The organism is Komagataeibacter xylinus (genome assembly GCF_004302915.1).
GTDB lineage: Bacteria > Pseudomonadota > Alphaproteobacteria > Acetobacterales > Acetobacteraceae > Komagataeibacter > Komagataeibacter xylinus_C.
The window spans coordinates 57,672-170,568 of sequence record NZ_QQBI01000002.1; the positions used below are offsets into that span (position 1 = coordinate 57,672).

At 64.3% G+C, this 112,897-nt stretch carries 111 protein-coding genes and 1 other RNA gene (1 of these 112 running past the window's edge); 27 read left to right on the forward strand and 85 right to left on the reverse strand.

Annotated features, from left to right (window positions below):
• Positions 1 to 194 precede the first annotated feature (194 nt).
• Entirely contained in the window at positions 195 to 791 is a 597-nt protein-coding gene (locus DV027_RS01935; RefSeq protein ID WP_130730301.1) for an ankyrin repeat domain-containing protein, read from the forward strand.
• A gap of 20 nt (positions 792 to 811) precedes the next feature.
• Here DV027_RS01935 and DV027_RS01940 read toward each other — a convergent pair whose 3' ends face one another.
• The 4 genes from DV027_RS01940 to DV027_RS01955 form a co-directional block, all read right to left on the reverse strand.
• On the reverse strand, positions 812 to 2,086 hold the full coding sequence (locus tag DV027_RS01940) for a DNA adenine methylase (RefSeq protein WP_130730302.1): 1,275 nt from the start codon (positions 2,084 to 2,086) through the stop codon (positions 812 to 814).
• A gap of 22 nt (positions 2,087 to 2,108) precedes the next feature.
• On the reverse strand, positions 2,109 to 3,212 hold the full coding sequence (locus tag DV027_RS01945; RefSeq protein WP_130730303.1) for a site-specific DNA-methyltransferase: 1,104 nt from the start codon (positions 3,210 to 3,212) through the stop codon (positions 2,109 to 2,111).
• 7 nt (positions 3,213 to 3,219) lie between these two features.
• A complete protein-coding gene (locus DV027_RS01950; protein WP_130730304.1) occupies positions 3,220 to 3,873 on the reverse strand; it encodes a ribonuclease HII in 654 nt (217 codons plus the stop codon).
• 155 nt (positions 3,874 to 4,028) lie between these two features.
• Entirely contained in the window at positions 4,029 to 4,331 is a 303-nt protein-coding gene (locus tag DV027_RS01955; RefSeq protein ID WP_130730418.1) for a CsbD family protein, read from the reverse strand.
• A 178-nt stretch (positions 4,332 to 4,509) separates the two neighbouring features.
• Between DV027_RS01955 and DV027_RS01960 the strand changes: the two genes are divergently transcribed.
• The 5 genes from DV027_RS01960 (at position 4,510) to DV027_RS01980 (ending at position 15,397) form a co-directional block, all read left to right on the forward strand.
• A complete protein-coding gene (locus DV027_RS01960) occupies positions 4,510 to 5,898 on the forward strand; it encodes an MFS transporter (RefSeq protein ID WP_130730419.1) in 1,389 nt (462 codons plus the stop codon).
• Between the two features lie 180 nt (positions 5,899 to 6,078).
• The gene (locus tag DV027_RS01965) at positions 6,079 to 7,296 is read left to right on the forward strand and encodes an efflux RND transporter periplasmic adaptor subunit (protein ID WP_130730305.1); all 1,218 of its coding nucleotides are present in this window, start codon (positions 6,079 to 6,081) and stop codon (positions 7,294 to 7,296) included.
• A 63-nt stretch (positions 7,297 to 7,359) separates the two neighbouring features.
• Positions 7,360 to 10,539 (forward strand): efflux RND transporter permease subunit, encoded by a 3,180-nt coding sequence (locus tag DV027_RS01970; protein WP_130730306.1) that lies wholly within the window; start codon positions 7,360 to 7,362, stop codon positions 10,537 to 10,539.
• The gene (locus DV027_RS01975; protein ID WP_130730307.1) at positions 10,536 to 13,835 is read left to right on the forward strand and encodes an efflux RND transporter permease subunit; all 3,300 of its coding nucleotides are present in this window, start codon (positions 10,536 to 10,538) and stop codon (positions 13,833 to 13,835) included. The genes DV027_RS01970 and DV027_RS01975 overlap by 4 nt, the downstream gene beginning before the upstream one ends.
• A gap of 5 nt (positions 13,836 to 13,840) precedes the next feature.
• Positions 13,841 to 15,397 (forward strand): efflux transporter outer membrane subunit, encoded by a 1,557-nt coding sequence (locus DV027_RS01980; protein ID WP_207303395.1) that lies wholly within the window; start codon positions 13,841 to 13,843, stop codon positions 15,395 to 15,397.
• A gap of 62 nt (positions 15,398 to 15,459) precedes the next feature.
• Here the strand turns inward: DV027_RS01980 and DV027_RS01985 are convergent, their stop codons facing one another.
• The 47 genes from DV027_RS01985 to DV027_RS02215 all read right to left on the reverse strand — a co-directional run bounded on the left by DV027_RS01985 (position 15,460) and on the right by DV027_RS02215 (position 56,929).
• Positions 15,460 to 15,636, reverse strand: coding sequence for a DUF1328 domain-containing protein (locus DV027_RS01985; protein WP_130730308.1), 177 nt, complete (start codon positions 15,634 to 15,636; stop codon positions 15,460 to 15,462).
• A 61-nt stretch (positions 15,637 to 15,697) separates the two neighbouring features.
• The gene (locus DV027_RS01990) at positions 15,698 to 15,958 is read right to left on the reverse strand and encodes a hypothetical protein (RefSeq protein WP_130730309.1); all 261 of its coding nucleotides are present in this window, start codon (positions 15,956 to 15,958) and stop codon (positions 15,698 to 15,700) included.
• Positions 15,959 to 16,057: 99 nt separating this feature from the next.
• Entirely contained in the window at positions 16,058 to 16,867 is an 810-nt protein-coding gene (locus DV027_RS01995) for an ABC transporter ATP-binding protein (protein WP_408884443.1), read from the reverse strand.
• A 5-nt stretch (positions 16,868 to 16,872) separates the two neighbouring features.
• Positions 16,873 to 17,637, reverse strand: a complete 765-nt coding sequence (locus DV027_RS02000; protein WP_130730311.1) for an ABC transporter permease — start codon at positions 17,635 to 17,637, stop codon at positions 16,873 to 16,875.
• A complete protein-coding gene (locus tag DV027_RS02005) occupies positions 17,634 to 18,677 on the reverse strand; it encodes an ABC transporter substrate-binding protein (protein WP_130730312.1) in 1,044 nt (347 codons plus the stop codon). Before DV027_RS02005 ends, DV027_RS02000 begins: the two co-directional genes overlap by 4 nt.
• Positions 18,678 to 18,942: 265 nt before the next feature.
• Entirely contained in the window at positions 18,943 to 19,368 is a 426-nt protein-coding gene (rplQ, locus tag DV027_RS02010) for a 50S ribosomal protein L17 (RefSeq protein WP_061271359.1), read from the reverse strand.
• A gap of 33 nt (positions 19,369 to 19,401) precedes the next feature.
• Positions 19,402 to 20,421 (reverse strand): DNA-directed RNA polymerase subunit alpha, encoded by a 1,020-nt coding sequence (locus tag DV027_RS02015; RefSeq protein WP_007399646.1) that lies wholly within the window; start codon positions 20,419 to 20,421, stop codon positions 19,402 to 19,404.
• Positions 20,422 to 20,542: 121 nt separating this feature from the next.
• Complete coding sequence (rpsK, locus tag DV027_RS02020) at positions 20,543 to 20,935, reverse strand: 30S ribosomal protein S11 (RefSeq protein ID WP_003621069.1); 393 nt, start codon at positions 20,933 to 20,935, stop codon at positions 20,543 to 20,545.
• 77 nt (positions 20,936 to 21,012) lie between these two features.
• Entirely contained in the window at positions 21,013 to 21,390 is a 378-nt protein-coding gene (rpsM, locus tag DV027_RS02025) for a 30S ribosomal protein S13 (protein WP_061271361.1), read from the reverse strand.
• A 234-nt stretch (positions 21,391 to 21,624) separates the two neighbouring features.
• A complete protein-coding gene (locus DV027_RS02030; protein ID WP_130730313.1) occupies positions 21,625 to 22,284 on the reverse strand; it encodes an adenylate kinase in 660 nt (219 codons plus the stop codon).
• Positions 22,281 to 23,630: a preprotein translocase subunit SecY gene (gene secY / locus DV027_RS02035; protein WP_130730314.1), complete on the reverse strand. Its 1,350-nt coding sequence runs from the start codon at positions 23,628 to 23,630 to the stop codon at positions 22,281 to 22,283. The genes DV027_RS02030 and secY overlap by 4 nt, the downstream gene beginning before the upstream one ends.
• Positions 23,631 to 23,788: 158 nt before the next feature.
• On the reverse strand, positions 23,789 to 24,277 hold the full coding sequence (rplO, locus tag DV027_RS02040; RefSeq protein WP_130730315.1) for a 50S ribosomal protein L15: 489 nt from the start codon (positions 24,275 to 24,277) through the stop codon (positions 23,789 to 23,791).
• Position 24,278: 1 nt separating this feature from the next.
• Positions 24,279 to 24,467, reverse strand: coding sequence for a 50S ribosomal protein L30 (rpmD, locus tag DV027_RS02045; protein ID WP_061271369.1), 189 nt, complete (start codon positions 24,465 to 24,467; stop codon positions 24,279 to 24,281).
• Positions 24,460 to 25,038, reverse strand: coding sequence for a 30S ribosomal protein S5 (gene rpsE, locus DV027_RS02050; protein ID WP_014105019.1), 579 nt, complete (start codon positions 25,036 to 25,038; stop codon positions 24,460 to 24,462). Before rpsE ends, rpmD begins: the two co-directional genes overlap by 8 nt.
• A gap of 17 nt (positions 25,039 to 25,055) precedes the next feature.
• The gene (gene rplR / locus DV027_RS02055; protein ID WP_061271371.1) at positions 25,056 to 25,418 is read right to left on the reverse strand and encodes a 50S ribosomal protein L18; all 363 of its coding nucleotides are present in this window, start codon (positions 25,416 to 25,418) and stop codon (positions 25,056 to 25,058) included.
• The gene (gene rplF / locus DV027_RS02060) at positions 25,418 to 25,951 is read right to left on the reverse strand and encodes a 50S ribosomal protein L6 (RefSeq protein WP_130730316.1); all 534 of its coding nucleotides are present in this window, start codon (positions 25,949 to 25,951) and stop codon (positions 25,418 to 25,420) included. Before rplF ends, rplR begins: the two co-directional genes overlap by 1 nt.
• Positions 25,952 to 25,961: 10 nt before the next feature.
• Positions 25,962 to 26,360, reverse strand: coding sequence for a 30S ribosomal protein S8 (gene rpsH / locus DV027_RS02065; RefSeq protein ID WP_010506719.1), 399 nt, complete (start codon positions 26,358 to 26,360; stop codon positions 25,962 to 25,964).
• Positions 26,361 to 26,372: 12 nt separating this feature from the next.
• Positions 26,373 to 26,678, reverse strand: coding sequence for a 30S ribosomal protein S14 (gene rpsN, locus DV027_RS02070; RefSeq protein WP_061271375.1), 306 nt, complete (start codon positions 26,676 to 26,678; stop codon positions 26,373 to 26,375).
• A gap of 105 nt (positions 26,679 to 26,783) precedes the next feature.
• Complete coding sequence (gene rplE, locus DV027_RS02075; RefSeq protein WP_061271377.1) at positions 26,784 to 27,353, reverse strand: 50S ribosomal protein L5; 570 nt, start codon at positions 27,351 to 27,353, stop codon at positions 26,784 to 26,786.
• Between the two features lie 10 nt (positions 27,354 to 27,363).
• On the reverse strand, positions 27,364 to 27,684 hold the full coding sequence (gene rplX, locus DV027_RS02080; protein WP_010506725.1) for a 50S ribosomal protein L24: 321 nt from the start codon (positions 27,682 to 27,684) through the stop codon (positions 27,364 to 27,366).
• A complete protein-coding gene (gene rplN, locus DV027_RS02085) occupies positions 27,684 to 28,052 on the reverse strand; it encodes a 50S ribosomal protein L14 (RefSeq protein ID WP_061271379.1) in 369 nt (122 codons plus the stop codon). Before rplN ends, rplX begins: the two co-directional genes overlap by 1 nt.
• 14 nt (positions 28,053 to 28,066) lie before the next feature.
• On the reverse strand, positions 28,067 to 28,348 hold the full coding sequence (gene rpsQ / locus DV027_RS02090) for a 30S ribosomal protein S17 (RefSeq protein WP_061271381.1): 282 nt from the start codon (positions 28,346 to 28,348) through the stop codon (positions 28,067 to 28,069).
• 13 nt (positions 28,349 to 28,361) lie between these two features.
• A complete protein-coding gene (gene rpmC / locus DV027_RS02095) occupies positions 28,362 to 28,598 on the reverse strand; it encodes a 50S ribosomal protein L29 (RefSeq protein WP_110567219.1) in 237 nt (78 codons plus the stop codon).
• Between the two features lies 1 nt (position 28,599).
• Positions 28,600 to 29,016, reverse strand: coding sequence for a 50S ribosomal protein L16 (gene rplP, locus DV027_RS02100; protein WP_014105026.1), 417 nt, complete (start codon positions 29,014 to 29,016; stop codon positions 28,600 to 28,602).
• Positions 29,017 to 29,069: 53 nt separating this feature from the next.
• Positions 29,070 to 29,747 carry a 30S ribosomal protein S3 gene (gene rpsC, locus DV027_RS02105; RefSeq protein WP_061271387.1) on the reverse strand — a complete coding sequence of 226 codons (678 nt, stop codon included), beginning with the start codon at positions 29,745 to 29,747 and terminating at the stop codon, positions 29,070 to 29,072.
• A 3-nt stretch (positions 29,748 to 29,750) separates the two neighbouring features.
• Positions 29,751 to 30,152: a 50S ribosomal protein L22 gene (rplV, locus tag DV027_RS02110; RefSeq protein ID WP_007399624.1), complete on the reverse strand. Its 402-nt coding sequence runs from the start codon at positions 30,150 to 30,152 to the stop codon at positions 29,751 to 29,753.
• A 2-nt stretch (positions 30,153 to 30,154) separates the two neighbouring features.
• The gene (gene rpsS / locus DV027_RS02115) at positions 30,155 to 30,433 is read right to left on the reverse strand and encodes a 30S ribosomal protein S19 (RefSeq protein WP_007399623.1); all 279 of its coding nucleotides are present in this window, start codon (positions 30,431 to 30,433) and stop codon (positions 30,155 to 30,157) included.
• Between the two features lie 12 nt (positions 30,434 to 30,445).
• A complete protein-coding gene (rplB, locus tag DV027_RS02120; protein ID WP_130730317.1) occupies positions 30,446 to 31,276 on the reverse strand; it encodes a 50S ribosomal protein L2 in 831 nt (276 codons plus the stop codon).
• 16 nt (positions 31,277 to 31,292) lie between these two features.
• On the reverse strand, positions 31,293 to 31,589 hold the full coding sequence (locus DV027_RS02125; protein ID WP_172157796.1) for a 50S ribosomal protein L23: 297 nt from the start codon (positions 31,587 to 31,589) through the stop codon (positions 31,293 to 31,295).
• A gap of 35 nt (positions 31,590 to 31,624) precedes the next feature.
• Positions 31,625 to 32,239: a 50S ribosomal protein L4 gene (rplD, locus tag DV027_RS02130; protein ID WP_061271391.1), complete on the reverse strand. Its 615-nt coding sequence runs from the start codon at positions 32,237 to 32,239 to the stop codon at positions 31,625 to 31,627.
• 12 nt (positions 32,240 to 32,251) lie between these two features.
• Positions 32,252 to 32,935, reverse strand: coding sequence for a 50S ribosomal protein L3 (rplC, locus tag DV027_RS02135; protein ID WP_130730318.1), 684 nt, complete (start codon positions 32,933 to 32,935; stop codon positions 32,252 to 32,254).
• A 10-nt stretch (positions 32,936 to 32,945) separates the two neighbouring features.
• Positions 32,946 to 33,254, reverse strand: a complete 309-nt coding sequence (gene rpsJ, locus DV027_RS02140; protein ID WP_007282720.1) for a 30S ribosomal protein S10 — start codon at positions 33,252 to 33,254, stop codon at positions 32,946 to 32,948.
• Between the two features lie 105 nt (positions 33,255 to 33,359).
• On the reverse strand, positions 33,360 to 34,550 hold the full coding sequence (tuf, locus tag DV027_RS02145) for an elongation factor Tu (RefSeq protein ID WP_130730319.1): 1,191 nt from the start codon (positions 34,548 to 34,550) through the stop codon (positions 33,360 to 33,362).
• Between the two features lie 93 nt (positions 34,551 to 34,643).
• Entirely contained in the window at positions 34,644 to 35,120 is a 477-nt protein-coding gene (gene rpsG, locus DV027_RS02150) for a 30S ribosomal protein S7 (protein ID WP_007399617.1), read from the reverse strand.
• 15 nt (positions 35,121 to 35,135) lie between these two features.
• A complete protein-coding gene (gene rpsL, locus DV027_RS02155) occupies positions 35,136 to 35,507 on the reverse strand; it encodes a 30S ribosomal protein S12 (RefSeq protein ID WP_003621118.1) in 372 nt (123 codons plus the stop codon).
• A gap of 415 nt (positions 35,508 to 35,922) precedes the next feature.
• Positions 35,923 to 40,116: a DNA-directed RNA polymerase subunit beta' gene (gene rpoC, locus DV027_RS02160; protein ID WP_130730320.1), complete on the reverse strand. Its 4,194-nt coding sequence runs from the start codon at positions 40,114 to 40,116 to the stop codon at positions 35,923 to 35,925.
• 102 nt (positions 40,117 to 40,218) lie between these two features.
• A complete protein-coding gene (gene rpoB, locus DV027_RS02165) occupies positions 40,219 to 44,391 on the reverse strand; it encodes a DNA-directed RNA polymerase subunit beta (protein ID WP_130730321.1) in 4,173 nt (1,390 codons plus the stop codon).
• Between the two features lie 256 nt (positions 44,392 to 44,647).
• The gene (gene rplL, locus DV027_RS02170; protein ID WP_078524563.1) at positions 44,648 to 45,022 is read right to left on the reverse strand and encodes a 50S ribosomal protein L7/L12; all 375 of its coding nucleotides are present in this window, start codon (positions 45,020 to 45,022) and stop codon (positions 44,648 to 44,650) included.
• A gap of 102 nt (positions 45,023 to 45,124) precedes the next feature.
• The gene (gene rplJ, locus DV027_RS02175) at positions 45,125 to 45,643 is read right to left on the reverse strand and encodes a 50S ribosomal protein L10 (protein ID WP_078524564.1); all 519 of its coding nucleotides are present in this window, start codon (positions 45,641 to 45,643) and stop codon (positions 45,125 to 45,127) included.
• A gap of 280 nt (positions 45,644 to 45,923) precedes the next feature.
• A complete protein-coding gene (gene rplA / locus DV027_RS02180) occupies positions 45,924 to 46,619 on the reverse strand; it encodes a 50S ribosomal protein L1 (protein ID WP_130730322.1) in 696 nt (231 codons plus the stop codon).
• A 5-nt stretch (positions 46,620 to 46,624) separates the two neighbouring features.
• A complete protein-coding gene (gene rplK / locus DV027_RS02185; protein ID WP_010513094.1) occupies positions 46,625 to 47,059 on the reverse strand; it encodes a 50S ribosomal protein L11 in 435 nt (144 codons plus the stop codon).
• Positions 47,060 to 47,165: 106 nt separating this feature from the next.
• Complete coding sequence (locus DV027_RS02190) at positions 47,166 to 48,809, reverse strand: efflux transporter outer membrane subunit (RefSeq protein ID WP_408884444.1); 1,644 nt, start codon at positions 48,807 to 48,809, stop codon at positions 47,166 to 47,168.
• Positions 48,806 to 50,092, reverse strand: a complete 1,287-nt coding sequence (locus tag DV027_RS02195) for an efflux RND transporter periplasmic adaptor subunit (protein ID WP_130730324.1) — start codon at positions 50,090 to 50,092, stop codon at positions 48,806 to 48,808. Before DV027_RS02195 ends, DV027_RS02190 begins: the two co-directional genes overlap by 4 nt.
• Positions 50,089 to 53,277 carry an efflux RND transporter permease subunit gene (locus DV027_RS02200; protein ID WP_130730421.1) on the reverse strand — a complete coding sequence of 1,063 codons (3,189 nt, stop codon included), beginning with the start codon at positions 53,275 to 53,277 and terminating at the stop codon, positions 50,089 to 50,091. Before DV027_RS02200 ends, DV027_RS02195 begins: the two co-directional genes overlap by 4 nt.
• A 159-nt stretch (positions 53,278 to 53,436) precedes the next feature.
• Positions 53,437 to 54,834 (reverse strand): sensor histidine kinase, encoded by a 1,398-nt coding sequence (locus tag DV027_RS02205; protein ID WP_130730325.1) that lies wholly within the window; start codon positions 54,832 to 54,834, stop codon positions 53,437 to 53,439.
• Positions 54,824 to 55,561, reverse strand: a complete 738-nt coding sequence (locus DV027_RS02210) for a response regulator transcription factor (RefSeq protein ID WP_130730326.1) — start codon at positions 55,559 to 55,561, stop codon at positions 54,824 to 54,826. Before DV027_RS02210 ends, DV027_RS02205 begins: the two co-directional genes overlap by 11 nt.
• Positions 55,562 to 55,612: 51 nt before the next feature.
• Positions 55,613 to 56,929 (reverse strand): DNA recombination protein RmuC, encoded by a 1,317-nt coding sequence (locus DV027_RS02215; RefSeq protein ID WP_130730327.1) that lies wholly within the window; start codon positions 56,927 to 56,929, stop codon positions 55,613 to 55,615.
• A 239-nt stretch (positions 56,930 to 57,168) separates the two neighbouring features.
• Here DV027_RS02215 and dctA point away from each other — a divergent pair, with 239 nt between their 5' ends.
• Entirely contained in the window at positions 57,169 to 58,530 is a 1,362-nt protein-coding gene (dctA, locus tag DV027_RS02220; RefSeq protein WP_130730328.1) for a C4-dicarboxylate transporter DctA, read from the forward strand.
• 50 nt (positions 58,531 to 58,580) lie between these two features.
• The gene (locus DV027_RS02225) at positions 58,581 to 59,882 is read left to right on the forward strand and encodes an MFS transporter (RefSeq protein WP_130730329.1); all 1,302 of its coding nucleotides are present in this window, start codon (positions 58,581 to 58,583) and stop codon (positions 59,880 to 59,882) included.
• Between the two features lie 87 nt (positions 59,883 to 59,969).
• On the opposite strand, the gene DV027_RS02230 is transcribed toward DV027_RS02225, so the two are convergent.
• Entirely contained in the window at positions 59,970 to 63,305 is a 3,336-nt protein-coding gene (locus DV027_RS02230; RefSeq protein ID WP_130730422.1) for an AsmA-like C-terminal region-containing protein, read from the reverse strand.
• 65 nt (positions 63,306 to 63,370) lie between these two features.
• Between DV027_RS02230 and DV027_RS02235 the strand changes: the two genes are divergently transcribed.
• Both DV027_RS02235 and DV027_RS02240 read left to right on the forward strand, forming a co-directional pair.
• Positions 63,371 to 66,418, forward strand: coding sequence for a bifunctional [glutamine synthetase] adenylyltransferase/[glutamine synthetase]-adenylyl-L-tyrosine phosphorylase (locus tag DV027_RS02235; protein WP_207303397.1), 3,048 nt, complete (start codon positions 63,371 to 63,373; stop codon positions 66,416 to 66,418).
• Between the two features lie 83 nt (positions 66,419 to 66,501).
• Positions 66,502 to 67,011, forward strand: coding sequence for a peroxiredoxin (locus DV027_RS02240; protein WP_130730331.1), 510 nt, complete (start codon positions 66,502 to 66,504; stop codon positions 67,009 to 67,011).
• Here DV027_RS02240 and DV027_RS02245 read toward each other — a convergent pair.
• From DV027_RS02245 to aat, 4 genes are all read right to left on the reverse strand, one after another.
• Positions 67,005 to 67,316: a hypothetical protein gene (locus DV027_RS02245; RefSeq protein WP_130730332.1), complete on the reverse strand. Its 312-nt coding sequence runs from the start codon at positions 67,314 to 67,316 to the stop codon at positions 67,005 to 67,007. The genes DV027_RS02240 and DV027_RS02245 overlap by 7 nt on opposite strands.
• A 127-nt stretch (positions 67,317 to 67,443) precedes the next feature.
• A complete protein-coding gene (locus DV027_RS02250) occupies positions 67,444 to 68,040 on the reverse strand; it encodes a DUF4412 domain-containing protein (RefSeq protein ID WP_130730333.1) in 597 nt (198 codons plus the stop codon).
• Positions 68,041 to 68,075: 35 nt separating this feature from the next.
• Positions 68,076 to 68,708 carry a DUF4412 domain-containing protein gene (locus tag DV027_RS02255; RefSeq protein ID WP_242621702.1) on the reverse strand — a complete coding sequence of 211 codons (633 nt, stop codon included), beginning with the start codon at positions 68,706 to 68,708 and terminating at the stop codon, positions 68,076 to 68,078.
• A gap of 98 nt (positions 68,709 to 68,806) precedes the next feature.
• A complete protein-coding gene (aat, locus tag DV027_RS02260) occupies positions 68,807 to 69,490 on the reverse strand; it encodes a leucyl/phenylalanyl-tRNA--protein transferase (protein ID WP_130730335.1) in 684 nt (227 codons plus the stop codon).
• 82 nt (positions 69,491 to 69,572) lie between these two features.
• Between aat and DV027_RS02265 the strand changes: the two genes are divergently transcribed.
• Together DV027_RS02265 and DV027_RS02270 are read left to right on the forward strand one after the other, a co-directional pair.
• Entirely contained in the window at positions 69,573 to 70,547 is a 975-nt protein-coding gene (locus tag DV027_RS02265; RefSeq protein ID WP_130730336.1) for a 2-hydroxyacid dehydrogenase, read from the forward strand.
• 25 nt (positions 70,548 to 70,572) lie between these two features.
• Positions 70,573 to 70,773, forward strand: a complete 201-nt coding sequence (locus tag DV027_RS02270) for a hypothetical protein (RefSeq protein ID WP_130730337.1) — start codon at positions 70,573 to 70,575, stop codon at positions 70,771 to 70,773.
• 76 nt (positions 70,774 to 70,849) lie between these two features.
• Here DV027_RS02270 and DV027_RS02275 read toward each other — a convergent pair whose 3' ends face one another.
• From DV027_RS02275 to DV027_RS02285, 3 genes are all read right to left on the reverse strand, one after another.
• Entirely contained in the window at positions 70,850 to 71,695 is an 846-nt protein-coding gene (locus DV027_RS02275) for an EcsC family protein (RefSeq protein ID WP_130730338.1), read from the reverse strand.
• Positions 71,696 to 71,871: 176 nt separating this feature from the next.
• Positions 71,872 to 72,285 carry an EVE domain-containing protein gene (locus DV027_RS02280; RefSeq protein ID WP_130730339.1) on the reverse strand — a complete coding sequence of 138 codons (414 nt, stop codon included), beginning with the start codon at positions 72,283 to 72,285 and terminating at the stop codon, positions 71,872 to 71,874.
• Positions 72,286 to 72,294: 9 nt separating this feature from the next.
• Complete coding sequence (locus DV027_RS02285) at positions 72,295 to 72,588, reverse strand: YciI family protein (protein WP_130730340.1); 294 nt, start codon at positions 72,586 to 72,588, stop codon at positions 72,295 to 72,297.
• 176 nt (positions 72,589 to 72,764) lie between these two features.
• On the opposite strand from DV027_RS02285, the gene DV027_RS02290 reads away from it, so the two are divergent.
• The 8 genes from DV027_RS02290 to DV027_RS02325 all read left to right on the forward strand — a co-directional run bounded on the left by DV027_RS02290 (position 72,765) and on the right by DV027_RS02325 (position 78,270).
• The gene (locus tag DV027_RS02290; RefSeq protein ID WP_130730341.1) at positions 72,765 to 73,568 is read left to right on the forward strand and encodes a heme ABC transporter permease; all 804 of its coding nucleotides are present in this window, start codon (positions 72,765 to 72,767) and stop codon (positions 73,566 to 73,568) included.
• Positions 73,565 to 73,711, forward strand: a complete 147-nt coding sequence (gene ccmD / locus DV027_RS02295) for a heme exporter protein CcmD (RefSeq protein ID WP_078524585.1) — start codon at positions 73,565 to 73,567, stop codon at positions 73,709 to 73,711. Before DV027_RS02290 ends, ccmD begins: the two co-directional genes overlap by 4 nt.
• The gene (gene ccmE, locus DV027_RS02300; protein WP_110567173.1) at positions 73,708 to 74,232 is read left to right on the forward strand and encodes a cytochrome c maturation protein CcmE; all 525 of its coding nucleotides are present in this window, start codon (positions 73,708 to 73,710) and stop codon (positions 74,230 to 74,232) included. The genes ccmD and ccmE overlap by 4 nt, the downstream gene beginning before the upstream one ends.
• A gap of 19 nt (positions 74,233 to 74,251) precedes the next feature.
• The gene (locus DV027_RS02305) at positions 74,252 to 76,231 is read left to right on the forward strand and encodes a heme lyase CcmF/NrfE family subunit (protein ID WP_130730342.1); all 1,980 of its coding nucleotides are present in this window, start codon (positions 74,252 to 74,254) and stop codon (positions 76,229 to 76,231) included.
• Positions 76,228 to 76,800 carry a DsbE family thiol:disulfide interchange protein gene (locus tag DV027_RS02310; RefSeq protein WP_130730343.1) on the forward strand — a complete coding sequence of 191 codons (573 nt, stop codon included), beginning with the start codon at positions 76,228 to 76,230 and terminating at the stop codon, positions 76,798 to 76,800. The genes DV027_RS02305 and DV027_RS02310 overlap by 4 nt, the downstream gene beginning before the upstream one ends.
• Entirely contained in the window at positions 76,797 to 77,276 is a 480-nt protein-coding gene (locus tag DV027_RS02315) for a cytochrome c-type biogenesis protein (protein ID WP_130730344.1), read from the forward strand. Before DV027_RS02310 ends, DV027_RS02315 begins: the two co-directional genes overlap by 4 nt.
• Before the next feature lie 7 nt (positions 77,277 to 77,283).
• Positions 77,284 to 78,006 (forward strand): c-type cytochrome biogenesis protein CcmI, encoded by a 723-nt coding sequence (gene ccmI, locus DV027_RS02320; RefSeq protein WP_130730345.1) that lies wholly within the window; start codon positions 77,284 to 77,286, stop codon positions 78,004 to 78,006.
• Positions 78,007 to 78,090: 84 nt separating this feature from the next.
• Positions 78,091 to 78,270, forward strand: coding sequence for a DUF1674 domain-containing protein (locus tag DV027_RS02325; RefSeq protein WP_130730346.1), 180 nt, complete (start codon positions 78,091 to 78,093; stop codon positions 78,268 to 78,270).
• Between the two features lie 121 nt (positions 78,271 to 78,391).
• Here the strand turns inward: DV027_RS02325 and DV027_RS02330 are convergent, their stop codons facing one another.
• Together DV027_RS02330 and DV027_RS02335 are read right to left on the reverse strand one after the other, a co-directional pair.
• Entirely contained in the window at positions 78,392 to 78,910 is a 519-nt protein-coding gene (locus DV027_RS02330) for a hypothetical protein (protein ID WP_130730347.1), read from the reverse strand.
• A 24-nt stretch (positions 78,911 to 78,934) separates the two neighbouring features.
• Positions 78,935 to 80,104, reverse strand: a complete 1,170-nt coding sequence (locus DV027_RS02335; RefSeq protein WP_130730348.1) for a serine hydrolase domain-containing protein — start codon at positions 80,102 to 80,104, stop codon at positions 78,935 to 78,937.
• Between the two features lie 75 nt (positions 80,105 to 80,179).
• Here DV027_RS02335 and DV027_RS02340 point away from each other — a divergent pair, with 75 nt between their 5' ends.
• Complete coding sequence (locus DV027_RS02340; RefSeq protein WP_130730349.1) at positions 80,180 to 82,870, forward strand: M16 family metallopeptidase; 2,691 nt, start codon at positions 80,180 to 80,182, stop codon at positions 82,868 to 82,870.
• A 31-nt stretch (positions 82,871 to 82,901) separates the two neighbouring features.
• Here DV027_RS02340 and DV027_RS18020 read toward each other — a convergent pair whose 3' ends face one another.
• From DV027_RS18020 to aroA, 4 genes are all read right to left on the reverse strand, one after another.
• On the reverse strand, positions 82,902 to 83,036 hold the full coding sequence (locus tag DV027_RS18020; protein ID WP_275100961.1) for a hypothetical protein: 135 nt from the start codon (positions 83,034 to 83,036) through the stop codon (positions 82,902 to 82,904).
• Between the two features lie 26 nt (positions 83,037 to 83,062).
• Positions 83,063 to 84,760 (reverse strand): 30S ribosomal protein S1, encoded by a 1,698-nt coding sequence (gene rpsA, locus DV027_RS02350; RefSeq protein WP_130730351.1) that lies wholly within the window; start codon positions 84,758 to 84,760, stop codon positions 83,063 to 83,065.
• A 273-nt stretch (positions 84,761 to 85,033) separates the two neighbouring features.
• Positions 85,034 to 85,675, reverse strand: coding sequence for a (d)CMP kinase (gene cmk, locus DV027_RS02355; protein WP_130730352.1), 642 nt, complete (start codon positions 85,673 to 85,675; stop codon positions 85,034 to 85,036).
• The gene (aroA, locus tag DV027_RS02360) at positions 85,672 to 87,024 is read right to left on the reverse strand and encodes a 3-phosphoshikimate 1-carboxyvinyltransferase (protein WP_130730353.1); all 1,353 of its coding nucleotides are present in this window, start codon (positions 87,022 to 87,024) and stop codon (positions 85,672 to 85,674) included. The genes cmk and aroA overlap by 4 nt, the downstream gene beginning before the upstream one ends.
• Positions 87,025 to 87,204: 180 nt before the next feature.
• Between aroA and DV027_RS02365 the strand changes: the two genes are divergently transcribed.
• Positions 87,205 to 87,543, forward strand: a complete 339-nt coding sequence (locus DV027_RS02365; RefSeq protein ID WP_130730423.1) for a TIGR02300 family protein — start codon at positions 87,205 to 87,207, stop codon at positions 87,541 to 87,543.
• Between the two features lie 41 nt (positions 87,544 to 87,584).
• Here DV027_RS02365 and folB read toward each other — a convergent pair whose 3' ends face one another.
• The 9 genes from folB to DV027_RS02410 all read right to left on the reverse strand — a co-directional run bounded on the left by folB (position 87,585) and on the right by DV027_RS02410 (position 95,871).
• Complete coding sequence (folB, locus tag DV027_RS02370) at positions 87,585 to 87,983, reverse strand: dihydroneopterin aldolase (protein ID WP_130730354.1); 399 nt, start codon at positions 87,981 to 87,983, stop codon at positions 87,585 to 87,587.
• Between the two features lie 24 nt (positions 87,984 to 88,007).
• On the reverse strand, positions 88,008 to 88,787 hold the full coding sequence (locus DV027_RS02375) for an SDR family oxidoreductase (RefSeq protein WP_130730355.1): 780 nt from the start codon (positions 88,785 to 88,787) through the stop codon (positions 88,008 to 88,010).
• Positions 88,784 to 89,383 carry a recombination mediator RecR gene (recR, locus tag DV027_RS02380; protein ID WP_130730356.1) on the reverse strand — a complete coding sequence of 200 codons (600 nt, stop codon included), beginning with the start codon at positions 89,381 to 89,383 and terminating at the stop codon, positions 88,784 to 88,786. Before recR ends, DV027_RS02375 begins: the two co-directional genes overlap by 4 nt.
• 22 nt (positions 89,384 to 89,405) lie before the next feature.
• Positions 89,406 to 89,729, reverse strand: coding sequence for a YbaB/EbfC family nucleoid-associated protein (locus DV027_RS02385; protein WP_130730357.1), 324 nt, complete (start codon positions 89,727 to 89,729; stop codon positions 89,406 to 89,408).
• 15 nt (positions 89,730 to 89,744) lie between these two features.
• Positions 89,745 to 91,745: a DNA polymerase III subunit gamma/tau gene (locus DV027_RS02390; RefSeq protein ID WP_130730358.1), complete on the reverse strand. Its 2,001-nt coding sequence runs from the start codon at positions 91,743 to 91,745 to the stop codon at positions 89,745 to 89,747.
• Between the two features lie 69 nt (positions 91,746 to 91,814).
• Positions 91,815 to 91,909: signal recognition particle sRNA small type (gene ffs / locus DV027_RS02395), an RNA gene on the reverse strand.
• A gap of 61 nt (positions 91,910 to 91,970) precedes the next feature.
• Entirely contained in the window at positions 91,971 to 93,746 is a 1,776-nt protein-coding gene (gene ggt / locus DV027_RS02400) for a gamma-glutamyltransferase (protein WP_130730359.1), read from the reverse strand.
• Positions 93,747 to 93,805: 59 nt separating this feature from the next.
• Positions 93,806 to 94,612 carry a type I methionyl aminopeptidase gene (map, locus tag DV027_RS02405; protein ID WP_130730360.1) on the reverse strand — a complete coding sequence of 269 codons (807 nt, stop codon included), beginning with the start codon at positions 94,610 to 94,612 and terminating at the stop codon, positions 93,806 to 93,808.
• Between the two features lie 137 nt (positions 94,613 to 94,749).
• Positions 94,750 to 95,871 carry a D-alanyl-D-alanine carboxypeptidase family protein gene (locus DV027_RS02410; protein ID WP_130730361.1) on the reverse strand — a complete coding sequence of 374 codons (1,122 nt, stop codon included), beginning with the start codon at positions 95,869 to 95,871 and terminating at the stop codon, positions 94,750 to 94,752.
• Positions 95,872 to 96,130: 259 nt separating this feature from the next.
• On the opposite strand from DV027_RS02410, the gene clpS reads away from it, so the two are divergent.
• The 3 genes from clpS to DV027_RS02425 all read left to right on the forward strand — a co-directional run bounded on the left by clpS (position 96,131) and on the right by DV027_RS02425 (position 99,563).
• Positions 96,131 to 96,562 carry an ATP-dependent Clp protease adapter ClpS gene (gene clpS, locus DV027_RS02415; protein WP_242621697.1) on the forward strand — a complete coding sequence of 144 codons (432 nt, stop codon included), beginning with the start codon at positions 96,131 to 96,133 and terminating at the stop codon, positions 96,560 to 96,562.
• Positions 96,563 to 96,723: 161 nt separating this feature from the next.
• On the forward strand, positions 96,724 to 99,054 hold the full coding sequence (clpA, locus tag DV027_RS02420) for an ATP-dependent Clp protease ATP-binding subunit ClpA (protein ID WP_130730362.1): 2,331 nt from the start codon (positions 96,724 to 96,726) through the stop codon (positions 99,052 to 99,054).
• A 179-nt stretch (positions 99,055 to 99,233) separates the two neighbouring features.
• Positions 99,234 to 99,563, forward strand: coding sequence for a YnfA family protein (locus DV027_RS02425; RefSeq protein ID WP_130730363.1), 330 nt, complete (start codon positions 99,234 to 99,236; stop codon positions 99,561 to 99,563).
• A gap of 47 nt (positions 99,564 to 99,610) precedes the next feature.
• Here DV027_RS02425 and DV027_RS02430 read toward each other — a convergent pair whose 3' ends face one another.
• From DV027_RS02430 to DV027_RS02440, 3 genes are read right to left on the reverse strand one after another with little or no spacing between them, the layout of a single operon-like run.
• Positions 99,611 to 100,195, reverse strand: coding sequence for a DUF3465 domain-containing protein (locus DV027_RS02430; protein WP_130730364.1), 585 nt, complete (start codon positions 100,193 to 100,195; stop codon positions 99,611 to 99,613).
• A 57-nt stretch (positions 100,196 to 100,252) separates the two neighbouring features.
• A complete protein-coding gene (locus DV027_RS02435) occupies positions 100,253 to 101,179 on the reverse strand; it encodes a PPK2 family polyphosphate kinase (RefSeq protein ID WP_130730365.1) in 927 nt (308 codons plus the stop codon).
• A gap of 2 nt (positions 101,180 to 101,181) precedes the next feature.
• Entirely contained in the window at positions 101,182 to 101,940 is a 759-nt protein-coding gene (locus DV027_RS02440) for an SDR family NAD(P)-dependent oxidoreductase (protein WP_130730366.1), read from the reverse strand.
• A 128-nt stretch (positions 101,941 to 102,068) separates the two neighbouring features.
• Here DV027_RS02440 and DV027_RS02445 point away from each other — a divergent pair, with 128 nt between their 5' ends.
• Positions 102,069 to 102,653 (forward strand): YqgE/AlgH family protein, encoded by a 585-nt coding sequence (locus DV027_RS02445; protein WP_130730367.1) that lies wholly within the window; start codon positions 102,069 to 102,071, stop codon positions 102,651 to 102,653.
• Between the two features lie 172 nt (positions 102,654 to 102,825).
• Here the strand turns inward: DV027_RS02445 and DV027_RS02450 are convergent, their stop codons facing one another.
• The 7 genes from DV027_RS02450 to DV027_RS02480 all read right to left on the reverse strand — a co-directional run bounded on the left by DV027_RS02450 (position 102,826) and on the right by DV027_RS02480 (position 110,818).
• Entirely contained in the window at positions 102,826 to 103,701 is an 876-nt protein-coding gene (locus DV027_RS02450) for a TIGR01459 family HAD-type hydrolase (protein WP_130730368.1), read from the reverse strand.
• Positions 103,698 to 104,774, reverse strand: a complete 1,077-nt coding sequence (locus DV027_RS02455; protein ID WP_110567125.1) for a quinone-dependent dihydroorotate dehydrogenase — start codon at positions 104,772 to 104,774, stop codon at positions 103,698 to 103,700. The genes DV027_RS02450 and DV027_RS02455 overlap by 4 nt, the downstream gene beginning before the upstream one ends.
• A gap of 44 nt (positions 104,775 to 104,818) precedes the next feature.
• Positions 104,819 to 106,018, reverse strand: a complete 1,200-nt coding sequence (locus tag DV027_RS02460; protein ID WP_165399090.1) for an L-dopachrome tautomerase-related protein — start codon at positions 106,016 to 106,018, stop codon at positions 104,819 to 104,821.
• Positions 106,019 to 106,117: 99 nt separating this feature from the next.
• A complete protein-coding gene (locus tag DV027_RS02465) occupies positions 106,118 to 107,467 on the reverse strand; it encodes a cytochrome c (RefSeq protein WP_130730369.1) in 1,350 nt (449 codons plus the stop codon).
• Positions 107,464 to 109,251 carry a GMC family oxidoreductase gene (locus tag DV027_RS02470; RefSeq protein ID WP_130730370.1) on the reverse strand — a complete coding sequence of 596 codons (1,788 nt, stop codon included), beginning with the start codon at positions 109,249 to 109,251 and terminating at the stop codon, positions 107,464 to 107,466. The genes DV027_RS02465 and DV027_RS02470 overlap by 4 nt, the downstream gene beginning before the upstream one ends.
• Entirely contained in the window at positions 109,248 to 109,943 is a 696-nt protein-coding gene (locus tag DV027_RS02475; RefSeq protein ID WP_130730371.1) for a gluconate 2-dehydrogenase subunit 3 family protein, read from the reverse strand. Before DV027_RS02475 ends, DV027_RS02470 begins: the two co-directional genes overlap by 4 nt.
• Before the next feature lie 242 nt (positions 109,944 to 110,185).
• Complete coding sequence (locus tag DV027_RS02480) at positions 110,186 to 110,818, reverse strand: hypothetical protein (RefSeq protein WP_130730372.1); 633 nt, start codon at positions 110,816 to 110,818, stop codon at positions 110,186 to 110,188.
• Positions 110,819 to 111,208: 390 nt separating this feature from the next.
• Between DV027_RS02480 and cbiB the strand changes: the two genes are divergently transcribed.
• Complete coding sequence (cbiB, locus tag DV027_RS02485) at positions 111,209 to 112,234, forward strand: adenosylcobinamide-phosphate synthase CbiB (RefSeq protein ID WP_130730373.1); 1,026 nt, start codon at positions 111,209 to 111,211, stop codon at positions 112,232 to 112,234.
• A 51-nt stretch (positions 112,235 to 112,285) separates the two neighbouring features.
• Here the strand turns inward: cbiB and DV027_RS02490 are convergent, their stop codons facing one another.
• On the reverse strand, positions 112,286 to 112,897 hold the 3' portion of the coding sequence (locus tag DV027_RS02490) for a cobyric acid synthase (RefSeq protein WP_130730374.1). The gene runs 867 nt beyond the window's last position; the window shows 612 of its 1,479 coding nt (coding positions 868-1,479); the start codon falls outside the window, past its right edge; it ends in the stop codon at positions 112,286 to 112,288.

Consider the following 112,897-nt stretch of genomic DNA (forward strand, 5'->3'; position numbering starts at 1 on the left):
ACTGTCTCTAAATAAAAATAGCCTCAGAACGCCTTGATGATTGCACGCTGTTGAACGGACGGGCTTTTCTGGCCACCATGGCGGGAAAGTGGATTAATCATCGCATCCACCATCATTTTGCGGTAATCAGCAGAACCGGCAGGCGGCGCAGGGCTGTTGCGCGGCAGGCTGAACGCTCACTCTCGGGACAGGACATGATTTCCAGATCCGGTATATATCTTCTTGTCGCCGCCCTGTTCGCGGGCCTTCCTGCCGTGTGCATGCCACTGCACATGGCGCATGCGCAGGATGCCGAAGACGCTGAAGCCGAATCAGAGGCTGCCGATGCCGCCAAGAAGGCCGAGGCCCGCCGCGCGGCCAAGGCCGCAGCCCCGCCGGCCGCGCTGCCGGGCGCTGAATCGCGCGAGGAAGAGCACGGCCACGCCAATGCCGACATGAACCCGACCAATGCGCTGTTCGACGCCATCAACCGTGGCAGCCTTGGCGCGGCGAAGGAAGCCCTGAACCGCGGCGCTGACATGACGGCCCAGAACCAGCTTGGCCAGACGCCGCTTGACATGGCGATCGACCTTAACCGTAACGACATCACCTTCCTGCTGCTGTCGATGCGTACCTTCTCGGATGCCGACCCGCATTTCGCCTCCAACAACCTTGAAAGCGGCGAGGACGATACTCCCCCGCTCACCATGCCCAAACATGCCTCGACCACCGCCTCGCCCGACCGGCGCTATGATGCCTCGGGCGGCCATGCCGACCCCTCGATCGGGTTCCTTGGCTTTGGCGGCAGCTAGGCCAGGCGGGGCTGCCTGATTCAGGGCGCCCCGTTCAGGCTGGCCTCAAGGGTCATGATCTCGTGCCACAGCTCATCGGCCGTGCGTTGCGGCGGGCGGCGGGTATTGGTCAGCACGACGAATTCAAGCGTCATGGGGCGGGCGGAATAGCGCTGGCGGCTGACGCGGTAGCGCTTGTAGGGGCGGGTAAAGACCTGCACCGCGCCCCGCTCGCAATTGGCCCGCAGCATATCTTTCAGCGCAATAAAGCCATCGGTGCTGTAGCTCGTGGCGATCCAGCGCGTATCGAGCACCGATAGCAGGTGCCGGTAGGCCGCAAGCGCCTGCCTGCGGTGGTTGTAGGGGCTGCGCCGCTCGGTGCGCCAGTCCTGGCGTATGGCCGCCTTGTCGCGCCCGGTAATCTTGGGGGCAAGGGGCGGGCTGTCCCACAGGGCGATGGTGTTGAGCACGTGGTAATTGGCGCCGTAGGGGTGCTGGTTGTAAGGCGGATCGATATAGGCGATGGCGGCCTCGCCCACCTCTCCCGCAAGATTGGCGGCCAGGGCGTGGGCATCCATGCGCAGCACCCTGTGCTCATGCCCGTTATCAATAAAGCCCGCCGGGCGCAGCGCAAGATCGGCGGCGATGCGATACAGCGCCGTGCCCGTGCGCCCGCCCCAGCCGTGATGAAACCCCTTGAACAGCCCGCTGGTATTGCTGTTGTAGCTGGCGCTGTACAGCAGCGGGGCCAGCAGGCAGGCCTTCTGCCCTGCATCAAGCAGGCCATCATGTTCCCACCGGGCGATCTGGGTGCGGATGGCGTCGATGCGCATGCCGTTCTTGCGCATGTAGAACATCCGGTCACGTGCGGTGTCGTAATGCACGTCATCATCGGGGCACAGGTGGCGGGTGATCCAGCCCTCGAGGGGCGGCAGGGCGTTGAGTTCCGCCATGACCTGCCCGTAATCACGCCCGCCGTGAAAGACCGGCGCGCGCGACTGGGCCACATAACAGCGGTTGATCTGTTCGCTATAAGGCTCCCAGTCATTGCACAGCACGCGAAAGCCAAGCCGCTTGGCCAGCCTTGATACCACGCCGGTGCCGGCGAACAGGTCGATGAAATCGGTATGGTGCGGCACCTCGCCCGTGGCCGCGATGGCCTGAGCGATCAGGCCGAGCAGCTTGCGCTTGTTGCCGATATAGGGAATGAGCTGGCTGAACAGGTATTCCCCGGTCAGCAGCGCCGCATGGCGGCCCGGGCTCCATTCCATGCCGGGCAGGCCATGCGATCCATCAGGATCGGGGCGCCAGTTCATGCCACCCTGCCTTCCCCCGCCATCAGGATGCGACGGCTGCCTGCTCCGCCCGGATCTCGCTGCGCAGCGTATCGAGTTGCACCAGTTCGCCCTCGTGCTCGAAATACCAGAACGTCCAGCCATTGCATGAGGGCGCATTGGTCAGCGTCGCGCCCATCTTGTGAATGGAGCCCCGGTGCCGCCCGCTGACCAGCGTGCCATCGGGCGAGACGGTGGCGCGCACGCGCTTCTGCCGGTCCATGAGCACGGTGCCAGCAGGCACCATGCCGCGCTCGACCAGCACGCCAAAGGGCACGCGCGGGCTTTCGCGCCGGGCGGGCGTGGTCAGCACGCTGTCAAGCGGCACGGGTTTTTCGCGCCGGGCACGGCCGATCGCGGCCTCGGCATAATCAGGGTGGCGCTCGATGCCGATAAAGCGGCGGCGCAGCCTGCGCGCCATGGCCGTGGTGGTGCCGGTGCCGGTAAAGGGGTCGAGCACCACGTCATCCACATTGGTCGAGGCCACGAGCACGCGGTGCAGCAGGCTTTCGGGCTTCTGGGTGGGGTGCAGCTTCAGGCCATGCTCGTTGCGCAGCCGCTCGCCGCCGGTGCACAGCGGCAGGTACCAGTCCGAGCGCATCTGCACATCGTCATTGAGCGCCTTCATGGCCTGGTAGTTGAAGCGGTAGCGGCTGTCCGGCCCGCGCGCCGCCCAGATCAGCGTTTCATGCGCATTGGTGAAGCGCCGTCCGCGGAAGTTGGGCATGGGGTTGGACTTGCGCCAGATCACATCATTGAGGATCCAGAACCCGAGGTCCTGCAAAATCGCTCCGATGCGGAAGATGTTGTGATACGAGCCGATGACCCAGATCGTGCCATCCTTGCGCAGCACGCGCCGCGCCTCGGTCAGCCAGGCGCGGGTGAATTCATCATAGGCCCGCAGGTCGGCGAATTTGTCCCAGTCGTCATCCACGCCATCGACCACGCTGTCATCGGGGCGGCGCAGTTCGCCCTTGAGCTGGAGGTTGTATGGCGGATCGGCGAACACGCAGTCGATCGAACCCGCGGGCAGGGTGCGCATCATCTCCACGCAATCACCGCGCAGCACCTGGTCAAGGGGCAATTCCATCATTACCGCACCGCTCATGAATTGTTCAGCATGATGGCTGCTCCGCGCTTGAATGTAAGGAAGAAGGACAGGAAGCCTGCATGATGCGCCGCACCGTGCCGAAGGCCGCCCGGTGGTGGGGGCTGACACCGTGGGCCATGAGCCCCGCGCGGTGTATGGGCGTGCCGTAGCCTGCATTGCGCTCCCAGCCATAGGCGGGCCACCGCCGGGCCAGGCGCTCCATGGCCCGGTCGCGCACGACCTTGGCCACGACCGAGGCCGCGGCGATGGACAGGCTGATCGCATCGCCCCCCACGACGCATTGCGCCGGGCACCCGAAATCGGGCGCGGCGTTACCATCGACCAGGACCAGTTCGGGCCATTGGGGCAGGCGGCCGACCGCACGCTGCATGGCGATCCATGAGGCGCGCAGGATGTTGTGGTGTTCGATTTCGGCCACGGAGGCCGCCCCCACCCCGATCAGGACATCGGGGGTCTGGTGCAGCGTATCGTAAAGCTGCTGGCGGACCTTTGGCCTGAGCTTTTTTGAATCATCAAGCGTGTCAGCCAGATGGCCCGGCACGCCCGAGAGGAACATGACCGCCGCCGCCACGACCGGACCGGCCAGCGGGCCGCGACCGACTTCATCGACACCGGCGACCCGTCCCCCATGGGCGTGCTCAAGCGTGTAATCCGGCATCCAGTCCTTCCCGTCACGGTGCGAATCGGGGTTCAGGCCCGATTCGCACCAGATTCATGTTCTGGAAGGATGGAAACCATTTTTATGCACGGTTGTGCAAGATGCTGTGGACTCATCGAGTCCCTTAAAATGAAAAAAAACGACTCGAGCCGTGATCAGCCCTTGCGGCGGGGGATGAAAATCAGCCCCATGATGGTGCCGAGCACCGCCGCGATACCGAGGGAAAACAGCGGGCGCTCACGCACGAAGGTCACGGCGCGCTCGAGCTTGCCTTCGCCTTCATCATACAGATCGGCGAATTCCTGCCGCGCCATGCCCGAAAGCTGGTCGACCTTGCCTTCAGCCTGCATGCCCACATTGCCCGTAAGGCCGCCGGCGGCATCCTTCAGGCGGCCTACGCCCTCATCAACCATGCCTTCAGCCTTGGTCTCGATGTTTTTTGCCTTGTCTTCCGACATCATTCACACTCCGTAATATCGCTGTTCTGTAGCGTGGACCCATAACGCCACGATGGCGCTTGCAGTTCCGTACCCCCTACTATCATGCATGATGATGCCGCCCTTGACGACAGCCCAAACCGAACAGCCCGCGCCCGGCACCGACATGCCTCCCCTTTCGCCCCGCCGCACAAGGCTCATGGCGCTGATCGTGTCGAGCCTGATGATGATGGAACAGCTCGATGGCACGGCGCTGACCACGGCGCTGCCCGCCATGGCAACGGACTTCCATGTCGATATTCCCCAGACCAGCATCACGCTTACGGTCTACATGCTGGGGCTTGCGGCCCTGATCCCGGCCTCGGGGCGCATTGCCGAGCGGTTTGGCAACCGGGTCACGCTGCGCTGGGCCATTATCGTGTTCCTTGGCGGCTCGCTGCTGGGCGGGCTTGCGCCCAACCTGCCCGTGCTGGCGCTGGCGCGGCTGGTGCAGGGGCTGGGCGGGGCGATGATGGTGCCGGTGGGGCGGCTCGTGATCCTGCAGAACGTGCCCAAGTCGGAGCTGATGTCGGTCATGGCATGGGTCATGCTCACCGCCACCATCGGGCCCATGGCGGGCCCGGTGCTGGGCGGCGTGCTGACCTCGGCACTGTCATGGCGGTGGGTGTTCTACCTCAACATCCCGCTCGGGCTGATCGCCATCGGGCTGATCGGGCGGTTCATTCCGCAGGTGCGCATGCCCCATCCCCCTCCGTTTGACCTCAAGGGCAACATGTGGTGCGCGCTGGGGCTGGCGGGGCTGATCTTCGGGCTGGAACTGCTGACCCATTCCGGCACGGCCCGCATCGTGGCCTGCGCCCTGCTCGTGCTGCCACTGGTATGCAGCGTGGCGTATATCCGCCACGCGCGGCGGGTTGCGCACCCGGTGCTTGACCTGTCGCTGCTGCGGGTGAGCACCTTCCGCATCTCGGTTATCGCGGGCGCATGCACGCGCATCGCCACCGGGGGCATCATCTTTCTCCTGCCTTCCCTGCTGCAGACCCGCTTTGACGCGAGTGCCGCCCAGAGCGGGCTGATCACCGTCATCGCCCCCGTGGGCGCGCTGGCCATGCGCTTTGCCACACCCGCGCTGTACCGCGCCCGGGGCTACCGCGCGGTCATGTGCGCAAGCAGCCTGACCCTGCCCGGCGTGTGCCTGCTGCTGGCCCTGTACAACCCCGCCATGGGCATGCTCGCGCTACTGGCGCTGCTGGCCATGCATGGCATGGGCCAGACCATGGTCTATACCGGCTACAACACCATAGCCTATGCCGACATGCCGCCTGCACGCATGGGGGCGGCGACAAGCCTGTATTCAACCGCCCAGCAGGTCATGCTCACGCTGGGCATATGCTTTGCGGCAGGCACCCTGACCTCCGCGCGGCTGGTGCTCCCGCCCTCGCTCCAGATGCAGGACTACCGCCTGACCTTTATCCTGTGCGGCCTTGTCGCCACGATCGCACTGCCCGTCCTGCTGCGGCTTTCACCCGGTGCGGGGTCGGCGGTGAGTGGTCATGACCACACCGCCGCACAAAAGGACCGGTTATGAAACATCAGGAGGTTTTGGCCCTTCCACCCGCCGCACAGGATGTTACATTCACTAACTTATTCCATTCACGCGCCATGTTAATACTGGGACGATCCCAGGTTCGACCTTACGCTTTTTTCATAATGGCCCGGTTATTCACGCGGCCCCCATCCGACAGCAAGCAGGCAGAAACCCGACCGCATGGATACAACGCCCCCCCCGCCCCGCGCCAGCGCCACACCCACGCCCCCGACCGACCGACCGCGCCGTGGGCGGCGCGTGCTCTACCTGGCGGGCGGGGCGCTGGCGGTCGTCCTTGCGGTCGCTTTCCTGCGCCCCCATGCCGGCACCCACAAGAAGCACGCCACAAGCGGCGACCAGCCGGTGGCGGTCACCGCCGTAAGCAGGGGCGACATGCCCGTGGTGCTGACGGAGCTGGGCACGGTGGTGCCCATCACCAACGTCACCGTGCAGTCGCGCATTGATGGCTACCTGATGCAGGTGCTCTTTACCGAGGGGCAGCACGTGCACAAGGGCGACCTGCTGGCCCTGATCGACACCCGCCCCTATGAGGTGCTGCTGGCGCAGTACGAAGGCCAGCTGGCGCAGGACGTGGCCCAGCTCAAGGCCGCCCAGGTGGATAACGCCCGCTACCAGCGCCTGATCCAGCAGAACAGCGTTGCCGCCATGACGGCCAAGGACCAGCAGTACAAGGTCGAGCAGCTCGAGGGCACGGTCAAGGCCGACCAGGCGCTGGTCGATAACGAGAAACTCCAGATCACCTACTGCCATATCGTAGCCCCCGTTGACGGGCGCGTTGGCATCCGTGAAGTGGACATGGGCAACTACATCACCGCAGGCCAGACCAATGGCCTCGTGATCCTGACGCAGATGCAGCCGATCTCGGTCATCTTCACCGTGCCCGAAAACGATATCGGCCCCGTGGCCACCCGCCTGCGCGAAGGCACACCGCTCGAGGTCGATGCATGGGACAGCGCCAACCTCAACAAGATCGCAGCCGGCCAGGCCAGCGTGCTTGACAGCCAGATCGATACCTCGACCGGCACGGTGCGCATGCGCGCGATCTTCCCCAATTCCCAGGAAGAGCTGTTCCCCAACCAGTTCGTCAACGCCCGCATGCTGGTCAGCACCGACCATGATGCCCTGCTCGTGCCCACCAATGCGCTGCAAAATGGCCCCAACGGCCAGTTCGTGTACGTCGTCAAGGCGGACAGCACGGTGGAAGTGCGCAACGTCAAGACCGGCCATGCCAACAACACCATGACCGTGGTGACGGACGGCGTGAAGGAAGGCGAGCGCGTGGTGACCGATGGCGTGGACCACCTGCGTGATGGCGTGAAGGTCAGCATTCCCCAGGCTGCCGACGGCACCGCCGCCCCGCAGAAGGGCAAGGAATAGGGTGCGCGCCCGCCTGCCCGCCCCCCTGCCTGACCTGCCCTGCGCGTTGCCGGAGATTGCCGCGTGAATCCCTCCCGCCTTTTCATACACCGTCCGGTCGCGACCACGCTGCTCATGCTGGCCATCCTGCTGGCGGGGCTGCTGGGCTATCACTTCCTGCCCGTATCGGCCCTGCCGGATGTGGAATACCCCACCATTACGGTGCAGACCTTCTACCCCGGCGCCAGCCCCGATGTGATGGCCACCTCCGTCACCGCCCCGCTTGAAACACAGCTGGGCGAGATGTCGGGGCTGGAGCAGATGACATCGCGCTCATCGGGCGGCGCATCGGTCATTACCCTGCGCTTTGGCCTGACTATGACCATGGACATTGCCGAGCAGGAAGTGCAGGCCGCGATCAACCAGGCGAATTCCCTGCTGCCGACCGACCTGCCCGCTCCCCCGGTCTACGCCAAGGTCAACCCCGCCGACACGCCGGTCGTGACCCTTGGCATCTCGTCAAAGACCATGCCGCTGACGGAGGTGGAGGATTACGTCGATACCCGCCTGGCCGAGAAAATAAGCCAGATCTCGGGCGTGGGGCTGGTGACGCTTTCAGGCGGCAACCGCAAGGCGCTGCGCGTGCGCGTCAACATCCCCAAGCTGACCTCGTTCGGCATTGACCTCGATACGCTGCGCACCACCATCGGCAATGTGAACATCAACTCCCCCACCGGCACGTTCGATGGCCCCAAGCGCGCGACCACGCTGCGCATCGATGGCCAGATCACCGGGGTGCAGCAGCTGCTTGACCAGGTCATCGCCTACCAGAACAACGGCCCCGTGCGCATCCGCGACGTGGCCAGCGTGGTGATCGGCCCCGAGAACACCGAGCTTGCCGCCTGGGCCAACCGCACGCCGGCCCTGGTCATGAACGTGCAGCGCCAGCCGGGCGCCAACGTGATCTCGGTGGTGGACAACATCAAATACGCCCTGCCCCGCCTGCAGGAATCCCTGCCGCCGGGCATCACCATCACGCCGCTTACCGACCGGACCACCACCATCCGCGCCTCGGTGGAGGATGTGGAGTTCGAGCTTGGCCTGGCGCTGGTGCTGGTCGTGGGCGTGATCTTCGTGTTCCTGCGCAACGTGCCGGCCACGCTGATCCCCAGCCTGTCGGTGCCGCTGTCGCTGGTGGGCACGCTGGCGGTGATGTACCTGTTCGGCTTCTCACTCGACAACCTCTCGCTCATGTCGCTCACCATCGCCACGGGCTTCGTGGTGGATGATGCCATCGTCATGATCGAGAACATCGCCCGCTACATCGAGATGGGCGACACCCGCATGCAGGCGGCGCTGAAGGGCGCGGGCGAGATCGGGTTCACCATCATCTCGCTCACCGTATCGCTGATCGCGGTGCTGATCCCGCTGCTGTTCATGGGGGACGTGGTGGGCCGCCTGTTCCATGAATTCGCCATGACGCTGGCGGTCACCATCATCCTCTCCGCCGTGGTCTCGCTCACGCTGGTGCCCATGATGTGCGCCCGCCTTTTGCATGAGCACGACACCAAGCATGCCGAACCCGCCTGGTCAGCCACCATCGAGCGCTGGACGGTCGCCACGATCGAGGGCTATGGCCGCGCGCTCGATGTGGTGCTGCGCCACCGCAGGCTCACGCTGGGCGTGTTTGGCGCAACGCTGATGCTGACCGGCGTGCTGGCGGTGATCATTCCCAAGGGGTTCTTCCCCGTGCAGGACACGGGCGTGATCCAGGGCATATCGGTCATGGCGCAGTCCACCTCGTTCAGCGCCATGAAGCGCCACCAGCAGGAACTCGCCGACCGGATCCTGCAAGATGAGGACGTGGCCAGCCTGTCCTCCTTCGTGGGGGTGGACGGGCAGAACGTCACCCTCAACCAGGGGCGCTTCCTCATCAACCTCAAGCCGGTGGACAAGCGCTCATCCACCGCGCAGCAGGTCGCAACCCGCCTGCGCGCCGAGACCGCCGACATACCGGGGGCCGAACTGTACGTGCAGCCGGTGCAGGATCTCTCGCTCGACACCTCGGTCGCGGCCACGCAGTACCAGTTCCTGCTCGAAAACCCCGACTACAACCAGTTCACCACCTGGGTGCCGAAATTCATCGCCCGCCTGCAGCAGGAAAAAGCGCTGTCCGACGTGACATCGGACCTGCAGGCAGCAGGGCTCGTGGCACATGTCGACCTCGACCGCACCACGGGCGCGCGCTACTCGATCACGCCGCAGACCATCGACAACGTGCTGTATGACAGTTTTGGCCAGCGCCAGATCTCGACCATCTTCACCCAGTCCAACCAGTACCGCGTGATCCTCGAGGCAACGCCCAGCTTCCAGCAGGACATGGGCTCGCTGAGCCAGATCTACCTGCCGGGCATCAGCGGCAATGCGGGCGAGAGCACGTCCGGCCCCACCCGCTCGCCCACCTCGGGGCTGGTGCCGCTCTCCTCCGTCACCACGGTAACGCAGGATACCGCGCCGCTATTGATCACGCATGTGGGGCAGTTCCCGGCCACGACCGTCTCGTTCAACGTAAGGCCCGGCTACGCGCTGGGCGATGCGACGGATGCGATCGAGCGCGCGGAGAAGGACATCCACCTGCCCTCGAGCTTCCAGACCTCGTTCCAGGGCACGGCGGCGGCCTTCCGCAGTTCGCTGTCAAACGAGGCCTGGCTGGTGCTGGCGGCCCTGGTTGCGGTCTATATCGTGCTGGGCATCCTGTATGAGAGCTTTGTCCACCCCATCACCATCCTCTCTACCCTGCCCTCGGCTGGCATCGGCGCGCTGCTGGCGCTGTGGCTGACGGGATCGGGGCTGGATGTGATGGGCATCATCGGGCTGGTGCTGCTGATCGGCATCGTCAAGAAAAACGCCATCATGATGATCGACTTCGCGCTTGAGGCCGAGCGGGTGGAGGGCATGACGCCGCTGCACTCCATCCGCCACGCCGCGCTGCTGCGCTTCCGCCCCATCCTCATGACCACGCTGGCCGCCATGCTGGGCGCCGTACCGATGATGCTGGGCACCGGCACCGGCTCGGAGCTGCGCCGCCCGCTGGGCATTGCCATCGTGGGCGGGCTTGCGGTGAGCCAGCTGCTCACGCTGTTCACCACCCCGGTCATCTACCTGCTCATGGACGGGATCAGCCAGAAGCTGGCCCGCCGCTTTGGCACGACGGATGAGGCCGGGCCTGACGGTGGCCAGCCCGGCCCGCAGGCTTCTGCATGAACCCGCTTGCCATCTTCGTGCGCAGGCCGGTCGCCACCGTATTGCTGACGGTGGCGCTGATCCTGGGCGGCGTGATCGGCTACACCACCCTGCCAGTGGCGGACATGCCCAATGTGGACTTTCCGGTCATACAGGTGCAGGCGCAGCAGGCCGGTGGCTCGCCCGAGGAAATTGCAAGCTCGGTGGCCGCCCCGCTCGAGCGGCATCTTGGCGCCATTGCCGACCTGACGGAGATGACCTCGCAGTCATCAGCCAACCAGGCGCGGATCACGCTGCAGTTCTCGCTTGACCGCGACATCAACGGCGCCGCACGCGACGTGGAGGCCGCCCTTCAGGCCGCCCATGCCGACCTGCCCTCCTCGCTGCGACAGAACCCGAGCTACTTCAAGGCCAACCCCAACGGCGCGCCGGTCATGATCCTGGCGCTGACCTCGCGCACGCGCACGCCGCCGCAGCTTTATGACCTGGCCTCGAACGTGCTGCAGCAGCACCTCTCGCAGATTCAGGGCGTGGGCCAGGTCGAGATCGGTGGCAGCTCGCTGCCTGCCGTGCGGGTGGAGATGAACCCGCTGGCGCTGTACAAATTCGGCATCGGGTTTGAAGATATCCGCGCCGCCCTCGCCTCGGCCAACGCGCATACGCCCAAGGGCTTCATCGACCAGGGCGACAACCGCTTCGTGCTGTCCACTAACGACCAGGCGCATAACGCCCAGGCCTATCGCGACCTGATCGTGGCCTACCATGACAGCCGCCCCGTGCGGCTCGAGGACGTGGCCTACGTGCATGACAGCGTGGAGGACGTGCGCAACGCGGGCTACGTGGATGGCAAGTCCGGCGTGCTGGCCATCATCTTCGCGCAGGCCGGGGCCAACATCATCAACACCAATGACCAGATCCGCGCGCAGATCCCCATGCTGCGGGCGGCATTGCCCGCGGATGTGGACCTTGGCAACTTCATGGACCGCTCCACCACCATCCGCGCGGCCCTGGCCGACACGCAGTTCACGCTGGTGCTGTCGGTCGTGCTCGTGGTGCTGGTGGTGCTTCTGTTCCTGCGCTCGCCGCGCATCACCATCATCCCCGCCATTGTCGTGCCGACTTCCATCATCACCACCTTCGGCGCGATGAAGCTGATGGGCTATTCGATCGACAACCTTTCGCTCATGGCGCTGACCATTTCCACCGGCTTCGTGGTGGATGACGCCATCGTGGTGGTGGAGAACATCAGCCGCCACATGGAGGCGGGCATGGACCGGCTGCAGGCCACCCTGCTCGGCACGCGCGAGGTGGCATTCACGGTGCTGTCGATCACGATGTCGCTGATTGCGGTGTTCCTGCCCATCCTGCTGCTCAGCGGGGTGGCGGGGCGCCTGTTCCATGAATTCGCCATGACGATGTCGCTGACCATCGTCATCTCCATGGTGCTGTCGCTCTCGCTCACCCCCATGATGACCTCGCGCCTGCTCAGGCAGTACGAAAAACCCACCGCGGGCGGCGGTGTGTTCGGGCGCATCGGCCTGTGGCTGGAAAGCGGGCTGAATGCGGCCCAGCAGGGCTATGCACACTCGCTGGAATGGGCGATCACGCACCGCCGCATCACCATCCTGTCGCTGCCCGTCACCATTGCCATCATGGTTGGCCTGTTCATCAAGATGCCCAAGAGCCTGTTCCCTGAATCGGATACCGGCATGCTGATGGGCCACCTGATGGGCGACCAGTCTATTTCGTTCCAGGCCATGCAGTCGCAGGTCCATACCGTGCAGTCCGCCATCATGGCGGATCGGGACGTGGCGCATGTCATGGGCTTCATGGGCGGGCGCGGCAGTTCCAACCAGGCCAACATGTTCGTAACCCTCAAGGACAAGTCGGAGCGCAACGACACCCCCGCCCAGACCATTGCCCGCATCTCGCACCGGCTGCGCAACATGGTGGGGGCGACATTCTATGCCTCCGCACCCGGGCAGCTGCGCATTGGCGGGCGGCAGAGCAATGCGGCCTACCAGTATTCGCTGCATTCCGATTCCTCGAAGGATCTGTACAAATGGACGCCGCTGCTGGTCTCGGCGTTGCAGAAGCATCATGAGCTGTCCGATATTTCATCGGACGTGCTGCAGGGCGGCTCGGCGCTTGACGTGCAGATCGACCGCGACACCGCAAGCCGCCTCAACATCACGCCGCAGCTCGTGTCGAACACGCTGTATGATGCGTATGGTCAGCGCTCGGCCTCGGTCATCTATAACGCGCTGAACCAGTACCGCGTGGTGATGGAGGTCGAGCCCCGCTTCTGGGCGGACCCGACCACGCTCAAGCAGGTCTGGGTGAGTGTGGCGGGTGGCACGGCGGGCGGCGGCACGCAGTCCAACACCATCCGCGTCAAGACCGATACGGGCACCACCGCCTCGCAGCTCAGTGCTGAATCCTTCCGCAACCAGGTGGCCAACAAGCTGGCGGGCGGCAACAGCGCCTCGACCGGTTCGGCGGTTTCCACCAGTTCGGAATCCATGGTGCCGCTCACGCTGGTCTCCACCCTCAAGCCCACCAAGACCGCGCTCAGCATCAACCATGACGGGCAGACGGTCTCGAGCACGGTTTCGTTCAACCTGAGCAATGGCGTCTCGCTCAGCCAGGCGGTGCAGATCATCAATGAGGAAATGGTGCGCCTGCACATGCCCGACAACATACAGGGCGCGTTTGCGGGCAATGCCGCGCAGTTCCAGAAATCGGTCAATAACGAGCCGCTGCTCATCCTCGCCGCCCTGGCTGCGGTGTACATGGTGCTGGGCATCCTGTATGAAAGCTACGTGCACCCGCTGACCATTCTCTCCACCCTGCCCTCGGCCGGGGTGGGCGCGCTGCTGGCGCTGCAGTTCTTTGGGGAGGCGTTCTCGCTGATTGCCATGATCGGGGTGATCCTGCTGATCGGCATCGTGAAGAAAAACGCCATCATGCTGGTCGATTTCGCCATCACCGCCGAGCGTGATGAGGGGCATAGCGCGCTCGAGGCCATCCGCACCGCCTGCCTGCTGCGCTTCCGCCCGATCATGATGACCACGTTCGCCGCAGCCCTGGGCGCGCTGCCGCTCATCTTCGGCCATGGCTACGGCTCGGAGCTGCGCCGCCCGCTGGGCATCGCCATCGTGGGGGGGCTGCTCGTCAGCCAGGCGCTCACGCTTTATACCACGCCGGTTGTCTACCTCTATCTCGACCATATGGGGGCAGCCTGCCGCGGCTTTTTCAACCGGCTGTATGGACGGCTGTCCCGACGCCATCGTCTTTCCCACCAGCAGGATTCCTGAACCGGATGACACGTCCCTCGCCATCCCCCATCCGTGCCAGCCATGCGCCCGGCCGCCGCCTGCGTCTTGCCCTGGCCCTTGTGCCGCTCGCGGCCCTGAGCGGGTGCATGATCGGGCCGAAATACCATCGGCCCGCCGCCATCGTCTCGGCCCATTTCAAGGAATTGCGGCCCGAACCTGGCTGGGAAGCCGCCAACCCCAAGCTTGCGGAACTGCCCAAGCATGACTGGTGGACAATCTATAACGACCCCGTGCTGAACGCACTGGAGGCGCAGGTTGCGATCTCGAACCAGAACGTGAAGCAGTACGAGGCCAATTACCGTAACGCACGCGCCATGATCGACAGCGTGCGCGCCCAGCTTTTCCCCACCATCAGCGGCAGCCTTGGCTTCAACCGCGCGGGGCATGGGGCGGGGTCTCTTTCTTCCTCCGGCAGCAATTACGCCAAGGAGGGCTCGACCTATAACACCTATGATATCGGCCCCAGCGCCAGTTGGGATCTCGACATCTGGGGCAAGATCCGCCGGCAGGTGCAGGAGCAGGTGACGGCGGCGCAGGCGAGTGCGGCCGACCTGGCCAACGCCACGCTGTCCTATCAGGCGCAGCTGGCCACGGCCTATTTCAACCTGCGCTACCAGGACAGCCTGACCGACCTTTTGCAACGCTATGTCCACTTCAATGAGCAGGCGCTGCAGATTACCCAGAACCAGTTCGAGGCGGGCACGGCAGACCCGACCGCCGTGCTGCAGGCCCGCACCACGCTGGAGCAGAACCGGGCCTCGCTGGTGCAGGCGGGCATCAACCGCGCGCAGTATGAGCACGCCATTGCCGTGCTGGTGGGCAAGCCGCCCGCCGATGTCACGATCGCCCCGGCGGAACTGTCGCGCACCGTGCCGCCCATTCCGGTCAGCGTGCCGGCCGACCTGCTGCAACGCCGCCCCGACATTGCCGCTGCCGAGCGCACGATGGAGGAATACAACGCCATGATTGGCGCGGACATGGCCGCCTTCTTCCCCGACATCACCATCAATGCCAGCTATTCACAAAGTGGCGGCGACCCGGTGACCTCGCTGATGCAGGCTTTGAACCGGGTGTGGTCGCTTGGCGCTTCCGCCACCGAAGTGCTGTTTGAAGGCGGATCGCGCACGGCCGCCGTGCATGAGGCCAACGCCCAGTATGACAGCGCGGTGGCCACCTACCGCCAGACCGTGCTGACGGCCCTGCAGAACACGGAAGATCAGCTCTCGAACCTGCGCATCCTGGCCGAGCAGAACGCCCAGCAGCAGAAGGCGCTCGACCTCGCCAACCGCACGGTCGAGGTCTCGCTCAACCAGTACCAGGCCGGAACCGCGATCTATACCACCGTCATCACCAACGAGAACTCGGCCCTGAGCGATGCCGAGACGCTGCTTGGAATCCAGCAGCAGCGCATGGTCGATAGCGTGAGCCTGGTGCAGGCCCTTGGCGGCGGATGGGATACCTCCCGCCTGCCCAGCAAGCACTCGCTGCAAAAGGACAACCCGCTCCTGCCTTCCTTCATCCAGAAGGACACCAACAAATAGGCATGAAAAAACCCCCTGCACCGCGTGGCGCAGGGGGTTTTTGCCTGAGGGCCAGCAGGTTGCTACCGGAATAACGTGTTGGCCGAGAACAGCACCAGCAGCACCACGATCACGAAGCACGCAATGGCGATGAAGAACAGAATCTTCGCCATCCCTGCCGAAACGGCGGAAATGCCACTGAAGCCGAACACGCCGGCCACCAGCGAGACAATAAGAAAAAACAGCGCCAGTTTCAGCATGGCTTATTTCCTTGCAAATCAGTCATGCCCCATTCAACGCGGCAGCATGGCATATGTTGCCTCAGCCGCGCCTGCGGCGCAGGAACGCGGTTACGAGAAAGCCCAGAAAGGAGGCGCCCAGCAGCGCCATGAGCGGGCGGTCGGCGGTCACGTCACGCAGGCTGTCGCAGATCTCGCCCATGCCCTGCTGGGCTGCACCGCCCGCGCCCTGCATGCGGGCTGACAGCGGCATGCCGGAATCACCAACAAAACCATCCAGCCCATCCTGGAGGCGGCCGATGCCTTCCTCGAGATGCGCTTCAAGATTGGGGGGATTTGTCATGGTCTGTCTTCCCTATGCTTGCCAGGGGCGCAGGCCCGACCGCCCTGCCCCCATGCCTTCATGCCCACCTGCGCCAGGCAGGGTGAGTGCCGAGACTTATCATATCTCCGATGCCTGCCAATAGGCCGCATCCGCGCCGGGGTCGGGTTCACCAGCAATGAGCCGCCTCATCCGCTCGGCCATGGCCTGCACGGCAGCCCCCTCACGCGGGCGTGGCCCCACCATGAAGTCGCCCTTCACGCCTGCAGGGTGGCCGTGCAGGATGATGATCCGGTCCGCCAGCAGCAGGGCCTCGTCAAGGTCATGGGTCACGAACAGCACCGTGCCCTGCCGGCGGGTATGGATGTCGAGCAGTTCGCATTGCAGGCTGGCGCGCGTAATGGCATCGAGCGCGCCAAAGGGTTCATCCATCAGCAGCAGGTCGGGTTCCACCGTCAGCGCGCGCGCAACCCCCACACGCTGGCGCTGCCCGCCCGAAAGCTGGCGTGGCCACCGTGCTGCCCTGTCGGCCAGCCCCACCAGTTCAAGGGCTGCCATGGCGCGTTCGTGCCGCTCGGCGCGGTTCAGCCCCAGCCCCTCAAGCCCGAGTTCCACATTACGCCGCACGCTGCGCCATGGCATGAGCTTGGCATCCTGAAACACCATGGCGGTGGGCCGATGCGCCTGGGCCGGGCGCGATTGCAGGGTCACCTGCCCCTCGCTGGGCTGCACAAGCCCCATGATGACGCGCAGCAGCGTGGACTTTCCCACGCCCGAGGGGCCAAGCAGCGCCACGAACTCACCGGCCCGGATTTCAAGATCGACATGACGCAGGATGAAACTGTGCCCGTGATCGTGCGACAGGCCGATATTCTCAAGCCGCACCACGACTTCCGCCGCGCTGGCGGGGTCTGTCTCGCGTATAGCCATCGTGTTCATCCCTGCCAGCCCAGCAGCCTGCGCCGCACCAGCATGAACAGCATGTCGGTCACCGCATAGAGCAGCGCCATGGTGAGCATGTAGACCACAACCAGATCGGTTGCGAGCAGGCTTGAAGCCTGCATCATCCGCGCGCCAATGCCCGGCACGCCAAACAGTTCCGCCGCCACGACCGACATCCAGGCCTGCCCGATGCCCGTGCGCAGCCCATCAAGCACGCCCGGGCTTGCCGCAGGCAGCACCACCGTGCGCAACCGCGCCCAGAAGCCGCCATGGCCGAAGGCGGCGGCGACCTCATACAGGTCCGGGTCGATCGCGCGCACCGCGCCATAGGCGGCGTAAAAATTGATCCAGAAGACCGAGATGGCGATGATGAACGTGGCCCCCGCCGTGTTCAGCCCGAACCACAATATGGCAAACGGCACCCACGCCAGACCCGGAATGGGGCGCAGCACGCGCACGATGCCCGAGAGCAGCCCGTCGAGCACCGGCAGCGCCCCGCACAGCAGCCCCACCAGCGTGCCCGTGACCGAGCCTGCCACGAGGCCCGTCAGGTAGTGGGTCAGGCTGTCGCGGATGGCCTGCACCCATGCCCCGCTGCGTACCTCATCAAGCCATGCCGGGCCGAGGCTGGAGGGCGCTGGCAGGAAGCCGGACTGGATCCACCCCCCACGCACGGCCCCTTCCCATACGCCAAACAGCACGGCCAGCCCCGCAAGCCCGAGAGCGGGGCGCAGAAGGCGGGCGCGGGCCTGACTCATGGCCGGACCTGCCGGTAGGTTTCAAGGTCAAACAGGTCAGCCACCGGCTCGGCCTTGCGCAACAGGCCACTTTCAACCTCGAAATCCTGCAGCTTGCCCACGGCCGCCACGATCCGCTCGGGATCGGACACATATCCGCCCGCCGAGGCCTTCAGCGCCTCGACAATAATCGCCTTGGGCAGCATGCCCCCGCCCAGCGCCTGCTGCACGTAAGGCGCTGCCTGCTCGGGATCGGTGGCCAGAAGCTGCGTGGCCTTGACGAAAGCGCTGACAAACGCCGTCTTCCACGTGGCCCGGTCGGGCGCGTCTTCATTGACAATGGCCAGCACCGAACCCGGCTGGCCGGGCATGAGGTCATGACCCGAGGCCAGCACCCGTGTCGCGGGCAGGCGATGGCGGATGATGGTCAGCGCCGGTTCGCGCAGGATCGCACCATCAACCGCGCCCGCCAGAAAAGCCTGCTGGGCGGCATCAATATCAATGCCGACAATATCCGCCACCTGCGCCGGGTCGAGCCCGTTGCCCGCCTTCAGCCAGTAACGCAGCAGCGTATCGGGCACCGAGCCCAGGGGCTGGGCGGCAATCTTGGGCTTGTGGCCATCCTTCGCCGCAAAATCAGCCAGGCGCTGGCGCAGTGCGTCGGGGGTGAGCGTTGCAGGCTGCTCGGGCAGGCCCGTTGCCAGGTCCCCACGGGCCACGACCTCGAGTTCCTCCGTCGCGGCACTGGCCACCACCTTGACATCCGCCCCATGCGCGCGGGCCTGCAACAGCGGCAGCACGCCAGCCACGTAGGCATCAATCTTGCCTGATATCAGCGCCTGTATGGCCTGCGGCCCAGACTGGAAACGCACAAGCTGCAGGTCCATGCCCGCATCATGCCCCCAGTTCGTGCCCTGCATGACAAAAAGCGGCGCCGAACCGATGACGGGAATATAGCCCACCCTTACGGGAGCCGCCTGCACCGTGCCGCACAGCATCATCACGCTGGCCATGGCGTAAAGCCCGCACCGTAACAAATGCCCCCAAACCCTTGCTGCCATGTCTTGCGCCCTATCCTGCCGCGCAGGCAAAACCCTGCTGGTAAGAGATTTTTTGTAAACACCCGGTGGATAACAGGTGCCGCCTGCCGCCTGTTTTCAAAACAGACGACGTTATTCGAAGCCTTATGAACAGCCCCCAAGCGTATTAATCAATAATATACGCAATTACGCCTGTATATCTATATAACGATTAAAAAGATTAATTAGGATCCGGACACAAAAAAACCCGGCATAAAGCCGGGTTTCCTTGAAGGAACGGGGTTCCTCAGGCTGCCAGGTTTTCTTCCGTGGCGGCCTCGGGGCGCGGACCGCTGTCCTGGCCCTTGGCCGACACATCGCGGTCAACCAGTTCGATCACGGCCATGTCGGCCGCATCGCCATGGCGCATGCCCGCACGCAGCACGCGGGTGTAACCACCCGAACGCGCCTTGTAGCGGTCAGCCACGGCGGCAAACAGCTTGGACACGATCTTGTCGTCACGCAGCTGGGCGAAAGCCTGGCGGCGGGCATGCAGATCGCCACGCTTGCCAAGGGTGATCAGCTTCTCCACGACCGGGCGGAGTTCCTTCGCCTTGGGCAGCGTGGTGGTGATCTGTTCGTGCTTGATCAGGGCGACAGCCATGTTGCGAAACATGGCCTGTCGATGGGACGAGGTAACGCCGAGCTTACGGCCGGCAACACCGTGACGCATGATGTAATTTCCTGTTTTATCCGGTTCGGAGGATCAGAACGGCTCGTCGAGCCTCTTGGCCAGATCTTCGATATTTTCCGGCGGCCATGCCGGCACATTCATACCCAGTGAAAGCCCCATGGCGGTCAGGACTTCCTTGATCTCGTTGAGCGACTTGCGGCCGAAGTTCGGGGTGCGCAGCATCTCCTGCTCGGTCTTCTGAACCAGATCACCGATATAGACGATGTTGTCGTTCTTCAGGCAGTTTGCACTACGGACCGACAGTTCCAGCTCATCAACCTTGCGCAGCAGGTTGCGGTTGAACGGCAGGTCATCCTGCGGCTCTTCCGTGCGCACCGTGCGCGGCTCATCGAAGTTGATGAACAGCTGAAGCTGATCCTGCAGGATACGCGCGGCCAGGGCCACGGCATCTTCCGGAGTTACGGCGCCGTTGGTTTCCACCGTCAGCAGCAGGCGATCATAATCGGTGACCTGACCCACGCGGGTCTGCTCCACCTTGTACGACACGCGACGGACCGGTGAGTAGATGGCGTCAACCGGGATCAGGCCAATCGGCGCATCTTCCGGGCGGTTTGCCGCTGCCGGAACATAGCCCTTGCCCATGTTCACGGTGAACTCCATCCCGAACTTCACCCCTTCATCAAGGGTGCAGATCACGAGATCGGGGTTCATGACTTCGATGTCATGTCCGGTCTGGATCTGGCCGGCACGCACTTCGCCCGGGCCCGTGGCCGTCAGCACCATGCGCTTGGGGCCTTCGCCATGCATCCGCAGCGCGAGCTGCTTGATGTTCAGCACGATGTCGGTCACGTCTTCACGAACACCCGCCACCGACGAGAATTCATGCAGCACGCCGTCAATCTGGATTGCCGTAACCGCAGCCCCCTGCAGGGACGACAGCAGAACCCGACGGATCGCGTTGCCCAGCGTCATGCCGAAGCCGCGTTCCAGCGGCTCGGCTACGACGGTAGCAATGCGTGAAGGTTCCGCCCCCGGTTCGACTTCCAGCTTTTCCGGCTTGATCAGGGATTGCCAGTTTTTCTGGAGGACCAAGGTAATGGCCTTTCAAGACTGATCTGCCACCCGAGAGTGGCAGATGGTATCCTGTGGCAGGATACCGGAATGACAATCTTCCCCCGCATGCGGGGGAAATACGACTAAGGCAGACGACGTATCAGACGCGACGGCGCTTGCGGGGGCGGCAGCCGTTATGCGGCACCGGCGTCATGTCACGGATCGCCGTGATCGAGAAGCCGACAGCCTGCAGCGCGCGCAGGGCGCTCTCACGTCCCGAACCCGGACCGGAAACCTCGATCTCCAGCGTTTCCATGCCGTGCTCGCGGGCCTTGCGGCCTGCATCTTCAGCAGCAACCTGCGCCGCATACGGCGTGGACTTGCGCGAGCCCTTGAAACCCTGGGCACCAGCGGAAGACCAGGCAATCGCATTGCCCTGTGCATCCGAGATGGTGATCATGGTGTTGTTGAAGGTGGACAGCACATGCGCCACACCGGAGATGATGTTTTTCCGCTCTTTCTTACGAATACGCGGAGCCGCAGCTTTCGCCATAATTTTCTCGATCCTGTCAGTTCAAACGGTGCACGGAACCCGCAGGCTCCATGCACTCATACCAGGCAATCCGCTGATTAGCGGGTCGCCTTCTTCTTGCCCGCAATAGCCACGGCCTTACCCTTGCGGGTACGGGCGTTGGTATGAGTCCGCTGACCATGGACAGGCAGGCCACGACGGTGGCGCAGGCCACGGTAGCAGCCCAGGTCCATCAGGCGCTTGATGTTCATCGCCACTTCACGGCGAAGGTCACCTTCAACGCGGTAATCGCTGTCGATCAGTTCACGGATCTTGCCGATCTCGTCGTCAGACAGTTCGTTGACGCGCCGCTCAGCCGGAATTTCCAGCTTGTCGCAGATCGCCTGGGCCTTGGTGGCCCCGATACCATAGATATAACGAAGGCCAATTGTGACCCGCTTGTTGCTAGGGATGTTCACGCCGGCAATACGTGCCACGCCACTTACTCCTCGTCCGCCCCTGATTCAGGGCACTAACTATCAGGCAGGGCTGCGTCACACCACCCGCCCTGTTCTGGCGGGAGCATCGTGAACATACCGGTTACGGACCGGCCAACCCCATCATCATACATTCTGGCCCTACGAGCCGCCCCTCATGGACGACTCACACGACGCTCATACCTTGAGGGCGCGCAATATACTGCTGCCCCCCATTGAGTCAATTATTTTTCATCACTTTTTAGTGATACGATCGATAACATCAAAGACCTGCTTCGTCACGTCATCGATATCCGCCATGCCGTCCACACGGTACAGCCGCCTTTCCGCCTCGTAATAAGGCAGGATCGGCGCCGTGAGTTCCCGATAGGTCTTCAGGCGTGCCGCCACGGTCTCCCGCCGGTCATCTTCGCGGCGGATGAACTCGTGGCCGCCACACACATCACATGTGCCAGCCACCTTCGGCCGCTTGGACACGTCGTTATAGCCCGCGCCGCACTTGGCACAGGTGTAACGGCCCGCAATCCGGTCGGCCAGGGCATCCTCGTCCACATCGAGCAGCAGCACCGCATCGATGTGCTGCCCGCTGCGGGCCAGCATGGCATCAAGCGCTTCCGCCTGCGCCCGCGTGCGCGGGAAGCCATCAAGGATGAACCCCTTGGCGCAGTCCGGCTGGCGGATGCGCTTTTCAATCATGGCGATGATCAGGTCATCGGACACAAGCTGCCCGTTCGCCATGACCGCCTTGACCTTCTGTCCCAGCGGGCTGCCGGTCGCGACTTCGGCCCGCAGCATGTCACCGGTTGAAATCTGGGCGATTCCGTAGCGTTCTTCCAGCCGCTTCGACTGGGTGCCTTTTCCAGCACCCGGCGGCCCAAGAAAGATAATATTCACCGCATTTTGCCCTTTCGGCCCCGTCCGCGACGCATAAGGCCCTGATACTGGTGCGCCACCAGATGCGATTGCACCTGCGTCACCGTATCGATCGTCACGGTCACGATAATGATCAGACTCGTACCACCAAAATAGAACGGCACGTTGTAATGGCTGATCAGGATCTGCGGCAACAGGCAGACAGCGACAAGATAGAGCGCGCCGATGGTCGTGATGCGCGTCAGGATACGGTCAAAGAACGCTGCCGTATTGGCGCCTGGCCGGATGCCGGGCACGAACCCGCCCTGCTTGCGCAGGTTCTCGGCCGTCTCCTGCGGGTTGAATGTCACCGCCGCATAGAAATACGAGAAGAACACGATCATTGCCGCATAGAACAGCATGTAGAGCGGCTGCCCCTGCCCCAGCGATTGCCCCAGGAAGGACAGCCAGCCGGGCATCGAGCTGTTATTGACGAATCCCGCAATGGTCACGGGAATCAGCAGCACCGATGAGGCGAAGATTGGCGGAATCGACCCCGCGGTGTTCACCTTCAGCGGCATATGCGTCGAGTCACCGCCAAACATGCGCTGGCCGACCTGCCGCTTGGGGTACTGGATCACCACGCGCCGCTGTGCGAGTTCCATGAACACGATGAACGCGATGGTCACCGCCGCCAGCACCAGAAAGACCAGCACGAAGAACGGTGAAAGCGCCCCGGTATAGCCAAGCTGGAACAGGCTTGCGAGCGCATTGGGCAGGTTTGCCACGATACTGGCAAAGATGATCAGCGAGATGCCGTTACCGCCCCCCCGCGACGTGATCTGCTCGCCAAGCCACATCAGGAACATGGTGCCGCCCACCAGCGTCAGCACGCACGAGACGATGAAGAACAGCCCTGGCGAGACAACGGCCGAGCCTGCCTCCGTATGCATGTTCTCCAGCCCGATGGCGATGCCGTAGGCCTGGAACAGCGCAATGACCACCGTCAGGTAACGGGTATATTCATTCAGCTTGCGCCGCCCGCCCTCGCCTTCCTTCTTCAGGGCTTCAAGGGAGGGAATGGCCGCCGACATGAGCTGCACGATGATCGAGGCACTGATATAGGGCATGATGTTGAGTGCGAACACGGTCATGCGCCCCAGCGCACCACCCGTGAACATATCGAACATACCCAGGATACCGCCCTGATGCCGGGCCAGAAGCTGCCCCATCACCGTCGCATCGACGCCAGGGACGGGGATATAGGTGCCAATCCGATAGACGATCAGCGCACCAAGGGTAAACCAGATACGCTTCTTCAGTTCCGTTGCGTTGGCAAAGGAACTGAAATTCAGATTGGCAGCCAACTGTTCGGCCGCGGAGGCCATGCGCCCATCCTTTCACAAGAACAGCGCCACCGCCGAAAACGGGACGCTGTCATGATAAAAAAAACCGCAGAAAGTAATAAAGCGATGCGCCCGCCGAGTGCAAGCAGCATCGCTTTTATCATGCTTCGGGTACAGAACGTGCCTGTGCCCCCAGCCGGTCATTCGGCGGCAGGAGCCTGCTGCTTCTGGACCTTGACCTGCACCTTGCCGCCAGCCTTTTCAACTGCGGCGATGGCACCGGCCGAAGCACCGGACACTTCAATGGTCACGGCGTGGTTCAGCGCGCCATCGGCAAGCAGGCGGATGCCGTCAAAGCGGCCCGACCCGGCCAGACCGGCCTTGGTCAGGATCTCTTCCGTCACCATGGCCTTGGCATCGATCTTGCCAGCCGCAATCGCCTTGTCGAGCACGCCCAGGTTCACCACCGCATAATCCTTGCGGAAGATGTTCTTGAAGCCGCGCTTGGGCAGACGACGGTAGATGGGCAGCTGGCCGCCTTCAAAACCGTTCAGCGACACACCGGAGCGTGCCTTCTGGCCCTTCACACCCTTGCCCGACGTCTTGCCCTTGCCAGAGCCGATGCCGCGACCAAGGCGCTTCTTGCGATAGCGTGCGCCCTCGTTGTCACGAAGTTCGTTCAGGTTCATCTCAATCCTCCACCTTGATCAGGTGGGACACCTTGCGGATCATGCCACGAACCGAAGGGGTATCCTCCAGCTCGCGGGTACGACCGATCTTGTTCAGGCCCAGGCCCACCAGCGTAGCCTGCTGGCCCGGCTTCTGGCCATTGCCAGAATGCACCTGGGTAACGCGAATGGTTGCCTTGGTATCAGACATCGGCCGCAGCCTCCGTCGCTACCGCAGCCTCGCGGCGCCCCAGGATGTCCGAAACCTTCTTGCCACGGCGGTTGGCAACCGAACGCGGGCTGGCGCAACGCTCCAGCGCGGCGAAAGTCGCCTTGACCATGTTGTGCGGGTTGCGGGTGCCGAGCGACTTGGCCACCACGTCATTGATGCCCAGGCTCTCGAACACGGCGCGCATCGGACCACCGGCGATGATGCCCGTGCCCGCATCAGCGGAACGCAGGACCACCTTGCCCGCTCCGAAGTGACCGGCCACATCGTGATGCAGCGTACGGCCTTCCTTCATCGGAACACGGATCATCGTCCGCTTGGCGCGGTCGGTTGCCTTGCGGATCGCCTCGGGAACCTCACGGGCCTTGCCCGCGCCGAACCCTACGCGACCCTTCTGGTCACCAACAACAACCAGTGCCGCGAATGCAAAGCGGCGACCGCCCTTTACAACCTTGGCAACACGATTGATCGTGACCAGCTTGTCGACCAGATCGTCGCCTTCGCGGTCGCGATCGCGACCACCCCGGCCGCCTTCTCTCGGTTCACGTGCCATTATGCGTGACCCTTTCGTCAGAACGAGAGACCGCCCTCACGGGCAGCCTCCGCCAGGGCCTTGATACGCCCATGATACAGATACGCGCCGCGGTCGAAAACGACCTTCGACACACCAGCAGCCACCGCGCGCTCGGCAAGAAGCTTGCCGACTGCACCGGCTGCCTTCACGTCCGTACCACCCTTGAGGGTGGAACGCAGATCCTTGTCGAGGGTCGAAGCTGCGGCCAGCGTGCGGCCAGCGGCATCGTCGATCACCTGCGCGTAGATATTCTTGCCCGAACGGAACACCGACAGACGCGGACGGCCACCACTCTTGAGGCGAAGCTGGAAACGGAGACGCTGGCGCCGCCGCTCCCGCAGATCCTTCTGCGTGCTCATTATTTCTTCTTGCCTTCCTTGCGACGGATGGTTTCCGTTTCATAACGGACACCCTTGCCCTTGTAGGGCTCGGGCTTACGGAAGCTACGGATATCAAGCGCAACCTGACCAACCCGCTGCTTGTCGATACCCTCGACAGTCACGGCCGTAGGCCGCGGGGTGGTGATCTTGATGCCTTCGGGAATCGCATAGACGATGTCATGCGAATAACCGAGGTTCATGACCAGGTTCTTGCCCTGCACCGCAGCACGGTAACCGGTTCCGGAGATTTCCAGAGTCTTGGAAAACCCTTCCGACACACCCTTGACCATGCTCGCGATCAGGGAACGCGTGGTCCCCCACATCATGCGGGCCTGGGCCTCGGTGCCAACCGGCTTCACCGCAACCTTGCCATCCGCAACATCAACGGCGACATGACCGGACAGGGGCAGCTTGAGCTCGCCGAGCTTGCCCTTCGTGGTCAGCACGCCATCAGCAACGGAAACCTGAACGCCCGACGGAACTTCGACGGGATATTTGCCCACTCGCGACATTTATCCCTCCTCAGAACACACGGCAGAGGACTTCACCGCCAACATTGGCAGCGCGGGCCTCCGCATCGGACAGAACACCACGCGGCGTCGACAGGATCGACACACCCAGCCCGGCATAGACACGCGGCAGTTCCTTGATTTTGGAATAGACGCGGCGCCCCGGCTTGGACACACGGTGGATTTCTTTGATGACCGGCTCGCCATCGAGATATTTCAGCTCGATGCGCAGCTGGGCCACACCCTTGCGCAGTTCCTCACGCGAGAAACCACGGATATACCCCTCGCGGCGAAGCGCCTCGAGAACACTGGCGCGCAGCTTGGAAGCCGGCGCCACGCAGGCAGCATGCCGTGCACGCTGCGCATTGCGGATCCGGGTGAGCAGATCACCCAAAGGATCAGAAAGTGACATCGTTCCCTGCCCTTACCAGCTTGACTTGACCATGCCCGGGATCTGACCATTGGAGGCCAGGTCGCGCAGGGCGATACGGCAGAGTTCAAACTTTCTGTAATTGGCGCGAGGACGCCCGGTGAGCTTGCAGCGCAGGCGCACGCGCACGCGCGAGCCATTGCGAGGAAGTTCAGCAAGCTTAAGCGACGCATCGAATCGATCTTCAACCGGCAGAGACCGGTCCATGATGATGTTCTTCAATGCAGTCCGCTTAGCCCGGTCCCGGTCTGCCATGCGCTCGCGCTTGACATTCCGGTTTACGGCGGAAATTTTGGCCATGCCTTGTTTTACCCTCCGGAACCTGTCGGGCCAGTCCCAACGGTTTTCCAAACAACGTGTGTATTAGGTCTTCTGGACTTCAGACGGAAGCCCTTTCGCTACATTTTATGCAGCGAAGGGCAGATCAAACGCCTTCAGCAGAGCCTTCGCTTCCGCATCCGTCTTCGCAGTGGTCACGAAGATGATGTCCATGCCGCGGATCTCGTCTACCTTGTCGTATTCGATTTCCGGGAAGACAATCTGTTCCTTCAGCCCCATCGCGAAGTTGCCACGGCCGTCGAAACCCTTGTTCGCCGGCAGCCCGCGGAAATCACGTACGCGCGGCAGGGCGATCGTCACGAAACGATCCAGGAATTCGAACATCTGGGCACGGCGCAGCGTCACCTTGCACCCGATGGGCAGACCTTCGCGGATCTTGAAGCCGGCGATCGCCTTCTTGGCAACCGTCTTGACCGGCTTCTGACCAGCGATAAGGGTCATTTCCTTAACCGCCGCGTCGAGCTTCTTCTGGTCGCCAGCAGCTTCGCCAACACCCATGTTCAGGACAATCTTCTCGAGACGCGGAACCTGCATCTCGTTCTTGTACCCGAATTCCTCGCGCAGCTTCGCGCGCAGCTCGTCCTGATAACGCTGCTGCATGCGCGGCAGGGCGCGGGCTTCTTTCACTTCAGACATTCCCGCCCCCTCAGCCTTCGATTACTTCGCCGGTCGCCTTGGCGACACGAACCTTGCGACCATCTTCCAGAACGCGGAAGCCGACCTTCGTCGGGTCGCCGCTCTTGGGGTCGATCAGCTTCAGGTTGGACAGGTGCACCGGCATTTCCTTCTGGACAATGCCGCCCTGCTCACCCATGCGCGAAGGACGGGTATGACGCTTCGCAATGGCAACGCCACGCACCACGGCCTTGTTGGCCGCGGGCAGGACCGTAACGACCTCGCCACGGGTTCCCTTGGAACCACCGGTGGTGACCAGAACCTGGTCACCCTTCTTGATACGAGCAGCCATTACAGCACCTCCGGTGCCAGCGAGATGATCTTCATGAACTTGCGGGCACGCAGCTCACGCACGACCGGGCCAAAGATACGGGTACCGATCGGCTCCTGCTGCTTGTTGATCAGCACGGCCGCGTTGCGGTCAAAACGGATGGCGCTGCCATCAGCCCGGCGCACGGGGTAGGAAGTGCGCACGATCACCGCCTGGTGAACATCGCCCTTCTTGACCTTGCCGCGGGGAATGGCTTCCTTGACGGACACGACAATCACGTCGCCGACCGAGGCAGACTTCCGCTTGGAACCGCCCAGTACCTTGATGCACTGCACCTGACGGGCGCCGGAATTGTCGGCCACGTCAAGGTTGGTCTCGGGATGGATCATGGTCTATGCCTTCTTTACGCCTGGGCGCCAGACGCAGCACCGGCGGCTGCCGCGAGCGGCTGGCCATTCCGGACAACGACCGTCCAGGTCTTGCGGCGGGAAATCGGCTTGCATTCTTCAATGCGCACCGTGTCGCCCACCTTGCATTCATTCAAGCCGTCATGCGCCGCGTACTTCTTCGAGCGGCGAATGAACTTCTTATACAGCGGGTGGATAATGCGACGATCGACAAGAACCGTAACGGTCTTGTCCATCTTGTCGCTGGTTACCCGCCCGGTCAGGACGCGCCTTGGCATCGCCCGTCTCCCTTCAGGACTTTGCTGCCGGCGCGTGGCCAGCAGAACTCTTCTTAACAACCTCGGTCGCAATCGTCTTCACACGCGCGATTTCACGACGAACCACGCGCATGCGGGACTGCCCCTCGGTCTGGCCGGTCGCATGCTGAAACCGAAGATTGAACTGCTCGCGCTTCAGATCGACGAGAAGCGTATCCAGTTCTTCAACAGTCTTGGCACGCAGATCGGCCGGCTTTGTTGCCTTTGCCATCTCACGCCTCTCCGATACGGGTCACGAATTTGGTCTTGATCGGCAGCTTTGCCGCACCCAGAGCCAGCGCTTCACGCGCGACTTCAGGCGACACGCCTTCGATCTCGAACAGGATTCGACCCGGCTTCACACGAGCCACCCAATATTCGGGCGACCCCTTGCCGGACCCCATACGCACTTCTGCCGGCTTTGTCGAGACCGGAAGATCAGGGAAAATCCGAATCCAGACACGACCCGCACGCTTCATGGCACGGGTAATGGCCCGACGGGCCGCTTCGATCTGGCGGGCCGTGATCCGTTCAGGCTGGAGAGCCTTCAGGCCAAAAGCCCCGAAATTCAGGGTTGTGCCGCCCTTGGCCAACCCATGAATGCGCCCTTTGTGGGCCTTGCGGTACTTTGTCCGCTTGGGAGAAAGCATTTTTCAAATCCTCACGCGCCGCCTGGCGCATCTAGGTCCATTGGACCCCGCAGTTAGCGCTGCGGGGCCTGTTCGGCGGCGCGACGGTCCTGCGCCAGCGGATCATGGGCAAGAATCTCGCCCTTGAAGATCCAGACCTTCACACCACAGGTGCCATAGGTCGTCTTGGCGGTCGCCACACCATAGTCGATGTCCGCACGCAGCGTGTGCAGCGGCACCCGACCTTCACGATACCACTCGACACGCGCGATTTCCGCGCCGCCAAGACGGCCCGAGCAGTTGATCCGGATCCCCTGCGCGCCAAGGCGCATGGCGGACTGCACGGCACGCTTCATGGCGCGACGGAAGGCAACGCGGCGCTCGAGCTGCTGGGCGATGTTCTCGGCCACCAGGGTCGCATCGATTTCCGGCTTGCGGATCTCGACGATGTTCAGCGCGACATCGGTCTTGGCCATGCGGGCCAGGTCCTTGCGCAGCACATCGATGTCCTGGCCCTTCTTGCCGATCACCACGCCAGGGCGTGCCGCGTAAATGGTCACGCGCGGCTTCTTGGCCGGGCGCTCGATCACCACGCGGGACACGCCTGCACCGGCCAGCTTGCGGCGCAGGTAGGCGCGCAGCTTCAGGTCATCATGCAGCAGGCGGGCATAATCCGCATCGGCGTACCAGCGGCTGTCCCATGTCCGGTTAATACCGAGCCGAAGCCCGATCGGATTAACTTTATGTCCCATGGATCAGGCCGCCTTTTTTTCGGTTTCAGCTTCGGGCTTCTTTTCGGCCACGACAATGGTCAGGTGGCTGAAAAACTTCTCGATGCGGGCCGAACGGCCACGACCACGTGCGTGGAAACGACGCATCACGATCGACTTGCCCACCTCAGCGCGGGCAACGACCAGCTGGTCAACGTCCAGCTGGTGGTTGTTCTCGGCGTTGGCAATCGCACTTTCCAGCGTCTTCTTGACCTGCTGGGCAATGCGACGCTTGGAGAATGTGAGGGTGGCGATTGCCTGCGCAGCCGGCTTGTTGCGGATCAGACCCGCAACAAGGTTCAGCTTGCGCGGGCTGATGCGGATGTTCCGCGTCAGCGCCTGCGCCTCGGTTTCCGCGAGCGTGCGCGGATGCTTAGGCTTGCTCATGTTCAGCCCCGCTTCGCTTTCTTGTCCGAAGAATGACCCGTGAAGGTACGGGTCGGTGAGAACTCACCGAACTTGTGGCCCACCATGTTCTCGGAAACCTGCACGGGCAGGAATTTGTGCCCGTTATAGACGCCGAACGTCAGTCCGACGAACTGCGGCAGGATGGTGGATCGACGCGACCAGATTTTGATCACTTCGTTACGGCCCGACGCGCGCGATGCATCGGCTTTGTTCAGCAGATACCCGTCTACGAACGGGCCCTTCCAGACGGAACGTGCCATCTTAAATGCCCCTTACTTGCCGGTCTTCCGGCGACGGATGATCAGACTGTCCGTACGCTTGTTGACCCTGGTCTTGTAACCCTTAGTCGGCTTGCCCCATGGCGTAACCGGATGACGCCCACCCGAAGTGCGTCCTTCACCACCACCATGCGGATGGTCAACCGGGTTCATGACGACACCACGGTTGTGCGGGCGGCGGCCCAGCCAGCGATTGCGGCCGGCCTTGCCCAGGTGCTGGTTCATGTTGTCCGGGTTAGACACGGCACCGATGGTGGCCATGCACTCGGCGCGAACAACACGCAGCTCACCGGACTGCAGCTTGATCTGGGCATAGCCCATGTCCTTGCCGACCAGCTGCGCATACGTGCCAGCCGAGCGGGCGATCTTGCCACCGGCACCGGCCTTGAGCTCGATGTTGTGGATGATCGTGCCCACCGGAACGGCAGACAGGGGCATGGCGTTGCCCGGCTTGATATCGGCGCGCGCACCGGCGATGACTTCGTCACCCGCCTTCAGGCGCTGCGGCGCGATGATGTAGGCCAGCTCGCCATCGGCATACTTGATGAGCGCGATGAACGCCGTACGGTTGGGATCGTATTCCAGACGCTCCACCGTGCCGACCACGTCGAACTTGCGACGCTTGAAGTCAACATAACGGTAGGACTGCTTGTGACCGCCACCGATGAAACGCGAGGTGGTGCGGCCGTGGTTGTTACGGCCGCCGCTCTTGTTCTTCCCCTCGGTCAGGCCCTTGACGGGCTTGCCTTTCCACAGCTCCTTGCGGTCGATCAGGACCGTTCCGCGCAGGCTGGGGGTAACTGGATTAAAGTGCTTCAATGCCATTTCTTGTCACCCCGCGTCAGACCAGCTTCGCGGTCAGGTCGATGGACTGACCTTCTGCAAGCTGAACAAACGCTTTCTTAACATCCGAACGCTGGCCGGGACGTCCCTTGAAGCGCTTGGCTTTTCCCTTCTGGATGAGCGTGTTCACACCCAGAACCTTCACGCCAAACAGCGTCTCGACCGCAACCTTGATCTCCGGCTTCGTGGCGCTGATCGCAACCTTGAAACCCACCTGGTTCTTCTCGGAAAGGGCAGTCGCCTTTTCCGTGATCAGGGGAGAGCGGATGATGTCGTACATCGCTTCGCGCGACATACGTTCCGCCTTCTTGCGGATTGCCAGGATGTTGGTCATGCCAGACGCTCCTTCAGGCCCTCAACCCCGGCGCGCGTGATCGCGAGCACATCGTGGTTCAGGATATCGTAGACATTGGCGCCCACCGTCGGAAGAATGTCGATCTTCGGCAGGTTGCGCGCGGCGCGGCCGAAGTTCTCTTCAACCGCGGCATCCACGATCAGCGCGGATGTCCAGCCCAGGACCTTCAGCTTCTTGGCCAGCTCGGCCGACTTGCCCGAGGCAGTCGCGGCATCGAGCACCACCAGCTTGCCTTCCGCCGCCTTCTGCGACAGGGCGGAAATCAGGCCAAGGCGACGCACCTTCTTGGGCAGGTCATAGCCATGGTCACGCACCACGGGACCATGAACGATGCCACCGGTGCGGTACTGCGGCGCACGCAGCGAACCCTGGCGGGCGCTGCCCGTGCCCTTCTGGCGATACGGCTTCTTGGTCGTGCCGGAGACTTCCCCCATGCCCTTGACCTTGTGCGTACCAGCCCGGCGCTTGGCCAGCTGCCAGTGCACCACACGCGCCAGGATGTCCGTGCGCGGCGTTGCGGCGAAAATCTCGTCGGGAAGGCTGGCGGTGCCTGCGCTTCCGTTATCGAGGGTTTTGATCTCGTAATCCATTGCCCTCTATCCTCAGCCCGCAGCCTCAACCAGGGCCGCCGGATACGGCGCCTCGGCATGACGGGCCTTCTTGATCGCATCACGAACGAGAACCGTTTCATTCTTTCCGCCCGGCACGGAGCCGCGGATCATGATCAGGTTCTTTTCGGCGTCAACAGCCGCAACCTCAAGGTTCAGCGTAGTGATACGCTCGGAACCGAGATGGCCGGCCATCTTCTTGTTCTTGAAAACCTTGCCCGGATCCTGGCGGTTACCCGTGGAACCGTGCGAACGGTGACTGATCGAGACACCGTGGGTGGCTTCGAGACCGGCAAAGTTCCAGCGCTTCATCGCGCCGGCAAAACCCTTACCCTTGCTGGTGCCGGTAACGTCCACCTTCTGCCCCACCACGAAATGGGCGGCGGACAGAGAAGCCCCGACTTCCAGGACGGCGTCATCCGATACACGGAATTCAGCCAGCTTCTTCTTGGGCTCGACCTTGGCCTTGGCAAAATGGCCGCGGTTCGGCTTGGACACATTTTTGACCTTGGCCTTGCCCGCGCCAAGCTGGACAGCTGTGTAGCCATCACGCTCGGTGCTGCGAACATCAACCACCTGCAGATCATCAAGCTGCAGGACAGTCACCGGCACATGTGTGCCGTCTTCCTTGAACAGCCGGGTCATACCCAGCTTTTTTGCGATCAATCCGGTGCGCATCGTCTGGACCTTAGAGTTTAATCTCGACATCTACGCCAGCGGCGAGGTCGAGTTTCATGAGAGCGTCCACGGTCTGCGGGGTCGGCTCGACAATGTCGAGCAGCCGGCGATGGGTCCGAATTTCGAACTGCTCGCGGCTTTTCTTATCCACGTGGGGGGAGCGGTTTACGGTAAACCGTTCAATATGCGTCGGCAGCGGGATAGGACCCCGAACCCGCGCACCCGTACGCTTCGCCGTATTGACGATCTCCTTCGTGCTGTTGTCTAGCACCCGATGATCGTACGCCTTCAGGCGAATGCGGATGTTCTGGTTGTCCATCTTTCTGTTTCAGTCCAACTTTACCTGATTCGGGGGAACCCGATCCGCAATGGAAACCCGGCCGGATTGCTCCGACCGGGATGCCACAGTTCAGTTACTGTCCAATCACTCGGTGATGGAAGCAACAACACCTGCACCAACGGTGCGGCCGCCTTCGCGGATAGCGAAGCGCAGGCCTTCATCCATGGCGATCGGAGCGATCAGCTCGACATCCATGGCGACGTTATCGCCAGGCATGACCATTTCCGTGCCTTCCGGCAGGTGAACGACGCCGGTGACGTCGGTCGTGCGGAAATAGAACTGCGGACGATAGTTGGTGAAGAACGGCGTGTGACGGCCACCCTCTTCCTTCGTCAGGATGTAGGCTTCCGCCTTGAACTTGGTGTGCGGGGTGATCGAACCCGGCTTCGCCAGCACCTGGCCACGCTCAACGTCTTCACGCTTCGTGCCACGCACCAGTGCGCCGATGTTGTCACCTGCTTCACCACGGTCGAGCAGCTTGCGGAACATTTCAACGCCGGTCACGGTCGTCTTCTGCGTCGGGCGCAGGCCAACGATCTCGATTTCGTCGCCGACGTTCACCACGCCACGCTCGACACGGCCCGTCACCACGGTGCCACGGCCCGAGATGGAGAACACGTCTTCGATCGGCATCAGGAACGGACGGTCAACCGGACGCTCCGGCTGCGGGATGTATTCGTCCACAGCGTTCATCAGGTCCATGACGCGGTTTTCACCGACTTCGGCGTCGCCATCTTCCAGCGTCACCAGGGCCGAACCCTTGATGATGGGGATATCATCGCCGGGGAACTGGTAAGCGGAAAGCAGCTCGCGCACTTCCATTTCCACCAGCTCGAGCAGCTCCGGATCATCAACCTGGTCAACCTTGTTCAGGAAGACGACCAGGGCCGGCACGCCAACCTGGCGGGCAAGCAGGATGTGCTCACGGGTCTGGGGCATCGGGCCATCAGCAGCCGACACGACCAGGATCGCGCCGTCCATCTGCGCGGCACCGGTGATCATGTTCTTCACATAGTCAGCATGGCCGGGGCAGTCGACGTGTGCGTAGTGACGCTTCGCGGTCTCGTACTCGACATGGGCGGTCGAGATGGTGATGCCACGGGCGCGCTCTTCCGGCGCGGCGTCGATCATGTCGTACGCCTTGAATTCCGCACCACCGGCCTTCGCCAGCGTCTTGGTGATAGCAGCGGTCAGCGAGGTCTTGCCGTGATCGACGTGACCAATCGTGCCGATGTTGCAGTGCGGCTTATTCCGCTCAAATTTAGCCTTTGCCATCGTTTTCTCCGTTAACTCGGCCTCGTGCCGAGAGTCGGGTTGGAAAGTTCCGTTTCGGAAGCCGGACCGGTCAATAAACCGGCCTGACCGCCTTTACCAGCGGTAATGACTGAATGCCTTGTTGGCTTCTGCCATGCGGTGCGTGTCTTCGCGCTTCTTGACCGCGGCGCCACGATTGTTGACGGCGTCAAGAAGTTCGTTCGACAGGCGATCCTGCATGGTGTTCTCGCCACGCTTGCGCGAGGCGTCAATCAGCCAGCGGATGGCCAGCGCCTGACGACGCTCGGCCCGGACTTCGACCGGAACCTGGTAGGTGGCGCCACCAACACGGCGGGAACGCACCTCGACAGCCGGCTTGACGTTGTCCAGCGCGCTGTGGAACATGACCACAGGGTCCGCTGCAGCACCACCACGGCGGCGCAGCACCTCAAGGGCGCCATAGACGATCCCTTCAGCGGTGGACTTCTTGCCGTCGTACATCAGGGCGTTCATGAAACGCGTAATGACGACATCACCAAATTTCGGATCGGGAAGAATCTCGCGCTTGACTGCGCGATGACGGCGACTCATGCCTCGTTATTCCTTTTACTTAGGACGCTTCGCGCCATAGAGCGAGCGACGCTGACGACGCTTGGCGATACCCTGGGTGTCCAGAACGCCGCGCAGGATGTGATAACGCACGCCAGGAAGATCCTTAACGCGACCACCACGGATCAGGACAACGCTATGTTCCTGGAGGTTATGCCCCTCACCCGGAATATAGCTCACAACCTCATAACCGTTGGTCAGGCGTACTTTTGCCACCTTACGCAGGGCCGAGTTCGGCTTCTTCGGTGTGGTTGTGTAAACACGAGTGCAAACGCCACGCTTCTGCGGACAGCCCTGCAGGGCAGGAACCTTATTGCGTTTGGCTGCGGGTTCGCGACCTTTCGCGATCAACTGGTTGATGGTCGGCATACGCCTTTCCCGATCCTTACAAAATTCGGCCGGCCAACCCCATATCTGGTTGCCGACTGTCGTTCACAACAAAACCCCAACGAATGACAACCATTCGTTCGGGCATCATATTTACATCCGGCCTGGGCAGCCCGATTCCCGGACTGCGGCACCGCATGTCTGCATGCTGCATTCGACGGCCAACGACGTCTTTCAGACAGGGCTAGCCGAGGGCGCGTTACCTACGGGCAAACTGACCAAAAGTCAAGCCTTGCGCAGGATTCGCTAGCAGTCTGGCGAAACGACTCTGTTCCGCCGGACTCGGAGCACCGCTCCGTCAGGCTGCTGATACCGCCTGAATCGGATGGTGACAATAGTGCAGCACCGAATCATGCCGGATAGCGGTCCCCCGCCATCCGGCATTTCTCTCGCGTAGTTACTCGGCCGCCTTGGGCGGCACGGCAGCGCGGGCCTTGGCGAGGCGCTGCTTGTCCTCGCCCGCGGCAACCGCGCGGAGCTTGTTCATCACGCTGCCCGTCCCTGCCGGGATCAGGCGACCGACGATGACGTTCTCCTTGAGGCCGTTGAGCGTATCCTTCTTGCCCGCCGTAGCAGCCTCGGTGAGGACACGGGTGGTCTCCTGGAAGGAGGCCGCCGAGATGAAGGACTGCGTCTGCAGCGAGGCCTTGGTGATGCCCTGCAGCACCGGCATGGCAACGGCAGGGTGCTCGCCAATGTTGAGGCGCTTGGCGTTCTCTTCCTCATACTCGATACGGTCCACCGTCTCACCGATCAGGTAGGTCGTATCGCCCGGCTCAAGGATTTCCACCTTCTGCAGCATCTGGCGAACAATGACTTCGATGTGCTTGTCATTGATCTTCACGCCCTGCAGTCGGTACACGTCCTGGATCTCGTTGACGAGGTAGTCCGACAGCGCCTCGACACCCAGAACCTTCAGGATGTCATGCGGCACGCGCGGCCCGTCGACGAGCGGATCGCCCACCTGGACAAAGTCGCCTTCCTGAACGGACACGTGCTTGCCCTTGGGGATGAGGTAATCCGTCTCCTCGCCCGTCTCGTCGTTCTTGACGATGACGCGGCGCTTGGACTTGTAGTCCTTGCCGAATTCCACGCGCCCCTCGGTTTCCGAGATGATGGCGTGATCCTTCGGCCTGCGGGCCTCAAACAGTTCCGCCACGCGCGGCAGACCACCGGTAATGTCACGCGTCTTGGAGCCTTCACGCGGGATACGCGCCAGCACGTCACCTGCGTTGACCTGCGCGCCGTTCTCCACCGAGAGCAGCGAGTCAGGCGACAGGAAGTAGCGGGCGTCGTTGCCGTTGGCCAGCTTCACCACGTCGCCGTTGGCGTCCTTGAGCTGCAGGCGCGGACGCAGGTCGATCCCCTTGGAAGCCTGCTTGTAGTCCACGACCACTTTCGAGGTCAGGCCGGTCACCTCATCCATCCGCTCCACCAGGGTGATGGAGTCGATCAGGTCAAGATATTCCACCTTGCCAGGCTGCTCGGTGATGATGGGCAGGGTGTACGGATCCCACTCGGCCATCTTCTGGCCACGGGCCACCTCGGCGCCATCCTCGACCAGCAGGCGCGCACCATAAGGCACGCGGTAGCGGGCGCGTTCGGTTCCACGGTCATCCGTCAGCAGGATCTCGCAGTTACGCGACATGACGATGGGCACGTTCTGACTGTTATGCACCACGTTCTTGTTGCGGATCGTCACCTTGCCATCACGCGAAGCCTCGACCATCGACTGCTCGGCGCCACGCTGCGCCGCACCACCGATATGGAAGGTACGCATGGTCAGCTGGGTGCCCGGCTCACCGATGGACTGGGCAGCGATAACGCCGACGGCCTCACCGATGTTGACCGGCGTGCCGCGCGCAAGGTCACGGCCATAGCAGTGGCCACACACGCCCACGCGGCTGTCACAGGTCAGCACGGAGCGGATCAGCAGGCTTTCGACACCCGCCTTCTCGATCTGCTCGGCCTCGGCTTCCTCGATCAGCGTATTGCGCGGGAAGAGCACCTTGCCGGTTGCCGGGTCGAGCACGTCGGCGGCCAGCGTGCGACCGAGCATCCGCTCGGACAGGGAGGCCACGACTTCGCCGCCATCCATGACCGCACGCACGGTCAGGCCGCGCTCGGTGCCGCAATCTTCCTCGACAATGATGCTGTCCTGCGCCACATCAACGAGGCGGCGGGTGAGGTAACCGGAGTTCGCAGTCTTGAGCGCGGTATCGGCCAGGCCCTTACGCGCACCATGGCTGGAGGTGAAGTAATCGAGAACCGACAGGCCTTCCTTGAAGTTGGCGATGATCGGCTGTTCGATGATCTCGCCCGACGGCTTGGCCATCAGGCCACGCATGCCGGCAAGCTGCTTCATCTGCGCTGGCGACCCACGGGCGCCGGAGTGGCTCATCATCCACACCGAGTTGGTGGGCTTGCCGATCTCCTGCTTGGAGATCTCCTTCATCATCGCGGCCTGCACTTCATCGGTGCAACGCGACCAGGCATCAACCACCTTGTTGTAGCGCTCGCCAGCGGTGATCAGGCCGTCCTGATACTGCTGCTCGAACTCCTTCACTTCGCCGGCCGTACGGTCCACGAGCTCCTTCTTCTCGACGGGAACGATCATGTCGTCCTTGCCGAACGAGATGCCCGAACGCGCGGCGTGGCGGAAGCCAAGCCCCATCAGGCGGTCACAGAAGATAACGCATTCCTTCTGGCCGCAGTGACGGTAAACCGCGTCGATCACGTCCGACACGATCTTCTTGGTCAACTGGCGGTTGATCAGCGAGAACGGCAGCGCCGGGTTGCGCGGCAGGATCTGGGCAACAAGCATGCGGCCCGGCGTGGTCACCACCGTCTCGCGCACGGTCTTGCCCTCGGCATCGAAGCTTTCGATGCGCGCGCGGATCTTGTCGTGCAGCTTCACCGCGCCCGTGCTCAGCGCGTATTCCACTTCGCCAACGCTGGAGAAGGACGGCGCGCCGCTTACGGTCACCAGCCCCTTGTCATCGTAGCTGTTCTTGTCGGGCGTCGCGCGGAATTCGGGTGTTTCGAGGCTGAGGTAATACAGCCCGAGCACGATATCCTGCGACGGCACGATGATGGGCTTGCCGTTGGCCGGGCTGAGGATGTTGTTGGTCGACATCATCAGCACACGGGCTTCAAGCTGCGCCTCGAGGCTCAGCGGCACGTGCACGGCCATCTGGTCGCCATCGAAGTCGGCGTTGAACGCGGTGCAGACCAGCGGGTGCAGCTGGATGGCCTTGCCCTCGATCAGCACCGGCTCGAACGCCTGGATGCCCAGACGGTGCAGCGTGGGCGCACGGTTGAGCATGACCGGATGCTCGCGGATCACCTCTTCAAGGATATCCCACACTTCGGGACGTTCCTTTTCCACCATCCGCTTGGCGGCCTTGATGGTGGTGGCGTGACCGTATTTTTCCAGCTTGGAGTAGATGAACGGCTTGAACAGCTCGAGCGCCATCTTCTTGGGCAGGCCACACTGGTGCAGCTTCAGCTCCGGGCCCACCACGATGACCGAACGGCCCGAATAATCGACGCGCTTGCCCAGCAGGTTCTGGCGGAAGCGGCCCTGCTTGCCCTTGAGCATGTCGGACAGCGACTTGAGCGGACGCTTGTTGGCACCCGTAATGGCACGGCCACGGCGGCCGTTATCGAACAGCGCATCGACCGATTCCTGCAGCATGCGCTTTTCGTTGCGCACGATGATGTCGGGCGCGCGCAGCTCGATCAGCCGCTTGAGGCGGTTGTTACGGTTGATGACGCGGCGGTACAGGTCGTTCAGGTCCGACGTGGCGAAACGACCGCCATCAAGCGGCACCAGCGGGCGCAGCTCGGGCGGAATGACCGGCACGAGGTCCAGGATCATCCATTCCGGGCGAGATTCACTGTCGGCAAAGGCCTCGACCAGCTTCAGGCGCTTGACCAGCTTCTTGCGTTTGGCTTCGGACGTGGTTTCCTTCAGCTCAAGGCGCAGTTCTTCCTTCTCGACCTTGCAGTCGATGCGCTCGAGGATCTTCTTGATCGCTTCCGCGCCAATGCCGACCTCGATGCCCTCGTCGCCATGCTCGTCCATGACATCGAGGTACTGGTCTTCGGTCAGCAGGCTGTACTGCTTGAGCGGCGAGGTGCCGGGTTCCAGCACCACATAGCTCTCGAAATACAGGATCTTTTCCAGATCCTTCAGCGTCATGTCGACCATCAGGCCGATCCGGCTGGGCAGTGATTTCAGGAACCAGATATGCGCAACCGGGCTGGCCAGCTCGATATGGCCCATGCGCTCGCGGCGCACCTTGGCCAGCGTGACCTCAACGCCGCATTTTTCGCAGATGATGCCGCGGAACTTCATCCGCTTGTACTTGCCGCACAGACATTCGTAGTCCTTGATCGGACCAAAAATCCGCGCGCAGAACAGGCCATCACGCTCCGGCTTGAAGGTCCGGTAGTTGATGGTCTCGGGCTTCTTGATCTCGCCATAGGACCACGAACGGATCTGCTCGGCCGAGGCCAGCTGGATCTTGATCTGGTCAAAGGTCATGGCCTGGCCACCCTGGCCAAGGATCTTCATGAGTTCATTCATGCGCCGCAAACCCCCTGAGGGAATGAAGCGGAAGCAGGCGCCGCACCTGCCTCCACTCCTGAAAGAAAAATAGATGGACCGACGTGCAACATGCCGACCGGATCAGTTACCGCTCTGTTCCAGGTCAACATTCAGGCCAAGGGACTTCAGTTCCTTGATCAGCACGTTGAAGCTTTCCGGAATACCGGCCTCGAAATCATCCTGCTCGCGCACGATGGCCTCATAGACCTTGGTACGACCGGACACGTCATCCGATTTGACCGTCAGCATTTCCTGCAGCGTGTAGGCGGCGCCGTAGGCTTCGAGCGCCCACACTTCCATCTCACCAAAGCGCTGCCCACCAAACTGCGCCTTACCGCCCAGCGGCTGCTGGGTCACCAGCGAATACGGACCGATGGAGCGGGCATGGATCTTGTCATCAACAAGATGATGCAGCTTGAGCATGTAGATGTAGCCAACCGTGGTCTTGCGCTCGAACGGCTCGCCCGTGCGCCCGTCGATCAGCTGCGACTGGCCGGACTTGTCCACGCCCGCGCGGGTCAGCATCGCCTCGATATCGGGGATGGACGCGCCATCGAACACCGGGGTCGCGATCGGCACGCCCTTGCGCAGGTTGCCGCACAGCTCGAGAAGCTGGGCATCGGTCATGTCACCGATCTGCTCGTCATAAACCGCGTCGCCATAGACCGACTTCAGTTCATCAAGCAGTTCCTGCCGCTTCTCGCCCGTGCGCTGGTAGTCATTGGCCAACTGGCCGATCTGGCGACCGATATTGGCGCAGGCCCAGCCCAGATGCGTCTCGAGGATCTGCCCCACGTTCATGCGCGAGGGCACGCCGAGCGGGTTGAGCACGATGTCAACCGACGTGCCATCCTCAAGGAACGGCATGTCTTCCACCGGCACGACGCGCGAGACGACACCCTTGTTGCCATGGCGGCCGGCCATCTTGTCACCCGGCTGCAGCTTGCGCTTCACCGCGACAAAGACCTTGACCATCTTCATCACGCCCGGCGGCAGTTCATCACCGCGCTGCAGCTTCTCGACCTTGTTGTCGAAGCGGGCCTGGATCTTGGCCACCGCCGCGTCAAACTCACGGCGCAGGGTTTCAAGCTCCGCCATGACCTCATCGGACACCACGGTGATATTGCGCCACGCGCCACGCGGATGCTCGGACAGGACCTCGTCCGTGATCTCGGTGCCCGAGCGGATGCCCTTGAAGCCCGCACCCGCGGTCTGGCCGATCAGGTGCTCGCGCAGACGGTTGTAGAAGGAACGCTCCTGAATGGCGCGCTCGTCATCACGGTCCTTGGCGAGGCGTTCGATCTCGGCGCGCTCGATGGCCATTGCGCGCTCGTCCTTGTCCACGCCACGGCGGGAGAACACGCGCACGTCCACGATGGTGCCGGTCGTGCCGGGCGGCAGCTTCAGCGAGGTGTCACGAACATCGGAGGCCTTTTCGCCAAAGATGGCGCGCAGCAGCTTTTCTTCCGGCGTCATCGGGCTTTCGCCCTTGGGCGTGACCTTGCCGATCAGGATATCGCCGGGGTTCACTTCCGCGCCGACATAGACGATGCCCGCCTCGTCGAGGTTGCGCAGGGCTTCCTCGCCGACATTGGGAATGTCACGCGTGATTTCTTCCTGGCCCAGCTTGGTGTCGCGGGCCATGACCTCGAATTCCTCGATATGGATCGAGGTAAACACGTCATCGCGCGCGATCCGCTCGGAAATCAGGATCGAATCTTCGAAGTTGTAACCGTTCCAGGGCATGAACGCGACCAGCACGTTGCGGCCCAGCGCCAGTTCACCCAGTTCGGTGGAGGGGCCATCGGCGATGATCTCGCCAGCCCGCACCTGGTCACCCACGCGCACCAGCGGGCGCTGGTTGATGCAGGTGGACTGGTTGGAGCGCATGTATTTGCGCAGGCGGTAGATATCCACGCCCTGTGTGGCACCACCCTCATCGGTGGCGCGCACCACGATACGCGCACCGTCGATCTGGTCCACCACACCATGGCGGCGGGCCACGATGGCGGCACCGGAATCGTGCGCCACGGCCGCTTCCATGCCCGTGCCGACCAGCGGCGCATCCGAGCGCACCAGCGGCACGGCCTGACGCTGCATGTTCGAGCCCATCAGCGCACGGTTGGCGTCATCGTTCTCAAGGAACGGGATGAGCGCTGCAGCAACCGAGACAAGCTGCTTGGGCGACACATCGCAGGCGGTCACTTCGGTCGGCGGCACCTGGCGGAAGTCGCCGCCACGGCGCACGGACACCAGATCATCGGTCAGATGGCCCTGCTCGTCCTGCTTTGCATCGGCCTGGGCGACGATCAGCTTCTCTTCTTCCATGGCGGAAAGGTATTTCCAGCCATCCTGAAGCACGCCGTCCTCGACCATGCGGTACGGGGTCTCGATAAAGCCGTACTTGTTCACCTTGGCGTAGGTGGCCAGCGAGTTGATCAGGCCGATGTTCGGGCCTTCCGGCGTCTCGATCGGGCAGATGCGGCCATAATGCGTCGGGTGCACGTCACGGACCTCGAAGCCCGCGCGCTCACGGGTCAGGCCACCCGGGCCAAGCGCCGAGAGGCGGCGCTTGTGCGTCACTTCCGACAGCGGGTTGGTCTGGTCCATGAACTGGCTGAGCTGCGAGGAACCGAAGAACTCGCGTACGGCAGCCGCCGCAGGCTTGGCGTTGATCAGGTCATGCGGCATGACGGTGTCGATATCGACCGAACCCATGCGCTCGCGGATGGCGCGCTCCATGCGCAGCAGGCCAACGCGGTACTGGTTTTCCATCAGTTCGCCCACGGAGCGGACACGACGGTTGCCAAGGTTGTCGATATCGTCGATCGCACCGCGACCGTCCTTCAGCTCGCACATGATCTTGACGGTGCGCAGGATGTCTTCCTTGCGCAGCACGCGCACCGTGTCGGGCACGTCCACGCCAAGGCGCATGTTCATCTTGACGCGACCCACGGCGGACAGGTCATAGCGGTCGGGATCAAAGAACAGGCCGGAGAACATCGCTTCCGCCGTCTCGGGCGTGGGCGGCTCGCCGGGGCGCATGACGCGGTAGATGTCGGTCAGCGCTTCCTCGCGCGAGGCGTTCTTGTCCACTGCCAGCGTATTGCGGATCCACGGGCCATTGGCCGCGTCCACCGCCAGCGTGGTCAGCGTGGTCAGGCCTTCGCCCTCGAGTTCCTCAAGCTTCTGCTCGGTCAGCTCGTCGCCCGCCTCGGCATAGATCTCGCCGGTGTGCTCGTTGACGATGTCGCTGGCAATGAAGCGGCCAATCAGCCCTGCGGGGCCGACAAGCACTTCCTTAGTGGCCTCGGCGATCTTGCGGACCATGCGAGCGGTCAGCTTGGCGTCGGCCGGGGCCACTTCCTCCCCGGTCTGGGCGTCGATCAGCGGCTCGAGCAGCTTCTGGCCACGGAAGGCATCGGCATCGAAACGGCGCGCCCAGCCCTTCTCGGTCTTGGTGAATTCCACCTTGCCGTAGAAGTAGGACAGGATCTCATCAGGGTCCATGCCCTGGATTTCCATCGACTCGACATCTCCGCCCTCGGCGGCCTTGGCGGCGCGGGCGGCCTCGGAGGCGGTGCCTTCGAGCGCGTACAGCAGCGTCGTGACCGGCAGCTTGCGCTTGCGGTCGATGCGGACGTAGATCAGGTCCTTGCTGTCGAACTCGAAATCGAGCCACGAGCCACGATAGGGAATGACACGGGCGGCAAACAGGAACTTGCCCGAGGAATGGGTCTTGCCCTTGTCATGATCAAAGAACACGCCGGGGCTGCGGTGCATCTGGCTGACGATGACGCGCTCGGTGCCGTTGATGATGAACGTGCCGTTATCGGTCATGAGCGGCATGTCGCCCATATAGACCGGCTGCTCCTTGATATCGCGGATCGAGCGCGACCCGGTATCCTCATCCACATCCCATACGATCAGGCGCAGGATCACCTTCAGCGGGGCGGCAAAGGTCAGCCCGCGCTGGATGCATTCCTCCACGTCGTATTTCGGCTCCTCGAGTTCGTAGCTTACGAACTCCAGACGCCCGCGCCCCGCGAAATCATTGATCGGAAAGACGGAACGGAACACTTCCTGCAGGCCCGTCGGCGTCCGGCTGTCGGGCGCCACATTCATCTGAAGGAACGTCTCGTAGCTTGCCCGCTGCACGTCGATCAGATTGGGCATCGGAGCCACTTCGGGTATGTGCCCGAAGCTCTTGCGGATGCGTTTGCGTCCCGTGAACGATTTCGTAATCGCGTTCATCGCCTATCCAGCCCCCATCCACACAGGCCCGCACGGTCGTGACACGGTCATGTCACGCGGACTGCGCGGCCCTTGAAAATCCTTGGCAGATCAACCGGACCTGCGCCCGATCAATCTTTCACTACCGCCAAAGGCACCCGAAGCCTTGCGGCCAGGGTGCCTGTAACGCCCAAGGGGGCGGAAACCAGACGGTTTCCACCCTCACCTGAACAATCAGCCTGAGTGCGTCATAAACGACGCATCCCGATTGGCCAACTTATTTGATTTCGACCGAAGCGCCGTTGTCTTCAAGGGTCTTCTTGATCTTCTCGGCTTCATCCTTGCTGGCGCCTTCCTTGATGGTCTTGGGCGCGCCCTCGACCAGGTCCTTGGCTTCCTTCAGGCCCAGACCGGTGATCGCACGGATTTCCTTAATCACGTTGATCTTCTTGTCGCCGGCCTTGGTCAGGACCACGTCGAACTCGGTCTTCTCTTCTGCCGGAGCAGCGCCAGCGCCCGGAGCGGCAACGGCAACAGCAGCCGGAGCAGCGGCGGAAACGCCCCACTTCTCTTCGAGCAGCTTGGACAGCTCAGCCGCTTCCAGAACGGTCAGGGCGGAAAGGTCTTCAACAATCTTGTTCAGATCGGCCATGGTATTGGTCTTCCTAATTTATACACTGGTTGGCACGACACAATCCCGTTTTTAGGGAAAATGCCGTTTTGTTGATAGCCCGGCGGGCCGGGCCATGGGGTCTCAGGCGGCTTCGCCCGTCTTGGCATAGGCACCAAAAACCCGTGCAAGCTGTCCGGCCGGCGCCTGCAGCACGCCTGCGATCCGCGTAGCGGGGGTGGAGATGAGCCCCACCAGCTGCGCGCGCAGAACGTCAAGCGACGGCAGTTCGGCCAGAGCCTTGATGCTTTCGACGTTGAGCGTCTGGGCACCAAGCGATCCGCCGAGCAGAACAAGCTTGTCATTGGTTTTGGCGAACTCGACGAGCACCTTCGCCACGGCTACCGGTTCATCCGCCCACGACAACGCGGTCGGCCCCTTCAGCAGCGGCTTGATGCCTTCGAACTGGGTCCCTGCCAGGGCGAGAGAGGCCAGCCGGTTCTTCGCGACCTTGTGTGTAGCTCCAGCCGCACGCACGCGACGCCGAAGGTCCGTCACATCAGCCACGCTCAGCCCGTCATTACGGGTGACAATGACCATGGACGTTTCAGCGAACACGGCTGCGAGGGAGGCAACAAACTCCCGCTTCTCCGTACGGTCCAAATCCCGTCTCCATCATCACCTGCCAGCCAGGGCCAGCAGGTAGGGTTTACCCTGGGGATGCGCCGACAAGCCGACAACATCCCGGTTCGCCTGTCCTTTTAACGGAACAACCAGTGTGGGCTTTCGCCCCGATCCGGCAATCCCCGTCTTCCGGCTGCGGCCCTTTCGGGGCCATCAAGGCTTGCGCCACATCCGGTCATGGACAGGTTCGGAAACCGGCGGCAAGGCCGCCAGCCCCTGTCCCCTTCCCCTTAGCAGGAAAGGGTCATTCCTTGGCTGATCAGCCCGCCGTGAAGGCGGCGACGTCAACCGTAACACCCGGCCCCATGGTGGAGGACAGGGCGATCTTCTTCACGTACGTGCCCTTGGCACCCGTGGGGCGGGCCTTCTGCACGGCATCCACGAACGCGCGGATGTTCTCGGCCAGCTTGGATTCGTCAAACGAAGCCTTGCCAACGCCTGCGTGCACGATACCGGCCTTTTCAGCGCGGTATTCAACCTGGCCGGACTTGGCTGCGGAGACCGCGCCCTTCACGTCCATGGTCACGGTGCCCAGCTTGGGGTTGGGCATCAGGCCACGCGGGCCGAGGATCTTGCCCAGACGGCCCACGAGCGCCATCATGTCCGGCGTGGCAATGCAGCGGTCGAAGTTGATCTCGCCAGCCTGCACCTTCTCGGCCAAGTCCTCGGCGCCAACCACGTCGGCACCGGCGGCCTTCGCTTCCTCGGCCTTGGGGCCACGGGCGAACACGCCAACGCGCAGGGTCTTGCCCGTGCCGTTGGGCAGGGACAGCAGGCCACGGACCATCTGGTCGGCATGACGCGGGTCAATGCCGAGGTTCATGGAGATCTCGACCGTCTCGTCGAACTTCGCCTTGGCGTTGTTCTTGATCAGGCTGATCGCCTCATCGAGGCCATACTGCTTGTTGGAATCGACTGCGGCGCGGGCTGCGGTCAGACGCTTGTTCTTTGCCATTGGTATCAGCCCTCCACCACGTCGAGGCCCATGGAGCGGGCAGAACCTGCCAGCATGCGCACGGCGCCGTCGATGTCGTTGGCGTTCATGTCTTTCTGCTTCGTCTCGGCAATCTCGCGCAGTTGCGCAATGGTCACCTTACCAACGCTCGCGGCCTTGCCTACGGTCGAGCTGCCCTTGGAGATCTTGGCAGCCTTCATCAGGAAGTAGGTGTTCGGCGGGGTCTTGGTAATGAAGCTGAACGTACGGTCGGCATAGGCGGTAATGACGACCGGGATCGGCATGCCGGGCTCGAGGCCCTGCGTCTTGGCGTTGAACTCCTTGCAGAACTGCATGATGTTCAGGCCGCGCTGGCCGAGTGCCGGACCAACCGGCGGTGACGGATTCGCCTTGCCAGCGGGAATTTGCAGCTTGATGTAGCCAACGATTTTTTTGGCCATATCCGGGGCTCCTGACTGTTTCACCCGGACCGCGGTTCTGGTGGCCACCCGCCTGCCCGCATGGGCAGGGCGGGCGACCTCCCGCGTTCCGATAAGAGGCGCGCACCTACCGCTGTTTTGGGGTGCCTGTCAAGTCTTTGTCATGGAATCCGCTGCCGGACAGGTCAAGGGACTCGGGGCCATTATCAACATTCACGCCGCTGACCGCCTTGGGCATGCGCAGATGGTTGTACTGCATCACGTCAAACGGGCGAATCTGCTTGTTGTTGGGCAGTTCGGCCGTGCTCCAGCCGCCACCGAGCGAGCGGATGAGTTCCACCTGCGCCTGCATGTAGCGGGTCTCGACCTGCACCTCGGCAATGCGGGCCTGAAGGGCCGCCACCTGCGCCACCACCACGTCGAGGTAATTGGTCAGGCCGCCGGTATAGAGCTGCATGGTCATGTTCTGCGTGCGCATGGAGGCCTGCACGGCCTCGGCCTGCTGGCCTGCCTCGATGTTGAGGTCATGCGTCATGCTCAGCCCGTCTTCCACGTCCTTGAAGGCATCGAGCACGGTGGCGCGGTACTGGTCCTCCGACTGGCGGTACTGCGACCAGTTGCGTTGCAGCTCCGCCCGGCGCAGGCCTCCCTGGAACAGCGGCAGCACCGCCTGGGCGGCATAATTGTACATGCCGTTGGCGATCTTATCGAGCGTGAAGCCGTTATCCATGAAACCGGCCATCGCGCTGAAGGTCACATGCGGGTAGAACGCCGCGCGTGAAATGCCGATGGCCCGGTTGGCCGCCGCCATGTGCCGCTCGGCGCTGGCGATATCGGGCCGCCGCTCCAGCAGGGTCGAGGGCAGGCCGACCGGAGTCTTGACCTTGGGGAAGCTGATCTGCCCGCGTGGCGCGATATGGAAGCTGGACGGCGCTACATTGCACAGGATGGCGATGGCATGCTCCATCACCGCGCGATGGGCCTGCAGGTCGGTATCCGCCGCCTGGGTCGAGGCAAGCTGGGTCTGCGCGCGGGCCACGTCGATGCCCGCCGCAATCGCGCCCGCCTGTCGCATCTTCGTGATCTGCACGGCGGTCTGGTAGTAGCGGATCGAGTCAAGATAGACGGCGTGCTGCGCGTCCATGCCGCGCAGCTGCATGTAGTCATTGGCCAGCTCGGACTGGATGCTCAGCCGCGCGGTGGCGAAATCGGCCGCCGCCGCCTGCGCCATGCGCTGCTGCACCCGCCTGCGGTTACGGATGGCCGACCAGAAATCCGGCTCCCACCGCGCCGTGGCGCTGTACTGCTCGGATGACATGTAGATCGGCCCCTGCGACCCCGCGCCACGCCACAGCCTGTGGGAAGACGCCTGGTTCATCGAAGCGCCCGAGCCACCCGATATCTGCGGATACAGGTTGGACTGCGCCTCGGCGGCGATGTCACGCGCCTGGGTGAAGGTTTCCGCATCAGCCTGCAGGTTGGGGTTCATGCGGCTGGCGCGGTCCTCAAGGTCATCGAGGGTCGAGTCGTTGAAGACGGTCCACCAGTCGCCGCGCGGGGCGCCATCCTGCGGCGTGCCGTACTGCATCAGGCTGTCGCCCTTCCAGTTATCGGGCAGCAGGTAATGCTGGTGGCGGTATTTGGGCGCCAGGTCCACGCACCCGGCCAGGCTGCCCGCAAGGGCGGCGCACCCGGCCAGGGAAATCATACGACGCGAAAACATGCGACGGGGCAGGATAGGGCGTGACCGGCTGCACGGCGCCGCATTCATTGGCGCACTCCCGCGTCACCTGCGCTGTCATCTCCGGCTGGCATGGCGCGCACGTCATCTCCCTTGCCCACGGCAGGCGAAGCCGAGGCGCCAGCATCGTTATAGCCGGGCGTCGACCCGACCAGATAGACCTTCTGGCCTTCCAGCAGCCCTGCGGAAGGGTTGTTCACGATCCGGTCCTGCGGGCCGATGCCTGCCAGGATCTGCACTTTGGTACCCAGGTTCGTCCCCACCGTTACGTTACGCAGGCGGATGCGGTCATCCTTGTCCACCATCGCCACCTGCATGCCCTGCGCGCGAAATACGAGCGCGCCTTCAGGCACTATCAGGATATCGGGGTCGCCGGGTGCGACAAAGTGTACATTGGCGTAAGAATCCGGCCACAGCTCGCGCTTGTCGTTATCGACCACCAGTTCGGTAGTCACGGTGCGGGTGCCCGCGTTGAACGCCTTGGCGGTGGCAAGGAACTTGGCCTTGAACACCCGGCCCGGATATTGTGGCACCGACACGTCACCCTCGAGCTTGGGGCTGATGATATCGGCATAATCCTGCGGCACGGACACGAACACGCGCATGCGGTGCACATCGGCCACGCTGAACAGCTCGGTGGCCGTGCCGCGTGAGGAGACATCGCCACCGCCCGCGTTCACGTAGTCGCCCACATCGGCGAGGCGGGTGGTGACCACGCCATCAAACGGGGCGACAAGCTGCTTGAAGCCGATCAGCGCCGCATAGCGCGAGACCTCGTGGCGGGCGGCCTCGACCTCGGCCTGGCGGGCCTCGGCATCGGCGGCCTGCACGTCGACTTCCTGCTGCGAGACGGCCTGCGTGCCCTGCAGCGCGCGCCAGCGCCTGGCCGTGATCTGTGCCAGGCGGTAGCGCGCCATCGCCACGTCAAAATTGGCCTTTGAGGCCGCGTACTGCGCATCAAGGCCCGGCGTGTCGATGGTGGCCAGGATCTCGCCCGCCTTCACCTTGGCGCCGATATCCTTGTACCACATCTGCACATAGCCCGAGACCTGCGCATAGATCGGCGCCTGGTACCATGCCGAGATGTTGCCCGGCAGGTCGAGCGTGCGGGTGGTGGGGCCTTTTTCAGCCGTGATGACCTGCACGCGCGGGATGGCGGCATCCTGCGCCGCCTCCTTGAGGTTGGAGACATGGATGCGCCGCTCGAGAATGCCCCCGGCAACGATGGCAGCCACCACAACCCCGCCAAGGGTCACGTACAGCCGACCACGCCTGGACATGCGCGGCGTCTGGTTTTCCCCTGAGGCGGTCATGCGTGCTCTCCTTCGCCAGCGGCGGCTTTCTTGGACTTTCTGGAATGGATCAGCGCAAACACGCACGGCACGAACAAAAGCGTGGCGCAGGTGGCCACCAGCAGGCCGCCCATCACCGCGCGCCCGAGCGGCGCATTCTGTGAATTGCTCAGCGACATGGGCAGCATGCCGATGATCATGGCCGAAGCCGTCATCAGCACCGGGCGGATACGCTCATAACCCGCCTCGATCGCAGCCTTCACCGCATCGCCATGCAGGTCCATCCGCTCACGCGCAAACGAGACCACAAGGATGGAGTTGGCCGTGGCCGTGCCCATGCACATGATGGCACCCGTCAGCGCCGGAACCGACAGCGCCGTGTGCGTGAGGAACAGCGCCCACGCAATGCCGCCAAGCGCGCCCGGCAGGGCCGTGATGATGATGAACGGGTCAAGCCACGACTGGAAGTTGACGACGATGATCAGGTACACCAGCAGGATCGACATCGCGAGGCCGCCGATCAGCTGGGTATAGGCCCCGTTCATGGTCGAGGCCTGGCCATAGATGGTCAGGCTGGAGCCCTGCGGCAGCTCCTTGCGGGTCTCGTCCACCACGCGCTGGACCTCACGCGAGACCGCGCCAAGGTCCAGCCCCTCGTTCGAGGCATAGATGTTGAACACGGGCATGATGTTGTAGTGCGACACCTCGCCCGGCGTGCCGGTCTGCACGATCTGGCTCAGGCCACCAAGGATCTGCGGCGCCTTGTCGGACGGGTTGCCGTCGCCCTTGTCGATGGGGATGGTCTCGAGGTCGTTCATGGTCTGCAGGAACTGCAGCGGCGTCTGGATATCGACCAGGTGCGAGACCCCGGTCTTGGGGTCGAGCCAGTAGGTCGGTGCCACCTGCCCGCTGCCCGACAGCACGGCAAGCGCGTTGTTGGCCACGTCCGCTTCCGTCAGGCCGGTGCCCAGCGCGTAGGTGCGGCGCGCGTTGACGCGCAGCGTGGGCGTGTTGAGCGGCTCCTGCACCGACACGTCGGCAATGCCGGTGACATGGCGCAGCTTCTCGGCCAGCTTCTCGGCAAAATCGAAATTGTCATACAGGTTGCGCCCCGATACCTGCACGTCGAGCGGCGCGGGCAGCCCGAAATTCAGGATCTTGGCGGTAAGGTCGGCAGGCATGAAGGTGATGTCGGTGCCGGGAAATTTCTCGGCCAGCCCCTTGCGCAGGATGCCACGGAACTTGGCCACCGGCGCTTCCTCGTCCTTCAGCGTCACGGTCAGGTCGCAGTCCTGCGCGCCGACGGTGGGCGTGGGAATGAAGGCCTGGTTGAGCGGGCTGAACGGCAGGCCGCAGTTATTGACAATGCCCTCGACCTGGCCGGGCAGCAGGCGCTCGATCTCGCCATTGACCAGCATGGCGATCTTGCCGGCTTCCGCAATCTTGGTGCCCATGGGCGCGCGCATGTGAATGGCCAGCGCGTTGGAATTGATCTCGGGGAAGAAGTCCTGCCCGGCAAACAGCAGCAGGCCCAGCGAGGCGAACGCCGCAAGCCCAAAGATCGGCACGAAGCGGCCGCGAATGAACAGCAGGTGCTCGAGCAGCGCCTTGTAGCGGTTGCGGAAGGTGACGAACCGGCGCTCGAACCCCAGCTGGAAGCGACCGAAGATGTTGGTCGGCTCATGGTGGCCGCCCTCCGCCTTGGCCTTGGCATGGGCTGCGACCTGCGCTGCGAGCATGTATTTGGCCATGGTCGGCACCAGCGTGCGCGAGAGGATGAACGACGCGATCATGGCGAAGATGATGGCTTCCGCCATGGGCATGAACAGCCAGCCCGCAACGCCCGTGAGCTGGAACAGCGGCATCCACACGATACAGATGCACAATGTCGAGACGAAGGTGGGAATGACGATCTGGTTGGCGGCGTCGATGATGGCCGTCTCGAGATCCTTCTCCATTTCCAGATGCGCGTCGATGTTCTCGATCATCACCGTCGCATCATCGACCAGAATGCCCACGGCAAGCGCCAGGCCGCCAAGCGTCATGACGTTGATGGTCTGGCCTGCGGCCCCCAGCCCCACGACCGAGCACAGCATGGCCAGCGGGATGGAGGTGGCGATGATGACGGTCGATCGCCACGAGCCGAGGAACAGCAGCACCACAAGGCTGGTCAGCAACGCTGCGGTGCCCATTTCCTGCACCACGTCGCGCACCGCCTCCTTCACGAAGGTCGAGGCATCGCCCAGCACGGTAATGTCAACCCCGGGCGGCAGCGTACGAACGATGGAGGGCAGCAGCGCCTTGATCCCGCTCACCACCGACAGCGTGGAGGCATCGCCGCTTTTCATGATCACGATCAGCACCGCCTGGTGGCCCTTGACCAGCACCATGTTGGTCTGTGGCGGCCCACCTGCGTGCACCCATGCCACATCACGCAGGTAGACGACGGAATTCCCTTCCTGCTTGATGGGCATGTTGTTGAAACTGTCGATCTCCTCGGGCGAGGCGTTGGTCTGCACCATCCAGTCAAACGCGCCGATCTGCTGGTCGCCTGCTGGCAGCACGATGTTCTGCTTGCTCAGCGCGTTGCCGATATCGGTGGCCGAAAGCCCGTGGGCGAGCAGCTTGCTCTGGTCGAGATCGACCATGATGTTGCCCGGCTGGCCACCATAGGGGTTGGGAATGGCCGCCCCCGCAACCGAGACCAGTGCGGGCCGGATCAGGTTGGAGGACATGTCGTAGATCTGCGACGCGGTCATGGAATCCGATGAGACCTGCAACGTCAGCACCGGCACGGACGAGGCGTTGTAGGTCAGCACCAAAGGCGGCGTCATGCCCGCGGGCATCTGCTTGATGACGGTCTGGGAGACAGCGGTGATCTGCGTCTGCGCCACGGCGGTGTCGGTGCCGGGCTGGAAGAACACCTTGACGATGCCGCGCCCGTAATAGGACTGGCTCTCGATATGTTCGATATTGTTGACCGTGGCGGTCAGCGCGCGCTCGTAATAATAGACCACGCGGCCGGACATGTCCTCGGGCATGAGGCCGGTATAGGTCCAGCAGATCGCAACCACGGGGATGTTGATGCTGGGGAAGACATCGGTTGGCGTGCGGAGCAGGCCACGGACACCGAACACGACGATGAGAATGGACAGGACAACAAAAGTATAGGGCCGCTTGAGCGCGGTAACGACAATACCGTTCATGCGCGGCCTGTTGCCCCCTGCCCTGTCGGCAGGCCCGGCGCCATGAAGCACGCACAGGGCGCTCCGGGCCGGGACAGGTGGTGTTCTTGCATCTCTCGTCTCCCCGTCTGTCCATTCGGTGTTAATGGGGGTGCGTCAGGTGGCAAATGAAATTTCAATTTAGTTTCCGGCCTGCACCACACAAAAAGGCGGAAAAATTATGGTCATGGTGACACCGGGCATCCGCTCGTGCACACGCGTGGGCATGATGTCGAGCTGCGCGTGGTGCAGCGCCACAATGGCGGAAACCAGGCTCAGCCCCAGCCCTGATCCGGGAATGTGGCGGCTCTTGTCCGAGCGGTAGAAGCGCCCGGTCACCGCCTTGCGCTCGGCTGCCGGGATGCCAATGCCCGTATCGCTCACCTGCAGCAGGGCGCACTCCCCATCCATGGCGGTATGAATTTCAACCCGGCCGCCAGCGGGAGTGAATTTGATGGCGTTGTCCACCAGGTTGGCCAGCACCTCGATCAGGAGGTCACGGTCGCCCTGCACCTTGATCGGCGCCTCACGGGCGGCACAGGCCAGGATGATACCCTTGGTTTCGGCTATGGGTTCATACAGATCGACGATATCAGCCACCAGCGCATCGAGGTCCACCGTGCCGAATCCGGCCCGCCTGCGCCCGTTCTCGATCTCGCCTATGCGCAGCAGCGCGGTAATGATGGCGAAGGACTGGTCGAGGTCATCAATGGTGCGGGAAATGACATTGCGCAGCGCCTCCGCCGAGTGCCCGGCATTGAGCGCGCGGTCAAGGCGGGCGCGCACGCGCGCAAGCGGCGTGCGCAGGTCGTGGGCAATGTCGTTGCCCACGTCGCGTATTTCATCAAGCAGCTGCTCAAGGCGGTCGAGCATGCGGTTGACGCTGCCCGCAAGGCGCTGGAGGTCGTCATTCTGCCTTCCCGCGGGCAGGCGCTCGTGCAGGTCGCCCTCCATGATGCGGTCGATCGCCTCATGCATGACCTTGACGCGCGAGAGCGCGCGGTGGCTGAGGATGATGCCGGTAATGAGTGCAAACAGCACGGTCGGCACGATCGAGACCAGCATGGAATGCCGCATCATCAGCCGCAACTCGGTGCGCATCTGCCGGCTGCGCCCCAGCACAAGGTAGCGCCCGCCGGGCACGCCCACGGCCACCATGCGCAGCACGGTGGCCGAACTGCCCCCCGTGGCCTCGGGGGCTACGACATGCACGCGCCCGTCAGCCACGAGCCCCGTGGGCCAGCTATGCAGGTCGCCCACGATATAATGCTGCCCGGCATCGAACAGGGTGGTGGCGTTCATGATGATGCGCAGGTCATCGGTGGCGCGGTCGCGCACTTGCTGCTCGAGGGCTGCAGGCGTTTCACGCTGCAGGATTCCCGCCTCGCGCAGCAAAAGCAGGTCGGAGCGCTTGGCCTCGAACACGTTGGCCTGGCTGTAGCCAAAAAAGAACTGCAACGCCGCCGAGCCGATCATCGCCGCCACGACCGCCAGCGTAAGGCGGAAGGTGGCGGTGCGGAACAGCTCGTTACGAAACACGCAGCATGAACCCCGCGCCGCGGATGCTCTGGATCAGGGGCGGGCGGCCCGTTTCATCAATCTTGCGGCGCAGCTTGCCGATATGCACGTCCACGAGGTTGGTCTGGGGAATGAAGCGGTAATTCCACACATCCTCGAGCAGCATGTTGCGCGTGAGCACCTGGTTGGGGCGGCGCATGAGGTATTCGAGCAGCCGGAACTCACGCGGCAGCAGGTCGATCAGCACGCCATCGCGCCGCACGGTGCGGGTGATGAGGTCCATCTCCAGCGGGCCCGCGCGCAGCATGGTGTGGCGCGAGGTATCGGGGCGGCGCAGCAGGGCCTCGAGGCGGGCGGCGAGTTCCTCCATGGCGAACGGCTTGGTCAGGTAGTCATCGCCACCCGCCTTGAGCCCGCTCACCCGGTCATCCACCGCCGAAAGGGCCGAGAGCACCAGCACCGGCACATGCACCTGCCGCTCGCGCAGGGTCTCGATCAGCGTCAGGCCATCGAGCTCGGGCAGCATGCGGTCAACGATCATCACATCGAAATGCGCGTTCAGCCCCATGGACAGCCCCGCCGCGCCTGAAAACTCGTGCTGCACCACGAAGTGCCGGCTTTCCAGTTCCTCGATCACTTCCTGCGCGATCTTGCCATCATCCTCCACCAGCAGCACGCGCGGCGTGGCCTCGGGCCGGGGCACGGTGGGCATGGGGTCGGGCGGCAGGTTTTCAGACGGAACATTCATCACCCCTCCCTTATGCCGCGCGCAGCAAAATACGGCCAATTAAAATCATTTTCAGCGAGGGGCGGCACCCTCATGCCCCCATCGCGCCGTCATGTCGCCCTGCGCATCCGGGCCGGGGGGCGTTTGAGGTAAATCGGGCGTGGCCGCATCCTGCGTATCCACATCAAGCTCGCGCAGCCTGCGGCTGACAAGCCCGGTGCGGCGGCGGGCCTCGTCAATGGAGGAGGACATGGCGGAGGCATTGCGGGCCAGTTTTTCCAGCACGCCATCCATGCGCAGCATTTCCTGCCGTGTTGCGCCCAGCAGGCGGGCGATGTCATCGGTGCGGCGTTCAAGCGCGAGCGTGACATAGCCAAGGTGAATGGTGCGCAGCATGGCGGGCATCAGCCCCGGTCCCATCACGATCACGCGGTAGGTGCGCCCGATTTCATCAAGCAGGCCGGGAATGCGCGCCACCTCGGCATACAGCCCGTCGGTAGGCAGGTAGAGCACCGCGAATTCCACCGTAACGGGCGGCACGATGTATTTGGTGGCGATCTTGCGGGCCTCAATGCGCAGCGTGGTTTCAAGCGCGCGGCGGGCGGCGCGCTCGGCATCGGGGTTGCAGTCCTCCACGGCCTGCAACAGGCGTTCATAGGCTTCGGTGGGGAATTTGGAATCAATGGCCAGCACCGGCGGCACCGTGGCGCGCACCGGCATGCGCACGGCAAACTCAACCACCTCGCGGCTGTCATCGCGCAAGCGGCGGTTCGTGTCGTAGCTGCCTGCGGGCAGCACGTCGTCAAGGATGGTGCGCAACTGCGCCTCGCCCCAGCCGCCACGGGTCTTGACGTTGGAGAACAGCCGCTTGAGGTCGCCCACCTGCGCGGTCATGGCCGAGACCTCGCCCATCGCCTTCTGCATCGCGCCGATCTGCTCGAGCACGCGCTGGAAGGAGGTCTGCATCTGTTTTTCCACCGCCTCATGCAGCCGCTCATTGACGGCGGCACGCAGCGCGTCGCTGTTGCGCCTGCCCTCTTCCGCCATCTCGCGCAGGGATTCGGACTGGGTCACCCGCATCTCGGACAGGTCGCGACCCATCATGCGGGCAATGCGGTTGAAGGTCTCGGTCAGTTCCTGGTGGCGCTGGTCGAGGCGGTTGGAGAGCGCACGCTCGATCTCGGCCATGCGACCGCGCTGGGCTTCGTTCTCGGCCATGCGGGCGGCGGTCTCGCGCTCCATCATCACGCATAGCCGCCCGAGCAGCTCCGCGTCCTGCCCGGTGCCCATGAAAGACAGCCTGCGCAGCACGATAAACGACATCAGGCACGATATGACGGCGCACAGCAGACCGATCCAGATAACGGGTGACGCGGACAGATCAGCCATGATGCACGGACTTCCCACAATGAAGAACAAACCATGACCGTGCCCTGTCATGTGCCTGATGTAAAGTCATCATGTTTTTTTGGAATATCTGGCAACCGATGATATGCACAAACCGCAACGATCGACATCTCACCTGATTTTCAGGTTCGCGCCGCACCAAAACCCACTAGCGTGCCCCCGGCATGCCGCATTACCGCCCGCTTACGGCACATAGAACCGACCCCAAGGACCCGCCTGCCATGCCCAAGCCAACGCCGACCTGCCCGCAGGGCCAGCCCGCGCGCGGCAGATCCCTGTTCACCAGCCTGTACGCGCAGGTGATCATCGCGGTGGTGGCGGGCATTGCGCTGGGGCATTTCTGCCCGCATGCGGCGGTTACCCTCAAGCCGCTGGGCGATGGCTTCATCCGCCTGGTCAAGATGGTGATCCCGCCGGTGATCTTCCTCACCGTGGTCACCGGGGTCGCGGGCCTGTCCGACCTTGGGCAGGCGGGCCGGCTTGCGGGCAAGGCGATGGTCTATTTCCTCGCCTTCTCGTCGCTTGCGCTGGTGGTGGGCATGATCGTGGCCAACGTGGTGCAGCCGGGCGCGCATATCCACGCAAACCCCGCAACGCTCGATGCGCACGCGGTGGCGGCCTACACGGCAAGGGCGCAAGCGCATTCGTTCAGCGATTTCCTGCTCAACATCATCCCCGATACGGTGGTCAGCGCCTTTGTGTCGGGCGATATCCTGCAGGTGCTGCTCGTTGCCATCCTGTTCAGCATCAGCCTCTCGCGCATGGGCAGCAGGGGCCAGGCCATCCTGACCCTGCTCAAGCAGCTGACGCAGCTCGTGTTTGGCGTGGTGCGGCTGGTCATGTACGCAGCCCCCATCGGCGCGCTGGGTGCGATGGCATTCACCATCGGGCGCTTTGGCATTGGCGCGGTGCTGCACCTTTTCTTTCTGGTGGCCACGTTCTATGCCACGTCGGCCGTGTTCGTGCTGGTCATTCTGGGGGCCGTGGCGCGGTGGAACGGGTTTCGCATCCTGCCACTGCTGCGCTACCTGCGCGAGGAGCTGCTGATCGTGCTGGGTACGAGTTCGTCTGAATCCGCCCTGCCCACCCTCATGACCCGGCTGGAAAACGCAGGCTGCGCCCCCTCCGTGGTCGGGCTTGTGGTGCCGATGGGCTATTCCTTCAATCTTGATGGCACCAACATCTACATGTCGCTCTCGGCGCTGTTCATTGCCCAGGCGACCGACGTGCACCTGGGGCTGGGCCAGCAGCTCAGCCTGCTGCTCGTGGCCATGATCAGCTCCAAGGGGGCGGCGGGCGTTACGGGGGCCGGGTTTGTCACCCTCGCGGCCACGCTGGCGGTGGTGCCCGACGTGCCGGTGGCGGGCATGGGGCTGATCCTGGGCATTGACCGCTTCATGTCCGAATGCCGTTCGCTGACCAACATCATCGGCAACGCGGTGGCGACCATCGTGCTGGCCCGGTGGGAGGGCGCGCTCGACACGCAGCGCCTGGCCGCCGCCCTGTCGGGGCGGATCAGCGATGCGCAGGCCGACATGCCTGTCATGCCAGCCGACGGGCAGCCCCGGCCGACCATTCACTAAGGCCCTGATTTCCTTTTCGTCTCTCCATTCGCGTCCATAGGTTTCATACCATGCCTGTTTTCAAGCCCCAGACCGGCGCACTGACCACCGCGCAGAGAATACGAAGCATTATTGCGGGTTCATCGGGAAATCTGATCGAATATTACGACTGGTACGTCTATGCGGCATTTTCCATGTATTTTGCCCATTCCTTCTTCCCGCCCGGCAACCCGACGAGCGAACTGCTGCGCAGTGCGGCGGTATTTGCCATCGGCTTTCTCATGCGCCCGGTGGGCGGGTGGCTGATGGGGCTCATGGCCGACCGGCATGGCAGGCGGGCGGCGCTCAGCCTGTCGATCATCGCCATGTGCGCGGGTTCGCTCGCCATTGCCCTGTGCCCGACCTATGAGCAGATCGGGCTGGCGGCCCCCTCCGTGCTGCTGTTTGCCCGCCTGTTGCAGGGGCTGAGCCTTGGCGGGGAATATGGCGCGAGTGCCACCTACCTTTCCGAAATCGCGCCGCCGGCCCAGCGCGGGTTCTATGCCAGCTTCCAGTATGTGACACTGGTGATGGGGCAGTTGCTCGCACTCGTGGTGCTGCTGGCACTGCAGTTCGTGCTGCTCAGCCCGGCCCAGCTTGGCGCGTGGGGCTGGCGGGTGCCGTTTGGCATTGGCGCGCTGCTTGCGCTGTCCATTTTATGGTTCCGCCGCGGCATGGCCGAGAGCGAGCAGTTCAGCGCCGCGACAAAAGACAGGAACACGCATGGCGGCCTGCGCGTGCTGCTCCAGCACCCGCGCGAGGTACTGGGCGTGTGCGGCCTGACGCTGGGCGGCACGGTGGCATTCTATACCTTCACCATCTACATGCAGAAATATCTGGTCAACACGGCGGGGCTGGCCAAGGAGCAGTCCACGCTGGTCTCGACCGCATCGCTGTTCGTGTTCGCGCTGATCCAGCCCGCCTTTGGCGCGCTGTCCGACCGGGTGGGCCGCAGGCGGCTGCTGCTGTCCTTTGGCGTGATCGGCTGCCTGGGCACCGTGCCGCTCATGGAGGCCATTTCCACCGTGCACTCACCGCTGGCGGCCTTTGGCCTGGTTACGGCGGCGCTGATCGGCATTTCAGGCTATACGTCGATCAACGCGGTGGTGAAGGCCGAACTTTTTCCCACCCGCGTGCGCGCGCTGGGCGTGGCGCTGCCCTATGCGCTGACCGTATCGGTCTTTGGCGGCACGGCGGAATACGTGGCGCTGTGGTTCAAGCAGATCGGGCATGAGGGGCTGTTCTACTGGTACGTGACCGGCTGCATCGCCTGCTCGCTACTGACCGTGCTGTTCGTGCTGCCCGGCCATGACCGAATCACGCCAGAACACTGACCTTAAAGATAAAAGTTTTGGGTGAAGCTTTTTTCAAAAAGCTTCGGTAGCGCTACCCAGACACGTTCGCCTACGCCCGGCCCGACCTCAATGCACATGCATCAGGTTGCGCAGGAAGCCGGGCAGCAGCATGGCATAGGGGTTCACATGCACCGCCGGGTTGCCCATCGGCCCGGTCACCTGATAGGTGGCCGACAGCACGCCACCATTCTTCTCCGGGCTGAACAGCCAGCCCAGCAGGCCCGGCAGGTGGCCGGGGGCGGCATTGACCGCAAAGGCGGGGATGATGGTGCCATCAAGGTTGAGGGTCTTCTTTTCCAGGTTCACGTCGCCTGACACCGTGGCGCCAAGGGAGGCGTTGCTGACCAGCCCGTCGGAAATATGGATGTTCCCTTCATCCATCTTCACCGGTGCATTGAGCTGCTCGATCTGCATGCCCGGCGCATGCGGCGCACGCAGCCAGCCATAGATCGAGGCATTATTGGCCAGCCTGACCACGGCAGGCACGTTGCGCAGCTTGAACGGCCCCATATGCACCGTGCCCGAGAAGGGGGCGGTGGCCGAACTGTCATCGAACTGCCCGGTAATGTCGGTCACGCCGCCCTGCATCTCGTCGGTCACCTTCATGTCATGCAGCAGGTCGCCAAGGCTTGCCACATGCACGTCGAGCAGGCGGGCATTGCCCTGCTGGGTCAGGTGCGCCTGCGCGGGCACCGGGCCTTCCACCGTCAGCACACCACGGGTCAGGCGCACGCCATTGGTTTCAAGGTGGCTGTGCACGTTGGTCAGCGTATCGGTGGGGCCGTAATACAGGGTGCGGGCATCCACGTTCAGGTCCCACCGACGGCCCGGCGGGCCGTTGACGCGCCCGGTCGCGATTTCGGGCATGTGGTAGCCGCCGCTATCGCCCTGGTGGGCGGCCACCTTGGTCGCCGCCGTGCTGTCGGGCGCGGTCTGGAACGAGACCAGCGGCGAGAGGTCAAGCACCTTCGCCGCCACGTTCACGCCAATGGGGTCGTTCTCGCGCTGCGGCAGCAGCACAGAGGCATTGCCCACCGAGCGCCCGATGCGGAAGCCGCGCAGCACCAGCCGGCGCGTCACCCCGCCCGTGGTCTCGGCATGGCCATCAATCAGCAGGTCGGGGCCTACGGCGCGCATGTTCTCGATACCTGCAATCTGCCCATGGTCGAGGTCAAGCTCGACCGAGGCATTGGCCTCCTGCCCCACCTTCTTGGACCAGATGGGAATGGCCAGCGCCGCGCGATCAAGATCGAGGTCGATATTCACCTGCGCCTTGCCGCCCACGTAGCGGTCGTAATCCACATCAAGCAGGGCGCTGCCCGAGAAATGCTCGCCCATCTCGAATCCGGCCCGCTTTACCCCCTCCGGCGTGACATGGCCCTGCAGGCTGGCACTTTCCACCGCATGGACCATCGGCCCGCTGCGGAAGTCCATGGTGTAGATCACGCTTGAGGGAATGCCCGCCAGCACGCCCGTGCCCTGCAAAAGCAGGCCATTGGTGGTGGCATCGATGCCCAGCGTGCCGTTATCAAGCGGGCGGCCCACCACCACGTTGCCCAGATGCACCTGCGCCAGATCGGTATGGCTGCGCAGGTCGATCTGGTCGAGGCGCACATGCGCATCAAGCGGCAATGCTATGTGCAGCGACACATTGGCCCGCCCCGACGGATGCGTGAACGACATGGGGTGGCGCGAGAGCACGTTGAGCCGGGGCTCGGCCAGCAGCGCCAGCACATCACGCGCATTGCCCAGCAGGGTCACGTTGATGTCGCCCACCTGCACCTTCTTGTTCAGGCCGGTAATGCGCATGGAGCCGGGGCCGACCTCGATCCGCCCCGTGCCCGTGGCATCGACATGCCGCCCCGCAAGGTCGACAAGCTGGTACGCATGGCCGAAATGGATCATGATCTCATCGGGGCCATCAAAGGTCAGGTGGGCATCCATGTCGTGCAGCGGCGGGATGGGGCTGAGCCAGTGCAGTTCCATCGCATCGGCATCAATCGTGCCGCCAAGCGAGGCGAGGTCGAGCCCGCCCCAGCCCTTGTGGCTGCTCAGGCCCATATTGACCTGCAACTGCCGCACATGGCCATGCGGTATGTTTTCGGTCACCCACCGGCGCGCGCCCTTCATGGCGGCGGGCGGCCAGAACTCACCAAGCGTTTCAAACTCCAGCGCCCGCGCATGCGCGCCCACGTCAAGCTGGACATGGGCCGGGTGCAGCAGCGAGGCTGCACTCAGCGCCGCCGTGGCGTTCAGCGTCGGGCCGCTGCCATCATCATCGGCATGGCCCGGTGCGCGCAGGTGCAGCTCGAGGTTGCGCAGTGCCACCTTCAGCGGGCCATCAAACGGCGCGTTGGCCGGTCCCGGCCCCAGCGAGCCGGTCAGGTCGGCCACGCCCTCGCCCACCAGGAACTGTCCGGCCTTGCGCGTGGTGACCTGGCCATTGCCCGCATCAAGGTGCAGCGTGAACTCGCGCGGCATGAGGAAGTCCTGCCCCTGCCCCCCATCACGGAAAGCAACCTGCAACTGCCCGCCCACCGGCAGGTCGAGCGGGGCGACTTCCTTCTGCCCCGGCGCAAAGGCCGCGGGGCTGATGGGGTCGAGCACCAGGGTCCAGTCCACATGGCGGGGACTGGCATGGATGCCCTGCCCATGCAGCACCAGCCGCTCGCCATTGCCTTCCAGCCCGAGGCGGATATCGCCCTCCACCCCTTTCTGCCCGGTATCGTTCACCACTTTCAGCCGGGCATCCGCCTCGCCCAGCCGCCAGTTACGCCCGGTCATGCGATCGGTGAACTGCACATGCGTATCCGACACCACGGCCTGGCGCAGCGCCGTCATGTCGAGGGGGGATGCCTCCTCGGGCTTGTGCGCGGGATAGGGCGTGTCCGGCCCCAGATCGAGGCCGATCTTACCCTCATGGCTGCGCGCAAGCTGCAGCCGCCCATGCGAGACCGACAGTTCAAGAATGCGCACGATGCCATGCGCCAGCGCCGGGGTATCGAGCGTGATACGCCCCCGGCGCAGCGTATCGGCCACGTGGCCATCGCGGCGCGCGATGCGCACATCCTCCACCCAGATCACGAACGGCGCGCGCAACCCCTCATGCATCGCATTCCAGCCCAGCCGCACATGGGCTGCCGACAGGTTGCCAATAATATCCTCATGCCTGCGCCCATGGGCCACGGGCAGCGGCATGAACAGGCGCACCACCGGCGTGACCTCAAGCGGGCCAGCCGACAGGCGCATGGTCAGCACCAGCAAAAGCACGGCGGGCAGCGTAATGCACAGCAGCACCAGCCACACCACCACGCGGCCCGCAGCCAGCACCGCGCGGCGCACGCGGCTCTGGCGTGGCGGCGTGGGACCGGAGGGCGGCGAGGCTTGACCTGCCTGCGTCATGCCGTCCACGCTACGCGCCCGCGCCAATAAGCGTGCATTCCCAGTCTCTTGCCGGACATTTCTCCATGGATCAGCCCATTCCGCCCCTGCCCGCGCCACATCCCTCGTGGCAGGGATGCACATGGCCCCGGCCCGCCGACCCGCGCGCCGCGCGCATCCTGCGCGAGAACCTGTCCGATACCTGCGCGCGCGCGGGCCTGCCCGACCTTACGACCATACCGGGCATCATGCCCATGCTTGATGCGCTGGGGGGCAACAGCCCCTACCTGTCCGACCTGGCGCTGCGCGATACGGAAGCCTTCGCCACCCTTGTGCATGAAGGGGCGGAAGCCTGCGTGCGGCGCATCCTCGCCGCACTCGACGCCCTGCCGCCTGATACAACCCGCGCCGACGTCATGGCCGAACTGCGCGAGGCCAAGCGGCAGGCGGCGCTGGCCATTGCGCTGGCCGATATCGGGGGCGCGTGGTCGCTCGAGCAGGTCACCCTGGCGCTGAGCGAACTGGCCGAGAACGCGCTGAACGCGGCACTCAGGCATCTGCTGCTCCAGGCGCACGAGACCGGGCGCCTGCGCCTGCGTTACCCCGAGACCCCGTGCCGGGGCAGCGGCTTCGTGGTTCTGGCAATGGGGAAGCTGGGCGCGCGGGAACTGAACTACTCCTCGGACATAGACCTGATCATTCTGTATGACCCGGACCGTCACCCCGGCAATGGGGAACTGCGACATACCTTTGTGCGCATGACTAGCGATCTTGTCACGCTTATGGAAGCGCGCGATGCAAATGGTTACGTTTTCCGCATGGACCTGCGGCTGCGCCCCGACCCGAGCGCAACGCCTGCCGCCGTGTCGTTTCCCGCCGCCATACAGTATTACGAGAGCATGGGCCGCACATGGGAACGCGCGGCCATGACCAAGGCGCGGCCCGTGGCGGGCGACATCACGGCGGGGCGCCGTTTCCTCAAGAGCATTCATCCGTTCATCTGGCGCCGCCATCTGGATTTCGCGGTAATTGACGACCTGCATGACATGAAAGCCCGCATCGACCGCCACCGTAACGCAGGCCACGCCAATCTGGACAGCCTGCCCGCCGAGGATATCCGCAACCCCGACACCGCCATGCGCTGGCTTTTGGGCCAGAACGTAAAACTGGGCCAGGGCGGCATCCGCGAGGTGGAATTCGTGGCCCAGGCCCTGCAGCTTGTCTGGGGTGGCAGGAGGCCTGAACTGCGCGACCCCACCACGCTTGGCGCGCTGCGCAGGCTGCGCCGGGCGGGGCTGCTGGCGCGTGAGCAATCCGCAATACTGGCCCGCAACTACCGCATGCTGCGCCAGGCCGAGCACCGGCTGCAGATGCGGCTCGACCACCAGACCCACAGCCTGCCCGACACGGCGGACGGATTCGCGCGCTTCGCCACCTTCATGAACATGGGGCCGCCCGATGAACTGCCCGGCAGCCTGCTTGGAGTCATGCAGCGCTCGCGGCGCATTTTCGACCAGCAGTTTGCCGAAAGCGGCCCCGGGGACATCACCATCGCCCCCGAGGATGCCGATGCCGCCGACCGCCTGCGCGCGCACGGCTTCCCTGCCACCGACATCAATGACGCGCTGGCCATCCTCAACCGGTGGGAGGGCAACCGCCTGCGCGCCCTGCGCTCGGACCGCGCGCGCAAGCTGCTGCGCCGCCTGCTGCCCGGGCTGCTGGCCGAGATCGGCCGCCGCCAGCAGCCGCTGGCCGTGCTGCGCCGCTTCGATGCGCTGCTGGAGCGGCAGTGGGCGGGGGTGCAGTTCCTGTCGCTGCTCGAGCGCAACCCGGCCCTGATCCACCGTATCGTGACCGTGCTGGACTGCGCCCCCTTCCTGGCCGATCACCTGGCCGAGACCCCCTCCGCGCTGGACGGGCTGCTCGACATGGATGCCGGCCCCGGCGCGGTCAGCACGGTAACAGTGCTGGCGCGGCGGCAGGTGGCGGCGGCGCAGTCGGCCGAGCAGGTACTGCCGGTGCTGCGCGGGCTTGTGTGTGGCGAGGAGTTCCGCCTGTCGGTCGCCCGCCTCGAGCACCGCATGAGCGAGGACCGCGCCGCGCGTGCACGCACCGCCATGGCCGAGACGGTCATGCGCGGCCTGCTGCGCGTGGTCAGCGCCGAGCACCGCCAGCGCCACGGCACCGTGCCCGGCGGCGCGGTGGCGGTGGTAGCGCTGGGCAAGGTGGGCTCGCGCGAGATGATGCCCGGATCGGACCTTGACCTGATGGTGGTGTTCGACCACCCCGAGGATGCGGGCGAGAGCGTGGTCAGCGCCAGCGATGGCCCGCGTGCCCGCCCCCTTTCCGCCGGCACCTATTACGTGCGGCTGGCGCATGCCTTTGTCGCGGCGCTGACCGCGCCGGGGCGCGAAGGCCCGCTCTATGAGGTGGACATGCGGCTGCGCCCCTCGGGCTCGAAGGGGCCGGTGGCGGTCTCGCTCTCCGCCTTCCGTCGCTACCATGCCGAATCCGCCTGGACATGGGAGCGCATGGCGCTCACCCGCGCACGCGTGGTGGCAGGCCCGCCCGCGCTTGCGGTCCCGCTGGGGGCCGCCATTGCCACAGCCCTCGACCACGCGCCGCGCACCGCGCAGGCCCGCGCGCAGGTGCTCCATGACGTGCGCCACATGCGCGAACGCCTGGCGCGTGAACGCCCCGCCTCCGGCCCGTGGGACATAAAGCGCCGCCGGGGCGGGCTGATGGATGTGGAATTCGTGGCGCAGGGGCTACAACTTGTAGCCGCCTCGCCCGCCAGCCGCAGCCAGTCCACCCGCACCGCGCTGCTGCGGCTGGCGCGGGCGGGCGAGATCAGCATGGCCGATGCGCGGCTGCTGCGCCGGGCCGATCTGTTCTGGCGGGCATTGCAGGGTCTGATCCGCATCATCTGCGGCCATGACGTGCCCGACACCATTGCCCCCGCAAGCCTCGAGATCCTGACCGGCGAGGTCGGCGCCGCCGATGCGGCCGGGCTGCTCGCCCGCATGGACCGCATGGCCAGTGATGTTGCAAGCGTGTTTGACAGGCTGATCGTGCTCACGGATGCGCCCGATGGCGGGGAAGAAGGACATGGCGGAGGTTCCCCCGCCGCCTGAAGCGTTGCATGATCGCCCCCGTTTCAACCCCGCCGGGGCCAGCATGTGACATGGCCCCCGCACCCGGAGCAACAAGGCAGGTCATGAGCAAGGCTTCCATCCCCTTTCCCGAACCCGGCAGCGCCGTCCCCGATTTTGACATGCCCGCAAGCGGGGGCCGCACGGTCAGCCTCAATGGCGAGAAGGGCCATCCCTTCGTGCTGTATTTCTACCCCAAGGCCAATACATCGGGCTGCACCAAGGAGGCCTGCGAATTCGAGGCCGCCCTTGCTGACCTACAGAAAGACGGCGTGAGCGTGATCGGCGTCTCGCGCGATGGCATGCCCGCCATCGAGAAATTCGCAGCCGACCATGCCCTCACCTTCCCGCTTGCCTCCGACGCGGATGGCAGCGTGACCGAGGCCTATGGCGTGTGGGTGGAAAAATCGATGTATGGCCGCAAATACATGGGCATCGAACGCGCGACCTTCCTTGTCGATGCCACCGGCCACCTGGTGCAGGCATGGCGCAAGGTCAAGGTCACGAACCATGTGGCCACTGTGCGCAAGGCCATTACGGCCATGGCGCTACAGGCTGGCGCAAAAGGTCAGTAATACGGACGCGGCGCGCCATACGGGCCATAGACCACGCCCGGCGGGGGCGGCGGCGGCGGTGCGTAATAGGCCACCGGCGGAGGCGGCGGCGGGGGACGGTAATAGACCGGCGCCGGGGGTGGCGGCGGCGGGCCAAAGGCATCGACCATGGCGCCGCCCACGACACCGCCCACCAGGCCCCCCACCAGCCCGCCGACAAACGCATCGCCCGCGCCACCACGCCCGTGGGCCTGGGCCTGCGGCGCCGCGACTGCCATCGCGGCCAGAAGGGTCAGCCCCGCTGCAATACGCCCCATGTTCTTCATGACCTGTATCCTGATCCTGTCCTGTTCCGGTGGGGCATACCGCCCCGCCAGAACCATTCAGACCCGATGGACATGGCGATTTACGGGCAGGGGCCGCCCTTTTCGTGCCATAAAGCGGACCGGAGCGTTACGGATGGGCCGCGCGCAGTTCCTTCAGCCCTGACGGGATCTCGAACACGCCCGCATCCTGCGGGGTGTGGTTGACCGATGTCGCCTCGACCATGACCTTGCCATCACGGATGACCTCGAGCATCACGCCGTCATCGGTGTAACAGATCTCGCTGGGGCGCTGGTCGGTGTCCTGTGTCTGCCACAGGGCACAGGGCAGGCCCGCCACTTTCGAGACCCCCGTGCGCAGCCACGTGCCCTGCGCGCGCTGGCCCATCTGCACATTGGCGGCACCGGGGGCGGGAATGACGGTCCTGATCTTCTGGTCGGCGTTCACCACCGTCAATGTGCCCGCGTGGTAGTCGGTAATCATGTAGGTGGTGGCATTGGCGGGATCGACGCGCTGCATCATGCGGCTGGCCGACCACCGCATGCGCTGGCTCATGGTCTGGCTCGTGTCGTGCGGGGGGTAGATGGTGTAGGTCACGTCCACATCGGCCTGTGGGGTGACATAGGGGGATGAAGGCTCATCGGCGGCCAGCGCGCTGCCTGCGCCCGCCGCCAGCAGGCAGGCCAGCAGGGCGGCCCGGCCCGGGACTGGGGTAATCCGTGTCACGTCATGCAATCCTTGAAAAAAAACGGGCAGACCGGTCAGCCGCCCTTGTTGTCCCTGGCGGCAGGCGTGCCGGGTGGTGGTGGCGGGTCAACCTTGCGATAGCCCTCGGGCGGCTGGAACATGCTGTCGGGTATGGGGCCATAGACCACTTTCGTCGCCTCCAGCCGGCCTTTCAGCCCGTCGCCATCCACCCCGATCTCCTGCAGCACCACGCCATCATCGGTCACGCAGGCGGTGGCGTTGCCCTGGTCGGTCGTGACATCCCACTGCGTGCAGGCCACACCCGCCACGCTCGACGTGCCCTTGCGCGCAAACGTCATGGACAGGTCAAGCAGGAAGGGGTTGCGGATGCCGTAGCGGGCATCAAGCTGGCTGTACACCTTCTGCGGGTTGATGATGATGGTGACCTGGCGGCTCATGCGGTTGAGAATCGTCTCGCCCATGCCCTGCGGGCTGTCGATTCGCATCAGCCCGCCATTATAGGCGAACCATGTGCGGATGGGCTTGGGCTCGGGCACGCCATCGGGCTGCACGTTATAGTCCACCTGCACGTCGCGGGTGGGGGTCAGCGGCGGATGCACGCCTGCCGCGTCCTGCGCCCGTGCGGCGCACAGGCCCGTGGCGGACAGCGCCGCCGCCACGAGCGCCACCCTGCCCGGCAGCCGCATGCGCCTCATCATCGCGCGCCGCGCCGGGCGGGCCGTTGCATGCTTCATCACATATCCCCTTTCATCTGCGCAGACGGAAGCCCGCATGCACGACCCTGTCAACCGCCTGCACCCTCCGCCCCGCCACGCAGGGCCAGCAGGCCAGCGTGCAGCCGCGCGCCCCCATCGTTGCCCACCCATGCCGCCTGCCCTGCAACCGCGCGGCCCAGCTGGCGCATGTAGTCATCAGCCGGGATCTCGACCCCGCCAAACCCGGCCAGGTGCGCCGTGCCGAACTGCGTATCGAGCAGCGTGAAGCCGCCCAGCCGCAGCCGCGCCACCAGATGCACCAGCGCCACCTTGGAGGCATCGCGCATGCGGCTGAACATGCTCTCGCCAAAAAACGCCTGCCCGAGCACCACGCCATACAGGCCGCCCACCAGACGGCCCTCGTGGCGCACCTCCACGCTATGGGCATGGCCCATGCCATGAAGCTGGCAGAACAGGGTGCGGATGCGCGGGTTGATCCACGTATTCTCGCGCCCCGGGGCGGGTTCCGCGCAGCCATCCATCACGGCGGGAAAGTCATGGTCGGCCGTGACCGCGAAACGCTGCGACAGCACGGTACGCATGAGCCTGCGCGGCACATGGAAGCCGCCATCAAGCGGCAGGATGCCGCGCATTTCGGGGTAGAACCATTCCAGATCATCGGAACGGGCATCGGGCGCCATGGGGAACAGCCCCGCCCTGTAGGCACGCAGCATGAGGTCCGGCGTGATGGGAACCGTCTCTTGACCCGTCATGTTCTTAGGATAACCCTTTCGCACGCAATCATGGGCATGATCGCCCCCGCATGCACCCATCTGGCAGGAGAAACCATCCCCCATGTCCGACACCCGTCCCCGCCTTCTGCTGACCCAGCGCCAGACCCTTCCCGTAATGCAGCGTATTGAACAGAGCTTTAACATATCCGGCGTGCCGGAGCATAAACTCACAACGCGCGAACTGCTTGAGGGTGCCCGCGCCTTCCAGCCGCAGGCGATCCTGACATCCACCGGCCTGCCGCTGCGCCATGACGATGTGGCCCAGTTGCCCGACTGCGTGAAAATCGTGGCCACCGTCAGCGTCGGCACCGACCATCTCGACATTGCGGCCCTGCACGCGCGCGGCATCATCGTGACCAACACACCCGACGTGCTGACCGACTGCAATGCCGACATGGCCATGCTGCTCATGCTTGCCGCGGCCCGCCGGGCGGGCGAATACACCACGCTGATGCGCCAGGGCTGGGGGCGCGGGCTTGCCATGGACGAGATGCTGGGCACGCGCATCAGCGGCAAGCGGCTGGGCATTGTGGGCATGGGGCGCATTGGCCGCGCCGTGGCAAAGCGCGCGCGCGGGTTTGACATGCGGGTGATGTATTCCAACCGCCGCCGCCTGCCCGCCGACCAGGAGGAAGGGGCCACCTATTTCAGCACCGTGACCGACATGCTGCCGCATTGCGACATACTGAGCCTGCACCTGCCTGCATCACCTGAAACCGATGGCATGATCAATGCCGACCTGCTGGGCCGCCTGCCAAAAGGGGCCATTTTCATCAATGCCGCCCGTGGCGCGCTGGTTGATGAGGATGCGCTGATCGCGGCGCTGAAAAGCGGCCAGCTTGCCGCAGCCGGGCTGGATGTGTACCGCAACGAACCCAACCCCGACCCGCGCTTCCTCGAACTGCCCAACGTGTTCCTGACCCCGCATGTGGGCAGCGCCACCACCGAGACACGCAGCGACATGGGCATGCTCGCCCTCGATAACGTGGAGGCCGTGCTGGACGGACGCGCCGCCCTGACGCCGGTCAGCAGCTGACCGGCCCGGTTACGGAGAAGCAGACATGGGCATTGCCGGTATTTTCGTCATCTTCACGCTGCTCGCCATCGGGCTGGACCTGCTTGCCCCCCGCTACGGGGGCATACTGGGCACGCTGCTGAAGTTCTATCTGGGCTTCATGCTGGTGGCGGCGTGCATTGAACTGCGCAACGCCTTCCGCCCAGCCGTGGCGAAAGAGGGGCGCGCGGGGCCGGAGACCACCTGACGCGACCTTTTCCTGAACAAGAGCTTCGAAAGAACGCCGCCTGCGAGAAAAAAGGCGGCGCTCCAGACCGTTTGCCTCAGGCCTCGCGCGCCTGGCTTGCGGCGTGGGCCTTGAGGTCGGCCGCGGTGCGGCGCACTTCGGGCCCGTATTCACGCTCGAGCCGGCGGATGGTGAAATGCGCCTGCGCCACCGCGCGGTAATGCGACAGGAACGCCGCATTGAGCGAGGCGCCACACAACGCACCCGCCACCGGCATCATCTGCAACGCGAATTTGCGCGACAGGCCCAGCCCGTAATGGGTGGCCACCTCGCTGACCAGCATCACCACCGGGCGGCCACGCAGCATGGCGCGGGCGGAGAAGTAGCCAAGCTCGCTTTCCTCTGCCGTGCCCTTCTTGGCGCCAAACGGGAAGGCCCGCAGCGCAAAGACTTCAAGGCAGGCCGCGCGCGAGGCTTCGGTGGAGAGATCCTCGCCATTCTCACGCGCAATGCGGGCAATCTCGCGCATGATGGCCATGGTGGTGAAGCCTACATCCGCCACCAGTCCCGGCAGGCCGGTAAAGCCGCCCACCGCGCCGGACACGGTCACCGCCGCCCTGAGCGCGGGGTCGCGCCACGTGCCACCGGCGCTGGCCTCGGCCGAGACATCATGCGGGCGGTCCATGCCCACCACCGAGAGGTCGAACGCGCGGCGGATGGCCGCCTCCGCCGTAGCCTGCAGCTTGGCCTGCAGCGTGGGGGCCAGCCCCAGCGTGCGCATGCCCAGCATGGCCGCCTGCCCCACGGCGCCGCCCATGAGGTCGGCCAGGCGCACGAGCACGCCCCGCCCGGTCTCGACACGTTCCAGCGCCTGCTGGAGTTCAGTGATACACGCGCTGTCCAGCGTCAGCGGCGCCAGTTCGTTTGCGGAACCTGCACTCATTACAATGCCCTTCGCCTGATCTATCGTACCGCGCGCCAGCCCCGCAGCCGCGCACGGCACGCGGCTGCATGGGGCCAGCTGCTACGCCCATGCGGCAATTGCCACCGTTTCAGCATCATGATGGCATTCTTGCAACGGGCATGAGCATGCCCGCAGCCATGAAACGCGGGGGCCACCTAGCTGTTCCAGCCCCCCATGCGGCACAGATGCGCCCAGTGCGCATCCGATACCGGCACGACGGAAAGGCGCGACTGCCGCACCAGGGCAAGGTCGGCCAGCGCCGGATCGGCCTTGATTTCAGCCAGGGTCACGGCACGCGGCATGGGGCCGATGGCGCGCACGTCCACGCACACCCACCGGCCATCTTCCGCCGTGGGGTCGGGATAGGCCTCCCGCACGACTTCAACCACGCCCACGATCTCGCGGCCCACGTTGGAGTGATAGAAGAACGCCCTGTCACCCACCTGCATGGCGGCGAGGTTCTTCTTTGCCTGGTGGTTGCGCACGCCGGTCCAGGGTTCGGTGCCGTTTTCCACCTGCTCGGCCCATGAAAACGCATCCGGCTCGGACTTGATCAGCCAGTAGGCCATGGCCGTTTCCTACTCCACCCGCAGCCCATCACGAAAAACTGAACGGAACGGACGGATCACCACGCTCTCGAACAGGCCCACCTGGGCATAGGGGTCCTGAGCCGCGAATCCCTCGGCCGCTGCGCGGTCGGGCATGTCCGCCACCAGCAGGCTGCCGCAGGGGCGGTTTTCCGCGTCCAGCAGCGGTCCGCCATGCACGAGGTGCGGCCGGTGCTGCTCAAGGTAGGCAAGGTGGCGCTCACGGGTTGCCTTGCGGGTTTCGAGGCTGCCGGGCTTGTCGGTGCAGATGATGGCAAACAGCATGTTTTATCCTCCTGTGGGCCGACTGTCCCATGATTGGGACAGGACTGGCCGTGTCTTTTTTAACGCGATAGTGTAGAGCAACAAAACGTCAGCCCCCACCCACCCGTGGTGATGGCGCGGATTTCTTGACCGTTTTCATTGCAGGGACAGGTGCCCCCGGCACGGATGGATCAACCTTGAACGCAACGCAGAGCCTTACCGCGCGAACCGGTAACCTTTTTCACCGTTATGCCAACCCTGGCCGTTTCCTGCGCATGGGGGCAAAGCTGCAGCCGTGGCTGACATGGCCCGCCCTTGTGCTGTCGGTTGCCGGAATCGTGTGGGGGCTGTTCTTCTCCCCCGCTGACTGGCAGCAGGGCGACAGCGTGCGCATCATGTACGTGCATGTGCCCACTGCATGGCTGGCATCATCAGGTTATATGGGCCTGGCGGTGTGCTCGCTGCTCTCGCTGGTGTGGCGCCATCCGCTGGCCGACCTTGCGGCGGTGGAAATCGGGCCGGTGGGCGCATCGATTACCGCCGTGTGCCTGGCCACCGGCTCGCTGTGGGGCAAGCCGATGTGGGGCACGTGGTGGGTGTGGGATGCGCGGCTGACCTCGGTGCTGGTGCTGTTCTTCCTGTATCTGGGCCATATCGCGCTCATCCGCGCGTTTGACGAGCCGCAGCGCGGCTACCGCGCCGCCGCCATCCTTGGCCTTGCGGGCGCGGTTGACCTGCCCATCATCAAGTTCAGCGTGCAGTGGTGGAATACCCTGCACCAGCCCGACAGCATTACGGTGACCGGCGCGCCCACCATGTCCACCTCCATGCTGTGGCCGCTGGGCCTGACCACGCTGGGCTTTACGCTCGGCTTCGCCGCCATCGTGCTCGCCCGCCTGCGCGCCTCGGTCATGGAAAGCCGCGTGCGCACCATCCTTGCCGCCAACCGGGGCCGCCAGTCCGCTGCCGCCGCCCCCCAGCCCGATCGTGCCACCCCATGACCCACCTGCCCTATATCGTGGCCGCCTATGGCCTGACCCTTGGCGTCGCCGCCATCCTGTCGGTCAATGCCACGCTGCGCCTGCGCCAGGCCCGCAGGCGGCTTGCCGCCATTGAACAGCCCCGGACACGCCAGCCCTCATGACCCGCAAGAGCAGACGCCTGTGGCTGGTGGTGGCGTGCATGATCGGGCTGGGCTCGGCAGCCGCCCTTACGCTCAATGCCTTTTCCTCCAATATCGTGTTCTTCATGGCGCCCTCGCAGGTGCACAGCAAGCCGCCACCGGCTGACCGCACCATCCGCCTTGGCGGCATGGTTGTGGCGGGCAGCGTGCACCAGGAGAAGGTGAAGGACGCCCCGGTCGCCATATTTGACGTAACCGACGGGCAGGCCGCCGTGACCGTGCGCTACGAGGGCATCCTGCCCGACCTGTTCCGCGAGGGGCAGAGCGTGGTGGCCGTGGGCACCGTCAACCCTGATGGCACCTTCCGCGCCAGCGAGGTGCTGGCCAAGCATGACGAAACCTACATGCCCAAGGAAGTGGCCGAGGAACTGCGCCGCAGCGGCAAGTGGGACCCGCGCTTCGGCAAGGCCCCCGATGCCGCAAGCTGGAACACCATGACCGCCGCAGACAATGCGAAAAAACCGGCCACCCAGACGCCTTAACGGAAACTGACATCCGACCATGAACCCGGAACTTGGAAATTTTGCGCTGGCGCTGGCATGCTGCATGGCCGCCGGACAGGCGATCCTGCCCCTGATTGGCGCAAGCCGCCGCGACGCGCGGCTGATGGCGCTGGCCCCCGCGCTGGCGGTGGGGCAGATGATCGCGCTCATCACCTCATTCGCCTGCCTGATCCATGCCGCCATCACCAATGACTTTTCGGTGCAGAACGTGGCGGCCAACAGCGCGGTCAGCAAGCCGCTGCTGTACAAGATCACCGGCGTATGGGGCAACCATGAGGGCTCGGTGCTGCTGTGGGCGATGATCCTGTCCATCTGCGGCGGTGCCGTGGCGCTGTTTGGCCGCAACCTGCCCTCCGCCCTGCAGGCGCGCGTGATTGCGGTGCTGGGCGGTGTTGCGGCAGGGTTCGAGCTGTTCTGCCTGACCACATCCAACCCGTTTGCCCGCGTGTGGCCAGCACCGATGGACGGCCAGGGCATGAACCCCCTGCTGCAGGACCCCGGCCTCGCCTTTCACCCGCCCATTCTCTACACCGGCTATGTCGGCTTTGCCGTGCCCTTCGCCTTTGCCATCGCCGCCCTCATCGAAGGCCGGGTGGACGCCGCATGGGGCCGCTGGGTGCGCCCGTGGGCCGTGGCGGCGTGGTGCTTCCTGACCTGCGGCATCGCCATGGGGTCGTGGTGGTCGTATTACGTGCTGGGCTGGGGCGGCTACTGGTTCTGGGACCCGGTGGAGAACGCATCCCTCATTCCGTGGCTGACGGGCACGGCGCTGGTGCATTCGGCCATTGTGGTGGAAAAGCGCGAGGCGCTGAAGATCTGGACCGTGCTGCTGGCCATCGGCACGTTCTCGTTCTCGCTCTCGGGCACGTTCCTCGTGCGTTCGGGCATTCTCAACTCGGTGCATGCCTTCGCCAATGACCCCGCGCGTGGCGTGTTCATCCTTGGCCTGCTCGCCCTTGTCATTGGCGGCTCGCTGCTTCTGTTCGCCATCCGCGCCCCGCAGCTGACCACGGGCGGGCTGTTTGCCCCCGTCTCGCGCGAAGGGCTGCTGGTGCTCAACAACATCCTGCTGTGCTCGATCTGCGCCGTGGTGCTGACGGGCACGATGTACCCGCCCTTCATGTCGCTGCTGTTTGGCAAGACCATCTCGGTCGGCAAGCCGTTCTTTGATGCGACAACCATCCCGCTGGCCATTCCGCTCATGGTGTTCATGGGCTTCGGCCCCATGATGCCGTGGAAGCGCGCGCAGATGTGGCCGGTGCTGCGCCGCCTGTGGTGGGCGGCGTGCGTAACAGCAGTGGCGCTTGTCGTTGCCACCTTCCAGATGCGCGACATCCTGCCGGTGCTGGCTACCGCCACCGCCGTGTGGGTGATCTGCTCGAGTGTTGCTGACATTGCCGAGCGCCTGCGCCTGTTCCGCCAGCCTCTCGGCCAGAGCTGGCAGCGTGCGCGCAGCCTGCCGCGCGCAGTGTTTGGCGCGGCCCTGGCCCATGCGGGCGTGGGCATTGTGGTGCTGGGCATTGCCGGCATGTCGCAGGCGGCACACCGGATTGTGGAAGTGCATGTGGGCCAGAGCGAGATGCTGGCGGGCGATAGCTGGACCCTGACCGACGTAAAGCCTGCCGAAGGCCCGAACTACACCGCGCTGGTGGCCACCATTGAAGTGCGCCACAACGGCAGGCTGATCACCACGCTGCACCCCTCCAAGCGCACATTCGCCAGCCAGCACCAGACCACGACGGAGGTGGCGATCCACACCAACCTCATGGCCGACATCTATGGCGTGCTGGGCGACAAGCATGGCGATGACGCCAACCCGACCTATGTGCTGCGCCTGCACTACAACCCGCTGGCGCCGTGGATGTGGCTGGGCGGGCTGATCATGGCCCTTGGCGGCGCGCTTTCCCTGTCCGACCGGCGCGTGCGCGTGGGCGCGCCACGCCGGGCCAAAACCGTTGATGTGGTGGTGGTACAATGAGCGCGCAGCCTTCTTCCCCCACGCGCCGCCGCCTGCTCATGGCGGCCCCGCTGGTTGTGGCGGGCGGGGTTGGCGTGGGCTTCTGGCGCATGCTCTCGGGCATGACAAAAGGCTCGTTCGACCCGCATGACATCCATGCCCCGGCCCTCAACCGCCCCGTGCCCGATTTCGCGCTGCCCGACCAGGCACCCGGCACCGGCTTTTCGGCCGCCGACCTGCGGGGGCTGAAGGCGCCGGTGCTGGTGAACTATTTCGCCTCGTGGTGCATTCCCTGCGTGGCCGAGATGCCGGTGCTCAACGCGCTGAAGGACAGGCTGCCGATCTGGGGCATTGCCTACAAGGACAAGCCCGAGCATGCGCTGGGCTTCGTGCAGCGCGCGGGCAACCCCTATGCCCGCATCGCTGCCGACCATGACGGGCTGGCCGCAATTGACTGGGGCGTGTCCGGCGTGCCGGAAACCTTCCTGATCGGGCCGGGCGGGATCATCCGCTGGCACACCGCCTCCCCCATTACCGAGGCCATGATCACCAATACCATCATGCCGCTGGCGGACAGCCTCAAACCATGAAGACACATCCCCTACGCCGTGGCGGCCTGATTGCCCTGCTGGCCTGCCTGTTCTTCGCGCCGCTGGTGGCGCTGGCGGTGGATGATCCGTCGGAAATGCTGCCCGACCCGGCGCAGGAGCAGCGTGCCGAGGCCATTGGCGCGCAGTTGCGCTGCCTCGTGTGCCAGAACGAATCGATCGAGGACAGCAGCGCCGATCTGGCCCGCGACCTGCGCCACGTGGTGCGCGAGCATGTGGCCAAGGGCGAGAGCAACCAGCAGATCATGGACTGGATGGTCAACCGCTACGGCAACTTCATCCGGCTCAAGCCGCCCTTTACCATCGGCACGCTGCTTTTGTGGGTCATGCCGCTGCTGGCACTGTGCATTGGCATCGGCATTGCGTGGTGGACCTTCCGCCGCCCGCGCGCGCCCACGCCGCCGCCACTTTCGGATGAAGAGCGCCGCCGCCTGTCCGACCTGACCGAAACACGCTGAGATTGATATGATCTGGATTGGTATCTGCCTGCTTGGCGTGATCGCGCTTGTGCCCGCACTCCTGTCGTTCCGCCGCACCACGTTGCTGCGTGACGAGCGTGAAAGCGCGCTGGTGCTGCATCAGGCCCAGCTGGCCGAACTCGAGCGCGACCTGGCCGAAGGCATGATCGCACCCACCGAGCATGACAGCGCGCGGCTGGAAATCCAGCGCCGCGTGCTCGGCGCTGACATGCTGCCTGCCTTCATCGCCCGCAAGGGCGCCTCGACCGGGGCGATTGCAGCCGCCCTTGTAGGCCTGCCGGTTGCGGCCATTGCACTGTACATGACCGTGGGCCACCCCGGCCTGCCTGCCCAGCCGCTGGCCCCGCGCCTTGTGGCGCTGCAGAAGGAAGACCACCGCAACGATGCGCTGATCGACCGCCTGCGCGACCAGCTCAGGCAGATCCCGCCGGGGGATCCGAGCCTGTTCCAGGGTTACGTGCTGCTTGGCCAGGCCGAGGCCGGGCGCGACCATTACGCCGCCGCCGCCCAGGCCTGGCGCAGCGCCATTGAGCAGCGCTTCGACCCCGAGGTGGCAGCCCGCGCGGCTGAAGCGCAGATGATGGCCGATGATGGCCATATCTCGCCCGAGACCGCCGACCTGTACCGCCGCGCACTTGATGCCGCCCCGCCTGATGCCCCGTGGCGCATGACGGTGCAGCAGCGCATTGCCCAGTCGGAACATCAGTAACCGGTCCATCAATAACGCGCTATTGCGGCCTGACGGGGGCTTTTACGCTTGCAAGCCCCCCATGCCGGGCGGAAAGTGATGGGCATGAGCAAGGATACATCCCCCTCCCCCGCCCCTGCAGCCGATACCGCGCAGGATGAAGCGGCCAAGGAAGCCGCATTGCTGAAACAGCCTGCCGAGGCCGATGAAGTGGGTGGCCCCAAGGGGCCGGAACCCACCCGCTACGGCGACTGGACGGTCAAGGGCCGCTGCGTGGATTTCTGATCCCGCTGCCCATCCCCTTAAAATGCCTTAAGAAATAATAGAAGTTTTGGGGTGCCGCCTTTTTTCAAAAAGGCGGCGTCTTTCGAAGCTTTTTGAAAAAAGCTTCACCCAAAATTTTCGCTCAGAGTTCGTTGGGCAGCGGGCCACGCCCGAAGGATGTCTGCCGCGCGCGGTGCCCCGGCGGCGGCACGTTGCACGAGATCAGGTAGATCCCGGCCACGAACACAAGTTGCGAGAGCGAATTGAACCACAGCGCGAGTTCATATACCGCATCCGCCGTCACGGCCTGATAGAGCGCATAGGCTGCAAACGGAATGGAAATGGGCCGCATGCCCGCCAGCATGATGCGAAAGGGGTTCTGGTAGCCCGGCCGCACCATGGCCCGCATGCGGTGGATGCCGATGTAGAAAATCACCTCGAAAAACCAGCCCAGCACATTGGTAATGAGGTTGTTGATCGTCATGCCATCGAGCACCAGCAGGGCGGAAATGGAGGCGGCGGAGAGCACGATCGAGCCGACCTGAAAGCTCATGCCCACGTCCATCGCCGTCAGGCGGTCGGGCAGCGCATCGGCAACAGGCTGGAAAATCCGGTCCAGCAGCCAGGCGTCGAACTGATTGACGCGTTCACCAAATGACATGACAGCTCCCAGCCTTCTCTCTCATCACGCACAGGCGGCGGCCACGACCGCATCGGGGTAGCTGCCCGCCATGCCCGCCAGCGCAGTGTTGCTGAGCATGACAATGCTCATGCCCCGCGCCCGGTCAACCACCCATTGATGCCCGTACACACCGCCCCATGTAAAACTCCCTGCGCTGAGTGGCGTGCGTGCGGCAGTGGAATCCGTAATCACGGCGCCACCATAACCAAAGCCACGCCCGCGCATGAGCGGCCCCATTTCAATCGCACCCGTGGCGTTGCGCCCGAACAGCATGGCCGATGCGGGCGAGAGCAGCCCCTCGCCGCCAAGCCGCACTGCCTCGAGAAACGCAAGGAATTCAGGCGCATTGCCCACCATGCCCGCCCCACCCGAGGGATAGGAGGTCGGGTCATATATCCGGTCGGGCGCAAAACGGATGGCCCCCACCCCGCCACCGGGCAGCAGGCGGGGCAGCACGTATTGCGCACCCATGCGAATGGGGGCGGGCCTGCCATCGGCGTAGCAGGTGGCGAGCGTGCCGGGCGGTGGCGGGGCAAAGCCCGTCTGCTTCCAGCCCAGCGGGCCGCCTACATGATGATGCAGCGCCTCGGGCAGCGTGCACCCGGCCACGGATTCGATCACGCCGCCCATCACGTCCAGCCCCAGCGAATAGGCCCATCCCTGCCCCGGCACGAAGATGAGGCGCGTCGTGGCCAGCCGCGCCAGATTATCCACCAGCGAAAGCCCCGGCTCGGCAATGCCGTCGGACACGCCTGCGCGGGTATAGGGATTGTTATCCTGCGGAAAGGAGAAGCTGTAGGTCAGCCCGCTGGTATGGGTGAGCAACTGGTGCGAGGTGATCTGGCAGGGTCCGCCACCCGGCAGGGCAGGACGGAAATCGGGCAGGTAGCGCGTGATCGGGGCATGAAGGTCGAGCCGTCCTGCCTCCGCCAGGGCCAGCGCCACGGCGGTGATGGCCGGCTTGGTCAGCGAGGCGAGGCGAAAGGGAGTGCCCACCTGCATCGGGCGTCCGTCCTCACGGTCGGCAAGGCCCACGGCCTCGCGCACCACCACCTCGCCATCAACGGCGATGAGCACCACCGCGCCGACCAGACGGCCTGCGGCCACGGCACTTTCCATGACATCACGCACCCGCCCGGCCATGCGGGTCGTTTCCGGCTGGGTTATGGACATGACCGTGCCTCCTTCATGACTGGCGACGCAACACGCGAACTGGCCCCCGCCCGTAAAGCGGCGTAACCTTGTGGCATGATAGCACGCCTGTTTTCCAAGACATTATGCCTCTCCCTCCTGTTATGCGGTAGCACGCTTGCCACGCTCCCGCAGGCAGGGGCCGCAACGCCCGCGCCCCAGCCTGACATGCCGCTACAGGCCACCCTGCCCAACGGGCTGCGGGTCGTGATCGTGCCTGACCGGCTGGCCCCGGTCGTGAGCACCGAGATCAATTACCTGGCCGGTTCGGCCGCGGCACCGGCGGGCTTTCCCGGCACGGCGCATGCGCTCGAGCACATGATGTTTCGCGGCAGCGAGGGGCTGGACCGCGACCAGCTTGCCGCCATCGGGGCAAGGCTGGGCGGCAACTACAATGCCGACACGACGGAAAACGTGACGCAGTTCTTCTACACCGCCCCGGCGGAAAACCTCGACGTGCTGCTGCATATCGAAGCCCTGCGCATGAAGGGCCTGACACTGGCCGCCGATGACTGGGCGCATGAGCGCGGCGCGATCGAGCAGGAAGTCTCGCGCGACCTGTCGAGCCCCGGCTATGTGTACCTGGCCCGCCTGCAATCCATCCTGTTTGCAAACACGCCTTACGCGCATGACGCGCTGGGCAGCAGGCCATCCTTTGACAAAACCGACACGGTCCTGCTGCGCCGCTTCTATCGCGACTGGTACGCCCCCAACAACGCTATTCTGGTCATTGCCGGTGATGTTGACCCCGCCCGCACCATGGCGCAGGTGCGCGCGGCCTTTGGCCCCATTCCCGCCCGCGCGCTGCCCGCGCGCCCGCAGGTCCATCCCGGCCCGGTCCATGCCCAGACGCTGCATTTCCCCACCGACTACCCGGTGGGGCTGGTGGCCATTGCCAGCCGCATGCCCGGCCAGAACAGCCATGATTATGCCGCCGCCCGCATTCTGGCCGATGTGCTGTCCAGCCAGCGCGGGGCGTTGTACGAGCTCGTGCCGCAGGGCCGCGCGCTGCTGTCGAGCTTCGATTTCGTGACCAAGGCGGATGCGGGCATCGGCATCGCCATTGCCGCCTTCCCCAAGGGCGGCGAGGCAGCCCCCCTGCAGGCCCGCATGCAGGATATATTGAAAACCCTGCGTGAAAACGGCGTACCCGCCGATCTGGTCGAGGCCGCGAAACGCAAGGAACTGGCCCAGCTCGGTTTTGCCGCCAACAGCATTGCAGGTCTTGCGGAAAGCTGGTCGGAGGCCCAGGCCATCATGGGCCTGCAATCGCCCGATGATGAAGCCACCGCCTTTGCCGCCGTCACACCGGAGGACGTCAACCGCCTGGCCCGGCAGGTGCTCGACCCGCAGCAGGCCATCACCGCCATTCTCACCCCGCGTGATGGCGGCCACCCGGTCGAGGGCAAGGGTTTTGGCGGCTCGGAATCCTTCGCCTCCACCCCCGATCACCCCGTCAGCCTGCCGCAATGGGCCAATGACAGCCTGATGGGCGTGAATGCCCCCACGCCCTCCGCCCAGCCTGCCGCCTTCACGCTGCCCAACGGGTTGCGCCTGATCGTGCGCCCGGCCACGGTCAGCCATACGGTCAGCCTGTACGGCACCATCCGCCAGAACGAGGACATGCAGGAGCCACCGGGCAAGGAAGGCATTGCCGACATAACCGATGAGATGTTCCGCTACGGCAGCACCACGCATGACCGGATCGGGTTGCAAAAGGCGCTTGATGACATTGCCGCAACCGAAAGTGCCGGTTCCGATTTCAGCCTGAGCGTGCTCACGCCCGATTTCGAGCGCGGGCTTGACCTGCTGGCGGAAAACGAACTGCACCCCGCCCTGCCCGAAGCCGCCTTCAGGGTGGTGCAGGCCAATGCGGCGGCCTCGCTGTCGGGGCTACTGCATTCACCTGACTACCTGTTTGGCCGCGCGATGCAGGCCGCCGTCTCGCCCAAGGGTGATCCGTCGCTGCGGCAGGCCGAGCCTGCGGGCATCATGAAACTCAGCGTGGCGGACTGCCGCGCCTTTTATGCCGCCGCCTACCGGCCTGACCTGACCACCATCGTCATTACCGGCGACATCACGCCCGATGCCGCCTACAAGGCCATTGCCCGCACCTTTGGTGCCTGGCAGGCCACAGGCCCGACCCCCGTAGTCGACCTGCCGCCGCGCCCCGACAGCACGGCCAGCGTGACCCGCGTGCCTGACCCGTCCAGCACGCAGGCTACGGTTTCCCTGCCCGAGAGCCTTGGGCTGACGGCGACAAACCCGGAGCATTTCGCGCTCAACCTGGGCAACGAGATTCTGGGTTCGGGCTTTTCATCCCGCCTGTATCGCGACCTGCGGGTGCGCACCGGCTATGTCTATACCGTGCGCAGCCACCTGACATGGAAGCGCCAGCGCGCGGCCTACAGCATCTCGTTCGGCGCTGACCCGCAGAAGGTGGACGCCGCGCGCGCTGCTGCGATACAGGACATCATCGCCATGCAGACCCAGCCTGTCAGCACGGATGAACTGGCCATGGCGCGGGCGGGCATGCTGCGTGGCCTCGCGCTGCAATCGGCCAGCCTCGACACCATTGCCGCGGGTTACCTGCATTTCAGCGACCTTGGCCTGCCGCTCAACCAGAACGATATCGCAGCCCGGGCCTATTATACCATGAGTGCGGAAGCGATCCGCGATGCCTTCCGCAAATGGATACGCCCCGATGACCTTGCCGAGATTATCAAGGGCCCACCCGCAACACGGTAAAAGCAGATGAAAGTTTTTGGTGAAGCTTTTTTCAAAAAGCTTCAGAGAACGCCGCTTTTTTGAAAAAAGGCGGCACCCAAAAACTTTCATTCTTTTCTCTCGACATAAAAAAAGGGCGGTGCATTCCTGCACCGCCCTTTTTTGTGCCCGGCACCAGCCCACGCATGCGCGGGCCGGAGCCTGTGGCTCGGATCAGCTCTCGGCGTTACGGCGACGGATCGCGGCACCCAGAATATCACCCAGCGACGCACCGCTATCGGAAGAACCGTAGTCGGTGATCGCCTGCTTGTCCTCCTCGACCTCTCGGCCGCGGATGGTCAGGGCCAGCTTGCGGGCAGCGCGGTCAACCGACACGACCTTCGCATCAACGCGCTCGCCAACGGCGAAGCGCTCGGGGCGCTGGTCGGCCTTGTCACGGGCCAGTTCCGCACGGCGGATGAAGCCGGTCAGAACGTCGTCAACCTTCACCTCGATGCCGTTCGCCTGAACCGCGGTCACGATGCAGGTCACGACCGCACCCTTCTGCACCTTGCTCAGCGTGTCGGCTGCGGGGTCTTCATGCAGCTGCTTGATGCCCAGCGAGATGCGCTCTTTCTCCACGTCCACGTCCAGAACCTTGGCCTTTACGACCTGGCCCTTCTCGTAGTGGCTCATGGCGACTTCGCCCGGCTCGTCCCACGACAGGTCGGACATGTGAACCATGCCATCGATGTCGGCGGAAAGGCCGATGAACAGGCCGAACTCGGTGATGTTGCGGATCTCGCCTTCCACCACGGAACCAACCTTGTGTTCCTCGGCGAACTGCTCCCACGGGTTGCGCTGCACCTGCTTCAGGCCCAGCGAGATGCGGCGCTTCGCGCTGTCCACATCCAGAACCATCACATCGACTTCCTGGGAAGTGGCGACGATCTTGCCCGGATGGACGTTCTTCTTCGTCCAGGACATCTCGGACACGTGCACCAGGCCTTCGACGCCCGGCTCGAGCTCGACGAACGCACCGTAGTCGGTGATGTTCGTGACACGACCGGTGTAGCGGGCACCCGGCGGGTACTTGATCGCCACGTTCTCCCACGGGTCAGCCTCAAGCTGCTTCATGCCCAGCGAGATGCGCTGCGTGTCGGGGTTGAAGCGGATGACCTGCACGCGGACCGGCTGGCCGATCTGCAGCGCCTCGGACGGGTGGTTGATCCGCTTCCATGCGATATCGGTCACATGCAGCAGGCCATCGACGCCACCAAGGTCGACGAACGCACCGTAATCGGTGATGTTCTTGACCACGCCATCGAGGATCATGCCTTCCTTCAGGCCCTGGATCAGCTCGCTGCGCTGCTCCGCACGGGTCTCTTCGAGCACGGCGCGACGCGACACGACGATGTTGCCGCGCGCGCGGTCCATCTTCAGGATCTGGAACGGCTGGGGCACGCCCATCAGCGGGGTCACGTCGCGCACGGGGCGGATATCGACCTGTGAGCCGGGCAGGAACGCCATCGCGCCGCCGAGGTCGACCGTGAAGCCACCCTTGACGCGGCCATAGATGGTGCCGTTGACGCGCTGGTTGCCTTCGAACGCCTTTTCAAGGTTCGACCAGGCTTCCTCACGGCGGGCCTTCTCGCGCGACAGGACGATGGACCCGTCACGATCTTCGTACCGCTCGACGAACAGTTCGATGACATCACCCGGCTTGACATCGGGGGTAACGCCCGGCGGGCCGAATTCCTTGAGGGAGACGCGCCCTTCGCTTTTCAGGCCGACATCGACGATGGCGTATTCATCCGTCAGGCGAACGACGCGACCGGTGACGACGGAACCGTCAAACGCGGAATCGCGACCGAGGGTTTCCTCGAGGAGATCGGCAAAGTTCTCGACGGGCTGTGTTGTGGCTGAAGCCATGAGTTACTCGTAAATCCTGTAACCACATCATGACCGCGCGGCGGCGGATGTGGACAATCCTGCGCCCCCGCCTGCCCGCCTGCGCGGTAACATGGGAACGACTTGCCCGGGCTCCCAACCACGACACGGTCGCGGCACGCCTGCGGGCCAGATGTGAAAGATCATGCCCGGCGCTGGCGCGCGGGGCATATACCGTTGAGCACAGACACCCTATGGGCGGCGCATGTCAATAAAAACCGTGCCGGGGGCGAATGGTTCGCGCACAAAAGCGCGCTAGCGCGTCTTCAGCGCCACGATCCGCAGGGCCTCGGCCAGGACTGCGGCGGCATCGAGGTGGTCGGTCTCGATATGCACGGCGTCATCCGCCGGGCGCAGGGGCGCGGTGGCGCGGGCGGAATCGGCCGCGTCACGCGCCGCGATCTCGCGCTCCACCTGTGCGATCTGTGCCGCGCGATCAGGGGCGTCGGGGTCGGTGGCCATCTGCTCCCACCGCCGCTCGGCGCGCGTGCGGGCCGAGGCCGTAATGTAGAGCTTGACCTGGGCGTCGGGGAAAATGACCGTGCCGATATCGCGCCCGTCGAGCACCGCGCCATGGGCACCGGCAAAGCGGCGCTGCACATCAACGAGTACCCGGCGTACGGCGGGCTGGGCGGCCACGAGGCTTGCGGCACGGTCCACCTCGGGCACGCGCAGGTCGGTGCGGCGCAGGTCTTCCATGCCCACGGTGGCGGCAAATTCCTCCGCCGGGGCGGTGGCGGGGTCATGCCCGGCATCAATCATGCGCCGCCCGGTGGCGCGGTAGAGCAGGCCGGTGTCGAGATAGGGCAGGCCCAGCGCCTCGGCCAGACTGCGGGCCAGCGTGCCCTTGCCCGCCGCGGCCGGGCCGTCAACCGCTATGACCAGGCGCTGCGTCATGCCGCAAGCCCCGCGCCGATGCTGTTCATCAGCCCCACGAATCCGGGAAAGCTCGTGTCGATGAAGGCGGTATCATCCACGCTGACCGGCTTTTCGGCTGCAAGGCCCATCACGATCGCGCTCATGGCCAGGCGGTGGTCCATGCGGGTCTCGACCAGCCCGCCACCGGGAATGGCGCCGCCTGTGCCATGCACGATCATGTCATCGCCGACCACGTCCACCTTGATGCCATTGGCCTCAAGCAGCGCCACGGTGGCGGCAAGGCGATCGCTTTCCTTCACGCGCAGCTCCTCCAGCCCGCGAAAGCGCGACTGGCCCGTGGCATGGGCGGCGGCCACGGCCAGCACCGGATATTCATCGATCATCGATGGTGCGCGGGTGGCGGGCACGTCCACGCCATGCAGCGCGCCTGCGGTGGCGGTCAGGTCGCCTACCGGCTCGCCGCCCTCGACACGCTCGTTGCTGATGACGAGATCGGCCCCCATCTCACGCAGCGAGGTAAACAGCCCGGTGCGCAGCGGGTTCAGCCCCACGCCCTGCACGGTTACCTTCGAACCCGGCACCAGCAGCGCTGCCACCAGCACGAAGGCAGCAGAAGACGGATCGCCCGGCACCACGATGTCACGCGCGACAAGGTCGGGGCGGCCCTGGAGCGTAATCACGCGCCCGCCCGCGCCCATGGGCTCGACATGCACCTGCGCGCCGAAGTGGCGCAGCATGTTTTCCGTATGGTCGCGGGTGGCGACGGGTTCTTCCACCCGGGTCTTACCCACCGCGTTCAGCCCGGCCAGCAGCACGGCGGACTTGACCTGGGCCGAGGCCACCGGCAGCCGGTAGGCCAGCGGCGGCGGGTTGGCGTTGCCCGCGATGGCCAGCGGCAGCCGGCCGCCCTGGCGCGAGAGGAAGGTGGCCCCCGTGGCGGCCAGCGGGTCGGTCACGCGCTTCATCGGGCGGCCACGCAGGCTGGCATCGCCCGTCATGACCGAGGTGAAGCCGTGGCTGGCCAGAATGCCCGACAGCAGGCGCGCCGCCGTGCCGGAATTGCCCATGTCCAGCACATCGGCGGGTTCACGCAGCCCGTCGAGCCCGCAGCCCTGCACGCGCCACTGGCCTGCCCCCTTGCGGGTGATGTCCGCGCCAAGGGCCCGCATGGCATCGGCGGTGCGCAGCACGTCCTCGCCTTCCAGCAGGCCGGTGATGTGGGTCGTGCCGCGCGCAAGGGCTGCAAACATCAGCGAGCGGTGGCTGATCGACTTGTCACCCGGCACATGGACCGAACCGGACAGGGGCGCGCGCGGGGCATGAACCGTCAGCGCGCGAACGGAAGAAGGGGCATGATCGGTTTTCATAACGCATCCCATTCCGTATTCCGGGTGACAAAGTCAATCACAGATCGGCATGATCGGGGTGCCGGGGTGCGGGGGCAATGTTTGACATCAGCCGCGCAAACTGGCATGGGGCTGCGCCTTTTGCCACTTCCGGATACGGTGGCTCCATTCATCATCAAAAACAGGATCGACAGGTTCAAGATGGCTCAGTCCAACCTCGGCACCAAACGTGTCTGTGTCTCCTGCAGCGCCCGTTTCTACGATCTGAACAAGAATCCGGCCGTCTGCCCCAAATGCGGCGCTGAACAGCCCGTGGAACTGCCGCGCCTGCGCCGCCCGGTGGAAGCTGCCCCCGAATCCAAGCCCAAGACCGGCGATAACGCGGTCGATAACGACGTGGATGTCGATCTCGACGCCGATGCGGATGAGGATGCAGACGCCGTGCTGCCTGACGACGCGGGCCTTGATGACGATGATGACGACGACATCAGCAGCGCTGACATCGACGTCAAGACCGACAAGGACGACCACGACAACTGATCCTGACCGGCCCGGAGTCCACGCTCCGGGCCGTTTTTGCATCAGGCGGGGTTGCGGCGCTCGATCTCGACGCCAACCGATTCGGCATCATCGAAGATGTCGAGTTTTTCCACACGCACGCGCGTGATGCGCACGCGCCTTTCCGCCAGCACGCCTACCGCGATTCGCTCGGCCAGCGTTTCCACAAGGGCGACATGCCCCTGTGCCACCAGCGCGCGCACCAGCAGCACCACACGTTCATATGATACCGTGCGGGCCAGATCATCCGCCCCCACCTCCAGCGAGGCGCTGTCAGCCACGCCAAACATCACATTGACGCGAATGCGCTGGGTTACGCCCTGCTCGTGCTCGAACACGCCGATATGGGCATCAAGCACCATGTTGCGCACGAACAGGCAGCGCAGGTTTTCAGGTTCATTCCACGGCGGGAATACGGACATGGTGGTTCCTGTCGGTCGGGGGCTTCAGCGCGCGGGTGGCGTGGGTGACCACTGCATGTGCTGGCCGCCATCAAGGGCAAGCATCTGCCCGGTTACGGATGGCAGGCAGATCAGCGACAGGGCCGCGCGCGCGATCTCATCAGGCGTGGCAACCCGGCCGAGCGGCACGGAGGCGCACTGGCGGGCAAACTGCTCCGGTGTCTGCCGTGGCGTGGGCAGCACGGGGCCGGGGCCTATGGCGTTGACGCGAATCTGCCGTGGCGCCAGGGCCAGCGCCATGGTCTGGGTCAGCGTCCATAACGCCGCCTTGGACACGGTATAGCTGACAAAATGGGGCGTGAGCGACCATACGCGCTCATCAAGCATGTTCAGCACCATGCCATCCGCGCCCTCGGGCAGCAGGCGGGCGAATTCCTGCATCAGCACGAAGGGCGCGCGGGTATTGGGCTCCATATGGGCATCCCACCCTGCCCGTGTCGCGTCATCCCATTCATCACGCATGAACATGCTGGCATTATTGACCAGCACGCCCACCGGGCCGAGCGCGCGGGTCGCCTCGGCCACGAGCGGCGTGACCATTGCCTCCTCCGCCAGATCGGCGGGCAGCAGCACGGCCCTGCGGCCTGTAGCGCGGATTTCGGCAGCGGTCTGTTCCGCCGCCTGCGCGGACGTGTTGTAATGCAGCGCGATATCGAAACCCGCCTGCGCCAGTTCCAGCGCAATGGCGCGGCCAAGGCGGGCCGCGCCGCCAGTAACAAGGGCTGCGCGCGGCATGCCGGCAGGCACCGGCCAAAGCGTGCTCATGCGGGCCTGCGCGCCATGATGGCGGCAGCCAGCGTGCCATCATCAAGCACGTCAAGCGCGCCGCCCACCGGCACGCCCTGCCCCACGCGGCTGATCTTTATGGTGTCAAAGCGGGCCAGCCGCTCATGCAGCCAGTGCATGGTGGTGGCCCCCTCCACCGTGGCGCCAAGGGCCAGGATCACTTCGCGCACGCTGCCCCCGGCAATGCGGTCGAGCAATGGCTGCACGTTGAGGTCATCCGGCCCGATGCCGGACAGGGCGGACAACGTGCCGCCCAGCACCTGGTACACGCCGCGATGCACGCCCGCGCGCTCGAGCGCCCACAGGTCGCCCACGTTCTCCACCACGCACACCAGTCCCGCATCGCGTGTGGGGTCGGCGCAGATGGCGCAGGGATCGGTCGTGTCGAGATTGCCGCAGCTCGAGCAGGTGCGCACGGCACGCGCCGCCTGCTCCATGGCCTGCGCCAGCGGCAGCATGCGGGCATGGGGCTGGCGCAGCAGGGCCAGCGCCGCCCGGCGGGCCGAGCGGGGCCCGAGCCCCGGCAGGCGGCCCAGCAGGGTCACCAGCCGGTCGATCTCACCCGGCCCGCTCATGCATGCCCTCCTGTGCCCTGGTTCAGAACGGGAATTTCATCCCGCCCGGCAGGTTCAGGCCGCCGGTGACCTTCTTCATTTCCTCGCTGGCGGTGGCGTCGAGCTTCTTGCGGGCATCGGCGCTGGCAGCAAGAATCAGGTCCTGCAGCATTTCCATCTCGGCGGGGTCGGCCAGCTTGGGGTCGATGGTGATCGACTTCATGTCGCCCTTGCCGTTCATGGTCAGCGTGACCATGCCAGCGCCCGCGCTGCCTTCAATGACCATGTCTTCAAGCTTGGCCTGCATTTCTTCCATGCGGGCCTGCATCTGGGTGGCCTGTTTCATCAGGCCGGCAAGATTTTTCATGTTCAGTGTCTCTCCTCAGGCAAAATCATCTGCATCCAGGTCGTCCTCTTCTACCAGATCGGCATCAAGAGGGGCGAATTCGAGGTCTGGCGCCAGACTTTCCAGCGCCAGTTCTTCGGGTGGCAGGCCATAATCATCGAGCGCGTGGTCGGTTACGGCACCAAGGCGGGCGGTGGGAAAAACCGCCAGCACCGCCTGCACCAGCGGGTGGGCCTGGGCCTGCGCGCGGTGCAGCTCGATGATCTCGGCCCCCTGCTCTGCAATCGTGGCCTCGCCTTCCTCTTCGGACTGGCGGACCTGCCATGTGGCATCGCCCGTCATCTCGCGCAGGAAGGTTTCCAGCCGCCGGGCCAGGCCGGGCAGGCTGTTGCGCTCCACCCGGATCGTAATCAGCGGCGGCTCAAACGCGACAAGATGCACCGCATGGTAAAGATGGCCATGCAGCATGGCGTCACGCCCCGACACAAGGGCCAGGGTCTCGCGCCACGTGCGGGGCGCGGGCGCAAGCGGCATCTCCTCCACCCGGCCGATCTCGGGCGCGGGCCGCGCCGTGGCATCGACCCGCACGCCGCCATTGGCCACCATGCGGATGGCCCCACCACCACCGCCCTCCGGCCCCGGCGCAACACTGGAGGATGCGCCAGCCTGCACCCCGCCCCCCGTGGGCGCGGCAGGAGAGGCCGAAGCCTGTACGGGCGCGGCCGCGGCATCCTGCCCCAGCACGCGGCGCACCACATCGCCCGGCGGCGGCAGGTCAGCCACGTAGCACAGGCGGATCAGTACCATCTCGGCGGCCTGCCTGCGGTCAGGCGCCTGCTCGACCTCGGCCACACCCTTGAGCAGCATCTGCCATGTGCGGCCCAGCACCGGCACGGGCACGCGCTCGGCCAGGGCCGCCCCGCGCAGGCGCTCTGCCTCGGGCATCTCGGGGTTGTCACGCAGGGCGGGAATGGCCTTGAGGCGCGAGACGGTATGCACAAGCTCCAGCACATCGCCCAGCATCACGCCCAGATCGCCACCGCGCTCATACACATCGCCGGTAATGGCCAGCGCGCGCTCCGGGCGGCCTTCAAGCACGGCATCGAGCAGGTCGAACACCAGCCCGCGATCGGCCAGGCCCAGCATGCCCGCCACGAGGTCCAGCCCGATGGGGGCGGCATCCGTGCCGCCCTCGCCATCAAGCGTGCCCTGGGCTATGGCCTGATCGAGCAGCGACAGCCCATCGCGCACCGAGCCATCGGCAGCCCGCGCGATCAGGGCCAGCGCATCAGGGGTGAAGGTGACGTTCTCGGCGCGGGCCACGCGATCGAAATGGGAGGTGAGTTCCACCTGCGGCACGCGGCGCAGCGCGAAGGTCTGGCACCGCGAGAGCACGGTGACCGGCACCTTGCGCAGTTCGGTCGTGGCGAAGATGAAGGTGACCTGCGCGGGCGGTTCCTCCAGCGTCTTGAGCAGCGCGTTGAACGCGTTGCGCGAGAGCATGTGGACCTCATCGATGATGAAGACCTTCATGCGCCCCTGCATGGGGCGGAAGCGGGTCGCCTCGATGATTTCGCGCACGTCGTCCACGCCGGTGCGCGAGGCGGCATCCATCTCCAGCACATCGGGGTGGCGGTCAGCGAGGATGGCCACGCAGTTGGGGCACACGCCGCACGGGTCCGCCGTGGGGCCGCCTTTGCCATCAGGCCCGGTGCAGTTGAGCGCGCGGGCAATGATGCGCGCCGTGGTGGTCTTGCCCACCCCACGCACGCCGGTCAGCATGAAGGCATGCGCCACGCGCCCGAGCGCAAAGGCGTTGCGCAGGATGCGGACGGTGGTTTCCTGGCCGATCAGGTCATCGAATGTGGTGGGGCGGTATTTGCGGGCCAGCACGCGGTAGGGTGCGGCGGGTTCTGCATCCGCCACGGCGGGCGATGCCGATGGCGGCGGGGCGTCACCAAACAGGCCGGGGCCATCTGCGGGCGGTGCAGGCAGCCCGGCCTCCTCGGAACGATCCTGATCCGACGAAACGGTCATTGATGCATCCGGGCTGGAGAAGTAGCCATGGCGTACGTGGCGCGATGGCGACACAGAAACTTGTTTCAGATGAGAGACCGGCCATAACCCGGACGAAACTCACTACGGCTGCTTCCTTCCGGACCTGACCAGGTTAGCAAGGTATCCGTCTACAACCGATCTCCCGAGCGGGTTCTAACACATACACCCGCCCCATGCACAAGGGGGCGGGCAAAAAAATCACGCTTATTCCCCGACAGCCGCACCGGACTGGTGGCGCAGGTCGGCCCCGCCATAGTAACGCGCCTGCCCCAGCCGGCCGATGCGCGGGCCACCGACAAGGATGCTCTCGGCAACGCCCCAGGGCGCATGCTCCTCCACCCTGTAGCCTTCATGGGTGAGCGTGCGGATGACGGCGGGCGAGAGCGCACCATGTTCCACCTGCACCACATCGGGCTGCCACTGCTCATGGATGCGCGGCAGGTCGACCGCCTGCTGCACGTCAAGCCCGTAATCGACCATGCCGGTCAGCACCGACAGGATGATGGTGGGAATGCGCGAGCCACCGGGGCTGCCGAGCACCATGGCAGGCTGGCCATCATGCGAGATGATGGTCGGCGCCATGGAGGAGAGCGGCGTCTTGCCGGGCGCTATGGCATTGGCCTGGCTGCCCACGATGCCGAACATGTTCGGCTCGCCGGGGCGGGTGGCGAAATCATCCATCTCGTCATTCATGACCACGCCGGTGCGGCCCGCCACCACGCCTGCGCCAAACCAGCCATTGAGCGTATAGGTCACCGCCACCGTCATGCCGGACTGGTCGGCGATGGAATAGTGGGTGGTTTCCTCCTTCTCGCCTTCAGGCTGGCCGGGGCGCAGGCTGGCGGAGGATACGGCATGATTGAGCGGCAGGTACTGGCGCACCTGCGCCGCGTAGGCGGGGTCGGCCAGGTGCGCGATGGGGTTGTTGACGAAGGCGGGGTCGCCAAGGTCCTGCCGGTCGGCATAGGCGTGGCGCATGGCCTCGACCTCGCGCTGCACGGCTGCGGCCGTATGCAGCCCGAGCGCATGCATGTCATAGCCTGACAGGATGTTGAGCATCTCGCACAGCGCGACACCGCCACCGCTTGGGGGCGGCGCGGTATCGATATGGTAACCGCGATAGTCGCATGTCAGCGGCGCCATCATGCGGGTGTGGTAGCTAGTGAAATCCCTGCGCGACAGGATGCCGCCGCCCTTCTGGCTGCTTTTTACGATCTCTTTCGCCACCGGCCCTTCATAAAAGCCGCTGGCCCCCTTGCGCGCGATCCGCTCGAGCGTGCGGGCCAGGTCAGGCTGCACCAGCCGCTCGCCCGCCATGAGCGGCGTGCCATCGGGGTGCAGGAAGATCTTGCTGGCGTACGCATCCCTGGCAAAGGCCTCGGTAGAGGTGTGCAGCAGGTCCGCATCGCTGGGCTTGAGGATGAATCCGTCACGCGCCAGCATGATGGCAGGCGCCATGACATCCGCGCGTGACAGCCTGCCCCACCTGTCATGCACCTCTTCCAGCCCCGCCACGGTGCCGGGAACGGCAACGGCCTTCCACCCCTTGGTGGAGGCGCCGGCAATGACGTGGCCCGCCGCATCCTGATACATGGTGGCCGTGGCGGCCCCCGGCGCATGCTCGCGGAAATCGACAAAGGTCGCATGCCCGCCGGGCATGCGCAGGGTCATGAACCCGCCGCCGCCAATATTGCCCGCGGCAGGATAGACCACCGCCATGGCATAGCCCACCGCCACGGCGGCATCGACCGCGTTGCCGCCGCGCGCGAGGATGTCGGCCCCCACATGGGCAGCAAGGTCCTGTGCCACGACCACCATGCCATTGCGCCCCGGCGTGGGCGCCATGCCGATGGCCTGGCCGCCCTGCGTGTTCTCGAATGCCAGCGGGTCCACCACCGCGGCCTGCCCCGCCACAGGCAGGGCGGCGACAAGGCATGAAAGCAGGAGCGCGCGGTAGTGCAGGCCACGGGCAGAAGGCATGGGCGTTTCCTCTCTGTATCGTCGGTATCCTTGCCCCCGCAGCAGCAAGGGGCGGCGTGTTACGCCAGCGTGTAGGGCGGGCAGGTATAGCCTGCGGGCGAGAGGGTGAAGACCTCGCACCCGTCTTCCGTAACACCCATCATGTGCTCGAACTGGGCGGAGAGCGAACGGTCGCGCGTTACCGCCGTCCACTTGTCTTCCAGTATCTTCACGTCCGGGCGGCCGATATTGAGCATGGGCTCGATGGTGAAGAACATGCCCGGGCGCAGCACAAGGTCCGCATCGGGGCTGACGTAATGCAGCACGTTGGGCGGCGCGTGGAAGGTGCGCCCGATTCCATGCCCGCAGAAATCACGCACCACCGAAAAGCGCCGTGCCTCGGCATAGGTCTGGATGACACGTCCGATATCGTTCAGCGTGGCGCCGGGGCGCACGGCATCAATGGCCAGCATGAGGGATTCGTAGGTCGCCTCGATCAGCTTCTGCGCGCGCAGCTTGACCTTGCCCACGGTGTACATCCGGCTCGTATCACCGTACCAGCCATCAAGGATGACGGTCACGTCGATGTTGAGGATGTCGCCATCCTTCAGCGTCTTTTCACCCGGGATGCCGTGGCAGACGACATGATTGATCGAAATGCAGCTTGAGGCCGGATAGCCGCGATAGCCCAGCGTGGCCGGCACCGCGCCATTGGCAATCATGTAATCATGGATCAGGCGGTCAAGCTCGCCCGTGGTCACACCCTCGCGCACATGCGGGGTGATCATGTCGAGCGTGCGGGCGGCAAGCTGGCCCGCCGCCCGCATGCCCACGAAATCTTCTGGCGTGTGGATCTTTACCGCGCCGCCGTGCATATCGCCTTCCATGCCGCTAACCTTTCCTGTCATCTGTGCATGACCACCCGCCCGCAGTCATGAGAGGGACAACAGGAACACGCCTGACCCGCCTGCCAGCCGCGCCGGATGGATAATCGTGCCTTCTATACCCTGCCCGGCGCGTGCTGTCAGCTTCGTGACTTGGCGCGCGCATGCGTGGTGTGCGCCACATGCCCCATGCTGACCAGGTGCACATGCGCCCGCACGGGGGCGGGGTGTACGTGCACCACCGTTCCATGTCCGCGCCGGATGCGGGTGTAGGAAGCGGGAATGCCCGGGGCCTCGGCCACTTCATCCGCCGTCGTGGCCCGCAGGCGGGCTGAGGCCAGCGTCATGCCATGGCGCCCGGCAACCGACCTGCCGCCCGCACGCGCCAGCAGCAGCGGCCGCATGGCGGGACGCGCCACGGGGGCCACGCCCTCGGCCTCGAAGCTGGTGTCGAGCAGCGCCGCCATAGTGGTGTTGCGCCGCGTATTGGACTTCGCCCCCATCACCACGCCGATCAGGCGCACGTTGTCACGCACGGCGGAAGTGACGAGGTTATGGCCCGCCTCATCGGTATAACCGGTTTTGAGGCCATCGGCACCGGGATAGGCGCCGAGCATCGGGTCATGGTTGGGCACTTCGCGCCCGTGGAAATAGAAACCCGGCACCGCAAAGTAATGGTAGTATTCGCCATAATCCACGATCAGGTGGCGCGCCAGGGTGGCGAGGTCACGCGCCGATGTCATCTGCTCGGGGTTGGGCAGGCCGGACGCGTTGCGGAACACGGTATCATACATGCCGAGCCTGCCCGCCTCGCGCGTCATCATCGCGGCGAAGCGGGTCTCGTCGCCCCCGCCGAGGAACTCGCCCAGCGCGCAGGCCGCATCATTGGCGGACTTGGTGACCAGCGCCAGCACCGCCTGCTCCACCGTAAGCTGCGAACCCGGACGCAGGCCAAGCTTGGAGGGCTCCATGGAGGCGGCATGGACCGAAACCGGCATTTCCTGATTAAATGAAACCTGCCCCGTGCGCACGGCCTTGAAAGCGAGGTACAGCGTCATCAGCTTTGTCAGGCTGGCGGGGTAGCGCCGCAGGTCCGAATCCTGCTGCGACAGCACGGCCCCGGTGCGGGCATCGACCACGATGGAGCTGACCTGCCCCACATACTGCGCCCTGGCCGCATGCATGCCCCCAAGGCCGACGCACAGCCCCACGGTTGCGGTGATCCTGAGGCGGGAAAGGCGGGTAGCGGGTAAACGGCTCATGGGATGGCGAAACCTGCGCGTGCAATGATCATCATACGGCTTCGGGCGCACGGGGTTACCCGGCACCCCTCCATCCATTCATCGGGTTGCTTGGCTGCAACCATTCTAAAAGAAAGGTTTTCTATTCGTCCAGAGCGTAATTATAACCTTGCCATTCCATAAACGGGATGCGCGCCGATCAGGGGAGATGCAAAAAAATCCCTGTCCCCCGGCGCTCGCCCCTTTCAACCGGCGGCAAAGTTCCAATATGGTACCTGTCATGTCTGCTATTGCTCAAGCTTCCCTGCCCCACACCGCGCCCCGACCCGGCGCGGACAGCCCGCGCCCGCATGGGCATGGCGGCAATACGCCCCCACGCCGTAACGGCGGGCAGGACTCGCCGCCGGGCAATGATGACGGCATGATCGACGTGGTCATCCGCACCCGGCCACAGACCCGCAAGCCGGCCATGTACAAGGTGCTGATGCTCAATGACGACTACACGCCCATGGAATTCGTGGTGCATGTGCTCGAGCGCTTTTTCCAGAAAAACCGCGAGGAAGCGACCGACATCATGCTGCACGTTCACAAACGTGGCGTGGGCGTGTGCGGGGTCTTTACGTACGAGGTTGCCGAAACCAAGGTAACACAGGTGATGGACCTCGCGCGCCAGAACCAGCACCCGCTGCAATGCACGATCGAAAAGGACTGAGCCCACGAGCAAGCGCATCTTCCCGCCCCCGTCGCGACCCGATCGCGTTCCATGGCATTTTGTGCTGGCATTTCCATCGCAACAGGGCAAGGATTGTCCTGGCTTACCGGTTATGATCTCCGGGGTCCTGGTGGCCCCTCTTGGAAAAGGAGCGTCTCGGCATGTTGTCACGTAATCTTGAACAGACGCTTCACCGTGCGCTGACACTGGCCGGCGATCGCCGGCACGAATACGCAACGCTTGAACACCTCCTCCTCGCGCTGATCGACGACCCTGATGCCGTAACGGTGTTCCGTGCCTGCGGGGTCGACCTGAACAAGCTGCGCACCGACCTGACCGACTTCCTCGACAAGGACCTGGCAGGGCTGGCCGCCGACCGCACGGTCGACCCCAAGCCCACTGCCGCCTTCCAGCGCGTAATCCAGCGCGCGGCCATCCATGTGCAGTCCACCGGGCGCGACGAGGTGACCGGGGCCAACGTGCTCGTGGCCCTGTTTGCCGAGCGCGAGAGCCATGCCGTGTATTTCCTGCAGCTGCAGGACATGACGCGGCTGGACGCGGTCAACTTCATCTCCCACGGCATTGCCAAGGCGCCCGACCGCTCGACGCGCCGCCCCGTAGCGGGCAGCCCGCCCGAAGGCGGCGAGAGCGAGGAACGCGGCAAGACCGGGCAGAAGAACCAGGATGCGCTGTCCACCTACTGCACCAACCTCAATGACAAGGCGCAGGAAGGCAAGGTCGACCCGCTGATCGGCCGCGACTCTGAAATCGAGCGCACGATCCAGATCCTGTGCCGCCGCACCAAGAACAACCCGCTTTATGTGGGCGACCCCGGCGTGGGCAAGACTGCCATTGCCGAAGGGCTGGCCAAGCGCATCGTTGAAGGCGACGTGCCTGAAGTGCTGCTCAACGCCACCATCTACTCGCTCGACATGGGCGCGCTGCTTGCGGGCACGCGCTACCGTGGCGACTTCGAGGAGCGGCTGAAGGCGGTCGTGACCGAACTCGACAACAATCCCGGTTCGATCCTGTTCATTGACGAGATCCATACCGTGATTGGCGCGGGTGCGACCTCGGGCGGGGCGATGGATGCCTCCAACCTGCTCAAGCCCGCACTGGCGGCAGGCACGCTGCGCTGCATGGGGTCGACCACCTACAAGGAATACCGCCAGCACTTCGAGAAGGACCGCGCCCTCGTGCGCCGGTTCCAGAAGATCGACGTGGCGGAGCCTTCGGTCGAGGATGCGGTCAAGATCCTGCGCGGGCTCAAGGTCAATTACGAAAAGCACCACAAGGTGCGCTACACCGATGATGCGATCCGTGGGGCGGTGGAACTCGCCGCCAAGTACATCCACGACCGCAAGCTGCCCGACAAGGCCATCGACGTGATTGACGAGGTGGGCGCCTCGCGCATGCTGGTGCCCGAGAACCGCCGCCGCAAGACCGTGACGCTGAAGGATGTGGAAGACATCGTGGCGAAGATCGCCCGCATCCCGCCCAAGAGCGTCTCGTCGGACGACAAGGAAACCCTGCGTTCGCTCGAGCGTGACCTCAAGGGCATGGTTTACGGGCAGGACAAGGCGATCGAGGCCCTGACGGCGGCGATCAAGCTGTCACGCGCGGGCCTGCGCGACCCGGAAAAGCCGATTGGCAACTACCTCTTCTCCGGCCCCACCGGCGTGGGCAAGACGGAAGTGGCCAAGCAGCTTGCGGCAACGCTGGGCATCGAGCTGATCCGCTTCGACATGTCGGAATACATGGAGCGGCATTCGATCTCGCGGCTGATCGGCGCACCGCCGGGCTATGTCGGCTTTGACCAGGGTGGCCTGCTGACTGATGCCATCGACCAGCACCCGCATGCGGTCCTGCTGCTTGATGAGATCGAGAAGGCGCACCAGGACCTGTATAACGTGCTGCTGCAGGTGATGGACCACGGGCGGCTGACCGACCATAACGGCAAGACGGTCGACTTCCGCAACGTGGTGCTGATCATGACCACCAATGCGGGTGCCGCCGACCTGAGCAAGGAGGCCATCGGCTTCGGCCGCACCTCGCGCGAAGGCGAGGACGAGGATGCGATCAAGCGCCTGTTCACGCCGGAGTTCCGCAACCGGCTTGATGCGATCATCCCGTTTGCCAACCTGTCGCCGCATGTGGTGGACCGGGTGGTGGAGAAGTTCATCTTCCAGCTTGAGGCCCAGCTGGCCGATCGCAATGTGATGATCGAGATCTCGTCCGCCGCGCGGGAATGGCTGGCAGAACGCGGCTACGACCGCCTGTATGGCGCACGTCCGCTGGGCCGTGTCATTCAGGAGAACATCAAGAAGCCGCTGGCCGAGGAACTACTGTTCGGCAAGCTGACCAAGGGCGGGGTGGCCAAGATCACGCTCAAGGATGGCAAGCTCGACTTTGAATACATCTCGCAGGCGGAAAACGATTCCACCGAAGGTGATGAAGGCGACAGCACCCGCGAAGCCGAAGCCGCCGACTGAGGATTATCCACCCAGCCTGAGAACAAGACAGGAGCCAGAAATGGCTCCTGTTTTTTTAGGAATGATTTAAGGGTAATAAAAATTTCCGGGTGCTGCCTTTTTCAAAAAGGCCGCTTGTTTCAAAGCTTTTTAAAAAAAGCTTCACCAAAAAACTTCTTATTGTTTCCTGTAAGGGTGCCATGCTCACCGCCGCCATCTACATTCCCGCAGCCTTTGCCGAAATTGGCGGCTGCTTCTGTTTCTGGGCCTGGATGCGCCTTGGCCGCTCGCCGCTGGTACTGGTGCCGGGCTGCCTGTCGCTGGTGCTGTTTGCATGGTTGCTGACCTTCAGCCCCGCTGACAATGCGGGCCGGGCCTATGCCATTTATGGCGGCGTCTACATCGTGGCCAGCCTGGTGTGGTCCTGGCTGGTCGAAGGCCTGCCGCCTGACCGGTGGGACATACTGGGCGCTGCGATCTGCCTTGCGGGGGCTGCACTGATCCTGCTCGCCCCACGCGCCCATCCCTGAAAGAACACCGCCTTTTAAAAAAGGCGGCATCCAGAAAACCTCTTCAATTACTGATAACGGGTGCCGTTGACGCTCACATAGCCCTCAACCGGCCAGCTCCGCCCGGTGCCGTGATGGGTCCAGTCAATGCCCTGGCTGCGGGCGTTGTCATAATAATAACGGCCCAGCACATCGGCCTGGTCTCCCTTGGCCACCCACGGCCATGTGGGTGCGGACATGCGATCGAGATCCGATACGATGCGGATCGACACGCCATGGCCCACATCAACATAGAAATACCCATGCAGGCCGCTGCGCGTGCGCTTGGAGGCCGAGACGGCGATGACCTTTCCGCACACATGCTCGACCCGGTCGGGGTGGGCTTCGCTGCTGCTAGCTTCCGCAGCCTGAAGGTCGGCAAGGAATTTGCCGTCATCGCACGCCTCGGGCACGGGACTGGCAATGGGCTGCGGGCGTGAACTGCTGCCCTCATACCCGCTTTGCCCGCTCTGTGTGCCCTGCGTTTCATCACGCGACTCTTCATGCCGGTGGTGGTGGTGCCGCGCATGGGCGGGTGTCATGCCCCCTATCTGCAGGGCCACGAGTGCCCCGAGCCCCGTCATCACGCATCGCTGCCAGCGCATTGCCGCCATCTGAGTGTTCTCCCTTTCCAACAGATCACAATCTTTTGCGGTGCGCTGGCGGCGGCGTCAATGAACGGGGTTATGCGTGGGGCGGGGGGCTTCCGCCTCAAGCTGCCTGCGGGCCTTTTCCATGTCCGCCTCCATGGCCGGGTCCATGGCGGGCATTTTCAGGTGCAGCTTCTCCAGCGCGTCGATGATCGCCTCGATCACGACCAGGCGCTCGAACCATTTCTGGTCGGCGGGCACGATAAACCACGGCGCATCGGGGTGGGCGGTGTGGCGGATCGCTTCCTCATAGGCGTTCTGGTAGTCATCCCAGTACTGGCGCTCGTGAATATCGGCAGGCGAGAATTTCCAGTTCTTGGCGCGGTGCTTGATGCGCTGCAAAAAGCGCAGGCGCTGCTCCTCCTTGGAAAGGTGCAGGAAGAATTTCAGCACGATCGTGCCCTGGCGCGCCATGTAGCGCTCGAAACTGCTGATATCCTCGTAACGGTCCTGCCAGAAGGTAGGCCTGCGGCGCAGGCTCAGCGGCAGGCATTCGTGCTCGAGCAGTTCGGGGTGCACGCGGGTCACGAGCACTTCCTCATAATGGCTGCGGTTGAAGATGCCGATGCGGCCAGCAGCAGGCGCCACCATATGCTCGCGCCACAGATAGCCATGCGCCAGCTCGACCGGGCCGGGCTGCTTGAAGGACGAGACACTGACCCCCTGCGGGTTGATGCCCGACATGACATGCTTGATCACGCCATCCTTGCCGCCTGCGTCAAGCGCCTGCAGCACGACCAGCACGGACCATGTGTTGTTGGCGTATAACAGGGCCTGTAGCTGCGAGAGGTAGCGGATGCGCTCCTTGAGCAGCTGCTTGCCGGTTTTCTTGTCCAGCCCGCAGGCCTCTGCAGCGCGGGTCGGGCAGTCGGCAAGGGAGAACCCCTTGCCGTTATGCACGCTGAAACGGCGTGCGAGGGTGTTTGTGGTTGTTTTCTTGCGGGCCATGCTCAATCCTTCATGCCCCGCGCCACCGCGAGGCCACCAGCCGCCTGACAGGTCGGCATCATCTCCACCTCGTTGATATTGACATGACGCGGCAGGGCAATGATCCAGGACAGGGTCTCGGCAATGTCCTCGGGCAGCAGGGGGTGGGTGCCTTCATACACCGCCGCCGCCTTGGCGGGGTCGCGCAGGCGCACGGTGCTGAACTCGCTGCCGCCACACAGGCCCGGCTCGATATTGGTCACGCGCACATTATGGCCCAGCAGGTCGCAGCGCAGGTTGCGGGTGAACTGGCGCACGAACGCCTTGGTCGCACCATATACATTGCCGCCCGTATAGGGGTAGATGCCCGCCGTGCTGCCCAGTGTCACCACATGCCCGCGGTCACGCGCCACCATGCCGGGCAGCAGCACGCGTGTCAGTTCGACCATGCCGGTCACGTTGGTGCTGATCATGGTCTGCCAGTTGGCCACATCCGCCTCCTGCGCCTTTTCCATGCCCAGGGCGAGGCCCGCGTTATTGACCAGCACATCCACATCGCGCCAGCCCTCGGGCAGGCTGCCCGGCAGGGCGGCGATGGCTGCGGCATCGGTCATGTCCAGCTCAAAGGCCAGCAGGTCCGGCCCGAGTTCGGCTGCCAGCGCATCAAGGCGCTCGCGCCTGCGGCCGGTGGCAATGACGCGGTAGCCATCACGCACGAGCCTGGTGGCGATCGCCCTGCCGAATCCAGCCGTAGCCCCCGTTACCAGTGCAATCTGCTTCATGGTCTTTTCTCCTGCTGTGTCGGTGGTGAGCCTTGCATATCAAGCGCCTCCCGTCATGGGGGCCATCAACCATACAACCCTGAGCCGAAATGGTTGCAAAAGAGGGCAAATCCGGTTCTAGGTAGTGTATGGCTTCCTTCGCGACACCTCCAGGCCGCAGCCTGACCGGTCACCTGCTGGTGGCAACCCCTGCCCTGACCGACCCCGCCTTCGCGCGCAGTGTCATCTACCTGTGCGCCCATACGCCCGAGGATGGGGCAATGGGGCTGGTCGTCAACCGCAGGCTGTCGCAGCCCGTGCTGGATGATGTGCTTGAACAGCTCGGCATTGCGCCCGTGCCACCCCGCCGCCGCATCAACCTGTGCGCGGGCGGGCCGATGGATAACGGGCGCGGCTTCGTGCTGCACACATCGGACTGGAGCGGCGATGGCAGCCTGCCGGTCGATGACAGCACGACACTGACCGCCAGCCTCGACGTGCTGCGTGACATTGCCGATGGCAACGGCCCGGCCCACGCCATGCTGGCCATGGGCCATGCAAGCTGGGAAGCCGGCCAGCTTGAAGACGAAATGCTGCGCCACAATGCCTGGATTGCAGCCCCCGCGACCGAGGCCATCGTGTTCGGCCCCGACCATAACGCCAAATGGCGGCAGGCGCTGGCCAGCGTGCGGATCGACCCTGCCTGGTTTACAGGGGACGTGGGCCACGCCTGACCGGGCGGCAACAGGCTGCAACCATAAAGAAATTCCGGGTGAAGCTTTTTTTCAGAGGGCTTCAAGAAACGCCGTCCTTAAAAAAGCACCCGGAAACTTTTAACAATGCGCAACTTTTAAAAAATCTCTCATCGTCGGGCCAGCCCCTTCGACAACCCGCTACACCAAGGGCCTACCAGCGCAGCGAGGGCACGCAGGCCACGGGGGCAAGCCCTGCTGCACTCGCCTCCTCCACCGCAAGGTCATAATCAGGGTTGCGGTTGTGCTCCCAGCTTCCGCCCAGCATTTCCTGATGAATGCCGCCCAGCACCCAGCAGCCGTCAATGCCTGCCGTAGCCGCCCCGCGCATGTCGGTGGCCAGCGCATCGCCCAGCGCCAGCACGCGCTCGCGTGGTACATCGAGCAGCGAAAGCGCGAGAGCATACACTTCCGGGTAGGGCTTGCCGATCCAGCGCACGGGGCGGTTGCGACTTTCATACCAGCTTGCCATCGCACCCGCGCAGATCAGGCGCTGGCTGCCACGAATGACCTGCTGGTCGGGGTTGGCGCAGATCATGGGCAGGCTGTGGGCCGCGCACTGCTCCAGCATGGGCAGGTAGGGGGTGATTTCCTCCTCGCCCAGTTCGGCATCCGGCCCGGTATTGAGCACGAAATCCGCCTGCGCGGGGTCAGTCACCACATCAAGGTCCAGCCCGGCATAGACATCAACATCCTTGTCAGGGCCGAGATGGACCATGCGGCGGCCCAGACGCGCGAACCACGGGTCGGTGCGGGCGGCCAGCATGCGGTGGGTGCACTCGCCACTGGTCATGATGCCGTCATACAGGTCGGCGCTGATGCCCATGCGGCGCAGGCCCGGCTCCACCGTGGCGGTGCGTCGGGGCGCGTTTGACAGCAGAACCACCCGCCTGCCCGCCTCGCGCAGGCGTTGCAGGCATTCCAGCACGCCGGGATAGGGTGCCACGCCATTATGCACCACACCCCACAAATCGAGGATGTAGCCATCATAATCATGGCTCAGGCGGGAGAGGCCATCATGCCATTTCATTTAAGGGCGGCCCCTTTGGCATCGGCCAGCGTCTCGAAGCCTTCGGCCCGCAGGGCGCGCAGCGTCTCGGCCTTGAGGCGCTTGAGGATTCCCGGCCCTTCATACACGTAAGCGGTATAGATCTGCACAAGGTCGGCCCCGGCCTTGACCCGGTCAAGAATATCCACGCCGGTCTCGATGCCGCCACTGGCCACCAGCGCCACGCGGCCTGCCGCCACCTTCGCCACGCGGGTCAGCATGTCCTGGGCCAGCGGGCGCAGCGGGCGGCCCGACAGGCCCCCGGTCTCGGTGGCGTAGGGGCTGAGCAGCCCGGCGGGGCGCGAGATGGTGGTGTTGGAGACGATCAGCCCCTGCGCGCCACCCGCAATGGCGGCCTCGACCACGGCTTCAACGTCATCATGCGCGATATCTGGCGAGATCTTGACCAGCAGCGGCGGCCGCTCGGGGTGGGCTGCATTGATGGCGTCAAGAATGCCCTTGAGCCTTGATGCCTCAAGCAGGTCACGCAGCCCCGGCGTGTTGGGGGAGGACAGGTTGATGACGATATAATCGGCATAGTGCTTAACGCGCCCCACCAGCATGGGGTAGTCGCGCTCGGGGTCGGCGCCTACCTTGTTGATGCCAAGGTTGGCCCCCACCGGCACCTGCGCGCCGGGCTTGCGGCGCGGCGAGGACACGCGATGCAGGCGCGCCATGCGCACGGCAAAGCGGTCGATACCCTGGTTGTTGAAGCCCATGCGGTTGATGATGGCGCGGTCTTCGGTCAGGCGGAACAGGCGCGGCTGCGGGTTGCCGGGCTGCGGACGCGGGGTGACGGTGCCAGCCTCGACAAAGCCGAAGCCTGCGCGCGTGAGCGGGCGCACCACCACGGCGTTCTTGTCAAACCCCGCCGCCATGCCGATGGGGTTGGGAAAGCGCAGCCCCATGGCGCGGACGGACAGCGCCGGGTCATCATTGCCGGGGCAGGAGACGCCACCAAGGCCAAGTTGCAGGGCATCAAGGGCGATATGATGGGCGGCCTCGGGCTCCAGGCGCCGCATCAGGGGCAGGATCATGCGCGACATAATATTCATGGCCGCGATTGTTGCCGCAATTCAGCGCCGGGGGAAAGGGGCAACTAACCGGGTACCGGCTTTGTGGCGTCCAAGGCGGCTGGCGCATCGGTGGGAAAGCGGATCAGGTAATAGGGCGGCACCCGCAGGTCATGCCCGCCATTGAAGCCCGCAAGGCGGTTCCACTGGCCCAGCGTGCAGTAAACCATGTTGCCATCAACAAAAATGCCATCAGGCGAGAGTACGCGCGGGTCACGCACCATGGTGTCGAACGAGCCATCGGTATTACGGCGGAAGATGGCGTCATGCTCGAAATTGGTAGTGTAGATCCGGCCCTGCGCATCGGTAGCCAGCCCGTCGGCCACACCTTTTTCGCCCAGATCGCTTATGCCTGTGGCAAGCTGCGCATCGGTTTTGTCAAAATCGGCCAGCAGCGCAGTAGGAATGCTGTACAGCCGCCTGCTGGTCAGCGGGCTGTAATACAGCGTGGCGCTATCGGGCGAGAGCGTGATGCCATCCACTCCGCCCGTGACAAAGGCAGGCTTGTGCGCAGGCGGGTCAAACACCAGCGGCCGCCCCTCAACCACCGCCATGAAGGGGTGTTCAGCCTGGATGGAGGGATGACTTGCCAGCACCCGGCGCTGGCGGCCACTCGCCACATCCACCACCACAAGGGCGGGTGACTGGCCAAACGAGGAATCGGTAATGAACACCGTGCCCTGCGGCCCATGCGTCAGGTCCACGCGCAAATCGTTCATGTGGCTGTCGGGCAGGAGCGTGGGGGCAGTCAGCACGATGCTGGCGAAGATGCGGTTTGTGGCGGGGTCGATGCCAATCACCTTGGCCGCGCCCGGTGCGAGTGGCTGGCCTGCCAGCTTGCCATCATCAATGGCCCATAGCCGCCCCTTCGCATCAGTGGTCATGCCATGGATGGACATGAGCCGGGTGGCGGGCGGCCGCGCCGATGGCATGGCGGTAGCGGCATCGGGATAGGGCAGCAGGCGGCCATTTTTCAGTTCGGCCAGTGTCGCGCCCGCGTGGTTGACCGCATGGCGCGGAAACCCCACGAACACCCGCCCCCCCGTGACCGCAATGCCCGACGGGCCGGGACCATCAAAGCGCGCCACGATCTCGAACGGGCCATCAGGGGCGGCGCCATGATCGTGGTTGATCGCCTCCTGCGCGGGCTGGGCCGCCCGCGCCAGGGTGCCAGCACCTGCCGCCGCCACGAATGCCGCCCCGAACAGCAGATCACGCCTGTGCATGGTCATGGATATTCTCCCCCCGGTTTGTGCGGCCCGCGCCCATTCATGCAAGTCAGGCCGCCAAGGGCAATCGCGCCACGCGCCGCATGGCGTTCACAATCAGTTCATGGGCAGCGAGACGGGCGGGTGTTCAGGCGACAGGCTGCGCCGGATGCGCGCCACGTCAGCCGCATTCACCGCAGGCGCGTCATTGCCCCATGCGGCGCGGATGAAGCTTACGGTATCGGCCACCGCCGCATCATCCATGCGGGCGGCAAAGCCGGGCATGACAAAGGCGGAGGGGGCCTGCCTCGTCGCCCGCAGCGTATTGCCCTCCAGCACGATGCGGATGAGTGAATCCGGTGTCGGGTCCATCACCACCGGGTTGCCCGCCAGTGGCGGGAAGGTGGTGGGGTAGCCGCGCCCGTCGGTGCGGTGGCAGGCGGCACAGCTATCCACGTAATGCCGCGCGCCGCGTGCGCTCACATCGCCCGCGCGCAGGGCCGTGGTGGCGGCAGGGTCATACGCCCAGCCCGGCGCTTTGGCGGGTGTTGTGGGCGAGAGGGTCTTGAGGTAGCGGGCAATGGCCAGCTGGTCATCCGCCGTCATGTGCTGGGTGCCGTGGTTGATGGCATCGGTCATGCCGCCAAAGGCCGCACCCAGCGGCATGCGCCCGGTGGCCAGAAAGCGCACGATATCCTGCTCGCTCCACCGCCCGAGCCCGGTACGGTTCTCGCCGCGCAGGCTGACAGGCCGCCAGCCATCAACCGACGCCCCGCCAGACAGGTAGAGCGGGCCATCCTCTGCCGTCAGGGCCTTTTCCTGCATGGTCACGGCGCGGGGCGTGTGGCAGGCGCCACAATGACCCGGCCCCTCGACCAGATAGGCCCCGCGCGCCACCACCGGGTCGGGGAAGGTGCGGGCCGTGGCCCCCTGCAATGTTACCGCCGGGTCGGGTGCGAACAGCCTGCGCCATACCGTGAGCGGCCAGCGCATTGAAAGCGGCCAGTGCATGCCATCCTGCACCACCGGCGTGGAGACAGGCCTGACGCCGTGCATGAAATAGGCATAGAGCGCATGCAGGTCATCATCGGTCATGCGGGCGTAGGAGGGATAGGGCATGGCCGGGTACAGCGTGGCCCCGTCGCGGCGGATGCCCTGGCGGATGGCACGGATGAATTCGGCCTCGGAATACTGGCCGATCCCCGCCTTTACATCCGGCGTGATGTTGGGCGCGTACAGCGTGCCGGTGGGCAGATGAAAGGCCATGCCCCCCGCAAAGGGCGCACCGCCGGGCACGGTATGGCAGGCGCCGCAATCCGCAGCCTCCGCCACGTATTCCCCGCGTGTGACCAGATCCGCCGGTGCCGGCGCATCCTGCGCCCGCGCGGATTGGCCCACCCCCGGAACCGACGCGACCAGCAGGGCCACCACCAGGGAGCGCAGCCCGGATTTCCACACCCCCCTCATCCGGCCAGCGGGCCGGGATGGGCAAGGTAGGTGGTGCGGATGTGGTGTGCCGCCCAGTAGGCCAGCGCCGCGACCATGCCGGTGGGGTTGTAGCCCGTGCCCTGCGGGAAGGCATTGGCCCCGATTACGAACACATTATGCACATCCCATGACTGCATGTAGCGGTTGAGCGCGCTCGTCTGCGGGTCGGTGCCCATCACGGCGCCACCGCCCAGATGGGTGGTCTGGTACTGGCGCGTATCGAACGGCTTGCCGAACTCACGCCTTGTCAGGTGCACGTTGCGCGCGCCCATGGCTTTGGCCACATTGCCAATTTTGTCCACCACGTAGCGGTTCATACGGATGTCATTGTCTTTCCAGTCGAATGTCATGCGCAGCAGCGGCTGGCCGTAGGCGTCCTTCCATGTCGGGTCGAGGTCGAGATAGACATCGCGGTAGGCCATGTTCGCGCCATGCGCGTCAATGCGCAGCGAGTGGCGGTAGGTGTCGATCATGCCCGCCTTCCACGCACTGCCCCAGCGCGGCGTGCCCGGCGGGCCGCCCGAATGCGCCGCCGCAATGGCCTTGACCCCCGCCTGGTTGACCCACACCGGCGAGCCCCCCACGAAGCCCAGCGGCCCATGGTCAAAATTCTCGCTGTTGAAATCATCAAACGCAACGCCGCCGCCGCCTGCGCCGATATACTGGTTGGTCTCCACCTTCGGGTCGAGCCACACCACGCTGGTGGTCACGTTCTGGTAGACGAAATTGCGCCCCACCACGCCTTCGTTCCTGACCGGGTCATAGGGCTTGCCAATGCCCGAAAGCAGCATCAGCCGCACGTTATGGAACTGGAAGGCGGTCAGGATCACCATTTCCGCAGGCTGGGTCACCACCTTGCCATCGGCATCGGTATAGGTAACGCCCGTGGCGCGCGTGCCCGTGCTGTCGCGTTCCACCCTGAGCACATGGCAGTTGGCACGAAGTTCAAACAGTGGGTGCCGGCGCAGCACCGGCAGGATGTTCACGTTGGGCGATGCCTTGGAATACATGTAACAGGCATAACCGCTGCAATAGCCGCAGAAATTGCACGGCCCCATCTGCACGCCATACGGGTTGGTATATTGCTGCGAGGCATTGGCCGCAGGCAGCGAATAGGGGTGAAAGCCCACCTCCTCCGCCGCCTTGCGGAACAGGTGGGCGGTATAGACATCCTTGAGCGGTGGCAGCGGAAAATGGTCGGAGCGCGAGGGCGCGAACACATTGCCCTGCCCCACCACCTGGCCGTTGACCTTATACGCCTCACCCGAAGTGCCGAATACTTTCTCGGCCTTGTCAAAAAACGGTTCGAGTTCCTCGTAGGTCACGCCGTAATCCTGAAGGTTCATGCCTTCGGGAATGAATTTGGCGCCATATTTCTCGATCACGCGCGAGCGCAGGCGCAGGTCATCGGGGGGCATGCGAAAATGTACGCCCGACCAGTGCAGCCCCGCGCCGCCCACGCCCTCGCCGGGTAGGAAGGCGGCCATGCGGCGATAGGGCAGCGCCGTCTGGCTGGCGTTGTTGCGGATGGTGACCGTGTTTTTGGAAAGATCCTGGAACAGCTTGTAGCGGAAATTGCCCTCAAGCTCGTCGATGGAGGCCGGATAGGCGCCCTCCCCCGCCGTGCTGCGGTCCGGCCCGCGTTCGAGCATGACCACCGTGCGCCCGGCCTCGGTCATTTCCTTGGCCATGATGGACCCGGCCCAGCCGCCGCCCACCACCACCACGTCAACCGGCTTCAGCCTGCGTGAATCATCGCTCATGCCGTTTCTCCCGTTATGGAGACACTGCCCAGCGGGTAATGCGCCCCGTAGCGGTCCACCCAGTCCATGAAATCGGCCCGCGCGCCGGGAAAGCCCAGCATGGCCCAGCCGCCAAGGCCCGTATTGCCGCCATGGATGGGGTCGCTGAACGCGCCTTCCATCACATTGGCCAGAAGCTGGTCGAAAAACGCGGCCGAGGGCACATCGCCAAACACCAGCTTGCCGCCTTCGGCAGCGCGCAGCAGGTCATCCTGCACATCGGGCGCAAGGGCTGCGAAGGGTCTGGCGTGGCGGGTGGCCGCATGCGCGTTCATGCCCGCAATGCCGTGGCGGTACAGATCACACGGGGGGTAAGGCAGCTGGTAGCCAAGATTATCCGGCCCCTGCACGAAAGGGGCGGCCATGTACCACTGCGCGCCCTGCGCGTAGGGCGTGGTCATCTGCTGGTCGATGAAGCGGGGCACGTCGAGTGCAAGCGCGCCGGGGCCGTTGGCATCAGCCGGGATCAGGCGATCACAGGCGGCAAGGAGAAAATTCCATTCCGCAGCGTTAAAGAAAACCGGCGTGTATGCCTTTGGCGGGGCTGCCGCCCATGTGCCCGAGGCAGATACCGTGCCGCAGGCGGCAACACCTGCCAGCCCCTGCATGAAGCGCCGCCGCGATGAGATGAACCCTGAACCGTTGATACCCAAAAACTGCCTTCCCCCTGACACCATGCCGCTACCGCTTCCCTGCCCTCACGTTATCCGCAAGCGAGGACAGGCTGCCTAGAGCCTTTTGCATGATTTCCCTTAATGCAAGAAAAAATGATCCGGGGGTTAATGCGCGGCGGCACTCCGGCACGGGAAACATGCCGGGGCCGTGGGGGCATTACCCTGCCAGCGTCATCCGCCCGTGGCATGGCTGGCGGCCTGACAGGCCAGCGCGCCACGCATCATGAGCTGCACAGCACCCTTCTCGTTCCGGTCCATGCAACAAACGGAACTGTCCTGCCATCAACCGTGGTTATTTCCTGTACATCGATGACATAACTATTACTTTCGTCCGTCGCGTCATATGACGTAACGACATACCACTGCCCCGCAGGCAGGTTGGGCCAGAAAAAATGGCCAATGGATGTACAGATATCAGGACCGGCAGCCGGGCAGGAAATACGCGGGATGAAAGGCAGCACTGACGGTTCGACCCAGCGGGGGTCATTCACGACCGTGGGGCCGTTAAGCCGCTCACTGTAAAACGCCATCTTTTTTGACAGCGCATGCATATATTCACTTTCCGGCAGCAGCTCCACCGTAAAATGGCTGCGCGGAATCTGCATGATGGAACTTGGTATATCATTGAATGTATAGACAGTATTATTCCCCAAAGTCAGGGCCGTCGTGGTATGCCGTGTAAATATTGCCCCACTGACGCACCCCCTGATGGCCGCATGGCCCGGCTTTTGCGCCCATGCCACTTCATTGCTGTTGAATGGCATTGCAGGCGGATGCGGATGAATGCAGCCACCAAGGAGTGGTAAAATCAGCATTGGAAAAAACAATTTTTTAATTTTATAGTTATGAAGCATTTTCTTTTCCGTAGATCACAGCGGCGTTCATCCTGATATTCGGCCCATGGCCGGATGGTTGTGGCATCAACAGTCCACATACGTGCGGCAGGCCTGCTATTTTTTTAAATTCTGGCCACGCCTTCCCTTCCCTCCGCATTATTCTACCAGTAAAATACAGGTTGTTTTTATTGTAGTTTTACATATAACTTAAAGTAATTTCAGTTTCACAGTTGTCGCCACTATAATTACCTAACACGCAGCAATATAACCCCATCAGCACTATATCTGCCATGCGCAGGACCTACATTGCCCGCCAAAAGCACGTTCACGCACCAGGGCGGAAAACCCGCGCACCGCCCGCTACCGCTTCCCTTGACCCTGTGCAGGGGGCGCAATATCCATCGGGGCATGCGTCTTTCCCGTTTCCTGTTTCGCCCTGTCAGCACCGCATGCATGGCCTCGGTTACCGATGCCATGGCTGGCTACCCGCAGGCGCTTGTCAGCCGGATCGGGCACCCCGTGATCTGGATTGGCCGCCTGATCGATGGGCTGGACCGCCGCCTGAACACACCCGAACGCCTCCCCGCCCGCCGCCAGGCCAACGGCTTTGTGGCGAGTGCCGTGATCGTGGCCGTGCCAACCCTGGCCGCCATAGTCCTTGAACGCGGCATCCGGCGCATCCTGCCACGCAATCTGGCCATGGCGCTGACCGGCGCGCTGGCCAGTTCGCTGGTGGCCCAGCGCTCGCTGCATGACCATGTGCTGGCCGTAGCGCAACAGGCGCAGGTCAGCCTGCCCGCCGCCCGGCGCGCGGTCTCGCACATAGTGGGCCGCGACCCCGAACAGCTTGATGAGGCAGGCGTGCTGCGCGCGGCCACCGAGACGCTGGCCGAAAACTTCTCCGACGGGATCGTGGCGCCGCTATTGTGGATGGCGATCGGCGGACTGCCGGGGGCGGTATTCTACAAGGCGGTCAATACGGCAGACAGCATGATCGGCCATCGCACGCCCCGCCATGAAGCCTTTGGCTATGCCGCGGCGCGGCTTGATGACCTGGTCAACCTGCCTGCCTCGCGCCTGTCTGCCCTGTGGATCATCCTTGCCGCCCTGAGCCTGCCCGGCATGGATGCGCGTGGTTCCCTGCGCGTGCTGCGGCGCGATGCCCGCACCCACCGCTCGCCCAATGCGGGCTGGCCGGAGGCTGCCATGGCGGGCGCGCTGGGCATCCGCCTGTCCGGCCCGCGCGCCTATAACGGGGTGCGCGTAGCCGAACCGTGGGTGGGCGATGGCACGCCCGACCTGCGCCCGGCTGACCTGTATCGGGCTCTGGCCCTGTATCGGCGCGCCTGCCTGATCCAGACACTGGCGGGACTGACAGCCACCCTCCTGCTGGCCCGGACGGCACGACAACGGCAGGTGGCACGTCAAACCTGAAAGCAGAGTTATTTGAAATTTTTCAAAAAAAGGCAGCACCCAAACCTTTTATTATTGTCCTAATCCATTATGCACCGGGCGCGCCATGGCCAGCAGGGCATCGATATCGAGATGCGCCTCCAGATGGTCGGCCAGCGCATCAAGCGCTGCGTCCACCGTCGCATCATGGTCGCGTGCGTGCGAGCCTGCGCCAAGCCGCGCCAGCAATGCCGCCCTTGCCTGGCCATCAGCCAGCAGGCCATGCACGTAAGTGCCCCATATCCGGCCTGATGGGCTGACCGCGCCATCAGGCCGCCCGCCAAGGTCAATGAACGGCCGCGTGGCGTGATCCGGCCCCTCGGTGCTGCCGATATGCATCTCGTAACCATGCAGGGGCACGCCCTCGGGCAGCAATGCGCCGGTCACGTCCTCCAGCCGCTTGTGGCCTTCCAGCACGGTGGCCACGTCCAGCAGGCCCAACCCCGCCACCGTGGCGGGCGGTCCCTCGATGCCTTCGGGGTCGGCAATGCTGTGGCCCAGCATCTGGTAGCCACCGCATATGCCCAGCACATGGCCGCCCCGGCGCACATGGGCGTGGATGTCGATATCCCACCCCTCCGCGCGCAGCATGGCCAGATCGGCAATGGTGGCCTTGGCGCCGGGCAGGATGACCAGGTCACATGC

Excerpts from the sequence above, each read along its gene's own strand:
- DV027_RS02440 (WP_130730366.1), bottom strand. The coding sequence starts at position 101,940 with ATGAAGCAGATTGCACTGGTAACGGGGGCTACGGCTGGATTCGGCAGG.
- DV027_RS02365 (WP_130730423.1), top strand. The coding sequence starts at position 87,205 with ATGGCTCAGTCCAACCTCGGCACCAAACGTGTCTGTGTCTCCTGCAGC.
- DV027_RS02225 (WP_130730329.1), top strand. The coding sequence starts at position 58,581 with ATGCCTGTTTTCAAGCCCCAGACCGGCGCACTGACCACCGCGCAGAGA.
- DV027_RS02270 (WP_130730337.1), top strand. The coding sequence starts at position 70,573 with ATGGGCATTGCCGGTATTTTCGTCATCTTCACGCTGCTCGCCATCGGG.
- DV027_RS02235 (WP_207303397.1), top strand. The coding sequence starts at position 63,371 with ATGGATCAGCCCATTCCGCCCCTGCCCGCGCCACATCCCTCGTGGCAG.
- DV027_RS01965 (WP_130730305.1), top strand. The coding sequence starts at position 6,079 with ATGGATACAACGCCCCCCCCGCCCCGCGCCAGCGCCACACCCACGCCC.
- DV027_RS02245 (WP_130730332.1), bottom strand. The coding sequence starts at position 67,316 with ATGAAGAACATGGGGCGTATTGCAGCGGGGCTGACCCTTCTGGCCGCG.
- ccmI (WP_130730345.1), top strand. The coding sequence starts at position 77,284 with ATGATCTGGATTGGTATCTGCCTGCTTGGCGTGATCGCGCTTGTGCCC.
- DV027_RS01950 (WP_130730304.1), bottom strand. The coding sequence starts at position 3,873 with ATGCCGGATTACACGCTTGAGCACGCCCATGGGGGACGGGTCGCCGGT.
- DV027_RS02325 (WP_130730346.1), top strand. The coding sequence starts at position 78,091 with ATGAGCAAGGATACATCCCCCTCCCCCGCCCCTGCAGCCGATACCGCG.
- rplC (WP_130730318.1), bottom strand. The coding sequence starts at position 32,935 with ATGCGCACCGGATTGATCGCAAAAAAGCTGGGTATGACCCGGCTGTTC.
- DV027_RS02265 (WP_130730336.1), top strand. The coding sequence starts at position 69,573 with ATGTCCGACACCCGTCCCCGCCTTCTGCTGACCCAGCGCCAGACCCTT.
- DV027_RS02305 (WP_130730342.1), top strand. The coding sequence starts at position 74,252 with ATGAACCCGGAACTTGGAAATTTTGCGCTGGCGCTGGCATGCTGCATG.
- rplD (WP_061271391.1), bottom strand. The coding sequence starts at position 32,239 with ATGGATTACGAGATCAAAACCCTCGATAACGGAAGCGCAGGCACCGCC.
- DV027_RS02275 (WP_130730338.1), bottom strand. The coding sequence starts at position 71,695 with ATGAGTGCAGGTTCCGCAAACGAACTGGCGCCGCTGACGCTGGACAGC.
- DV027_RS01940 (WP_130730302.1), bottom strand. The coding sequence starts at position 2,086 with ATGAACTGGCGCCCCGATCCTGATGGATCGCATGGCCTGCCCGGCATG.
- DV027_RS02470 (WP_130730370.1), bottom strand. The coding sequence starts at position 109,251 with ATGAGCGATGATTCACGCAGGCTGAAGCCGGTTGACGTGGTGGTGGTG.
- DV027_RS01955 (WP_130730418.1), bottom strand. The coding sequence starts at position 4,331 with ATGTCGGAAGACAAGGCAAAAAACATCGAGACCAAGGCTGAAGGCATG.
- rpsS (WP_007399623.1), bottom strand. The coding sequence starts at position 30,433 with ATGGCACGTTCCGTCTGGAAGGGCCCGTTCGTAGACGGGTATCTGCTG.
- rplR (WP_061271371.1), bottom strand. The coding sequence starts at position 25,418 with ATGAGCACGCAGAAGGATCTGCGGGAGCGGCGGCGCCAGCGTCTCCGT.
- cbiB (WP_130730373.1), top strand. The coding sequence starts at position 111,209 with ATGCGTCTTTCCCGTTTCCTGTTTCGCCCTGTCAGCACCGCATGCATG.
- DV027_RS02460 (WP_165399090.1), bottom strand. The coding sequence starts at position 106,018 with ATGCACAGGCGTGATCTGCTGTTCGGGGCGGCATTCGTGGCGGCGGCA.
- DV027_RS02240 (WP_130730331.1), top strand. The coding sequence starts at position 66,502 with ATGAGCAAGGCTTCCATCCCCTTTCCCGAACCCGGCAGCGCCGTCCCC.
- rpsE (WP_014105019.1), bottom strand. The coding sequence starts at position 25,038 with ATGGCACGTGAACCGAGAGAAGGCGGCCGGGGTGGTCGCGATCGCGAC.
- rpsK (WP_003621069.1), bottom strand. The coding sequence starts at position 20,935 with ATGGCGAAAGCTGCGGCTCCGCGTATTCGTAAGAAAGAGCGGAAAAAC.
- DV027_RS02230 (WP_130730422.1), bottom strand. The coding sequence starts at position 63,305 with ATGACGCAGGCAGGTCAAGCCTCGCCGCCCTCCGGTCCCACGCCGCCA.
- DV027_RS02480 (WP_130730372.1), bottom strand. The coding sequence starts at position 110,818 with ATGCTTCATAACTATAAAATTAAAAAATTGTTTTTTCCAATGCTGATT.
- DV027_RS01935 (WP_130730301.1), top strand. The coding sequence starts at position 195 with ATGATTTCCAGATCCGGTATATATCTTCTTGTCGCCGCCCTGTTCGCG.
- rplK (WP_010513094.1), bottom strand. The coding sequence starts at position 47,059 with ATGGCCAAAAAAATCGTTGGCTACATCAAGCTGCAAATTCCCGCTGGC.
- DV027_RS02385 (WP_130730357.1), bottom strand. The coding sequence starts at position 89,729 with ATGAAAAATCTTGCCGGCCTGATGAAACAGGCCACCCAGATGCAGGCC.
- DV027_RS01980 (WP_207303395.1), top strand. The coding sequence starts at position 13,841 with ATGACACGTCCCTCGCCATCCCCCATCCGTGCCAGCCATGCGCCCGGC.
- aat (WP_130730335.1), bottom strand. The coding sequence starts at position 69,490 with ATGACGGGTCAAGAGACGGTTCCCATCACGCCGGACCTCATGCTGCGT.
- DV027_RS02390 (WP_130730358.1), bottom strand. The coding sequence starts at position 91,745 with ATGACCGTTTCGTCGGATCAGGATCGTTCCGAGGAGGCCGGGCTGCCT.
- DV027_RS02000 (WP_130730311.1), bottom strand. The coding sequence starts at position 17,637 with ATGAGTCAGGCCCGCGCCCGCCTTCTGCGCCCCGCTCTCGGGCTTGCG.
- DV027_RS02195 (WP_130730324.1), bottom strand. The coding sequence starts at position 50,092 with ATGACCGCCTCAGGGGAAAACCAGACGCCGCGCATGTCCAGGCGTGGT.
- rplA (WP_130730322.1), bottom strand. The coding sequence starts at position 46,619 with ATGGCAAAGAACAAGCGTCTGACCGCAGCCCGCGCCGCAGTCGATTCC.
- DV027_RS02210 (WP_130730326.1), bottom strand. The coding sequence starts at position 55,561 with ATGAATGTTCCGTCTGAAAACCTGCCGCCCGACCCCATGCCCACCGTG.
- clpS (WP_242621697.1), top strand. The coding sequence starts at position 96,131 with ATGTCTGCTATTGCTCAAGCTTCCCTGCCCCACACCGCGCCCCGACCC.
- DV027_RS02335 (WP_130730348.1), bottom strand. The coding sequence starts at position 80,104 with ATGTCCATAACCCAGCCGGAAACGACCCGCATGGCCGGGCGGGTGCGT.
- DV027_RS02125 (WP_172157796.1), bottom strand. The coding sequence starts at position 31,589 with ATGTCGCGCGAAGCGATGTACGACATCATCCGCTCTCCCCTGATCACG.
- DV027_RS02280 (WP_130730339.1), bottom strand. The coding sequence starts at position 72,285 with ATGGCCTACTGGCTGATCAAGTCCGAGCCGGATGCGTTTTCATGGGCC.
- DV027_RS02445 (WP_130730367.1), top strand. The coding sequence starts at position 102,069 with ATGGCTTCCTTCGCGACACCTCCAGGCCGCAGCCTGACCGGTCACCTG.
- DV027_RS02435 (WP_130730365.1), bottom strand. The coding sequence starts at position 101,179 with ATGGCCCGCAAGAAAACAACCACAAACACCCTCGCACGCCGTTTCAGC.
- rpsA (WP_130730351.1), bottom strand. The coding sequence starts at position 84,760 with ATGGCTTCAGCCACAACACAGCCCGTCGAGAACTTTGCCGATCTCCTC.
- DV027_RS02410 (WP_130730361.1), bottom strand. The coding sequence starts at position 95,871 with ATGAGCCGTTTACCCGCTACCCGCCTTTCCCGCCTCAGGATCACCGCA.
- rpoC (WP_130730320.1), bottom strand. The coding sequence starts at position 40,116 with ATGAATGAACTCATGAAGATCCTTGGCCAGGGTGGCCAGGCCATGACC.
- DV027_RS02190 (WP_408884444.1), bottom strand. The coding sequence starts at position 48,809 with ATGAATGCGGCGCCGTGCAGCCGGTCACGCCCTATCCTGCCCCGTCGC.
- DV027_RS01995 (WP_408884443.1), bottom strand. The coding sequence starts at position 16,867 with ATGGCTATACGCGAGACAGACCCCGCCAGCGCGGCGGAAGTCGTGGTG.
- ccmE (WP_110567173.1), top strand. The coding sequence starts at position 73,708 with ATGACCCGCAAGAGCAGACGCCTGTGGCTGGTGGTGGCGTGCATGATC.
- rplX (WP_010506725.1), bottom strand. The coding sequence starts at position 27,684 with ATGGCTGCTCGTATCAAGAAGGGTGACCAGGTTCTGGTCACCACCGGT.
- rpsC (WP_061271387.1), bottom strand. The coding sequence starts at position 29,747 with ATGGGACATAAAGTTAATCCGATCGGGCTTCGGCTCGGTATTAACCGG.
- rpmC (WP_110567219.1), bottom strand. The coding sequence starts at position 28,598 with ATGGCAAAGGCAACAAAGCCGGCCGATCTGCGTGCCAAGACTGTTGAA.
- rplV (WP_007399624.1), bottom strand. The coding sequence starts at position 30,152 with ATGAGCAAGCCTAAGCATCCGCGCACGCTCGCGGAAACCGAGGCGCAG.
- DV027_RS02215 (WP_130730327.1), bottom strand. The coding sequence starts at position 56,929 with ATGGCTGATCTGTCCGCGTCACCCGTTATCTGGATCGGTCTGCTGTGC.
- rpsJ (WP_007282720.1), bottom strand. The coding sequence starts at position 33,254 with ATGGACAACCAGAACATCCGCATTCGCCTGAAGGCGTACGATCATCGG.
- folB (WP_130730354.1), bottom strand. The coding sequence starts at position 87,983 with ATGTCCGTATTCCCGCCGTGGAATGAACCTGAAAACCTGCGCTGCCTG.
- rplQ (WP_061271359.1), bottom strand. The coding sequence starts at position 19,368 with ATGCGTCACGGTGTTGCCGGCCGTAAGCTCGGCGTTACCTCGTCCCAT.
- recR (WP_130730356.1), bottom strand. The coding sequence starts at position 89,383 with ATGAGCGGGCCGGGTGAGATCGACCGGCTGGTGACCCTGCTGGGCCGC.
- clpA (WP_130730362.1), top strand. The coding sequence starts at position 96,724 with ATGTTGTCACGTAATCTTGAACAGACGCTTCACCGTGCGCTGACACTG.
- tuf (WP_130730319.1), bottom strand. The coding sequence starts at position 34,550 with ATGGCAAAGGCTAAATTTGAGCGGAATAAGCCGCACTGCAACATCGGC.
- DV027_RS02340 (WP_130730349.1), top strand. The coding sequence starts at position 80,180 with ATGATAGCACGCCTGTTTTCCAAGACATTATGCCTCTCCCTCCTGTTA.
- DV027_RS01945 (WP_130730303.1), bottom strand. The coding sequence starts at position 3,212 with ATGAGCGGTGCGGTAATGATGGAATTGCCCCTTGACCAGGTGCTGCGC.
- DV027_RS02430 (WP_130730364.1), bottom strand. The coding sequence starts at position 100,195 with ATGGCGGCAATGCGCTGGCAGCGATGCGTGATGACGGGGCTCGGGGCA.
- rplE (WP_061271377.1), bottom strand. The coding sequence starts at position 27,353 with ATGTCTGAAGTGAAAGAAGCCCGCGCCCTGCCGCGCATGCAGCAGCGT.
- DV027_RS02200 (WP_130730421.1), bottom strand. The coding sequence starts at position 53,277 with ATGAACGGTATTGTCGTTACCGCGCTCAAGCGGCCCTATACTTTTGTT.
- aroA (WP_130730353.1), bottom strand. The coding sequence starts at position 87,024 with ATGAAAACCGATCATGCCCCTTCTTCCGTTCGCGCGCTGACGGTTCAT.
- DV027_RS02465 (WP_130730369.1), bottom strand. The coding sequence starts at position 107,467 with ATGAGGGGGGTGTGGAAATCCGGGCTGCGCTCCCTGGTGGTGGCCCTG.
- DV027_RS01985 (WP_130730308.1), bottom strand. The coding sequence starts at position 15,636 with ATGCTGAAACTGGCGCTGTTTTTTCTTATTGTCTCGCTGGTGGCCGGC.
- rplF (WP_130730316.1), bottom strand. The coding sequence starts at position 25,951 with ATGTCGCGAGTGGGCAAATATCCCGTCGAAGTTCCGTCGGGCGTTCAG.
- DV027_RS01990 (WP_130730309.1), bottom strand. The coding sequence starts at position 15,958 with ATGACAAATCCCCCCAATCTTGAAGCGCATCTCGAGGAAGGCATCGGC.
- DV027_RS02310 (WP_130730343.1), top strand. The coding sequence starts at position 76,228 with ATGAGCGCGCAGCCTTCTTCCCCCACGCGCCGCCGCCTGCTCATGGCG.
- DV027_RS02330 (WP_130730347.1), bottom strand. The coding sequence starts at position 78,910 with ATGTCATTTGGTGAACGCGTCAATCAGTTCGACGCCTGGCTGCTGGAC.
- DV027_RS02255 (WP_242621702.1), bottom strand. The coding sequence starts at position 68,708 with ATGCGGCTGCCGGGCAGGGTGGCGCTCGTGGCGGCGGCGCTGTCCGCC.
- rpsQ (WP_061271381.1), bottom strand. The coding sequence starts at position 28,348 with ATGCCAAGGCGCGTCCTGACCGGGCGGGTAACCAGCGACAAGATGGAC.
- rplN (WP_061271379.1), bottom strand. The coding sequence starts at position 28,052 with ATGATCCATCCCGAGACCAACCTTGACGTGGCCGACAATTCCGGCGCC.
- rpsH (WP_010506719.1), bottom strand. The coding sequence starts at position 26,360 with ATGTCACTTTCTGATCCTTTGGGTGATCTGCTCACCCGGATCCGCAAT.
- ggt (WP_130730359.1), bottom strand. The coding sequence starts at position 93,746 with ATGCCTTCTGCCCGTGGCCTGCACTACCGCGCGCTCCTGCTTTCATGC.
- rpsN (WP_061271375.1), bottom strand. The coding sequence starts at position 26,678 with ATGGCCAAAATTTCCGCCGTAAACCGGAATGTCAAGCGCGAGCGCATG.
- DV027_RS02285 (WP_130730340.1), bottom strand. The coding sequence starts at position 72,588 with ATGCTGTTTGCCATCATCTGCACCGACAAGCCCGGCAGCCTCGAAACC.
- ccmD (WP_078524585.1), top strand. The coding sequence starts at position 73,565 with ATGACCCACCTGCCCTATATCGTGGCCGCCTATGGCCTGACCCTTGGC.
- DV027_RS18020 (WP_275100961.1), bottom strand. The coding sequence starts at position 83,036 with ATGCGTGGGCTGGTGCCGGGCACAAAAAAGGGCGGTGCAGGAATGCAC.
- DV027_RS02450 (WP_130730368.1), bottom strand. The coding sequence starts at position 103,701 with ATGAAATGGCATGATGGCCTCTCCCGCCTGAGCCATGATTATGATGGC.
- DV027_RS02005 (WP_130730312.1), bottom strand. The coding sequence starts at position 18,677 with ATGGCAGCAAGGGTTTGGGGGCATTTGTTACGGTGCGGGCTTTACGCC.
- rpmD (WP_061271369.1), bottom strand. The coding sequence starts at position 24,467 with ATGTCTGATACCAAGGCAACCATTCGCGTTACCCAGGTGCATTCTGGC.
- rplL (WP_078524563.1), bottom strand. The coding sequence starts at position 45,022 with ATGGCCGATCTGAACAAGATTGTTGAAGACCTTTCCGCCCTGACCGTT.
- DV027_RS02455 (WP_110567125.1), bottom strand. The coding sequence starts at position 104,774 with ATGAATATTATGTCGCGCATGATCCTGCCCCTGATGCGGCGCCTGGAG.
- rplP (WP_014105026.1), bottom strand. The coding sequence starts at position 29,016 with ATGCTTTCTCCCAAGCGGACAAAGTACCGCAAGGCCCACAAAGGGCGC.
- DV027_RS02425 (WP_130730363.1), top strand. The coding sequence starts at position 99,234 with ATGCTCACCGCCGCCATCTACATTCCCGCAGCCTTTGCCGAAATTGGC.
- rplB (WP_130730317.1), bottom strand. The coding sequence starts at position 31,276 with ATGGCATTGAAGCACTTTAATCCAGTTACCCCCAGCCTGCGCGGAACG.
- rpsL (WP_003621118.1), bottom strand. The coding sequence starts at position 35,507 with ATGCCGACCATCAACCAGTTGATCGCGAAAGGTCGCGAACCCGCAGCC.
- secY (WP_130730314.1), bottom strand. The coding sequence starts at position 23,630 with ATGGCCTCCGCGGCCGAACAGTTGGCTGCCAATCTGAATTTCAGTTCC.
- DV027_RS01960 (WP_130730419.1), top strand. The coding sequence starts at position 4,510 with ATGGCGCTGATCGTGTCGAGCCTGATGATGATGGAACAGCTCGATGGC.
- dctA (WP_130730328.1), top strand. The coding sequence starts at position 57,169 with ATGCCCAAGCCAACGCCGACCTGCCCGCAGGGCCAGCCCGCGCGCGGC.
- rpoB (WP_130730321.1), bottom strand. The coding sequence starts at position 44,391 with ATGAACGCGATTACGAAATCGTTCACGGGACGCAAACGCATCCGCAAG.
- map (WP_130730360.1), bottom strand. The coding sequence starts at position 94,612 with ATGGAAGGCGATATGCACGGCGGCGCGGTAAAGATCCACACGCCAGAA.
- DV027_RS02375 (WP_130730355.1), bottom strand. The coding sequence starts at position 88,787 with ATGAGCACGCTTTGGCCGGTGCCTGCCGGCATGCCGCGCGCAGCCCTT.
- DV027_RS02315 (WP_130730344.1), top strand. The coding sequence starts at position 76,797 with ATGAAGACACATCCCCTACGCCGTGGCGGCCTGATTGCCCTGCTGGCC.
- cmk (WP_130730352.1), bottom strand. The coding sequence starts at position 85,675 with ATGACGCAGCGCCTGGTCATAGCGGTTGACGGCCCGGCCGCGGCGGGC.
- rplO (WP_130730315.1), bottom strand. The coding sequence starts at position 24,277 with ATGAACCTGAACGAACTTCGTGACAACGAGGGCGCACGCTATCGCAAG.
- DV027_RS01975 (WP_130730307.1), top strand. The coding sequence starts at position 10,536 with ATGAACCCGCTTGCCATCTTCGTGCGCAGGCCGGTCGCCACCGTATTG.
- rpsG (WP_007399617.1), bottom strand. The coding sequence starts at position 35,120 with ATGAGTCGCCGTCATCGCGCAGTCAAGCGCGAGATTCTTCCCGATCCG.